Annotated in this window: 98 protein-coding genes (1 of these 98 cut by a window edge); 43 read left to right on the forward strand and 55 right to left on the reverse strand. The window is 52.4% G+C overall.

Annotation, left to right across the window (positions count from 1 at the left end; genetic code table 11):
* Nucleotides 1–135: 135 nt before the first annotated feature.
* A complete protein-coding gene (locus BLX24_RS04675; protein ID WP_071502306.1) occupies nucleotides 136–1,155 on the reverse strand; it encodes a zinc-binding alcohol dehydrogenase family protein in 1,020 nt (339 codons plus the stop codon).
* Nucleotides 1,156–1,281: 126 nt separating this feature from the next.
* Nucleotides 1,282–2,262, reverse strand: a complete 981-nt coding sequence (locus BLX24_RS04680) for a zinc-dependent alcohol dehydrogenase family protein (protein WP_071501934.1) — start codon at nucleotides 2,260–2,262, stop codon at nucleotides 1,282–1,284.
* A gap of 96 nt (nucleotides 2,263–2,358) precedes the next feature.
* Between BLX24_RS04680 and BLX24_RS04685 the strand changes: the two genes are divergently transcribed.
* The gene (locus BLX24_RS04685) at nucleotides 2,359–3,084 is read left to right on the forward strand and encodes an MIP/aquaporin family protein (RefSeq protein ID WP_071501935.1); all 726 of its coding nucleotides are present in this window, start codon (nucleotides 2,359–2,361) and stop codon (nucleotides 3,082–3,084) included.
* A 123-nt stretch (nucleotides 3,085–3,207) separates the two neighbouring features.
* On the opposite strand, the gene BLX24_RS04690 is transcribed toward BLX24_RS04685, so the two are convergent.
* The 5 genes from BLX24_RS04690 to BLX24_RS04710 all read right to left on the reverse strand — a co-directional run bounded on the left by BLX24_RS04690 (nucleotide 3,208) and on the right by BLX24_RS04710 (nucleotide 8,667).
* Nucleotides 3,208–3,819, reverse strand: coding sequence for a 2OG-Fe(II) oxygenase (locus BLX24_RS04690; RefSeq protein ID WP_071501936.1), 612 nt, complete (start codon nucleotides 3,817–3,819; stop codon nucleotides 3,208–3,210).
* Nucleotides 3,820–3,821: 2 nt separating this feature from the next.
* Nucleotides 3,822–4,133: an NADH-quinone oxidoreductase subunit NuoK gene (nuoK, locus tag BLX24_RS04695; RefSeq protein WP_071501937.1), complete on the reverse strand. Its 312-nt coding sequence runs from the start codon at nucleotides 4,131–4,133 to the stop codon at nucleotides 3,822–3,824.
* Between the two features lie 12 nt (nucleotides 4,134–4,145).
* A complete protein-coding gene (locus tag BLX24_RS04700; RefSeq protein WP_071501938.1) occupies nucleotides 4,146–4,685 on the reverse strand; it encodes an NADH-quinone oxidoreductase subunit J family protein in 540 nt (179 codons plus the stop codon).
* Nucleotides 4,678–6,171: a 4Fe-4S dicluster domain-containing protein gene (locus tag BLX24_RS04705; RefSeq protein ID WP_071501939.1), complete on the reverse strand. Its 1,494-nt coding sequence runs from the start codon at nucleotides 6,169–6,171 to the stop codon at nucleotides 4,678–4,680. Before BLX24_RS04705 ends, BLX24_RS04700 begins: the two co-directional genes overlap by 8 nt.
* 72 nt (nucleotides 6,172–6,243) lie before the next feature.
* Nucleotides 6,244–8,667, reverse strand: coding sequence for a thiamine pyrophosphate-dependent enzyme (locus BLX24_RS04710; protein ID WP_071501940.1), 2,424 nt, complete (start codon nucleotides 8,665–8,667; stop codon nucleotides 6,244–6,246).
* Between the two features lie 319 nt (nucleotides 8,668–8,986).
* Here BLX24_RS04710 and BLX24_RS04715 point away from each other — a divergent pair, with 319 nt between their 5' ends.
* Complete coding sequence (locus BLX24_RS04715) at nucleotides 8,987–9,409, forward strand: DUF1573 domain-containing protein (RefSeq protein ID WP_071501941.1); 423 nt, start codon at nucleotides 8,987–8,989, stop codon at nucleotides 9,407–9,409.
* A 203-nt stretch (nucleotides 9,410–9,612) separates the two neighbouring features.
* Nucleotides 9,613–10,515, forward strand: coding sequence for a prohibitin family protein (locus tag BLX24_RS04720; RefSeq protein WP_071501942.1), 903 nt, complete (start codon nucleotides 9,613–9,615; stop codon nucleotides 10,513–10,515).
* Nucleotides 10,516–10,620: 105 nt separating this feature from the next.
* On the opposite strand, the gene BLX24_RS04725 is transcribed toward BLX24_RS04720, so the two are convergent.
* Nucleotides 10,621–11,499, reverse strand: a complete 879-nt coding sequence (locus BLX24_RS04725) for an alpha/beta hydrolase (protein WP_229201701.1) — start codon at nucleotides 11,497–11,499, stop codon at nucleotides 10,621–10,623.
* A gap of 248 nt (nucleotides 11,500–11,747) precedes the next feature.
* Here BLX24_RS04725 and BLX24_RS04730 point away from each other — a divergent pair, with 248 nt between their 5' ends.
* Nucleotides 11,748–13,139, forward strand: coding sequence for an APC family permease (locus tag BLX24_RS04730; protein WP_071501944.1), 1,392 nt, complete (start codon nucleotides 11,748–11,750; stop codon nucleotides 13,137–13,139).
* Nucleotides 13,136–13,471: a translation initiation factor gene (locus BLX24_RS04735; protein ID WP_071501945.1), complete on the forward strand. Its 336-nt coding sequence runs from the start codon at nucleotides 13,136–13,138 to the stop codon at nucleotides 13,469–13,471. The genes BLX24_RS04730 and BLX24_RS04735 overlap by 4 nt, the downstream gene beginning before the upstream one ends.
* 120 nt (nucleotides 13,472–13,591) lie before the next feature.
* On the opposite strand, the gene rsgA is transcribed toward BLX24_RS04735, so the two are convergent.
* Together rsgA and BLX24_RS04745 are read right to left on the reverse strand one after the other, a co-directional pair.
* The gene (rsgA, locus tag BLX24_RS04740; RefSeq protein ID WP_071501946.1) at nucleotides 13,592–14,521 is read right to left on the reverse strand and encodes a ribosome small subunit-dependent GTPase A; all 930 of its coding nucleotides are present in this window, start codon (nucleotides 14,519–14,521) and stop codon (nucleotides 13,592–13,594) included.
* Nucleotides 14,522–14,560: 39 nt separating this feature from the next.
* On the reverse strand, nucleotides 14,561–15,838 hold the full coding sequence (locus tag BLX24_RS04745) for a 3-deoxy-D-manno-octulosonic acid transferase (protein ID WP_071501947.1): 1,278 nt from the start codon (nucleotides 15,836–15,838) through the stop codon (nucleotides 14,561–14,563).
* A gap of 111 nt (nucleotides 15,839–15,949) precedes the next feature.
* Between BLX24_RS04745 and ytxJ the strand changes: the two genes are divergently transcribed.
* On the forward strand, nucleotides 15,950–16,279 hold the full coding sequence (gene ytxJ / locus BLX24_RS04750) for a bacillithiol system redox-active protein YtxJ (protein ID WP_071501948.1): 330 nt from the start codon (nucleotides 15,950–15,952) through the stop codon (nucleotides 16,277–16,279).
* Between the two features lie 82 nt (nucleotides 16,280–16,361).
* On the opposite strand, the gene BLX24_RS04755 is transcribed toward ytxJ, so the two are convergent.
* Both BLX24_RS04755 and BLX24_RS04760 read right to left on the reverse strand, forming a co-directional pair.
* On the reverse strand, nucleotides 16,362–16,805 hold the full coding sequence (locus BLX24_RS04755) for a hypothetical protein (RefSeq protein WP_071501949.1): 444 nt from the start codon (nucleotides 16,803–16,805) through the stop codon (nucleotides 16,362–16,364).
* A gap of 107 nt (nucleotides 16,806–16,912) precedes the next feature.
* Nucleotides 16,913–17,425 carry a hypothetical protein gene (locus BLX24_RS04760; protein WP_071501950.1) on the reverse strand — a complete coding sequence of 171 codons (513 nt, stop codon included), beginning with the start codon at nucleotides 17,423–17,425 and terminating at the stop codon, nucleotides 16,913–16,915.
* 208 nt (nucleotides 17,426–17,633) lie between these two features.
* Here BLX24_RS04760 and BLX24_RS04765 point away from each other — a divergent pair, with 208 nt between their 5' ends.
* Nucleotides 17,634–19,607, forward strand: a complete 1,974-nt coding sequence (locus BLX24_RS04765) for a helix-turn-helix domain-containing protein (RefSeq protein WP_071501951.1) — start codon at nucleotides 17,634–17,636, stop codon at nucleotides 19,605–19,607.
* On the opposite strand, the gene BLX24_RS04770 is transcribed toward BLX24_RS04765, so the two are convergent.
* The gene (locus tag BLX24_RS04770) at nucleotides 19,604–20,743 is read right to left on the reverse strand and encodes a mechanosensitive ion channel family protein (protein WP_083421804.1); all 1,140 of its coding nucleotides are present in this window, start codon (nucleotides 20,741–20,743) and stop codon (nucleotides 19,604–19,606) included. The two genes, BLX24_RS04765 and BLX24_RS04770, sit on opposite strands and share 4 nt — an antisense overlap.
* A gap of 280 nt (nucleotides 20,744–21,023) precedes the next feature.
* Here BLX24_RS04770 and BLX24_RS04775 point away from each other — a divergent pair, with 280 nt between their 5' ends.
* Together BLX24_RS04775 and BLX24_RS04780 are read left to right on the forward strand one after the other, a co-directional pair.
* Nucleotides 21,024–21,590, forward strand: a complete 567-nt coding sequence (locus BLX24_RS04775; protein WP_229201702.1) for a Crp/Fnr family transcriptional regulator — start codon at nucleotides 21,024–21,026, stop codon at nucleotides 21,588–21,590.
* A 117-nt stretch (nucleotides 21,591–21,707) separates the two neighbouring features.
* The gene (locus tag BLX24_RS04780) at nucleotides 21,708–22,592 is read left to right on the forward strand and encodes an SDR family oxidoreductase (protein ID WP_071501953.1); all 885 of its coding nucleotides are present in this window, start codon (nucleotides 21,708–21,710) and stop codon (nucleotides 22,590–22,592) included.
* 62 nt (nucleotides 22,593–22,654) lie between these two features.
* On the opposite strand, the gene BLX24_RS04785 is transcribed toward BLX24_RS04780, so the two are convergent.
* The 3 genes from BLX24_RS04785 to BLX24_RS04795 all read right to left on the reverse strand — a co-directional run bounded on the left by BLX24_RS04785 (nucleotide 22,655) and on the right by BLX24_RS04795 (nucleotide 28,685).
* The gene (locus BLX24_RS04785) at nucleotides 22,655–23,668 is read right to left on the reverse strand and encodes a family 43 glycosylhydrolase (protein ID WP_071501954.1); all 1,014 of its coding nucleotides are present in this window, start codon (nucleotides 23,666–23,668) and stop codon (nucleotides 22,655–22,657) included.
* Between the two features lie 96 nt (nucleotides 23,669–23,764).
* Nucleotides 23,765–25,207: a DUF1501 domain-containing protein gene (locus BLX24_RS04790; protein ID WP_071501955.1), complete on the reverse strand. Its 1,443-nt coding sequence runs from the start codon at nucleotides 25,205–25,207 to the stop codon at nucleotides 23,765–23,767.
* Nucleotides 25,208–25,211: 4 nt separating this feature from the next.
* Nucleotides 25,212–28,685, reverse strand: coding sequence for a DUF1553 domain-containing protein (locus tag BLX24_RS04795; protein ID WP_071501956.1), 3,474 nt, complete (start codon nucleotides 28,683–28,685; stop codon nucleotides 25,212–25,214).
* Nucleotides 28,686–28,887: 202 nt separating this feature from the next.
* On the opposite strand from BLX24_RS04795, the gene BLX24_RS04800 reads away from it, so the two are divergent.
* From BLX24_RS04800 to BLX24_RS04810, 3 genes are all read left to right on the forward strand, one after another.
* On the forward strand, nucleotides 28,888–29,655 hold the full coding sequence (locus BLX24_RS04800; RefSeq protein WP_071501957.1) for a cyclase family protein: 768 nt from the start codon (nucleotides 28,888–28,890) through the stop codon (nucleotides 29,653–29,655).
* A 107-nt stretch (nucleotides 29,656–29,762) separates the two neighbouring features.
* Nucleotides 29,763–32,228, forward strand: a complete 2,466-nt coding sequence (locus BLX24_RS04805; RefSeq protein WP_071501958.1) for a zinc-dependent metalloprotease — start codon at nucleotides 29,763–29,765, stop codon at nucleotides 32,226–32,228.
* Between the two features lie 151 nt (nucleotides 32,229–32,379).
* Nucleotides 32,380–33,765, forward strand: a complete 1,386-nt coding sequence (locus BLX24_RS04810) for a hypothetical protein (RefSeq protein WP_071501959.1) — start codon at nucleotides 32,380–32,382, stop codon at nucleotides 33,763–33,765.
* Nucleotides 33,766–33,865: 100 nt separating this feature from the next.
* Here the strand turns inward: BLX24_RS04810 and BLX24_RS04815 are convergent, their stop codons facing one another.
* Nucleotides 33,866–35,281, reverse strand: coding sequence for an FAD-dependent oxidoreductase (locus tag BLX24_RS04815; protein WP_083421805.1), 1,416 nt, complete (start codon nucleotides 35,279–35,281; stop codon nucleotides 33,866–33,868).
* Between the two features lie 379 nt (nucleotides 35,282–35,660).
* On the opposite strand from BLX24_RS04815, the gene BLX24_RS04820 reads away from it, so the two are divergent.
* The 3 genes from BLX24_RS04820 (at nucleotide 35,661) to BLX24_RS04830 (ending at nucleotide 39,262) form a co-directional block, all read left to right on the forward strand.
* Nucleotides 35,661–36,353, forward strand: a complete 693-nt coding sequence (locus tag BLX24_RS04820; protein WP_071501960.1) for a glycosyltransferase family 2 protein — start codon at nucleotides 35,661–35,663, stop codon at nucleotides 36,351–36,353.
* Nucleotides 36,354–36,391: 38 nt separating this feature from the next.
* Nucleotides 36,392–37,882, forward strand: a complete 1,491-nt coding sequence (locus tag BLX24_RS04825) for a cellulose synthase family protein (protein ID WP_071501961.1) — start codon at nucleotides 36,392–36,394, stop codon at nucleotides 37,880–37,882.
* A 69-nt stretch (nucleotides 37,883–37,951) separates the two neighbouring features.
* Nucleotides 37,952–39,262, forward strand: coding sequence for an MptA/MptB family glycosyltransferase (locus BLX24_RS04830; protein ID WP_071501962.1), 1,311 nt, complete (start codon nucleotides 37,952–37,954; stop codon nucleotides 39,260–39,262).
* Between the two features lie 45 nt (nucleotides 39,263–39,307).
* Here BLX24_RS04830 and BLX24_RS04835 read toward each other — a convergent pair whose 3' ends face one another.
* A complete protein-coding gene (locus tag BLX24_RS04835; RefSeq protein ID WP_071501963.1) occupies nucleotides 39,308–40,912 on the reverse strand; it encodes a SulP family inorganic anion transporter in 1,605 nt (534 codons plus the stop codon).
* Nucleotides 40,913–41,330: 418 nt separating this feature from the next.
* On the opposite strand from BLX24_RS04835, the gene BLX24_RS04840 reads away from it, so the two are divergent.
* The gene (locus tag BLX24_RS04840) at nucleotides 41,331–42,332 is read left to right on the forward strand and encodes a YhdH/YhfP family quinone oxidoreductase (protein WP_071501964.1); all 1,002 of its coding nucleotides are present in this window, start codon (nucleotides 41,331–41,333) and stop codon (nucleotides 42,330–42,332) included.
* A 92-nt stretch (nucleotides 42,333–42,424) separates the two neighbouring features.
* On the opposite strand, the gene BLX24_RS31595 is transcribed toward BLX24_RS04840, so the two are convergent.
* Complete coding sequence (locus BLX24_RS31595; protein ID WP_083421806.1) at nucleotides 42,425–44,212, reverse strand: M56 family metallopeptidase; 1,788 nt, start codon at nucleotides 44,210–44,212, stop codon at nucleotides 42,425–42,427.
* Nucleotides 44,213–44,221: 9 nt separating this feature from the next.
* Nucleotides 44,222–44,584 carry a BlaI/MecI/CopY family transcriptional regulator gene (locus BLX24_RS04850; protein WP_071501965.1) on the reverse strand — a complete coding sequence of 121 codons (363 nt, stop codon included), beginning with the start codon at nucleotides 44,582–44,584 and terminating at the stop codon, nucleotides 44,222–44,224.
* A gap of 261 nt (nucleotides 44,585–44,845) precedes the next feature.
* On the opposite strand from BLX24_RS04850, the gene BLX24_RS04855 reads away from it, so the two are divergent.
* Together BLX24_RS04855 and BLX24_RS04860 are read left to right on the forward strand one after the other, a co-directional pair.
* The gene (locus BLX24_RS04855) at nucleotides 44,846–45,322 is read left to right on the forward strand and encodes a gliding motility lipoprotein GldH (protein WP_071502310.1); all 477 of its coding nucleotides are present in this window, start codon (nucleotides 44,846–44,848) and stop codon (nucleotides 45,320–45,322) included.
* Nucleotides 45,323–45,375: 53 nt separating this feature from the next.
* Nucleotides 45,376–46,005, forward strand: a complete 630-nt coding sequence (locus BLX24_RS04860) for an LON peptidase substrate-binding domain-containing protein (protein WP_071501966.1) — start codon at nucleotides 45,376–45,378, stop codon at nucleotides 46,003–46,005.
* A gap of 67 nt (nucleotides 46,006–46,072) precedes the next feature.
* On the opposite strand, the gene BLX24_RS04865 is transcribed toward BLX24_RS04860, so the two are convergent.
* Complete coding sequence (locus BLX24_RS04865) at nucleotides 46,073–47,224, reverse strand: AI-2E family transporter (RefSeq protein ID WP_071501967.1); 1,152 nt, start codon at nucleotides 47,222–47,224, stop codon at nucleotides 46,073–46,075.
* 22 nt (nucleotides 47,225–47,246) lie between these two features.
* Here BLX24_RS04865 and BLX24_RS04870 point away from each other — a divergent pair, with 22 nt between their 5' ends.
* Nucleotides 47,247–48,101: a TolB-like translocation protein gene (locus tag BLX24_RS04870; protein WP_071501968.1), complete on the forward strand. Its 855-nt coding sequence runs from the start codon at nucleotides 47,247–47,249 to the stop codon at nucleotides 48,099–48,101.
* 143 nt (nucleotides 48,102–48,244) lie between these two features.
* On the forward strand, nucleotides 48,245–48,952 hold the full coding sequence (locus BLX24_RS04875) for a response regulator transcription factor (protein WP_071501969.1): 708 nt from the start codon (nucleotides 48,245–48,247) through the stop codon (nucleotides 48,950–48,952).
* Nucleotides 48,953–49,070: 118 nt separating this feature from the next.
* Here BLX24_RS04875 and BLX24_RS04880 read toward each other — a convergent pair whose 3' ends face one another.
* The 5 genes from BLX24_RS04880 to BLX24_RS04900 form a co-directional block, all read right to left on the reverse strand.
* On the reverse strand, nucleotides 49,071–50,420 hold the full coding sequence (locus BLX24_RS04880) for an Nramp family divalent metal transporter (protein WP_229201703.1): 1,350 nt from the start codon (nucleotides 50,418–50,420) through the stop codon (nucleotides 49,071–49,073).
* 67 nt (nucleotides 50,421–50,487) lie between these two features.
* Nucleotides 50,488–51,156 (reverse strand): hypothetical protein, encoded by a 669-nt coding sequence (locus BLX24_RS04885; RefSeq protein ID WP_071501970.1) that lies wholly within the window; start codon nucleotides 51,154–51,156, stop codon nucleotides 50,488–50,490.
* An 84-nt stretch (nucleotides 51,157–51,240) separates the two neighbouring features.
* A complete protein-coding gene (locus BLX24_RS04890; RefSeq protein ID WP_071501971.1) occupies nucleotides 51,241–51,936 on the reverse strand; it encodes a hypothetical protein in 696 nt (231 codons plus the stop codon).
* Between the two features lie 80 nt (nucleotides 51,937–52,016).
* Entirely contained in the window at nucleotides 52,017–52,691 is a 675-nt protein-coding gene (locus BLX24_RS04895) for a hypothetical protein (RefSeq protein WP_071501972.1), read from the reverse strand.
* Between the two features lie 9 nt (nucleotides 52,692–52,700).
* The gene (locus BLX24_RS04900; RefSeq protein WP_071502312.1) at nucleotides 52,701–53,042 is read right to left on the reverse strand and encodes a PadR family transcriptional regulator; all 342 of its coding nucleotides are present in this window, start codon (nucleotides 53,040–53,042) and stop codon (nucleotides 52,701–52,703) included.
* Nucleotides 53,043–53,150: 108 nt separating this feature from the next.
* On the opposite strand from BLX24_RS04900, the gene BLX24_RS04905 reads away from it, so the two are divergent.
* Nucleotides 53,151–54,989: an ABC transporter ATP-binding protein gene (locus tag BLX24_RS04905; RefSeq protein WP_071501973.1), complete on the forward strand. Its 1,839-nt coding sequence runs from the start codon at nucleotides 53,151–53,153 to the stop codon at nucleotides 54,987–54,989.
* Nucleotides 54,990–55,083: 94 nt separating this feature from the next.
* Here BLX24_RS04905 and BLX24_RS04910 read toward each other — a convergent pair whose 3' ends face one another.
* The gene (locus BLX24_RS04910; RefSeq protein WP_071501974.1) at nucleotides 55,084–56,106 is read right to left on the reverse strand and encodes a helix-turn-helix transcriptional regulator; all 1,023 of its coding nucleotides are present in this window, start codon (nucleotides 56,104–56,106) and stop codon (nucleotides 55,084–55,086) included.
* A 288-nt stretch (nucleotides 56,107–56,394) separates the two neighbouring features.
* Nucleotides 56,395–56,637 carry a hypothetical protein gene (locus BLX24_RS32045; protein WP_143092573.1) on the reverse strand — a complete coding sequence of 81 codons (243 nt, stop codon included), beginning with the start codon at nucleotides 56,635–56,637 and terminating at the stop codon, nucleotides 56,395–56,397.
* Between the two features lie 51 nt (nucleotides 56,638–56,688).
* Between BLX24_RS32045 and BLX24_RS04915 the strand changes: the two genes are divergently transcribed.
* Nucleotides 56,689–57,792, forward strand: a complete 1,104-nt coding sequence (locus BLX24_RS04915; protein ID WP_071502313.1) for a slipin family protein — start codon at nucleotides 56,689–56,691, stop codon at nucleotides 57,790–57,792.
* 9 nt (nucleotides 57,793–57,801) lie between these two features.
* Nucleotides 57,802–59,328 carry an RtcB family protein gene (locus BLX24_RS04920; RefSeq protein WP_071501975.1) on the forward strand — a complete coding sequence of 509 codons (1,527 nt, stop codon included), beginning with the start codon at nucleotides 57,802–57,804 and terminating at the stop codon, nucleotides 59,326–59,328.
* A gap of 36 nt (nucleotides 59,329–59,364) precedes the next feature.
* Here the strand turns inward: BLX24_RS04920 and BLX24_RS04925 are convergent, their stop codons facing one another.
* From BLX24_RS04925 to BLX24_RS04935, 3 genes are all read right to left on the reverse strand, one after another.
* Entirely contained in the window at nucleotides 59,365–59,868 is a 504-nt protein-coding gene (locus BLX24_RS04925) for a hypothetical protein (RefSeq protein ID WP_071501976.1), read from the reverse strand.
* Between the two features lie 156 nt (nucleotides 59,869–60,024).
* Entirely contained in the window at nucleotides 60,025–60,909 is an 885-nt protein-coding gene (locus BLX24_RS04930; protein ID WP_071501977.1) for a hypothetical protein, read from the reverse strand.
* Between the two features lie 12 nt (nucleotides 60,910–60,921).
* The gene (locus BLX24_RS04935) at nucleotides 60,922–62,868 is read right to left on the reverse strand and encodes a M1 family metallopeptidase (protein ID WP_374754991.1); all 1,947 of its coding nucleotides are present in this window, start codon (nucleotides 62,866–62,868) and stop codon (nucleotides 60,922–60,924) included.
* 182 nt (nucleotides 62,869–63,050) lie between these two features.
* Here BLX24_RS04935 and BLX24_RS04940 point away from each other — a divergent pair, with 182 nt between their 5' ends.
* Nucleotides 63,051–63,461 (forward strand): hypothetical protein, encoded by a 411-nt coding sequence (locus BLX24_RS04940; protein WP_143092574.1) that lies wholly within the window; start codon nucleotides 63,051–63,053, stop codon nucleotides 63,459–63,461.
* Between the two features lie 3 nt (nucleotides 63,462–63,464).
* Here the strand turns inward: BLX24_RS04940 and lolA1 are convergent, their stop codons facing one another.
* The 4 genes from lolA1 to BLX24_RS04960 all read right to left on the reverse strand — a co-directional run bounded on the left by lolA1 (nucleotide 63,465) and on the right by BLX24_RS04960 (nucleotide 69,393).
* Nucleotides 63,465–64,106 carry an outer membrane lipoprotein periplasmic chaperone LolA1 gene (gene lolA1, locus BLX24_RS04945; protein ID WP_071501980.1) on the reverse strand — a complete coding sequence of 214 codons (642 nt, stop codon included), beginning with the start codon at nucleotides 64,104–64,106 and terminating at the stop codon, nucleotides 63,465–63,467.
* 98 nt (nucleotides 64,107–64,204) lie between these two features.
* Nucleotides 64,205–66,826, reverse strand: coding sequence for a DNA translocase FtsK (locus BLX24_RS04950; protein ID WP_071501981.1), 2,622 nt, complete (start codon nucleotides 66,824–66,826; stop codon nucleotides 64,205–64,207).
* Between the two features lie 115 nt (nucleotides 66,827–66,941).
* Nucleotides 66,942–67,979 (reverse strand): quinone-dependent dihydroorotate dehydrogenase, encoded by a 1,038-nt coding sequence (locus BLX24_RS04955; protein ID WP_071501982.1) that lies wholly within the window; start codon nucleotides 67,977–67,979, stop codon nucleotides 66,942–66,944.
* A gap of 73 nt (nucleotides 67,980–68,052) precedes the next feature.
* On the reverse strand, nucleotides 68,053–69,393 hold the full coding sequence (locus BLX24_RS04960; RefSeq protein WP_071501983.1) for an NAD(P)/FAD-dependent oxidoreductase: 1,341 nt from the start codon (nucleotides 69,391–69,393) through the stop codon (nucleotides 68,053–68,055).
* 213 nt (nucleotides 69,394–69,606) lie between these two features.
* Here BLX24_RS04960 and BLX24_RS04965 point away from each other — a divergent pair, with 213 nt between their 5' ends.
* Both BLX24_RS04965 and BLX24_RS04970 read left to right on the forward strand, forming a co-directional pair.
* Entirely contained in the window at nucleotides 69,607–72,084 is a 2,478-nt protein-coding gene (locus BLX24_RS04965; RefSeq protein WP_071501984.1) for a TonB-dependent receptor, read from the forward strand.
* An 11-nt stretch (nucleotides 72,085–72,095) separates the two neighbouring features.
* Nucleotides 72,096–73,022, forward strand: coding sequence for a DUF4249 domain-containing protein (locus tag BLX24_RS04970; protein ID WP_071501985.1), 927 nt, complete (start codon nucleotides 72,096–72,098; stop codon nucleotides 73,020–73,022).
* 40 nt (nucleotides 73,023–73,062) lie between these two features.
* Here the strand turns inward: BLX24_RS04970 and BLX24_RS32595 are convergent, their stop codons facing one another.
* Nucleotides 73,063–73,236, reverse strand: a complete 174-nt coding sequence (locus BLX24_RS32595; RefSeq protein WP_177225780.1) for a hypothetical protein — start codon at nucleotides 73,234–73,236, stop codon at nucleotides 73,063–73,065.
* Between the two features lie 388 nt (nucleotides 73,237–73,624).
* On the opposite strand from BLX24_RS32595, the gene BLX24_RS04975 reads away from it, so the two are divergent.
* Nucleotides 73,625–76,057, forward strand: coding sequence for a TonB-dependent receptor (locus BLX24_RS04975; protein ID WP_071501986.1), 2,433 nt, complete (start codon nucleotides 73,625–73,627; stop codon nucleotides 76,055–76,057).
* Between the two features lie 11 nt (nucleotides 76,058–76,068).
* Entirely contained in the window at nucleotides 76,069–76,977 is a 909-nt protein-coding gene (locus BLX24_RS04980) for a DUF4249 domain-containing protein (protein WP_083421807.1), read from the forward strand.
* A 132-nt stretch (nucleotides 76,978–77,109) separates the two neighbouring features.
* Here the strand turns inward: BLX24_RS04980 and BLX24_RS33385 are convergent, their stop codons facing one another.
* Together BLX24_RS33385 and BLX24_RS04985 are read right to left on the reverse strand one after the other, a co-directional pair.
* Nucleotides 77,110–77,286, reverse strand: coding sequence for a hypothetical protein (locus BLX24_RS33385; RefSeq protein ID WP_218160680.1), 177 nt, complete (start codon nucleotides 77,284–77,286; stop codon nucleotides 77,110–77,112).
* Between the two features lie 184 nt (nucleotides 77,287–77,470).
* Nucleotides 77,471–78,568, reverse strand: a complete 1,098-nt coding sequence (locus BLX24_RS04985; protein WP_071501988.1) for a chorismate mutase — start codon at nucleotides 78,566–78,568, stop codon at nucleotides 77,471–77,473.
* 274 nt (nucleotides 78,569–78,842) lie between these two features.
* Between BLX24_RS04985 and BLX24_RS04990 the strand changes: the two genes are divergently transcribed.
* Nucleotides 78,843–80,066: a proline dehydrogenase family protein gene (locus BLX24_RS04990; protein ID WP_071502314.1), complete on the forward strand. Its 1,224-nt coding sequence runs from the start codon at nucleotides 78,843–78,845 to the stop codon at nucleotides 80,064–80,066.
* A 106-nt stretch (nucleotides 80,067–80,172) separates the two neighbouring features.
* The gene (locus BLX24_RS04995; protein WP_083421809.1) at nucleotides 80,173–81,000 is read left to right on the forward strand and encodes a lipoprotein signal peptidase; all 828 of its coding nucleotides are present in this window, start codon (nucleotides 80,173–80,175) and stop codon (nucleotides 80,998–81,000) included.
* A gap of 95 nt (nucleotides 81,001–81,095) precedes the next feature.
* Here BLX24_RS04995 and BLX24_RS05000 read toward each other — a convergent pair whose 3' ends face one another.
* The 5 genes from BLX24_RS05000 to uppS form a co-directional block, all read right to left on the reverse strand.
* Entirely contained in the window at nucleotides 81,096–82,688 is a 1,593-nt protein-coding gene (locus tag BLX24_RS05000; RefSeq protein ID WP_071501989.1) for a hypothetical protein, read from the reverse strand.
* Nucleotides 82,689–82,909: 221 nt separating this feature from the next.
* A complete protein-coding gene (locus BLX24_RS05005; protein ID WP_071501990.1) occupies nucleotides 82,910–83,554 on the reverse strand; it encodes an OmpH/Skp family outer membrane protein in 645 nt (214 codons plus the stop codon).
* Nucleotides 83,555–83,573: 19 nt separating this feature from the next.
* A complete protein-coding gene (locus tag BLX24_RS05010) occupies nucleotides 83,574–84,182 on the reverse strand; it encodes an OmpH/Skp family outer membrane protein (protein ID WP_071501991.1) in 609 nt (202 codons plus the stop codon).
* 210 nt (nucleotides 84,183–84,392) lie between these two features.
* Nucleotides 84,393–87,005, reverse strand: coding sequence for an outer membrane protein assembly factor BamA (gene bamA, locus BLX24_RS05015; RefSeq protein ID WP_071501992.1), 2,613 nt, complete (start codon nucleotides 87,003–87,005; stop codon nucleotides 84,393–84,395).
* 14 nt (nucleotides 87,006–87,019) lie between these two features.
* Nucleotides 87,020–87,757, reverse strand: coding sequence for an undecaprenyl pyrophosphate synthase (uppS, locus tag BLX24_RS05020; RefSeq protein ID WP_071501993.1), 738 nt, complete (start codon nucleotides 87,755–87,757; stop codon nucleotides 87,020–87,022).
* A 361-nt stretch (nucleotides 87,758–88,118) separates the two neighbouring features.
* Here uppS and BLX24_RS05025 point away from each other — a divergent pair, with 361 nt between their 5' ends.
* From BLX24_RS05025 to BLX24_RS05035, 3 genes are all read left to right on the forward strand, one after another.
* A complete protein-coding gene (locus BLX24_RS05025; RefSeq protein ID WP_071501994.1) occupies nucleotides 88,119–89,096 on the forward strand; it encodes a fasciclin domain-containing protein in 978 nt (325 codons plus the stop codon).
* 139 nt (nucleotides 89,097–89,235) lie between these two features.
* The gene (locus BLX24_RS05030) at nucleotides 89,236–90,105 is read left to right on the forward strand and encodes an FKBP-type peptidyl-prolyl cis-trans isomerase (protein ID WP_071501995.1); all 870 of its coding nucleotides are present in this window, start codon (nucleotides 89,236–89,238) and stop codon (nucleotides 90,103–90,105) included.
* Nucleotides 90,106–90,190: 85 nt separating this feature from the next.
* Entirely contained in the window at nucleotides 90,191–91,498 is a 1,308-nt protein-coding gene (locus tag BLX24_RS05035) for a cryptochrome/photolyase family protein (protein WP_071501996.1), read from the forward strand.
* Nucleotides 91,499–91,534: 36 nt separating this feature from the next.
* Here the strand turns inward: BLX24_RS05035 and BLX24_RS05040 are convergent, their stop codons facing one another.
* Together BLX24_RS05040 and treF are read right to left on the reverse strand one after the other, a co-directional pair.
* Entirely contained in the window at nucleotides 91,535–92,497 is a 963-nt protein-coding gene (locus tag BLX24_RS05040) for a lytic transglycosylase domain-containing protein (RefSeq protein ID WP_229201704.1), read from the reverse strand.
* Nucleotides 92,498–92,854: 357 nt separating this feature from the next.
* Complete coding sequence (gene treF, locus BLX24_RS05045) at nucleotides 92,855–94,363, reverse strand: alpha,alpha-trehalase TreF (protein ID WP_071501998.1); 1,509 nt, start codon at nucleotides 94,361–94,363, stop codon at nucleotides 92,855–92,857.
* 119 nt (nucleotides 94,364–94,482) lie between these two features.
* Between treF and BLX24_RS05050 the strand changes: the two genes are divergently transcribed.
* Nucleotides 94,483–95,751 (forward strand): MFS transporter, encoded by a 1,269-nt coding sequence (locus tag BLX24_RS05050; protein ID WP_071501999.1) that lies wholly within the window; start codon nucleotides 94,483–94,485, stop codon nucleotides 95,749–95,751.
* A gap of 93 nt (nucleotides 95,752–95,844) precedes the next feature.
* Here BLX24_RS05050 and BLX24_RS05055 read toward each other — a convergent pair whose 3' ends face one another.
* Nucleotides 95,845–97,080, reverse strand: a complete 1,236-nt coding sequence (locus tag BLX24_RS05055; protein ID WP_071502000.1) for a M16 family metallopeptidase — start codon at nucleotides 97,078–97,080, stop codon at nucleotides 95,845–95,847.
* Between the two features lie 68 nt (nucleotides 97,081–97,148).
* Between BLX24_RS05055 and BLX24_RS05060 the strand changes: the two genes are divergently transcribed.
* Nucleotides 97,149–98,144, forward strand: coding sequence for a glycosyltransferase family 9 protein (locus BLX24_RS05060; RefSeq protein ID WP_071502001.1), 996 nt, complete (start codon nucleotides 97,149–97,151; stop codon nucleotides 98,142–98,144).
* Between the two features lie 411 nt (nucleotides 98,145–98,555).
* Here BLX24_RS05060 and BLX24_RS05065 read toward each other — a convergent pair whose 3' ends face one another.
* Nucleotides 98,556–99,806, reverse strand: coding sequence for a bifunctional 3,4-dihydroxy-2-butanone-4-phosphate synthase/GTP cyclohydrolase II (locus BLX24_RS05065; RefSeq protein WP_071502002.1), 1,251 nt, complete (start codon nucleotides 99,804–99,806; stop codon nucleotides 98,556–98,558).
* 301 nt (nucleotides 99,807–100,107) lie between these two features.
* On the opposite strand from BLX24_RS05065, the gene BLX24_RS05070 reads away from it, so the two are divergent.
* Genes BLX24_RS05070 through BLX24_RS05080 form a run of 3 tightly spaced genes read left to right on the forward strand, consistent with a single transcriptional unit; the run spans nucleotide 100,108 to nucleotide 103,481 of the window.
* Nucleotides 100,108–102,048, forward strand: coding sequence for a T9SS type B sorting domain-containing protein (locus BLX24_RS05070; protein WP_177225781.1), 1,941 nt, complete (start codon nucleotides 100,108–100,110; stop codon nucleotides 102,046–102,048).
* 12 nt (nucleotides 102,049–102,060) lie between these two features.
* Nucleotides 102,061–102,408: a YbaB/EbfC family nucleoid-associated protein gene (locus BLX24_RS05075; RefSeq protein WP_071502004.1), complete on the forward strand. Its 348-nt coding sequence runs from the start codon at nucleotides 102,061–102,063 to the stop codon at nucleotides 102,406–102,408.
* 38 nt (nucleotides 102,409–102,446) lie between these two features.
* Nucleotides 102,447–103,481, forward strand: a complete 1,035-nt coding sequence (locus tag BLX24_RS05080) for a glycosyltransferase family 2 protein (RefSeq protein ID WP_071502005.1) — start codon at nucleotides 102,447–102,449, stop codon at nucleotides 103,479–103,481.
* On the opposite strand, the gene BLX24_RS05085 is transcribed toward BLX24_RS05080, so the two are convergent.
* On the reverse strand, nucleotides 103,482–103,703 hold the full coding sequence (locus BLX24_RS05085; protein ID WP_071502006.1) for a PspC domain-containing protein: 222 nt from the start codon (nucleotides 103,701–103,703) through the stop codon (nucleotides 103,482–103,484).
* A 330-nt stretch (nucleotides 103,704–104,033) separates the two neighbouring features.
* On the opposite strand from BLX24_RS05085, the gene BLX24_RS05090 reads away from it, so the two are divergent.
* Nucleotides 104,034–104,231 carry a cold-shock protein gene (locus BLX24_RS05090; protein WP_071502007.1) on the forward strand — a complete coding sequence of 66 codons (198 nt, stop codon included), beginning with the start codon at nucleotides 104,034–104,036 and terminating at the stop codon, nucleotides 104,229–104,231.
* A 93-nt stretch (nucleotides 104,232–104,324) separates the two neighbouring features.
* On the opposite strand, the gene lysS is transcribed toward BLX24_RS05090, so the two are convergent.
* Entirely contained in the window at nucleotides 104,325–106,073 is a 1,749-nt protein-coding gene (gene lysS, locus BLX24_RS05095; RefSeq protein WP_071502008.1) for a lysine--tRNA ligase, read from the reverse strand.
* A gap of 233 nt (nucleotides 106,074–106,306) precedes the next feature.
* Between lysS and BLX24_RS05100 the strand changes: the two genes are divergently transcribed.
* Nucleotides 106,307–107,161: an SPFH domain-containing protein gene (locus BLX24_RS05100; RefSeq protein ID WP_071502009.1), complete on the forward strand. Its 855-nt coding sequence runs from the start codon at nucleotides 106,307–106,309 to the stop codon at nucleotides 107,159–107,161.
* Nucleotides 107,162–107,166: 5 nt separating this feature from the next.
* Nucleotides 107,167–107,358 carry a type II toxin-antitoxin system antitoxin gene (locus BLX24_RS05105; protein WP_071502010.1) on the forward strand — a complete coding sequence of 64 codons (192 nt, stop codon included), beginning with the start codon at nucleotides 107,167–107,169 and terminating at the stop codon, nucleotides 107,356–107,358.
* Nucleotides 107,359–107,403: 45 nt separating this feature from the next.
* Here the strand turns inward: BLX24_RS05105 and BLX24_RS05110 are convergent, their stop codons facing one another.
* Both BLX24_RS05110 and BLX24_RS05115 read right to left on the reverse strand, forming a co-directional pair.
* Nucleotides 107,404–108,084, reverse strand: coding sequence for a hypothetical protein (locus BLX24_RS05110; protein WP_071502011.1), 681 nt, complete (start codon nucleotides 108,082–108,084; stop codon nucleotides 107,404–107,406).
* Between the two features lie 283 nt (nucleotides 108,085–108,367).
* Nucleotides 108,368–109,141 carry a type III pantothenate kinase gene (locus BLX24_RS05115; RefSeq protein WP_071502012.1) on the reverse strand — a complete coding sequence of 258 codons (774 nt, stop codon included), beginning with the start codon at nucleotides 109,139–109,141 and terminating at the stop codon, nucleotides 108,368–108,370.
* A 170-nt stretch (nucleotides 109,142–109,311) separates the two neighbouring features.
* Here BLX24_RS05115 and BLX24_RS05120 point away from each other — a divergent pair, with 170 nt between their 5' ends.
* Nucleotides 109,312–109,623, forward strand: a complete 312-nt coding sequence (locus BLX24_RS05120; RefSeq protein WP_229201705.1) for a DUF4296 domain-containing protein — start codon at nucleotides 109,312–109,314, stop codon at nucleotides 109,621–109,623.
* 38 nt (nucleotides 109,624–109,661) lie between these two features.
* On the opposite strand, the gene lpcA is transcribed toward BLX24_RS05120, so the two are convergent.
* Together lpcA and BLX24_RS05130 are read right to left on the reverse strand one after the other, a co-directional pair.
* Complete coding sequence (gene lpcA / locus BLX24_RS05125; protein ID WP_071502014.1) at nucleotides 109,662–110,237, reverse strand: D-sedoheptulose 7-phosphate isomerase; 576 nt, start codon at nucleotides 110,235–110,237, stop codon at nucleotides 109,662–109,664.
* A gap of 81 nt (nucleotides 110,238–110,318) precedes the next feature.
* On the reverse strand, nucleotides 110,319–112,061 hold the full coding sequence (locus BLX24_RS05130; RefSeq protein ID WP_071502015.1) for a hypothetical protein: 1,743 nt from the start codon (nucleotides 112,059–112,061) through the stop codon (nucleotides 110,319–110,321).
* Nucleotides 112,062–112,151: 90 nt separating this feature from the next.
* Here BLX24_RS05130 and upp point away from each other — a divergent pair, with 90 nt between their 5' ends.
* Nucleotides 112,152–112,796 carry a uracil phosphoribosyltransferase gene (gene upp / locus BLX24_RS05135; protein WP_071502016.1) on the forward strand — a complete coding sequence of 215 codons (645 nt, stop codon included), beginning with the start codon at nucleotides 112,152–112,154 and terminating at the stop codon, nucleotides 112,794–112,796.
* Here upp and BLX24_RS05140 read toward each other — a convergent pair.
* Both BLX24_RS05140 and BLX24_RS05145 read right to left on the reverse strand, forming a co-directional pair.
* Entirely contained in the window at nucleotides 112,793–114,217 is a 1,425-nt protein-coding gene (locus tag BLX24_RS05140; protein WP_071502017.1) for a T9SS type B sorting domain-containing protein, read from the reverse strand. The two genes, upp and BLX24_RS05140, sit on opposite strands and share 4 nt — an antisense overlap.
* 138 nt (nucleotides 114,218–114,355) lie before the next feature.
* Nucleotides 114,356–115,343: the end of a carboxypeptidase-like regulatory domain-containing protein gene (locus BLX24_RS05145; protein ID WP_071502018.1), read on the reverse strand. Its footprint extends 2,087 nt past the window's final position; only the last 988 of its 3,075 coding nucleotides appear in the window; the start codon falls outside the window, past its right edge; it ends in the stop codon at nucleotides 114,356–114,358.

Raw genomic sequence — 115,343 nt, forward strand, 5'->3', positions numbered from 1 at the left:
TTACTTGTTCCAACTTCTACCAAAAAAGACATATCATAAACAGTTTCTACTTTGTTGTTTCCCTTTTTTGATCCGAACCATACAAACGTTTTTGTAAAATTCGAAGAAGGTAATGCAATCGCAGAAATTAACCACCTAGTCGTCAAGGGATACCATGGCTTTAATTACGCCGGATGTTGGATCCAGCCAACCGGCGAAGGTATCCTTAACCTCACTAAATGCAACCCGGTGCGTAATGTAGGTGGTCGGGTCAATCAGGCCTTTTTTCATGCATTGGATCACGTGCTCAAAATCAATCCGGGTTGCATTCCGGCTGCTCATCAGTGTGGCTTCCCGCTTGTGAAATTCGGGATGGCTGAAGCTGATATCGCCTTTCTGTAACCCCACCAGTACATACCGGCCGCCGTGGGCCAGGTACTGAAAACTGGTATTGATCGCGCGCAAACTGCCGGTCGCATCGATGACAACCGTAGGCATATCGCCGCCGGTAATCTCACTCAACCGCGCCATAACATCATCCGTTAACCCATTAATGGTATGGGCTACCGACAGCTTTTCCTGACAGAAGCGCAGACGGTCCGGATTGATGTCTAATGCTATTACGCCGGCACCGGCAATTCGGGCTATTTCCATAATACCTAAACCGATCGGTCCTGCACCCACAACCAGCACAAACTCGCCTGGTTCGATGGCCGCGCGCCGGACGCCGTGGGCCCCGATGGCCAGCGGTTCGACCAGCGCCAGGGCTTCGTAGCTGAGGCCCTCGCCGTGTATCAGAGAACTGGCGGGGACGCTCAGGTACTCAGCCATGCCCCCGTCGCTGTGTACGCCGCAGACATTGATCTTTACGCAGCAATTGGGTTTACCCGCCCGGCAGGCTACACATACGCCGCAGTTGAAATACGGAATAAACGTTACAGCTTCACCGGCTGAAAAGGCCGGCGCCCCATCGGCGCTGACCAGTTCGCCGGCCAGTTCATGCCCCAGAATGCGCGGGTACGAAAAAAAAGGCTGCGTTCCTTCGAAGGCGTGCAGATCGGTACCGCAAATCCCAATGCGCCGGATCCGGATAATGGCCTGACCGGCCGTTTGTTCGGGTTTGATGCCTTCCTGATAGGCAAAAGAGCCCGGCTCTGTGCAAACTAACGTGTTCATGCTTGAACGTTCCTGACAAAATCCGGCACAAAGAACGGGCTTTTCGGGTTGCGCGCTGACCGGCGGATTATCCTGTTGGTATATTATTTTATCCGGACTGTCGGATTTATCTGACAAAATCCGGTATCAGGGACGTACCAGAATTTTGCCGTGGCGTCCCGGCCGGTCGGCGTGCTGAACGGCTTCTTTAATCTGATCGAGACCGTAACTGGCTTCAACGGGTAACTTAATGGTGCCGGAAGCCAGCAGGGAAATTACCTGTTGGGCAACTTCCTTACGGATCTGGCTGTCGGCATGTTTCATCCAGTCTGACAGCCAGAAACCTTTGACCGTTAGCCCCTTGAAAATCATTAGCCCGACATTGACGATTGGATCTTCGCTGCTCATGAGCCCATAAACAAGCATGGTTCCGTTTTTGGCCAGGCATTTCAGGGCTTCGGTGGCCGTGTGTCCGCCAACGGCGTCGAGCACGCATTGTACACCCTTTCCGCCCGTGATCTGCTTCACACGGTGGGCCATGTCTTCGGTTTCGGTATTGATCACGGCTGTGAGCCCGAGCGCTTTCAGTTCGTCGTTCAGATCATCGCGGCGGACCGTACCGATGACATTGATGCCCTTGAGGTGGCAAAGCTGGATGACCATTTTCCCGAACGCCGAGCCCGCAGCAGTCAGCATGAGCCACTGATCCGGTCCGGCTTTTACACCGGAATCCTGCACCATGGCATAGGCCGTAAACGGATTGACGAACAATTGCGCGGCGACGTCGTCGGTCATCATGTCGGGAATTGGGATGATAGCCTGCGCGTTGGCGATGGCATATTCGGCCCATGTGCCCACGCTGGTAAAACTCACCCGCATGCCGATGCGCAGGTCAACGCCTTCACCTGGCTTTTCGATGACCCCGACACCTTCAAAACCGGCACCTGAATCCGGGAGTTTCGGCCGGATCCCGTAGCGGTTCTGGATAAAGGACAGGTCGGAGGGGTTGATGGGGCTGGCAATGACCCGGATCAGTATTTCGCCCGGCCCCGGTTCGGGGATCGGGCGCTCAGTGGCTTCGAGAACATCGGCCGGTAGCCCTGTCTGCTGAAAAATGGCGGCTTTCATATCGCTTGTCGATTAAATGTATTTCTGAAAATCCTGTTTATATGAATCAAAAATATGATTTAATTCGCACAAACTATTCCTAAACGAAGCCTTACTATGCAAGTCTCACCTTTTTTGGGCGAGTTGATCGGCACGATGGTGCTCTTATTGCTGGGCGATGGTGTTGTCGCCAACGTCATTCTGAAACAAACAAAAGGGCATAATGCCGGCTGGATTGTCATTACAGCGGGGTGGGCCTTTGCTGTAACAATGGGGGTATTTGTGGCCAAAGCTTTTGGGAGCATCGATGCGCACCTGAGCCCTGCCGTAACGATTGCCTTTGCCGTGGCAACCGATAATTACAGCAATGTCGTACCCTATATCACGGCGCAGATGATTGGGGCCTTCCTGGGAGCGGTACTGGTCTGGCTCTTTTATCAGCCTCACTTCGCCGCAACAGACGACGCCGCAACAAAACTAGCCGTGTTTGCCACCGGCCCCGCGATCCGGCATACCGGCTCTAACCTGACAAGTGAAATCATTGGCACCCTGGTATTGATCCTGGGGCTGGCCGGTATTACGACAAAATCATTGGGTGAAGTCGCCGTTGGGGTCGGCCCTTATCTGGTAGGGGTATTGGTCTGGAGTATCGGGATGTCGCTCGGAGGTACAACGGGTTATGCCATCAATCCGGCCCGTGATCTGGGGCCACGCATTGCCCATGCCTTACTTCCCATTCCCGGAAAAGGCTCCTCAGACTGGGGCTATGCCTGGATACCGGTCGTCGGCCCGGTGATCGGCGGTACCATTGGCGGGCTGCTGATCCGGTTCTTTGCGCTCTGATGGTAAAGAGCGAAAGAGTGATCCGGATTTTTTGTTGCCGGTGGTTCTGGATGGTTGCTGGCAGGTATCATGCCGGAACCATCCAGAACCACCGGCAACCCGGAAAGAGGGTCTTTTGATGGCTCAGCGGGTACGCAGCCAGCCTGTTACGCTCAGGCGCTCGCGGTTGGCCGGTAATACCTCATGTTCGAGCCGGTCACTTTCAAAGCACACCAACCGGCCGCCCACCGGCAAAACGGTGTCGATACGTTCGGTTCCGTCTGCGTTGGGGAGATAGATAGCCAGCTGGCCGCCATCTGCCTCTTGCCAGTTATGGTTGAGGTAACAAATAACCGATAGTTTGCGTCGTGAGTCTGTTTTAAACCGGTCGAGGTGGCGTTTGTAGAACGTGCCGGGCGGATAGAGCGCATAATGCAGTTCTGCATCCTGAAGGCCCAGGTAACACGTACGGTTGACGTACTGAATAAACTCGTTAATACGGTCCAGATACACTTTTTCTGCCGGGGTAGCAACTGTTTCATCGAGCCAGTGAATTTCATCGCCCCGGATTTGTTTTTCAACGGTAATCTGCTGATTCCCGATGGCGGCGGCTTTAAACCGGCCTTCCGCCCGGCGCTCGCGTAGCTGTCGGGCAAGGGCTTCTACCTCACCGGCCGACAAAAAGCCGTCAACAACCCCGTATCCTTCGCTTAGAATGCCGTCGATAATCGGCTCAAAAATGGCGGTTTCTTCCATGATTACTGCTTCAACTCACTGATTTCATCTAACTGCACGGTACGGAAATGCCGGTAAACCTGTAAGACGATTGCCAGGGCAATAGCGGCTTCGGCGGCCGCCACAACCATGACAAACAGCGTCATCATTTGCCCCTGCAACCGCACGGGGTCGTACTGGCTGAATGCGACCAGGTTCAGGTTAACGGCATTAAGCATCAGTTCAACACCCATCAACACAACAATGGCGTGTCGTTTTACTAATACAATGGCGAGTCCTATGCTGAATAAGGCTGCGGCTACTACCAAATAAAGTCCGGGTGTAATGGCTTGCATAGGTTAGCGGGGTTACTGGTTATTTGTCCGGTCGCCCTGACTACTCAGGTACGTCGCTCCGACAAGGGCTGCGAGCAGCAGGATACCGGCGATTTCAAACGGGATAATGTATTCCGTCATGAGCTGTTTGCCGATGGTATCCACCGACGTCTGAAAGGGGGCACGGTGCTCAAACAGTGAGAAATGAATCCGGCTGATCAGCGAATAGAAAGCTGTAAACAGCCCGGCTGCTACCAGCAACGGCCATAACCAGGCACGGTGTTGGGTCAGAATATAATTGGGGCGTGCAGCCTGAGGTCCGGTTGTTGTTTCCGGCTTTGGTTTATGCGTGAGCATAACGCCAAAGATGACCAGTACCAGCACCCCACCGACGTAGATCATCACCTGTGCTACTGCCAGCAGGTCGGCGCTGGCCAGCACAAACAAGGCTGCCACGCCTATGAGGGAAAGCAGCAGGAAAAACGCCGAGTACATTACATTGCGCGTTATCAGAACGGCCAGGCTACCGCCCAGCGTAAGGGCCGCAAATGCGTAAAAAATCAGGTTAAGCATTGGTATCGGGTTTGGGCTTCGCCGGTTCTGATTGTTCCGGGTTCTGTTCTGCCGCCGCTTTGGGCTTCATCGTTGGCCGGAAAGCGGGTTTGGGCTTCGCCGGTTCCGGTTGCTCTGGGTTCTGGGTTGTTGCTGGGGGCTGTGGTTCTGGGTTCTGGGTTGGTTCAGCCGTCGCTTTGGGCTTCATCGTTGGCCGGAAAGCGGGTTTGGGTGCAATTCGCTCTTTCACTCTTTCGCTCTCCCGCTCTTTATCTTCCGTCGGCTGCACCGTGTTATCGGCCTGGGCGGCGGGGTGTTCCTCACCGCTGGTCGAAACGCCTTTGTCGGTGGTCAGCAGGGCCGGTGATTCCGGTGACTGAATACCGGCAACCGGTATGGCTTCGTCAGCATCTTTGACAAGGGCCGTTGCCGGCTGCTCCTTTGGTGCAGGGTTGTCAGGCCCGATGCTCTGAGTTGGCTCAGCGGGTTTGGGCTTCAAGGTCGGGCGGAAAGCGGGTTTTGGCTTTGCCGCTTCCGGTTGTTGTGTGTTCTGTGGTTCTGCGTTTGGCGCAGGCTCAGCGGGTTTGGGCTTCAAGGTCGGGCGGAAAGCCGGTTTTGGCTTTGCCGGTTCTGATGGTTCTGTGTTGCTGAGTTCCGCGTTTGGCGTTGGTTCAGCCGGTTTTGGTTTCAGAGTCGGGCGGAAGGCCGGTTTTGGCTTCGGCGGTTCGGGTTGTTCTGTGTGGCTGAGTTCCGCGTTTGGCGCAGGCTCAGCCGGTTTTGGTGCAACCCGCTCTTTCGCTCTTTCACTCTCCCGCTCTTTATTTTCCGTTGGTTTGGCTGTCGGGCGGAAAGCGGGTTTGGGCTTCGGCGCTTCCGGTTGTTGTGTGTTCTGTGGTTCGGCGTTCAGTGCGGCAGCCTTTGCGGCGGCCTGTTCTTTCGCCCGTTGTTTCTCCCGCTCTTTTTCTAAAACAAACTGCTCATACAGACTACGTTTTTCAGCGGCTTCGTCGGGCGTCAGGTTTGAGAATTCGTAGGTAAGTTTACCCAGTTCGTATTCGCTGTAGTCAAACTTTTTCTCCATCGTCAGGCATTCGGTCGGGCAAACGACGGTGCAAAGGCCACAGTAGCAGCACTTCGCCATATCGATGTCGAACTTTCCGGCATACAACCGGATGGGAGATCCATCAGAAGCGCGGCCTATTTCCTCCGTTGCTTTGATGGCTTCAATGGTAATGCAGTCGACAGGGCAGACCTTGGCGCATTTATCGCAGACAATACAGTCGTCGATTTCGTTTTGCAGGCGATAGCGGCCATTATCCGGAATGGGAATGGTTTCGTGCGGGTACTGAACCGTTACCAGACCGGTTTGCTGTTCAAAATAGTTGTCGCTGGCAATCCCTAACGGCTGACGGCGCCTGGTGGCATTGCGGATGTGCCGGAAAGTCAGGCCCAGCCCCTGAATGGTCGACCGGATGCCGTCTTTGATGTCATCGAAATACGTACTCATTATCGGGTGGTTAGTGACCAGCAGATGGCCCGCCCATGCTGGTTTTTCTCCTGATCACTAACCGTTAATTACTCAATAGAGTTCTGGAAACCGTTGTGGCTCGACTTCACGCATGATGTCGTACACACAATCGAACACATCCTCCGGATTTGGTTTCGAGAAGTAATCACCGTCAGACGCATAAGGCGGGCGGTGATCTTTTGCCGAAATCGTACGTGGCGGAGAATCAAGGTATTGGTAAGCCTTCTGCCCGTCAACGACCTGCTGCATCATATAGGCTGTAGCGCCCCCCGGAAAATCTTCATCCGCAAAAACAACACGGTTGGTCTTCCTGACGGATTCCAGAATGCGGTGGTGCCGGTCGAATGGCAGAAGCGTTTGTACATCAATCAGTTCAACACTGATGCCGATTTCTGCCAGCTGGTAGGCGGCTTCCATCACGATACGGCACATCGACCCATACGTAACGATGGTAATGTCGCTGCCTTCGCGGAGTACCTCCGGCACACCGAGCGGCAGGCAGAATTCGCTCAGGTTGTCGGGAACGCGTTCTTTAAGCCGGTAACCATTCAGGCATTCGATCAGCAGGGCCGGGTCATCACCTTTGATAAGTGTATTGTAAAAGCCGGCCGCCTGTGTCATGTTGCGCGGAACGACGATGTGCATGCCCCGCAAACTATTGATCATCGCGCCCATCGGCGAGCCTGAATGCCAGATACCTTCGAGGCGGTGACCGCGCGTCCGGATGATAAGCGGTGCTTTCTGGCCCCCTTTGGTCCGGTAATGGAGCGAGGCCAGATCATCGGTCAGGGTTGCCAGCGCGTAGAAAATATAGTCGAAATACTGGATTTCGGTAATGGGTTTCAGGCCCCGCATCGCCATGCCGATTCCCTGACCGATAATCGTTGTTTCGCGGATGCCGGTATCTGTAATACGAATCTCGCCGTATTTTTCCTGTAATCCCGCAAATCCCTGATTTACATCACCAATATGTCCTACGTCTTCACCGATGGCTACTACGCGCGGGTCACGGCCGAAAAGATTGTCGAAGTAACGCTGCATGACCAGGTAGCCATCTACAATCGGACTGTTTTCCGAATAAACGGCAGGTACACCGGGGTTTTTCAGCGGCGAGTCCGGCGACTGGCTGTAGAGGTGCGAGCTATACCGGTCTTCATTTTCAGCACTGGTTCGCCGGAGCCATTCCGCCAGTCCCTGCCGGGTTTCGGGCGGATCGTTACGCAGAATGCGCAGGGCTCTCTTGACGGCTATCGTTGCGTCGCGCCGGATCGGGTTGAAGGCTTTGCGGAGGTCTTCCCGTACGGCCATGAGGGCAGGGCCTTTCGGGTTATTGCGGGCCGCCCGCTGAAGGAGGTCGAGGGCTTCGTCAAAGTCACCCTGCATCGAGGCTACGTAGGCATTCCAGGCATCGTTTCGTGCCTGGCGGGCCGATTTTTTCGTTTCTTCTTCGATCTCAGTCAGTTCTTCTGCCGTAGCATAGCCGTTATCAAGGATCCAGTTTTTAAACTGACGGTTGCAGTCATATTCGGCTTCCCACGCCAGCCGGTCTTTCGATTTATAACGCTCGTGTGAGCCCGACGAGGAGTGACCCTGCGGCTGGGTGAGTTCCTGCACATGGATGAGCACCGGCACATGTTCGTCGCGGCAGAGGCGGGCCGCCTGCCGGTAGGTATCAATCAGGGCCGGATAGTCCCACCCTTTAACGGTGAAGATTTCAATCCCCTTTTCCGACGCATCGCTGTATGGGGCTTCACGTTGTAGCCCCGCCAGTGCTTTCGAAATACTGGCTTTGGTTGTCTGATACTCGACAGGAACGGATATGCCATAGCCATCGTCCCAGACAGACATGAGCAGCGGGACCTGTAAGACACCGGCCGCGTTCATGGTTTCCCAGAACATGCCCTGTGATGTCGACGCATCGCCGATGGTGCCAAAGGTGATTTCGTTACCATGGCGGGAGAATTGGGTAAGGCTGTGAAGCGCCGGGTTGTGCCGGTAGAGCTTTGAGGCGTAGGCCAGCCCGATAGAACGCGGCACCTGACCGGCGGTCGGCGCCATATCACAGACTGAATTAAAAAACTCTGTTTGGTTGCGCCACAACCCGTTTTCGTCGAGCCAGCGGGTGGCAAAGTGGCCATTCATGTTGCGGCCACCCGTGTTGGGGTCATGGGCAATGTCGGTATGCGCATACAATTGGGCAAAGAACTGCTGCCACGTCAGTTCGCCGAGGGCCGCGACAAAGGTCTGATCACGGTAATAACCAGACCGGAAATCGCCCCGCCGGAACGATTTGGCAGCTGCAATCTGGGCCAGCTCTTTTCCGTCGCCGAAAATGCCAAATTTTGCCCGTCCTCCCATTACATCCCGCCGACCCAGCAGGCTTACCTGACGGCTTTCGCTCGCCAACCGGTAATCGGCCAGGATTTCCTCACGGGTTAGTACGTCAACCGTACGGATATGTTCGTTTGCAATCACAGAACAGTAACAGGTTTAAAGAGTGAAATTGGATTGTTTGATGAAGTGTTGTGTGACTGGCCTTGAATTACAGCGCAATAAAAAAATATTTCTACTGCCGGTTAATCTCTTACCACTGTTTTTCCGTCTAAGGAATCGTTAAGGTAACCACAAGTCGTAGTAAAAATAATATAATCCGGCGGAGCTTTCAAAAAAACGATTTTATCTGTTTCTTTGTTAGTGATTCGCAACCCGATTATCCTTTGGTATGCGATTTGTGGAGGTTAACATTTGTAATGTCTAACAATCAAATAACCAAACCTAAATTTAAATTATCCCGATGAAAAAGATTTTTTCATTATTCGTAGCCATGTTTGTACTTGTAGCAGTTAGCTACGCACAAAAAGGTACACTGAAATTCACCAAAGAAACACACGATTTCGGTAAAGTGGAGCAAGGCAAGCCTGTGACGTATGTATTTACGTTCAAAAATACAGGTACAGACCCTGTGGTTATCTCTGATGCGCAGGCGTCTTGTGGTTGTACAAAACCATCATGGACGAAAGAACCGGTAATGCCGGGTAAAACAGGTACTGTATCGGCAACGTACAACGCGGCTGCTATGGGCCCGTTCAACAAGTCGGTAACCGTAATGAGCAACGGTGAAACCCCAAACATCGTACTTTACCTGAAAGGCGAGGTTGTGTCGAAAGAAGAAGCTGAGAAAGCTGCTGCTGCCGGCGCTAAAAAAGGCACTAAATAAGGTGGTACATACACACCTTCATGGTTATTCGATGAAGGGTTAATTGATTGAGTAGTACCCCAAAGGCATCTGGTTTGTACCGGATGCCTTTTTTTTTACCATCCTTCCTGTTTTTTATCCCTTCGGCTTAAAATCAATATTTCTTTATTGGAATAAGGTACATTTGCTTTGTCTTCAGACACTTATCTTAACCGTACCTGAACATGTTTTTCGTAACACTTGGCCTTGTGATCCTCATCGTAGGGTTTGCCATCAATACGCCTTCGCTCACCATCTCCCGCTTTGCCCGTCCCGTAAAAATCGCTGGAATTGTTCTGATCGTTTTAGGCATGCTGACCTCAAGTCTCCGGCAGATCGACGCCGGGCATGTGGGTATTGTATCGCTCTTCGGCCAGATCAGCGACCGGACACTTGACCCGGGGCTTAATTTTGTCAATCCGCTTGCCTCGGTAACGGATATGGATGTAAAAACACAGAATTACACCATGTCGGGTGTGAATGACGAAGGACAGAAGTCGGGCGATGACGCCATCCGTGTCCTGGCTGCCGATGGCCTGGAAGTGGTCATTGACCTGACGGTGCTGTATCGTCTGCTGCCTTCCGAAGCGCCGCGGCTCATGCGGCAGATTGGGGAGGATTACACGGATAAAATCGTCCGGCCCATCACCCGGACCCGTATCCGCGATAATGCTGTTTACTACGATGCCGTTGCGCTTTACTCAACCCGTCGCGATGAGTTTCAGGGACGTATTTTTAAAGCGATTGAAAAGGATTTTAAATCGCGGGGACTGCTGCTGGAACAGCTGCTGGTGCGGAATATCAATTTGCCGGCGTCGGTAAAACAAACGATTGAGTCGAAAATCAATGCGGAGCAGGAAGCGCAGAAAATGCAGTTTGTCCTGCAGAAAGAGCGGCAAGAGGCCGAACGGAAACGGGTTGAAGCCCAGGGGATAGCCGACTACCAGCGTATCATGGCTACCGGCCTGACAGACAAGCAGCTGCAATATGAGCAGATTAAAGCGCAGCGGGAACTGGCGGCCTCGCCGAACAGCAAAATCGTCATCATGGGCGGACGGGGTAATGTCCCCCTGATTCTGAATGACTAAGAACACAGAATAGTATTCTGTCTCTCAGGGTTTATGTAAAACGGAATGGTATTCCGTTCTGCGCTCAACTTAGCTGCCAGAACGGAATACCATTCCGTTTTACCTTTATTTCATCAGCCCCTGAGCTTTCAGCCAGCCTTTACAGGCATCCGGCCAGTTTTCGATGGACCCTTTGCCTTTTGTGCGGAGGGCAAAGCCGTGGCCACCGGTCGGGTAGAGGTGCATTTCGCCGGAAACGTCGTTTTTCAGCAACGCCAGATAATAATCAATGCTGTTTTCGACCGGTACAGCCTTGTCATCCTGTGCATGTACCAGAAACGTCGGCGGGGTTTGTTTGGTCACCTGCAGCTCATTGGAGTAATAGGCAATCAGCTCGGCGGAGGTGTTTTGTTTACCCAGCAGGTTGTTGCGGGAGCCGCCGTGCGCCTTAGCGCCAAACGTCACGACCGGATACATCAGAATCGCAAAATTGGGTTTCGCCTCTTCGCTGGCTTTAAGGCTACCCGCCGACCGATGGTAATGGGTTGAGAGCGTAGCCGCCAGGTGACCGCCCGCCGAGAAGCCCATCACCCCGATTTTAGTCACATCCAGCCCATATTTAGCCGCCTGCTGCCGGATCAGCTTCATGCCCTGCATGGCGTCCATCAGCGGCACTTCCGATTGATTGGTCATCAGCCGCTCGTCGGGCAGGCGGTACTTGAGAATAAATGCCGTAATGCCCTGCTGATTGAACCAGCGGGCTACTTCTTCGCCTTCATGCCCGAACGCCAGAATACCGTAGCCACCGCCCGGACAAATCATCACGGCTGCGCCGGTTGCTTTGTCTTTCGGTGCCTGAAAGACCGTCAGCGTTGGTACGGATACATGGCTGATGCGCAGAATTCCATCCTGCTGGCCAACCTCTGATTTTTCGGGAAAGTTTGGGTTGGCCACGGCGTTCGGAACCGCACCGTCGGGCCAGAGTTTAATAACGTCTTGAGACATGGCAGGTAACGTACCAATAAAAAGGGCTATGGCGAGCCCGAGTGCTTTAACGTGCATATAGGTTGTTGTCGGATTTAAACCCCTACACTAAATCGCGGCAAGCGGTGAATCTACTTTTCCCGGTATAAATCAGGGAGAAAAACAGATGTTGTTAACACATTTGGTATTTCGGACCATTGCCTTCCGATAGCGGAACTATTCACCTGACCTTCGTTATTTATGAGTAGTAACGCCTAATCACTAAATCATTGAGCAATTCTACCGATTCTGCTGCCAGCCAAGGCAGTCCGCAAAGCCCGCATCTGCTCCGTCGGCTAAGCTTATTACAAGGTACGGCCCTGAATATGATCGATATGGTCGGGATCGGGCCGTTTGTGGTGCTGCCGCTGGTTATTCAGCTCATGGGCGGACCTAACTTCATCTGGGCATGGATACTGGGCGCTGTGGTGTCGTTTATCGACGCCTTTATCTGGTCGGAACTGGGCGCGGCTTACCCGCAGGCGGGTGGTAGCTACAGGTTTCTGAAAATCGCGTATGGGGAAGAACGGTGGGGGAAACTGTTTTCCTTTCTCTACGTCTGGCAGACGCTGATTCAGGCTCCGCTGGTAGTTGCATCGGGTTCGATTGGCTTTGCCCAGTACGCATCGTATTTGTTCCCGCTCGACGAATGGTCGGGGAAGGCGGTTTCCGGTACGGTGGTAATTATCGTTACGATGTTGATTTACCGGCGTATTGACTCAATCGGGCGGATTAGTCTGGTGTTGTGGGTTGCCGTTATGCTCACCATCGGCTGGATCATCGTCGGCGGGCTGACCAACGCAACAGTTTCGTTCTCAGACGTGCTCGGGCAGGCGATGCACCTCGACGGTAACCTGCTGTCGGCGGGACTCGGGGCGTCGTCGGTCAAAACGATTTATTGCTTTCTGGGGTATTATAACGTCTGTCACCTGGGTGGTGAAATGAAGAACCCGGAACGGAATATTCCGCTGAGCATTTTTATTTCCATTGCCGGTATTACCTTGTTGTATATGCTGCTGAACCTGAGTGTGGTGAGTGTTGTGCCGTGGCAGGAAGCGCAGAAAAGTACTTTTATTGTCAGTACGGTGATTGAAGCCATTTACGGCGCTAAAGCCGCCGGTGTCGCTACCGGACTGGTCTTGATTGTCGCGTTTTCGTCGCTGTTTGCCGTAATGCTCGGTTATTCACGGGTACCCTATGCTGCTGCCGTCGACGGACAATTCTTCAAAATCTTTGCTAAGCTGCATCCGACCCGCCATTTTCCGTACGTATCGGTACTGTTTCTGGGCGGGGTTGCGTTTGGTTTCAGTTTACTGTTCCGGCTGTCGGATGTGATTACGGCAATTCTGGCCATGCGGATTGTAGTACAGTTTATCGGGCAGGCAATCGGGCTCTGGCTGCTGCACCGGCGCAAAGCCACGTCGCACTTTCCGTTCCGGATGCCGCTGTATCCGTTGCCGGTAATTTTGGCCATTGCCGTCTGGTCGTATATCTTTATCTCGACGGGCTGGTCGTTTATGGTCTCCGGACTGACCGTTATCGCGCTGGGCGTTGTGGCATTCCTGCTGACGGCCAACATCCGGAAACAATGGCCGTTTGCGCCTAAACAAAATAGACTATGAGTAAGAAAAACCGGACGGGTGTTGTCTATTCAACAGACCCTGACTTTAACTACCAATCGGGTGATGAGCCGGAAGCCGAAACCCTCGCACCGGCTCATCAGCAGCTGAAAGTATGGCTCGAGCGGCTTGGCGGCAATAAGGTCGTGACGGCGGTAAAAGGCTTTATTGGCACCGATGCCGACCTGAATGCACTGGCAAAGCAGCTGAAAAATGCCTGCGGAACGGGCGGGTCGGCCAAAGACGGCGATATTCTGATTCAGGGTGATCACCGCGAAAAGGTGCTCACGTTTCTGACCCAGAAAGGCTATAAAGCGAAAAAGGCAGGCGGGTGATACGATTCCCGAAGCTTAAACGAAGAAGTATACATACCACATAGCCCCATCAGAACACATAGCTGGTTGACGCTTTGTGTTTTGATAGGGCTATGTGGTAAAAAATAGTAACGTTCTGACTTACCGACGGTTATCCTCACCGCTCAGCATGCCCAGGTAACTCCAGTACCGGCTTTCGGCAATGTCGCCCTCACCGACGGCGTCTTTCACCGCACAACCCGGTTCGTTGACGTGCAGGCAGTTGTTGAACCGGCATTGGTTAAGCAGCTCGCGCATTTCCGGAAAATAATGGCTGATTTCTTCTTTCTGCATATCGGCCAGTCCGAGCTCCTTGATACCGGGAGTGTCGATGATGAACGTGCCTGGCCCGAGCTCAAACATTTCGGCGAAGGTTGTGGTGTGCACCCCTTTATTGGCAAAGGTCGATACTTCACTTGTGCGCAGGTTGAGTTCCGGAGAAATGGCGTTAACCAGCGTCGATTTACCCACCCCCGAATGCCCCGACAGGAGGGTTACCTTATTGTCGAGCAAGGCCTTGAACGCATCGACACCTGTCCCTTCGAGGGCGGCGGTGATGAGGCAGTTGTAGCCGATCTTTTCGTAGAGATCAATGATTTCCTGCTGATAGGCCAGTCCTTCTTCGTTCAGGATGTCTGATTTGTTAAAGACAATCGTGGTCGGAATCCGGAATGCTTCGGCCGTTACCAGAAAGCGGTCAATGAAGCCGAGCGATGTGCGGGGCATGGTCAGCGTAGCCAGCAAAACGGCCTGATCAATGTTGGCCGCCAGAATATGACCGTGTGCCGTTTTGTGCACAGACTGCCGGATAATGTAATTCTCCCGTGGCTCAATATCGATGATAATGGCCGTGTTTTCGATTTTATCCTCTACCTCAAACTGCACGTGATCGCCGACCGCAATCGGATTCGTCACTTTGAGGCCCTTTATTTTAAACTTCCCTTTCAGACGGGCATTGTAGATATGGCCGTCGTTATCCCTAACGTCGTACCACGAGCCCGTTGATCGTATGACTAAGCCTTGATGTGCCAAGCAGCAATGAGTTAAATTGAAATAAATCCGCCTGGTGGTTTACCGGCGGGCAGGCAATAGTTGGTTCACGATATGCATAACCTTGTCGGTTGCCCCAATGTTCCGCACCACATAACTGCGGCTGGTAGCCGAGGCCTTTTGCCGGGCAGGTTCGTCGGTATAAAGCCGCCCGAAGGCTGCTGCCAGCTCCTGCGTATTGCTGACCGAAACGGCCCCGCCTTCATCAATCAGGTCGATGGCTTCCTGAAATTTACGATAATTCGGCCCAAAGAACAACGGCATGCTGAATGTCGCCGCTTCCAGAATATTATGCAGCCCTTTGCCAAATGCGCCGCCGATGTATGCATACTGCCCGTATTGATACAGTGACGACAACATGCCGATGTTATCAATGATCAAGACATCCGCCGATGCCAGCTCTTGCGTATTGCCGGCGGTTATCTGCGAGTAACGCACGGCGGTTTTATGCAGGAGCTGCCGCCACTTTTCTATCTCATCGTCGTGAATTTCGTGAGGAGCGATGATCACCTTCAGCGGCTGCGTAAAGCCGTTCAGAAACGGTATCAGCACTTCCATGTCCTGCTGCCAGGCGCTGCCGACTACCAGTACCGGCACCGGATTTCCCGACGGATCGAGCCGGAACGCGGCGGCTACCGGAATTTCCTTTTTCTGATCGGCAACTTGTTTCACGCGGTCAAAGCGCGTATCACCGGCCAGCGTTCTGCGGGTAATGCCGATGCTGTCGAGCAGCCGGACCGAAACCTCATTTTGTACCAGAATGTGGTCGAAGTGGCGCAGCAGGGAGCGGTAAAAGCCGCCGTAGGATTTAAAAAATAACTGCCCCGGCCGGAATATGGTCGAAAACGAAATGACCGGAACCTGAGCGGCTCTGAGTTCATGCAGGTAATTGGCCCAGAACTCATACTTGATGAAGAAAGCAATCGCCGGATGAACGAGCTGCACAAACCGGCGGGCATTTGCGGGCGTATCCGACGGCAGATAAGCCACGATATCGGCTCCGGCGTAGTGTTTACGCACCTCGTAGCCTGATGGCGAAAAAAACGTCAGCAGAATTTTGTAGGCAGGATATTGCTGCCGGAAGGCCTCGATAACAGGCCGTCCCTGCTCAAACTCACCGAGGGAGGCCGCATGAAACCAGGCAACCGGAGCCGTATTGCCGGCCAGCGCCCCGGCCAGATGTTCGGACCAGTTGCGCCGTCCGTCGACCCATAACTTTGCTTTAGGGTTCAGTGGGGCAATCAACTGCAGAAGTCCCTGATACAGATAGATAGATGTATGATAAAGTGCCGAAAACAAGCCGGAGGTCGTTTAATGAAAACTGAGCCGCAAAGGTAGGCATCCGGCAAGAATCCTGAACTTTTCGGCTATAAATTCGGGTTAAATAGCCAAAGAATGTAGCCAGACAACATGAATTGGAATAAACTAACCAACGAATCTCAGCTTGATGCGATCAAGGAAGAGTCGGCCACACAACCGGTGATGATCTTTAAACACAGTACCCGTTGTTCAATTAGTTCGATGGCGCTGAGCCGGATGGAGCGTAACTGGAGCGATGCGGCGGGTATTAAACCCTACTATCTGGATCTGATTGCCGATCGGTCTGTATCCAATCAGGTGGCTGACGTATTCGGCATACAGCACGAGTCGCCGCAGGTTTTGTTAATTCAGAACGGCACATGCGTCTACGATGCGTCCCACATGGGTATTTCGTTCGACAGCGTTAAACAAGCCGTTTGAGGTTAATGAATAATGAATAATGGATAATGTACAATGAAAGGCGTGACCGCATTATTCATTGTACATTATCCATTATTTATGTCTACGCGTTTCCGGTTGTTTTGTCGGGTTCGTCGGCACTTGACGGGGCAAGGCCTCCTTCAGCCGTAGATTTATTCCAGGCTCCGTCCGGCGGTGTTACATCCGCGCCGGGAGCCGGTTCAGGCTGATAGGCAACCATCGGGTTGGCCGGATCAATTGTCGCGTTTTCGGCGTCGATCGGCGGTTGGCCCCATGAGGCGCGTTTGGCTTCTTCGATATCGGCTTCTGTTGTCGCGTCGTCGGTTTCGGCGGCCAGATCTTTTGCTTCCATATAATCGCCAGGTACGTCTGTATCATTACTGTCTGCCCGTTTTGACGGCAGCTCGTTTTCCAGCTGACGGTCACTCAGTTGAGACAGTTCCGGAGCCAGGCCCATCGGGCTATGCATCGCCTGTGAGGCGTATGACTCTGTTGATTCTTTCCGTTGATTACTTGAGATGCTCATAACGTTGTGTATTTAAAAGGGTGTACTGGATTTACGATTTACGAAAGACGATTTACGAGGTAAAGTCAGTCTGCCGAACCTCAATAGCACGTCTTATTGTAAGCTGTTTAATACGTTGGTTTGTGCTCGGTTGAGGTGCCGGTACGGGCGATATCGTCATCCTCTTTTCCGCTTTCGGCGTATGGATTCTCCGGCTTTTCATGCTCCTTTGCCTCTTTTTCGGCTTCGGGCGTATCTACTTCCTCCGCAGAAGCGTAGTCGTCAGGACCATGCGTGGTTACGTCAACAGACGCAGTTTTGCTGGTATCAGGATCATCGGCAGCAATGCTGTGCTGCGCTTCTTCGGTTACCTCTACCGCGCTGTTGGCGTCGTCAGTGTCGTTGAAACGCAGTAGTCCGTTCTGGCTGTCCATGTCGGTGCTGCCAATGCCGCGGATATTGCGGCCATCCTGTCCGCCGCGTACTTCGGCTGTGTCGAGGCCATTGGCGGAGTTTTCAAAAACGTCCTGGTGCTTGTTGTCGTCTGACGGAGCATTAGCACCGGCGTTATCAGGCTCTTTGTCCCGTCCGTTTATCTGAGCGCCGTTTGGGGCGGGCTCATTTTTTTCATCTGTGTTCATAGCGTTGAGTGTCTCCGGAAATAGATCCGGATATATGTACTTAACTTATTTTTAACTGAAAAGTTTTTATATGAAAAAGCTAAGCTAAACAGGTATAAATGTATACTTCTCTGGCAGGCAAAGGTGTAAGAAGATTCACCGGGGTGTGTTAACCTATCGTCTTTTGTCCGTATTTTTGATACCTTAGATTCATCACATCGCGCTGCTTATGCGACTCAATGTAGTCTTTCTTTTCGCCTTGTTATGGCTGCTGGCATTTACCGGTCAGGCGCAACTGGTGATTGAGGTGGTGAAGAGCCCGCCCCTTTTACCGCTGACGTCCGGGCTGTACATTGCCGGTGATTTTAATAACTGGAATCCGGGTGATCCGGCCTATAAACTGAAAAAAGGCGCAAACGGATCATATACTATTACGTTGTCTGATACACTCAAACACTTTGAATACAAACTCACGCAGGGAAGCTGGATGACCGTTGAAGGCGGACCCGAAGGCAAACAACGGCCCAACCGGGTATATAACCGCGCGTTTGAACCGGACCCGAATCACATTCAGATTACCGTAGATTCCTGGGAAATGAAACCGGCCTACCGCTTCGTGATTACGCAGGTGCCGGACAATACGCCCCACGATGCCAGGCTCTACCTGACCGGTAATTTTAATAAGTGGAACCCCGGCGACGAATCCCTGTTGCTGCAACGCCAGTTCGACGGTACCTATCGGGTGTCGGTATATACGGATCTCGAAAAGCTGGAATTTAAATTTACGCGCGGCAACTGGGACTCAGTCGAAGGGCGGGAAAACGGCAAAGCCCGCGCCAACCGGGTCGTTCTCCGCGGTGATAACATCAACAATGAGTCCATTGAGGTGCAGATCCAGAGCTGGGAAGATTTGTCGGGTACTTTTAATTTTTACTCGGTTTATGACCTGCTACTGCTCTTTTCGGCTTTTCAGGGCATTTTGCTGATTATTGCTATCCCCACGATTCAGAACTACAATAAGGCGGCAAACCGGTGGCTGGTAATTCTGCTCGGGCTGTCGTCGTTTGCCATTTTTATCCGGATTTTTGCCAATTACCGTGATGTGGCGCAGTCGTATACGAAACTGGTTTTATTGCCGGACCTGATTCTGTTTACCTACGGCCCGCTGTTTTACATTTATATCAACAAGCTGTTGTACCGGTCGGGGCGGAAAGTGCGTAACTGGTCGTACCGGTTTATTCCGGCAGGGATTCAGGTGCTGATTTATCTGCCGTTTGTGTTTATGAACAGCAAGCAGTTTCAGATTGATATAGTCAATCAGGATGTGTTTGTGATGACCTTATTCCTGGGTGGCGGCTTTCTGTCGCTTTTGTTTAACGCCGGTTACTGGCTGCTGTGTCGCCGTACGATCCGGCATTACCAGCAGGAGTATGAGACAAGCCACTCGTTCGAACATAACATTCAGTACCTCTACACCGTACTGACCATTCAGGCCATTTGTCTGGTGCTGTGGGCGACGTTGTTTATGTTTATCGCGGGTAGCAAGCTGTTTGGTTTCGATCCGACCACCGTTGCCGCCCGCCACGTAGATGCGATCTGGCTGGTATTTTCGACGATTATCTATTTTCTCGGGTACTTTGCCATTCATCAGCCGGAAATTTTCAAGGTACCCGCGTCTGTTCAGCCGGTCGGGTTTTTTGATAATACGCCCGCTATTCCGTTGCTGACACCGGGCAAACCGGTACCTGTAGAAGAAAATCTGCCGCCGATTATTCTGAGTGAAGTCAATGAGGTAGTCGTGCCGGCCGTGATCGAAACCCCGACCCACAAGGCTGAGCCACTGCCCGACGGGGAATTGCAGGTGCTGAAAGAGCAGGTAGAATCCTATCTGCTGCGGCATAAGCTGTTTGCTAACCCGAATCTGACAATCAATGAGCTGGCGTCTAAACTCAAGATGCAGCCTTACCTGCTTTCCAAGGTGATTAATGAAGGCTTTGACAAGAACTTTTTCGACTTCATTAACCACTATCGGGTAGAAGAACTGAAGCGGCGGCTCGATGATCCGCGGTATAAAAACTATACGCTGCTGAGTCTGGCGTTTGACGTTGGCTTTAACTCAAAAACGGCGTTTAACCGGGCATTTAAAAAAATTACCCGGCAAACGCCCAGTGAATACATGAATACCATCCGTGAGGTGGCTTAGCGGCTCCGTAGCGGACCCTGCTGAAATACCGCCTTACCGCCGCTAACCCCCTCCTGACCCGTAAGCTGAACGCGGGTCTGGGGCAGGCTTTGCGGCCAGTTATCGCGCAGTAACGCGATGAGGGCCTCCCGGACGTTACACCGCAAATCGAAGGCCGACGGAGAGTCCCGCGCCGAGACGAGTACCCGGATCTGAATGCAGGTCGGCATGGTGTCGGTTACCTGTACGGCAAATACCTGCTGGTCCCAGAGCGGGTCGGCTTCAACGATGGCCCGGGCCTTTTCCCGTAGCTTATCAACCGGTACATCATAGTCCAGGTAGAGCATGACCGTACCGATAATGGAGGAGTCGTTGCGGGTCCAGTTCTGGAACGGGTTTTCGACAAAGTAGGTAATGGGCAGAATCAGCCGGCGCCGGTCCCAGACCCGCACAACCACGTTGGTCAGGTTAATTTCTTCAATCCGGCCCCATTCGTTTTCAACCACCACCGCATCGCTGATCCGGATTTGCTGCGTCAGCGCAATCTGGATGCCCGCCAGCAGGTTGGCCAGCGTTTTCTGGGCCGCAAAACCGATCAGGACCGAGGCAATCCCCGCCGAGGTCAGTACGCTGAGACCGAGTTTACGGCTACCCTGAAACGAAATCAGAATGAGTGAAATGCCCACAATAACCACAACCAGCGATACCAGCCGCCGGACAAAATGAAGCTGGGTGACAAACTTCCGCTGTGATATGTTAATGTCCTGAGCCGGATCGTAATGCCGGATGACTAACAGTTCGCCAACCTTCAGCAGTCTCAGAATCATCCAGATGGAGGCACCGATAAACAGGACTTCCGAAAACTTATCGACCAGCGGATGCTGCCGCAAAAAACGGCTGGACTGAATATTGGCCGCAACCAGAAAAAACAAGGTCGGCACGAACACATAAAAGGCTTCCCGCACGTAGATCCTGAGCAGGGTCAGCAGGGCAACCGGGCGGCGCCGCAGCACAAAAGTGATAACCTGGGAGACGATGAAACAGAAAAGCAGCCCGGCGATGGTTGTTGTGGCCATCAGGAGCCAGCCGTTCCGGGTAGCCATGCGCCAGGTGAGGTCCCAGTCGACGTTTTTGAGGTAGTGTTGTATTTTTTCCATGTGGTATGCTTCGTGGAGCAACATAACAAAGCCACGTGTATTCAGTAAACGTGGTCAGAGTGGGTATGTTTTGCGGTTCATGATTTGTTGATACATCGCAGCCCGGAAAAGATCCGGGCTAACGGATGCTGTTTCCTGAAGATAAACCCGGCAAAACAGCCTTTGGGAACTTTTGCCGCGTATTTGATGCTGCTACCTCAGAACACCCTACAAAGCAGCGTTTTCAGGCCGCTGAGATCGCTAAAAGCAAGCCGGTATGTCAGCGATTTTCGAAAATTACATGAAAATACATTGCCCTGCCTTATCTGACAACGAAATCAGCGTGATCAGGCAGGCGGCTGTCGTCAGAACCATCCGGAAAAAGCAGTTGCTGTTGCAGGCCGGTGAGATCTGCCGCTACAAAATGTTTGTCATGAGCGGTTTTTTGCGGACATATCGGATTGGTACGGATGGTGTTGATCATACCCTGCACTTTTCGCCGCAGCTGAACTGGCTTACCGATGGAGAGAGCTATACCAATCAGACACCATCCCTGTATTGTATTGACGCGCTGGAAGAATCGGAGCTTTTGTTGTGGAGCCGAGATCGTTTCAACGCCTTGTTTCAGCACATACCGGCCCTGAAAGAATTTTCCGAACAACTGATTGCCCGTAATCTGTATCTGAGCCGCAACCGCCTTTATAAAACCATCAGCGCAACACCTGCCGAGAAATACGAAGATTTTATTAACACCTATCCCGGAATTCTGTTGCGGATACCGCTGCGGATGGTTGCCTCCTATCTGGGCGTTTCGCTTAAAACGCTGACCCGTATCCGGCATGCCCAACTGCCGCAGGAAATGAAATAGGGTCAAATGTCCTCTTTTTCGGCAAGGCGGTTCCGCAATTTTGCCTGACAAACTACGGGGGCGTACGCTGCCTGCTTTACCGGTACAGCACGGCCCCCACAAAAACAGGTAACTCATATGCGCGTATTCGTAACAGGAGCCAGTGGCTTTATCGGCTCCGCCATTGTACAGGAATTAATCCATGCCGGTCATCAGGTGACCGGCCTTGCCCGTTCAGCAGCCTCAGCAACGGCGCTGGCCAATGCCGGTGCCGACGTACTGCAAGGCAGTCTTGAGGACCTCGACAGCCTGAAAAAAGGGGCTGCCGGCGCAGACGGCGTGATTCATGCGGCGTTTATTCACGATTTTAGTAATTACCTGGCCGCAGCCGAAACCGATAAAAAAGCAATTGAGGCGATTGGCTCAGTACTGATCGGCTCAGATCGTCCGCTGGTAGTGACCGCCGGCATTCTGGGCATACGGAATGATGGCCAACTGATCACAGAAGATGATCCGGCACCGGGCTTTCCGCGTGCCTCGGAGGCCGCAGCCATGGCACTGGCGGAGGCTGGTGTACGGGCTTCCGTTATCCGGCTGCCACCGTCGGTACATGACCAGGGCGATTATGGTTTTGTGCCGTTTATCATCGGTATGGCCAGAAAGCATGGTGTGTCGGCCTATGTTGGCGAGGGCACGAACCGCTGGCCGGCAGTGCACCGGCTGGATGCCGCGCTGGTATTCCGGCTGGCGCTGGAAAAAGGAGAGACAGGACGCCGCTACAACGCGATTGGTGATGAAGGAATACCCGTGCGGGAAATTGCCGGTGTTATCGGACAGTACCTGAACCTGCCGGTTGCCTCGGTTCCGGCAGAAGAAGCGGCGGCTCATTTTGCGTGGATGAGCCGGTTTATTATGTTCGATAGCCCCGCATCGGCCGTTAAAACAAAAGAACAGTTAAACTGGACACCCCTGCATCCGGGCCTGCTCGATGACCTGAACAAGGGGCACTATTTCGGCCATTAACACGAAAGCCCATCCGGAAATAATCGCCTTCCGGATGGGCTTTCCACCAATCATACATTCGCTCACTTTCCTGACAAGGCCGGCTTACTACCCTGCCAGCTTACCGGCTCATTGGACAGCAGCCAGGTACGGCCTTTGTCATTGTTGCCCTGGTAAAAGAGGTATGTGCGTTTATTGCGGTCTTCAAACAGATGCGGATGTCCCGACTCACTGCTGTTCCAGGTACCGGGAGCACCGTTTTTAAGAAAAGGCTCGTTTTGCAGCCGTTCCCAATGCAGGCCGTCGCGGCTGTGGGCGATACCGATCTGTTGCGGCCAGTTGTTGTAGGCGCCGGCATAAAACATGACCAGTTCGCCGTTGCGCTCAATGACCGACGCGCCCTCAATGCAGTCACCTTCCCAGGGCAGTTCGGGTTTGAGAATAGGTCCGTCGGTAGAAAGCTGCTTCCACTCCTCACGGTTAAAGCTGGTTTTCAGCGGCGCAACGGCCACGCCCAGTAGCTGTTTTTTATACTCCGGATCGCGCGTGGCAAAAAAGAGAAAATACTGACCTTTAAATGGATAGACCTCTGCATCGATGGCGCGGCCACAATTCCAGGCACCGGCCGGCCGGAAAACCGGGTTGGTTTCGTTGCGGGTAAAATGAATACCATCGGCCGACCAGGCATGGCAGATCGCGTCTTTGGGGCCACCGCCGTAGGTCTGGTAAAACAGTTGTACGTTGCCATCCTTTACCAAGGCACCCGGCGCGCAGATCCCTGCTTTCTCGTAGTCGGCCACCGGCGGAATTTCGGCGATTTTCTGCCAGTCGGTCAGGTTCGTACTTTCGGCAATACCGATGCCCCAGCCATGTTTGGTGCCGCTGGAATCCGTATAAGCCGGTACGGAGAAGTACATCAGATAACGCCCCTTGAACCGGACGACATGCGGATCTTTGGCGTAGGGGCGACCCAGCCGTGCCCGGTCGCCATACATCATTTTCGGGGTATCATGGTGGTCTGCCGGTTGCGGGCGCAGCCAGGCGGTGCTGCCGGTCAGGAGCAGAAACAGGAATAAACCAGCGGAATAGTTTTTCATTGCGTCAGGACAAAACAAGGTTATTTCAGCCCTTGTAAAAGTGGCTGAGCTGTGAGAAACTACCCGTTTGCCTTCAACCCTTCCGGGAGTACCAATCTATGCCAGCAGCGGTTTTACCACCGTTCCGTGTACATCGGTCAGGCGGTAGCGGCGGCCCTGGAACTTAAAGGTCATCTGCTCATGGTCGAGGCCCATCAGGTGCATAACCGTCGCCTGAAAATCATGGACATGTACTGGGTCACGGGCGATGTTATAGCCGAATTCGTCGGTTTCGCCGTAGACAAGCCCTTTCTTGACGCCTGCGCCCGCCATCCAGATCGTATAGCAACGCGGATGGTGGTCGCGGCCGTAATTGTCGCGGGTCAGCTTACCCTGCGAATAGTTGGTCCGGCCAAATTCGCCGCCCCAGATGACCAGCGTTTCGTCGAGCAGGCCACGCTGCTTGAGATCCATAATCAACGCCGCCGACGCCTGATCGACACTCTTCGTCTGAATCTGAATATCGTTGGGCAGGTTGCCGTGCTGGTCCCATCCCTGATGATACAACTGGACGAATTTTACGTCTTTTTCGATCAGCTTCCGGGCCAGCAGGCAGTTGGCCGCAAACGTGCCCGGCTTGCGGCTCTCGGGGCCGTACATGTCGAAAATATAAGCGGGTTCTTTGGAAATATCGAGCGTTTCGGGCACCGACGCCTGCATGCGGTAGGCCATCTCATACTGCGCCATCCGGTTGTTGATCTCCGGATCGAGTACGTGTTTGTACTGCTCCTGATGCATTTTCGTCAGGTAATCCAGCATCCGGCGGCGGCTGGCACGGTCGACGCCCGGCGGGTTGTTGAGGTAAAATACCGGATCAGGCCCTGAGCGGAAGACCACTCCCTGATGCACCGATGGCAAAAAGCCATTGCTCCAGAGCTTGGCATACAGCGGCTGGTCACCGTCGCGGCCTTTGGAGAGCAGCACCACAAAGGCCGGCAGGTTCTGGTTATCCGAGCCGAGTCCGTAGCTGATCCACGACCCGAAACTAGGCCGGCCACCTTGCTGTGATCCCGTCTGAATAAACGTAACGGCAGGGTCATGGTTAATGGCCTCGGTATGCATCGTCCGGATAAACGTCAGATCACTGGCTACCTTCGATGTGTAGGGCAGCAGTTCACTGATCCACATGCGGCCGGGGCCGTGCTGCGCAAATTTAAATGTTGATGCTGCCAGCGGAAAGCGACTCTGGCCCGCCGACATACCCGTCAGCCGCTGGCCTTTCCGCACGGATTCGGGCAGGTCCTGCCCCCACATTTTTTCGAGACGCGGCTTATAATCGAACAGTTCCAGCTGCGAGGGCGCGCCACTCTGGAACAGGTAGATAACCCGCTTCACCTTTGGCGGGAAATGTGGTTTCCCTAAGGCCGGGCCTTCCGATGCTGATGCGGCGCCCGGATTCAGCAGCGACGCCAGCGCCAGTGTACCAATGCCCGCACTTGTCTGGCCGAGGAACGTCCGGCGGCTCATCATGTCATGTAATTGATCCTGAATGTCAGACATGATCTTATCGTTTAATAATGGCTTCGTCGAAATTCATAACAGTGCTGGCCACAATGGTCAGGGCAGCTACATCGGCCGGCGGAAGCTGCCGGTCGACAGCGTGCCGGCCAACGGTCAGCAGGTCAGCGATCCGCTTCGGATTCGCGCGGAAATCGCGCAGCTCTTCGGCGTAGAGTTGTTGCATCAGGGCTACCTCCGTTGGTCGGGCGGGGCGGCTGATGATGGCTTTGAACAGATACGAGATAGCAGCTTCCGAAGGTTGCCCTCCCGCTGCCGGATACGTTTTCAGGGTATGTTGGGCCAGCGCACGGGCTGCTTCGACAAACTGCGGGTCGTTGAGTGTCACCAGTGCCTGTAGGGGTGTTGATGTCTTCTGACGGCGGACGGTGCAGGTATGCCGCTCAGCCGCGTCGAAGTTGAGCATCATCGGTGGCGGCGAAGACCGTTTCCAGATCGTATACAGCGACCGCCGATACAAGCTGTCGCCCTGACTTTCAATGTATTTGACCGCATTCCGTGTCGCCAGTGCTTCCCAGATACCTGCCGGCTGGTAGGGCCGTACGCTGGGACCGCCGATGTGCCGGCTCAGGAGGCCGCCTGCTACCAGAGCATTGTCCCGGACCTGCTCGGCCGACATCCGGTAGCTCGCTCCGCGCGTCAGGAAGGTATTGTCATAATCCTTGTCGCGAACAGGTTCCGGTACCGACGACGACTGGCGGTAGGTGGCCGACATAACAATCTGCTTATGTAGCGCCTTCACGTTCCAGCCGCTCTCGCGGAACGTAACCGCCAGGTAATCCAGCAGTTCGGGGTGCGACGGCAGGTTACCCTGATTGCCGAAATCATCACTGGTTTTCACCAGGCCCTGGCCAAAATACTGTTGCCAGATGCGGTTAACGATCACGCGGCTGAACAGCGGGTTCTCCTTATCAAGCAGCCATTGGGCCAGGCCGAGCCGGTTTTTCGGGGCATCGCCGGAAAATTTAAGCAGTTGTTCGGGTGTATTCGGCTGTACTTCGTCGCCGGGCGCATCGTAGGCTCCCCGCTTCAGAATAAACGTCTGCCGCGGAAACTTGCGCTCCGTCATGGTCATCACCTGATCCGAATTGGTAAAGATCTCCATCGACTCACCGCGCAGTTTCATGGCTTCGGCGTATGCTTTTTTATAGCCGCCATCAAGGGTCGATACGTAAAAATTATAGAGCTCTGCACGTTGTTCGGCAGTCCGGTCGTCGGCCGGTGTCCGCAGCGCTTCCAGCAGCGCGTCCGGTTTTCCGGCCAGGCGTGGCATTTCAATCGGACTCAGGGCGCGGTCAAATATTTTCAGCTCATCGACAGCCACGTCCTTGAGGTAATAGTCGTGCATGCGGCCGACGTAGAACGAGTGCTGGGCCCAGTGGGTTTTATTTTTGCCGTAAATAATGCTGTGGTGCAGGTTATCCGTAATTACCCGCGTTTCCATGGGTTTGCCGTTCAGGTATAGTTTCACGCCCCGTGTATGGCCGGAACCATCGTACGTCATCGCAATCTGAAACCACTCCTTAACCGGGACTTTATCGATGCTTTCGACATCAAGCGCATTATTGGGCCATACATGGCTCAGCATTACCTTAACGCGGCCGTCTTTCAGGAGGTCGACCTCATAACCACGCTGCCCGTCCATGGGTCCGGCGGTCCGGCCCATGAGTGTCCCTTCCAGTCCCGGTTTCGACAGGTTGAACCAGGCACTGAGCGTAAACGGCTGGTTTTGTTCAAAAACGGCGAATTCATACGGCAACTGAATCTGGCTGTCGCCGAAGAGATACCGGGCTTTACCGAAGCGCCCCGGCACCGATTTCGGAAAACGCTCCATATCGCCGCTCAACCGGGCCGGGATGGTGTCATTAACCGTATTTTTAAAGGCGTTGCGCGGGTCTTTTTCCAGCTCAGCCCATGATTTACGTTTTGGTTTTTCCGGCTCTTTCGGTGGTTCGGGTTTCAGCTTACCGGCAGCCCGCAAAGCCTCTTCCTGTTTCTTTTTCTCCTGTTCCTGCTTTTTCCGGATTTCTTCCTGCTTCGCAAATTCCTTAAAATTGACGCGGTCGGCCTCGTCAAACGTGTAGTGGGCAATCAGGCCGAGCTTATCAGTCGAAACCGGTTTTTGGGCTGCCCCGGCCAGCCATTGCCCGAAACGCTGCTGGTATTCGGGGCGGTTGGTATTGAGCTGCTGCTCAACCGGCCGGAGCTGTTTCTGAATGTATTTTACTTTGGCTTCGGCATCTTTCGACAGGAGCGTAATGGTCGGTGCGGCCTCCCCGTTGTACGGGATCTGCCCCCGGTCGTTGTTGCTGTTGAAGAAGGCGTACAACGAATAATAATCCTTCTGACTGATCGGATCATACTTGTGGTCGTGGCAGCGGGCGCATTCAACGGTCAGGCCCAGAAAGGCCTTGCCAAAGGTGTTGGTGCGGTCGGCTACGTACTCGACCCGATACTCTTCATCGACAATACCGCCTTCCTGACTTTGCTGGTGGTTCCGGTTGAAGGCCGTAGCAATCAGCATGTCGCGGGTCGGACGCGGGTGTTCGGGGGTAGGCAGCATATCGCCGGCCAGCTGCCAGGTCACAAACTTGTCGTACGACAGATTCCGGTTAAAGGCGCTGATGACCCAGTCGCGGTACGGCCAGGAAGTGCGTAAGCCGTCGTCCTGATAACCGTGGGTATCGGCATACCGGGCCACATCGAGCCAGTCGCTGGCCTGCCGTTCGCCGAAGTGCGGACTGGCCAGCAGCCGGTCAACGGCCTTTTCGTAGGCGTTCGGCGATTTGTCGGCCAGGAAGGCGTCGACCTCGCCGGTGGTGGGGGGCAGGCCGGTCAGGTCGAGGCTGGCGCGGCGGAGCAACGTCGTTTTATCGGCTTCTGGCGCTGGTTTCAACTTTTTTTCTTCGTGTTTTTGCGCCACAAACCGGTCGATGTCGTTGCGTATCCACGCGTTGTTATTGACAACGGGCAGTTCCGGCATCGTCGGGGCTACCAGCGACCAGTGTGGTTTATATTCCGCTCCCTGTTCAATCCAGCGCACGAGCAAGGCTTTTTCTTCCGTGCTCAGCGACAGGTGCGATTCCGGCGTCGGCATCATCATCTCCGGATCGGAACTCATGATGCGGTGGTACAGCTCACTGCCGTCCACGTCGCCGGGAACAATGGCGCGGTTGCCGCTTTCCAGTTTTTCGTAGGCATTATCGGCAATATCGAGCCGTAGCCCTGCTTTTTGCTTGTTCTTATCCGGACCGTGGCAGGCAAAGCACCGGTCAGACAGAATCGGTTTGATGTGCAGGTTATAATCGACGGTTTTGGGCAAGGTATTGTCCAGAGCCAGTAATTCGGCAGGTTTCTCGGTATGCCGGTTACAGGCGGTAAACCAGACCGCCGACGCAAGCAGGCCGGCAGCAGAGAAAAGGCTTAGATAACGGACTCGTATGTCGGACCAGTAATGCATACGATGAATAGTTGAGGAACAAGGTGACTATAACAAAAATACACGGATCTTACTATAAAGTGTTAGTAAAAGGCAATTTTGTGCAGGAATTAGTCAAGTTCGGATGATATACCGGACTGAGCAGCGGCATTTCAGAAATTATGTACAGTTTCGTGCATTAAGATACTGTATATTTCGGCTATTTCCGGTTGTTAACTGCCCTATGCCCCGTATCATTGACCTTTCGAAACCTATTCAGTTTAATGCACAGGACCCGTGGTTTATGCGGGTAAAAATCAAACATAAAGCCCATAGCAGCGCCCGCTGGCTGATCCGGTTTCTGGGCCTGCCGTTCCGGTTGTTTCCGCCGGGCTTTTCGGGCTGGGCCGACGATACGATCAAGCACATGGGCGTGCATGCTACTACGCACATCGACGCGCCCTGGCATTATTTCCCCACCGTTGCCGGGCAGCCTGCCAAGACCATTGATCAGGTGCCGCTGGACTGGTGCTACGGGGATGGCCTGAAACTTGATATGACCCACAAGGCCGATTTTGATCCTATTACGGTCGATGACCTGAACGCTGAGCTGGCCCGCACGAAGGCGGTGCTGAGGCCCGGCATGATCGTACTGATTCAGACCGGCCGCGACCGGTTCAACGGCACCAAAGAGTTTGCCGAGGTGGGTACGGGCATGAGTAAGGAGGCGACGGAATGGCTGATTGATCAGGGTATTAAGATCATGGGTATTGATCAGTGGGGATGGGACCTGCCGCTGCGCTACATGATTGAGCAGGCCAAAACCACCCATAATCCGGATCTGTTCTGGGAGGGACATCTGGTCGGGCGCGAAAAGGAATACTGCCACATTGAGCAGCTGGTCAATCTTGGTGCGTTGCCGGTCTCGGGCTTCAAAGTGTGCGTTTTCCCGCTGAAAATTGTCGGGGCCTCCGCTGCCCCCGCCCGCGTTGTGGCCATTCTGGAGGAGTGACACCATAGCACTCCTTTTACAAAAAACACGATTAAAGCCACAGGGAAGCGCTAAATAACGGAACATTATTCGGTTTTTACTATATTCGGCAGTTAACAAACTGCTGCATGAAAACACGATACCCGACCCGCTTTACTGCATTCCTGACAATTTGCTTTTCTCTTTTTGCTCTTTCCGTTTCTGCCCAGACCATTGCGGCCTTCACGGCTGGGATGGATAAAAAAGATGGCTTCATGCCGTTTTACTGGGATGCTAAAAAAGGTAAGATATACCTCGAAATCGGTCAGTTCGATACTGAATTTCTGTATTTCCCGTCGCTGGCACAGGGCGTTGGCTCCAATGATATCGGGCTGGACCGTGGCCGGCTTGGCGATGAACACGTCGTTAAATTCCAGCGTACCGGCCCCAAAGTGCTGCTCACAGAGGGCAACTCGCGCTACCGGGCCATCACCAATGACCCGCTGGAGCGCCGGGCTGTAGAGGAGTCATTTGCCAAATCGGTTCACTGGGGCTTCGATGTGGTGGCCGAAGAGGGGGGCCGCGTACTGGTTGATCTGACGCCATTCCTGATGCAGGATGCCGTCGGGGTCACGCAGGCCATCACTCAAACCCGTCAGGGCAGCTTCCGGATGGACCAAAGCCGGAGCGTGATGTACTTGCCGAATACCAAAAACTTCCCGCAAAACACCGAATTTGAGGTTACGACTACTTTTACCGGCGATAATGCCGGTCAATACCTGCGCTCGGTGGTGCCGACAGCGACGATGGTGACCGTAAACCAGCACCATTCGTTTGTGCAGCTGCCTGATAACAAGTATCAGGTTCGGGAGTTTGACCCGCGCATCGGCTACGGCGGCATTGAGTATTTCGACTATGCAACGCCGGTTGGCCAGCCGATCATGAAACGTTACATTTCGCGCCACCGGCTGGAGAAAAAAGACCCGAAAGCGGCCATCAGCGATCCGGTAAAACCAATTATTTATTACCTCGATCCTGGTACGCCGGAGCCGATCCGGACAGCACTGCTCGAAGGAACGGCCTGGTGGAATCAGGCCTTTGAAGCGGCTGGCTACCGGAATGCGTTCCAGGTAAAACTGTTACCGGCCGACGCCGACCCGATGGACATCCGGTATAACCTCGTGCAGTGGGTACACCGCTCGACGCGGGGGTGGTCGTATGGGGCCAGCGTGATCGACCCGCGCACGGGCGAAATCCTGAAAGGCAAGGTAACCCTGGGCTCGCTGCGTGTCCGGCAGGATTACCTGATTGCGCAGGGGCTCGTGGGTAAGTTTGAAGGCGAAACGCCGCCCGCCGATTTCAATGACAACTCCGAGATGATGAAAATGTCGCTGAACCGTCTGCGTCAGCTGGCGGCCCATGAAGTCGGGCATACGCTTGGTTTGCCGCACAACTATGTGGCCAGCACCCAGGCGCGGGCATCGGTAATGGATTATCCGCACATGGTGGCTAAGCTCAAGGGCGCAACCGTTGACCTGTCGGATGCCTATGCGCTCGGCATCGGCGATTACGATAAGTGGAGCATCATCTACGGCTATCAGCATTTCCCTGACGGTGCCGACGAGAAAAAAGAACTGACGAAAGTCGTTGAGCAGATGCACGCCAAAGGCCTGACGTTTCTAACCGATCAGGATGCGCGGCCGGAGGGGAGTGTTCACCCGAAAACGCACTTGTGGGACAACGGCGCTGATGCGACCGACGAGCTGAAACGCGTCTCGGAACTCCGCAAAGTGGTGCTGAGCAACTTTAACGAGAAGAAAATTCCGGTCGGAACGCCGATGGCAACACTCGAAGAGGTGTTTGTGCCGATGTATATGTTCCACCGCTTCCAGACCGAAGCCACGGCGAAGGTACTGGGCGGCATGAACTACACCAATGCCTTACGTGGCGACGGGCAGCCGGTGCTTTCTTTTGTGTCGGCCGATGATCAGACGAAAGCGCTGAATGCGCTGTTGTCGACCTTGACGCCGCAGTTTCTGGCGGTGCCGGATGCCGTGCTGAAGCAGATTCCGCCGCGCGCGTTCCGGTATAATCCAAACCCGCGCGAGGTATTCAAACGCCACACGGGTCTTTCGTTTGATCCGCTTGGCCCGCCGGAAGCGGCTGCCGGCATGACTATCCGCCTGCTGCTAAACCCTGACCGGGCAGCGCGTCTGGCGCGGCAGCCGGCCTTTGATGCCAAACTGCCGGGACTGGATAAGGTAATCAGCGCGCTGGTGACGGCGACGTTCGGGGATGCGAAGACCTTTGCTGCCCAGAAACAGGATAAAACCTACGCGGGGGATATCCGCCGGATGGTACAGCAGAAAGTGGTCGAGCATCTGATTCAGCTGGCCGTAAATAAGGAAAATGATGTACCGGCCCGCGCCGCTGCTCACGAAGCCTTAATGCAGATTAAACAGACGTATCCGCAGAGTTTTATGGGCTGGATTATCCGCCAGTACGAAGAAAATCCGGACAGTGTACCGCTGACACCAACGCTGACACCGCCGGATGGTCAGCCGATTGATCCGGGTCAGGAATGGCTGCAACCCGATTGCGAATGGGTAAAATGATCATTATTTAATCCGCTTTTAAGCGGAATTCAATAATTTTTTAACAGTTTCGTGAAGCAAGTCCCCTAATTTTGGACAGACCATTCACAAGCCTTTTGAAAAGGAGTTGGTTGAAACAACCAGCTCCTTTTTGTGTATAAAGCCCGTTCGCATGAAATACCTTCTATTCACTTGTTTTATCATCAGTAGTTCGGTTGGGTTTGCCCAGGTACCGTCCGGTCCGGCATCGTCTGGTGCCGACAAATCGGAGCTGAAGTATACCCTGAATCAGTCCGGATCCCATTTCTTTAAGGTTACTTTTCTGAATCAGGCCTGGTTGCGGCTGAATCAGAGTAATCCGGGGACGACGGTTGTCAGTACGCCCAAAGACAATACGTTTGACATTGGCCTGCGCCGGACGCGGATACAACTGTTCGGACAACTGAACGACCGGGTGTTTATGTACTTCCAGTTCGGCATGAATAACTTCAATTACCAGAATGGCTTTCCGGCATTCAATACGGCAGGGACCCCGTCGAACCGGAAGGTGCAGGCGTTCTTCCACGATGCGGTGGGGGAATATCTGGTCTTTAAAAACAAGGACTACCTGAAAATCGGGGCCGGTCTGACGGTCGTCAACGGGCTGTCACGGTTTAGCCAGCCGAGTGTAACGACGATTATGACCATGGATGTGCCGGTGTTTGCGCAGGCTACCGTCGACCAGACCGATGAGTTCTCGCGGAAGCTGAGCCTCTACGCCCGTGGGCAGGTCGGGCGGGTTGATTATCGGTTTGCCATCAGCGATCCCTTCCCGATTCAGACCAACGGGGCCGCACCACCGGCCTTGTCGCCCTATTCGACCTTTGCACTGAAAGGACACACAAAGCAGTTTCAGGGACTGCTGCTCTACCAGTTTTTCGATAAGGAAAGCCATCAAAGCCCCGGCTACATGACGGGCACCTATCTGGGCAAAAAGAAGATTTTTAACCTCGAAGGCGGGTTTATCACCCAGAAAAACGCGATGTGGCACCGCGAAGGCACCACCGATACCACGTACTCAAACCTGAACCTGTGGTCGGTGGCGACGTTTCTGGATATGCCCCTCAACAAGGCGAAAGGGACAGCCATCAGCGCCTATGCCGGTTATTTTAACATGAACTATGGCCCGAATTATCTCCGTTACAACGGTATCATGAATCCGGCGACCGGCTCGTCGGTGGCCTTGCCGGGTGTGTCGGGTATTCAGGGCAATGCCTTTCCGATGTTCGGTACCGGCAAGGTAATGTATGCGCAGGTCGGCTACCTGCTGAAGCAGGATCTGTTCGGAGCGGGCAACGGTACGCTGATGCCTTATGCGCAGGCGCAGCTCGGTTCCTACGAACGGCTGACGAAAACGGCCGGCGTTTGGAATCTCGGCGTGAACTACCTCATCCGCGGTCATAACAGCAAGCTATCCCTCGATTACCAGAACCGGCCGGTCTATCAGGCCGAAGGCACCAAACTTGCTCCCACGGGCCGCCGTGGTCAGCTGGTGCTGCAATATCAGGTATTTATCTGATGTTGATCTGACAGGGTTGCCGTTTTAGAGAAAACGTGAGGCCTTTTTGGAAAAAAACACTTCCCGTCAGAAGTTAACACGGCTGACGGGAAGTTATAATTTATCGTGTCAGATACTCTCTTACGCCATAGCTTGCCACTACGCCTTCCCCTGTGGCGGCAGCTACCTGGGCAATTGCGCCAAACCGCACATCGCCTGCCGCAAAGATGCCGTCAACATTAGTTTTATTGAGTCCTTTCGTTAGAATATGTTTGCTTTGAGAGAGATTCAGAAGGCTTTCGTAAGGTCTGGTGTTTGGTTGTAATCCAACGAAAATGAAAACGCCGTCTGCGGACAGCGTCATGGTACTTCCGGTTTGATTATTTTTTATCGTCGCGGACTGGAATATTCCTTTGGTGTTGGCATGAAATGCCGTTACCGCATGATTCAGATATACGTCAATATTTGAAAAAGCAGCTAGTTTTTCGATGTAGGTTTCGGTCGCAGAGAAGCGTTCACTACGATGAACAATACTTACTTTTTTACAAAATCCTGCCAGAAACATTCCTTCTTCCAAAGCGCTGTTGCCGCCTCCTATCACAATAACTTCTTTATCCCTGTAAAATGCGCCATCGCATGTAGCACAGAAATGCACACCTGAACCAATCAGCTCGTTTTCGCCTTCGACTCCCAGTGTCCGGTAAGTACTTCCGGTAGCAATCACGACAGATTTACCCTTATAGGTGTTCGTCCCGGTATATATTTTAAAGAAATCATCTGACTTTTCGATTGACGTAACATCTACGCCTGTTTCTATTTTTGTACCTAGCGTAAGGGCTTGTTCTGCCATCTTATCCATAAGTTCAGGGCCTGATATTTCTTTAAACCCCGGATAGTTCTCTATCTTTTTAGTAATAAAGGCATTACCTCCTAAATTCCTTTTTTCTAAGAGCAGGGTATCAAACTTATCCCTCTGAGCATAAATGGCTGTAGTTAATCCTGCTGCCCCGCCACCTACAATCACCACATCATAGATTCTTTCATCGGCGGCTTTGTCTAATGCCAGTACTTCGGTTAAGACGGCATTAGACGGATTGGTATAAGCAGTATCATTGATCAGAATGGTCGGAATAATACGCTTGCCGTTATTAATGTTCATCACAAAGCCAGCAGCTTGCGGTGTGGTATCGACATCAACAAACTGAAAGTTAATTTGATTGTCCTGTAAAAAGCGTTTTGCCCGTCGGCAGTCCGGGCACCAGTCAGCCCCGAAAACGATAATTTTTCCCTGTTTATTGACTCCTGTAATTTTTGCGAGCTGATGGTTTTGAGGATTTGTATAGGGGCGCCCCGCAATAATCAAGGTGGGGATGATTCTTTTACCATTATTGATTTCTTCTACGACTGCCGATGCTTCCGGACTAACATCTACGTTAATGTATTCAAAATCTATTTGATTCTGTTCTAAGAACTCTTTGGTACGCCGGCAGTCCGGACACCATGCTGCGCCGTACATCGTTATTTTTTCCTGAAACATAGTACTTCTTTATGGTTAATTACCTGATTTCACCTTATTACTTCGATGGGCATCTTTTGTGATATCAGTAAGTTTTCTGCTCTTCTTAAGTTGTCCATCAAGTAATAAATCATATGATTTGTTACTGTATTGAGACTGATAAAGCAAACCGGCGTCACCGGACTGTAAGCGTTATGTGGTTATATTGACATATAAAACAGGTTAATGGTAGGTTCTGTTGATCTTAAGGTTATGCTTTTCATGTAAAGACTACAAGATTCCGGAAACGGTAAGTAAAGGCATAAATACCCGCTGCGGATATGGATGACGATTCAGAGATATCTTTTTTATTGACCGAACTCTTCTCATTTTTACAGCCTGAATCATCAAAAGCACTATTTTGGCGCGTCCTGAAATTGTTGTGATTATTCCCGCCTTCAACGAAGAGCGGTCGATTGGTAAGGTGGTGCGCGAAATTCCGGCCGCGTGGGTGCAGGAAGTCATCGTCGTAAACAACAATTCACGCGATCAGACGGCGGCGGTAGCGGCTCAGGCGGGAGCAACCGTGCTGCATGAAGCCGTGCAGGGCTATGGCCGTGCGTGTCTGCGGGGTATCGCCTACGCTCAGAATCGTGAACCAAAACCAGACATTGTCGTTTTTCTGGATGCTGACTATTCCGATTATCCGGAGCAGTTGCCGCAGGTGATCGACCCGATCCTGACCGGTCAGGCCGATATGGTCATCGGGTCGCGGGCACTGGGCAACCGGCAGCGCGGTTCCATGACGCCCCAGCAGCTGTTTGGCAACTGGCTGGCAACGAGGCTGCTGCGGTGGCTATATGGTGTGCGGTATACCGATCTGGGTCCGTTCCGGGCCATAAAATTCAGTAGCCTGATGGCGCTGGACATGCGGGACCAGAATTATGGCTGGACGGTAGAAATGCAGGTGAAAGCCGCCAAAAAAGGCCTGAAAACCACCGAAGTACCGGTCAATTACCGGCTGCGCATCGGTGTATCGAAGGTTTCCGGAACGGTGAAGGGAACCGTCATGGCCGGATACAAAATTCTGACAACGATTTTTAAATACCGGTAGTTTGGCTACTGCCGGCAGGCAAGCTGAGACCAGACCACATGGAAGTTATTATACTGATACTGTATGGATTAGCACTCTTGCTGCTCTTTGTTTATAACCTCGGGCAGCTGAGTCTGATTTCCATCTACCTGCGTTCTAAGAAAAAGCGCAAGGCCAATATCCGTGCGGCCGATACCATTCCGTGGGAGCAGCTTCCGCCGGTTACGGTGCAGTTGCCGGTCTATAACGAACTGTATGTGGCCGGGCGCCTGATCGATTCGGTCGTGAAACTCCGCTATCCGGCCGACAAACTGGACATTCAGGTCCTCGACGATTCAACCGACGACACCGTTGAGCTCATTGCCCGTAAAGTGGCGTATTATCAGCAGCTAGGTATACCGATTACACATGTGCGGCGGCCGGAGCGGAAGGGCTTCAAGGCCGGAGCGCTGGCTTATGGCTTACAGGAAGCCCGCGGCGAGTTCATCGCGATTTTCGACGCTGACTTTGTGCCCGATCCCGATTTCCTGCTCAAAACCATTCCGAACTTCAGCGACCCGAAGGTCGGCATTGTGCAGACGCGCTGGGAACACCTCAACGAAGATTATTCGCTGATGACGCAGCTACAAGCCTTTGGCCTGAATGCCCACTTTACCATCGAACAAAGCGGCCGGTATGCCGGCGGCTATTTTGCCAACTTCAACGGCACCGGCGGGGTCTGGCGTCGGGCGGCAATCGACGATGCGGGCGGGTGGCAAAGCGATACCCTGACCGAAGACCTCGACCTGAGCTATCGGGCGCAACTCCGTGGCTGGACATTCAGTTACCGCGAAGATATCGGGTCGCCGGCCGAATTGCCCGTAGCCATGAACGCCATCAAATCACAGCAATATCGCTGGATGAAGGGAGCCGCCGAATGCGCGCGTAAGAATTTCGGCAAGGTGCTCTTTGCAAAACATACCTCGCCGGCGGTTAAAATACATGCGTTTCTGCACCTGTTCAGCAGCGCCACCTTTATTCTGGTGCTGGTCCTGGGCGTGCTGAGCGTACCGTTGCTCTACATCCGGGCCAATCATCCGGACTGGGAGCTTGTCTTCTACGTCATCAACTTTTTTCAGTTCAACCTTTTCATTCTGATTACGTTCTACGGACTACCCTATTTTGTGCTTTCCCGCAAAAATAAAGCGCTCGTTTTCTGGTATTTCCCGATGTATTCGTCGCTGATGATGGGCTTATCACTGCACAACACGATTGCGGTAGTAGAAGGGTATATCGGCCGTAAAACGCCGTTTGTCCGGACACCTAAGTTCAACGTCAACAAAGCCGGTGAACGCTGGAACGGCAATAAATACCTGGGCAAAGGCCTTTCATGGCTGACGTTTGCGGAAGGATTACTGGCCGTTTACTTTGTGTGGGGCATGTCGTCGGCGTTTCTGCTCAACGATTTCCGGATGATCTTTCTGCACCTGATGCTGGCGGTGGGCTTTGGTATGGTCTTTTTTTATTCGCTGAGTCATTCAATGGCCATCCGCCGGCGTAACTTTGCCTGAGGTGCGGCCGATGGTATGCAATCGACACCAACCCGTCATCATCCAACTGTACTGTGATTAACCCATTGCATGACCATCACTCCATTCCGTGTGGGCTGGCTTATTTTGTCGGCCTGTTTATATGCGCTGGTAGGCTATAATACGCCCCGTGGCCAATTTCCGATGCTGGCGGGCTTTGCCCTGTTCCTGTTCTGGGGATACCTGCTCCGGATTCGTACCCTGACCGACGACACCCGCCCCGACCGGTTTTTGTTCATGGCGGCCATCCTGTTCCGTCTGCTCCTGCTATTGGCCCCGCCGCAGCTTTCCGACGATTATTTCCGGTTTATCTGGGACGGGCGACTCGTTGCACAGGGATTTAACCCATACCTGTATTTGCCCGGGACGATCGTAAATGCGGTTTCCGGCCTGGACGAAGTGCTGCTGCAACTCCTGAATTCGCCGAATTATTACACGGTTTATCCGCCGCTGAACCAGCTGCTTTTCGGGCTGGCAGCGACGCTGTCGCCCGGGAGCATTGAAGGGTCAGTATTCTGGCTGCGTATTCCGGTGCTGCTGGCTGAGACAGGTTGCCTCTGGCTTATGGTACAGTTGCTGAAAGAAACGGGCAAAAATCCGAATCTGGCGTTGCTCTACGGTCTCAATCCGCTGGTTATTCTGGAACTGACGGGCAACCTGCATTATGAGGGCGTAATGGTCTTTTTTGTTCTGCTGGCTGGCTGGCTCCTGATCCGTGGGCGGCTGGTACTGGCAGGCGGGGCTATGGGGCTGGCCATTGCGACCAAGCTCTTGCCGCTGATTCTGCTGCCATTGGCCATTCGCTGGCTGGGCTGGCGCAGAGGCATGCTGTTCAGCGTCATCAGCCTGGGGGTAATGCTGCTGCTGTTTATCCCGTTTTTTTCGCTGGAACTAGTGCAGAATCTGTTCAGCAGTCTCAATCTTTATTTTCAGAAATTCGAGTTTAACGCCAGCGTCTACTACCTGTTTCGCTGGCTGGGTTTCCGGCTACTGGGCTATAATGCCGTGGCGCTGATCGGCCCGATGTTATCCATCACTACGTTTGCCGGTATTCTATGGTTATCGTGGCGGAATGAAGCGAATCAACCGGCTCTGCTGATGCGGCTTGCAGGTATACTGACGCTTTATTTCCTGATGGCCACTACCGTGCATCCGTGGTACCTGACAACGCTGGTGGCTGCGGCCGTTTTTGTGCCGGTGCGGTATCCGCTGATGTGGTCGGGGCTGGTAATCTTGTCGTACGCAACCTATCAGACCATGCCTTATCACGAAAACCTGTGGTTCACGGCCTTTGAATATAGTGCATTACTCCTGTTTGCTGTGCGGGAATGGCAGCAAAAAACCGTCCCCCCGGACGCATAGCAGGCATGCTGCACGGCCAGGGGGACGGTTGGTATTCACACAAAATCAGGCCACAACGGCGTCGCCCTTTTTCTTACGGGCGGCAAGCTGATGCGACGATACCGGCACGTGTCCGTCGAGGCCGACCAGCTCAACGGTCCCGCCATTGATTTCATAATCATGTTTGAAATGCTCCAGGTTCTCCATCACCGTATGATCGATCAGGCGGGTATTCTGGAGGTCAATCGTTACGTTTAACCCCTCCGGAATAGCTGCTAATGTCTGCTTAATGCCGAGATAATTGGTAAACACAGCCGCTTTACTGATACGTACCAGATACGATTTTTCGGTAAAGGATACGTCAATCGGCGCCTTAAACATGGCCGATGCCGGTTTTCCGTTGATCAGGTTAATGATAATTTTCACGGCCATACCGGCGGCAATGCCTACCAACAGGTCTTCAGCCAGCGTCAAGACAATGGTTACCAGGAAAATCAGCAGTTGCTCCTTGCCGATTTTAAACGTGTGGATGAATTCTTTCGGATGGGTCAGGCGGATACCAACCGTAATGAGCATGGCTGCCAGGGCCGTATTCGGAATCAGTTCAATCCACTGTGAGGCTACCAGCACGAAAACCAGCATCCAGAACCCGTGGAAGAAATTAGCCCACCGTGTTTTGGCCCCGTTGGCTACGTTGGCCGAACTCCGCGCCACCTCCGAAATCATGGGCAAACCGCCCAGAACCGCCGCCAGCGTGTTGCCGATACCAACCGCAATCAGGTCGCGGTTCATGTCTGACTTCCGGCGGTAGGGGTCCAGCATATCAATGGCTTTAACCGTCAGCAAGGATTCGAGACTGCCTACCAGTGCCACCATAATTACGTATTTTACAAAAATACCCGTCTGACTCAGGCCACCAAAGTCAACGTTCACCTTTACGCTGTCCATCAGGTTACCGATGTGTACGAGGGCGTAAGTCGGTTCGGTGTGCTGAAAGTCAAGTACCAGCTCGGCCGGAATCGAAAAGGCCAGTACAACCAGAGGGGCGGGGACTTTTTTCAGAAAGGAGTCGTTACGCAGGTAAGGCCAGAGCAGCATAATACCTAGACTGACGAGGCCCACAAACGTGGCTTTCGGATCGAGGTGGGTAATGCTGGCGGGAATCATGCCCAGCAGTTCCAGCGGTCCTTTGCCTTTGGTGACGGCAGGGTCAATATCTAACAATACGTGAACTTGTTTGGCGATGATAATCAGGCCGATTGCCGCCAACATGCCATGCACGGCCGACAGCGGAAAAATGTCGGCCAGTTTGCCAAGTTTAAAAACACCGAAAAGAATCTGAATCAGACTACCAACCAGCATGACGCCTAAGGCCAGATGCCAGCCTTGCTCGCCGCCGCCAAACTCCGTTACGGCACCGGCAACAATTACAATCAGACCGGCTGCCGGTCCTTTAATCGTCAGACGGGAGCCAGCTATCAGGCTGACCAGAATGCCGCCGATGATAGCGGTTACTAAACCCATCAAAGGCGGAAATTCGGACGCTTTAGCAATCCCAAGGCTCAACGGTAAGGCCAGCAGGAATACAGAGAAACCGGAAAGTGCATCCGTAACGCCGTTTTGGGCTAAGCCAGCCAGCCCGTCCTTTGGTAATTCATTTGTCGGTTTCATAGAAAAGTACCGGATGTTGGGTTTATTTTTATACGCAGCCCTACGGCAGCCTGTAGACGATGTATCGCAGGTGTGAGCAGATTGGTCTGAAAACATACATCGTCAGTGCACAAATATAAAATCCGACATATGCGGACACATTAAAAGCGCCTTAATTGTATGAAAGAAACGTTTAGAAAACGGCGAATTTAACCGGGTTTTAATATGCTCTTGCCGATATCTTTCTTTAAATCAATATGAGCGCTGAATAAACCTGAAAAAAGTTGGGACGAAGACCGTTTTTTAATCTTGACCGAGGTGTTGATACCAATTAAGCTGATAAAAGATTTTTTGGGAAATACATATGTAAATGAATTTTATAGTCACATAATCAGTTGTTTAGCTTTTTGTAGTTTGTCCCTTTTTAATGCGTTTTAAGATGGAAAAAGACTTTGACTGTTTGTTGATTACGGAAGTAGAGCGGGGGAAATATGAAACGACACTCACTACCCGGAATACGTCGCAGTTACCGCAGGGAGACGTGCTCATCCGGGTTCATTATTCGTCCCTGAATTTTAAGGATGCTCTGTCGGCTTCCGGAAACCGTGGTGTAACGCGGCATTATCCGCACACGCCCGGTGTCGATGCGGCCGGTATTATTGAGCGGTCGAACCATCCCGGTTGGCGGTCCGGAGAGGCGGTAATTGTTACAGGGTTCGACCTGGGCATGAACACCAGCGGCGGCTTATCGCAGTACATTCGTGTACCGGCGCAGTGGCTTGTCCGGCGTCCCGAAAACCTGACCTTAGCCGAGAGCATGATGTACGGAACGGCTGGTTTTACAGCGGCACTGAGCGTTGCTGCCCTTCAGCGCAACGGCGTTACGCCTGATAAAGGCCCGGTTGTGGTGACCGGCTCAACCGGCGGCGTCGGCTCAATTGCGATTGCCATGCTGGCCAAACAGGGCTATCCGGTGGTGGCTGTCAGCGGGAAGACATCGGCCACACCGTTTCTGAAACGCCTTGGGGCAACCGAGGTGATTCCGCGGTCGGAGCTCGAAGAAGCGTCGGGCAAAGCCTTGCTGAAGACCCGTTTTGCGGGCGCCGTAGATACTGTTGGGGGCGTGATGCTGGCTAATGTGATCAAAAGCACAAACTATGGCGGTACGGTTACCTGTTGCGGTATGGTTAGCGGCGGCGATCTGCCGATCACCGTTTTTCCGTTTATTCTGCGGGGCATTCAGCTGGTCGGCATTGATTCGGTGGAGTTTCCGCTGGCAGAACGGGCGGCCATCTGGGAGCGGATGGCCACGGATCTGAAACCGGCTGACCTGCCGTCGCTCTGCCACGAAATCGGTCTGGAAGCCGTTCCCGACAGTCTTCAGAAAATTCTGCAGGGCGGCATGCAGGGCCGTGCTCTCGTCCGGATTGATCAGGGATAACCACAGAGTAGCACAAAGTTCAGGTACGGAGTAACACAGTTTATATGGCTTCTCTGTGCTACTCCGTGCGCGAACTCCGTGTTACTCCGTGGCTAAAAGTCTCCCTGGTAAAACGGACTGAATACGTAATAACTGCTGTCACGTTGGGCGCGTTTGGGTTCCGTCTGAATATGGAGTTCAAAACGTGGAATCCGGCTTTCGTCGGCCCGCATCCAGTCATAGTAGGGTTGTTCGCGCGTGTATACCCGCAATACTTCGCGGACATGCACGGTTTCTACATCGTTCGGGGTCGCTTCCAGCCCGTTGATGGTAATGTATACATCAGACTTTGCCTCATCCAGTACCTTCAGGTAATCGTCTTTTCTCCGTTCGACCAACGTCTTTTTATTGTGAAAAAACATGGCTTCCAGCAGGGAGTTCATCGTATACATAAACGATTTGCCGTAAATATTATCAGTGAGAGCCGCTGCTGTCAGCATATTGGCATACGCCTGACGCTCATGGGTAGAAGGTAAAGCATTTTCACTGGTTTCTATCAGTAGACGAAAGGATTGAGGATCAGCCTTGTACTTGTCAGAAAGATCCGGATTTTCTATTTGCTGCATAACAAACAGCTCTTTTACCTGATTATAGGCAAGCCGGTTGACAGCTTCCTTGCCGGCTTCTTTCCCGTTGATAAAGTAGCGGGTATCAAATTCATGTTTCGGCAAAACCAGTAAGTGGTTGTCTTTCATGCCAACAACCACCGGCTCCGGTTGATTTACCGGTTTTGAGGAGTTAAGGGAAGGAGCCACTGTGGTAGTCAGCTGATTAAGGAGTTTATCGGCAGCAGGTTTGACTTTATAGAACGTAAAAATGGTTGACCAGTGCTTTGTCTGCTCTAATTCCACCACCAGTCCCCGCGTGGGATTGGTGGCCGGAATGGCATTCTTTAGTGGTTTGTTCTGATCGTTATCGGTTCGCTGGCAAGCCCAGAACGACAGGATACCCAGCCCGATAAACAGGCCGTACCGCCATGCTTCGCTCCATCGTTCGGATTGCGTGCGGTTAATCATGCTGATCCGGCTTTTCAGGTCTGACTGGCTGAAGTTATTGGCCACCATCAGCGGTACGCCTCCCAGCGTGGCCTTGACCAGATGAAACTGGTAGGCACGGGCATCGACACCTTCGGCCAGAACTGCCCGGTCGGCAAGGTATTCGAGGGTTTGGTGAACAAGCCTCTTGAAGAGCCAGATGGCCGGGTTAAACCAGAAAAGAATGCATAGCACCTCCGCCGCCAGTGTATCGACACTATGCCATTGCCGGACATGGACCCGCTCGTGCCTTAGAATGTGTTCCTGTTCAAACGGTGAGTGATGCGCCGGATTCAGAACAACCCATTTGAAAAACGAAAACGGCGATGTGGTTTGGGGGGAGATAACAAGCGTAAAATCGTCATATTCTTCGTGTGGAGACCGGTCAATAAGGCGGCTGAGCGATCGCAGCTGAAGCGCCAGCCGGAGCAGCAGCACCAGCGTCACAATGCCGTAAAGCGCCGCCAGGCCGGTGAGCCATGGCAATGTTTCCGTAACCGGCCGGCTTAGCCGCACACGGTAGCTTTGCTGGTTAGGATAGGTAATGATCACCGGCGCATCTGCCGGCGAATACCGGGATTGCTGCGTTGTAAATACCGCCGTTGTTTTTTTGATCGCGTTCCGGACTGGCGCCGGCCGGATATCCGGTAAGTCAATCAGCGGGAGTAAAAGGGCTGCTCCCAAACCCGCCCACAGCAGCAGACGGTTGGTCTGGAAAAAGGTCAGGTTCCGGAGCAGCACGTAATAGCCCAGACTAAACGTAATCAGCAATAGGCTGATTTGCAGGAGGTAGGCTAAAGGATTCATGGTGTGTGATTAGTCTCGTTTTTCGATCATCTTTAAAATCTCGCGGAGTTCATCGGCCGAAATCTTTTCGTTTTGGGCAAAATAGCTTACCAGATTTTTATAGGAATTGTCGAAATAGTCGGTTACCACTTTTTTCAGCACAAACCGGTTCTGATAATCCTCCTTGCTGATGATGGGGTAATACTGGTGCGTGTTGCCGTAGGCACGGTGTCCGACATACCCCTTTTCTTCCAGATTCCGGACAATTGTCGAAACCGTATTGTAATGCAGCGGAGGGTCTGTAAAGTAGGGCAGCATGTCTTTCACAAACGTGTGATCGAGTTTCCACAGTACCTGCATTACCTCCTCTTCTTTCGCCGTTAGCTTCTCCATAGTTGATTCGGATAATTAGTGAGACGAAAGTAAAACTATTTGTTTCGTTTACAAACTATTTTTGTCGTTTTGGTCACCGCTTTTATCGGATGGTATTCTGAGGAGACGGTAAGAGGACAAAAGCTGGCTTGCTGTATTTGTTTTTATGATGCCAGACAATCAGAAATAATCAAAAAACGTTTAAAACGGGTACCTTTGTTATCCGTTAGTCAGCCGTAGAGGTATTTGACTAACACTGTATTACGCTTTATGATCATGACGATGAAAAAAGTATTGGGGGGACTGGCAGTTATCAGCACGCTGTTGACTGGATGTGACCCGAATACCGTATACAATGCCTATGAAGATATTGATGACGGCGCCTGGTATGTGAAGAATGAACCGAGGTTTGACTTCACAATTGATGATGCGTCTATCCCGTACAATATCTATTACAATCTGCGGAACAGCTTGTCCTACCCCTATTATAACCTGTATCTGACGCGCTATCTGACCGATGATAAGGGTAAGCTGATCGAATCCCGGCTGGACGAGCTGCTGCTTATGGATCCGAAAACGGGTGAACCCCGGGGCGAAGGCTTAGGTGATCTGTTTGACCATAAAGTACTTATAAAAAGCAAATACCGGTTTCCAAAGCCCGGAAAGTATACCATCCGGATTAAACAATACATGCGGCAGGATCCGCTGCCTGAGGTATTAAGCGTCGGTATTGCTGTTGAAAAAGCGATTCCGCAGTAAAAACGAAGTTTATGTAAGGTTCACGGAGAGCCGGTATCAGTTATGAGAAGCGTATGAAAAAGACCTTACCTTTGTTTCCGTTGAATCTGATCGCCTACCCCGGCGAAGATCTGAACCTACATATTTTTGAGCCCCGTTACCGGCAATTGGTCAACGAGTGTCTGGAAGAAGAGAAGACCTTCGGGATTCCGGCGTTTATCGGTAACAAGATGCCGGGGTGTGGTACAGAAATGCACATTACCGCCCTGGCTAAACGGTACGATGACGGCCGGATGGATATCAAAACCAAAGGCGTTGGTGTGTTCCGGCTGCTTGATTTTGTGAATCCGGTACCGGGCAAGCTGTATGCGGGTGGCGATGTCGAAATGTTGCCGGCAGGAAATAGTATCGGCGCGCATGTGCAGGAGTTAATGGAACATCTGCGGCGACTATACCAACTCTTGCAGACGGCCGTTGATTTTGATCCGGAACAACCTGATTTCTCCTTCCGGATTGCCCACAAAATCGGATGTTCGCTGGAGCAGGAATATGAATTGCTCACGATTGCGGATGAAAGCGAGCGACAGTTATTTCTCATTGAGCACCTGAAACGGGTTACGCCGGTGATTGCCGATATGGAAGAAACAAAGCAGCGAATCCGGATGAACGGGCATTTTAAAAACTTTGACCCGCTTGACTTTTAGGCGTCCGGGGATGCTGATAAACGACGATGCCACGCCTGATTAACAGCGTGGCATCGTCGTTTGAAACTTAGTCTTTCTCTTCAACCTTGCCAATATTACGGACCCGTTTGGGTAGCTGCTCGGCCAGTTCTTCGATGTTTTTGATCGGCGGTCTTGGCTTTTCGGCCTCCCCAAGCAGGAAACCGTAGGGCTTCAGCGGCTCAATGGAATCGAAAATAACCTTGATTATGGCGGTCATCGGTAAGGCCAGGATCAGGCCGGTCAGTCCCCATAACTGGCCCCATAAAATCAGGACGATAATGGCGGCCAGCGGATTGATGCTCACTTTAGAACCGACGATATAAGGTGTAATAAAATTGCCTTCGAGTACCTGCACAAACAGGAACACGCCGATAACACCAAGGGCAACCAGCGGATTATCATTGGTGACGAGTGTAAACAGCGACGGCAGCACCGACCCGATGGCAATGCCGAAATACGGAATCAGGATGAGCACTGCCCCGAAGAAGCCGAAGAAAACGGCATAATCGACACCGAGGATCAACAGGCCGACCGTATTGAGGGTGCCGACAATCATGATCACCAGCACCAATCCGGCCATGTAATCTTTTACAACGGTATAGATGCGGTGGAAGACCGTGTCTATTTTTGCACGGCGTGTGTGGCCGAAAACCTTGTAGAAAAACGACCGGAAAAAGTCGCGGTACAACAGAAAAAAGAAGATGTACAACGGCATCAGCGAGATGGTCGACAAGGTATTGGTGGTGGCCAGCAAGGTGGATGTCAGAATGGTCCCGGCCTGCGCTACGGAGTTATTGAGGTATTTCCGGACTTCAGAAACCTGCCGCTGGCGGTCAATGTTGAAATTACGCGTGGCATAAGTCTGGAGTTTGTTCAGCAGGTCGTTGCCGCGCTGTATAATTTTGGGCGCTTCCTGCGCGAACTCACCAATCTGGCCATAGACCAGGGAGCCCAGCCCATAGACAACGGCCAGCGCCAGCACCAGACAGATGATGATGGCAACCACCCGTGGTACGCCGATTCGTTCGAGCCGGATGCAGAGCGGAAAGAGCAACACCGATAACAGAATCGAAAAAACAAGCGGAACAATAACGTCCTGCAGCATATAGAGCCCATACACAATAATCACGATTGAGATGAGCACAAAGGCTAGTTTAGCGTAAAAGGGAAGCTGTACTTCCGGTGAACGAGAATCCATAATACAAGTATAGCGCTTTCGTATGCACTCCTTTTTGATTTTTTTATTTACGATGAAAGTGGCGCTTTGTTCCTGTAAAACGGAGGTGAAACAGAGCGGCTTTACCCGGCAGCGGTCTTTCTATGAAGTAAGCCGTATCGGACAACTAACAAATGCCGTGAACGAATGTTCAGGAATTGTATACAGAGGGATTGACCCGGCCACGGGCCGGCGGCTGTTCTGGGCACATAACGACAGCGGTGGCCGGCCGGTATTGTATGGCGTGACCGACAACGGGCAACTGGTAGATTCTCTGGTGGTCGCCGGGGCTACCAATACCGATTGGGAAGACATTGCCGCACAGGACGCTACGACCGTTTTTATCGGCGACATCGGCAATAATGCCGGTTCCCGCGAACGGCTGACCATTTACCGGCAACCGCTGCACGGAGCGTCTGCACCGGACCGGATCACGTTTCGCTATGCAGATTCGGAAAAGCCCGCCGATCCGCAACGGCATAACCGTGATAGCGAAGCACTGATCTGTTTTAACGGCAACCTGTATGTGTTTTCAAAAAACCGGTCCGGGAAGTTTGTGCGTATGTATCGTATGCCTGCCGGAGCGGGAACATACGAGGTAAGCACACAGGATTCGGTTTACCTGAAGAGTATGGTAACCGGTGGTGCCATAAGCCCCGACGGAAAGCAGTTTGCCCTGGTAAGCTACGGGAAAGTTTTCCTGTTTGGGATCACGTCAGATGTGCTTACCTTTAAACAACCACTGGCCTGTCTGCGGATTCCGCGCGGGCAAACAGAGGCGATTTGCTACGTGTCGCCGACGGAACTGGTGATGGCCAATGAAAAGGGAAAACTGTTCCTGATACGGCCGAAACGATAGGAGACGGCCTTATAAAGGCGTTGCCATTCAGGGACTTATGGGCGGACGGGTCGTTAAATAATTGTTAAGAATCGCTTCCTGATTCGTAACATACGCAGGAAGCCATGTAATTTCGGGTCACTACAAAAGCAAACTGCTAGATGATGAGTGCAACCAAGGCTTCTCAACAGCCACATCGCGTGCTGGTCGTTGACGACGATACCGATATTGTTGAGTTGCTGGAATACAACCTGACAAAAGAAGGGTATGACGTTCGGACGGCCAACGATGGGCGTAAAGCGCTCGAAGTGGCGAAAACGTATTTTCCCGAACTGGTTCTGTTGGATATTATGATGCCGCAAATGGACGGTATCGAGGCTGGCCGTCAGATGCGGGATATTCCGGAAATGCGGCAGGCATTTATTTTGTATCTGACGGCCCGTTCGGAAGAATATTCAGAAGTAGCGGCCTTCGAAATCGGTGCCGACGACTACATCACCAAACCGATTAAGCCGCGTGCGCTGATGAGCCGCATTAATGCGCTTTTCCGGCGTGAAGCCCAGAAGGCAGACCCGGGCGACCGCGTCGAAATTGCCGGACTGACGATCAACCGCAAAAACTACTCGGTGAACCTGCCGGACGGCCGCTCAGTGATTTTGCCGAAAAAAGAATTTGAACTGATTTTCTTCCTGGCCCAGCATCCGAACAAGGTGTTCAGCCGTGAAGAACTGCTCCAGAAAATCTGGGGTGCCGACATCTACGTCCTCGAACGGACGGTCGATGTACACATCCGCAAACTCCGCGAAAAACTCGGCGAAACCTACATCCGGACCCTGAAGGGTGTCGGCTATATGTTTACCGACGAAGAGTAAAGCCGCAATATCTTACGGCTCAGTGTATAGTGGTGGCACGACTTGGAGTCGTGCCACCACTTTTTTATGCGATGAGACGCAATATATTGCGTCTGTACGATTGATTAATAGATGGCTGTCAGAGCGAACAGGCCCCGTAGATACTGACGGCGAGAATGGCGGTGAGGCTGGCCCAGAACCAGAGGTTGTAGCCAAACGAAGGGTTGAGGTTGGCGGGCAGCTGCCGGTAGCGGAACTGCCAGGCGGCCCATGCCACGACCAGCAACAGCACCGAGGTAGCCGCTCCGCCGAGCAGAATCATCAGGACGGGCAGTTTGATGAACAGAAACAGCAGGCACCACACCGCCGGAAAGGCCCAGGCCAGGGTCGCAATGGTTTTTTTGCGGGTGACCTCGTCGTGGTACGCCATCCAGCCGATTTGCCCGAAGGCGTCTCCGAAAATACGTGCCCAGCTGGCTGTAGCGGTGAACAGCGTTGAGTACAACACAAAAAAAGCGCCAATCAAAAACATGATTTTTGCACCCGGACCCAGCGTGACCGTGAAAAGCCGCGACAGCGTTTCGACCATGGCATAGCCGTCGGGTACCTGGCCGCTTTCGTGCAGCAGCGATGCCCCGAGCAGGTAAAAGGCTGCCGTAACGGTGGTGTATACCACCATGGAACAGAGCGCGTCGAGGGTCATGACCCGAATCCAGCCTTTAGCGCGTTCGGTCCAGACCGGTGTGTCTTCGTAAGGGCCGGTATAGCGCGCATAGCCTTTTTCAATACACCAGTAATTGTAGTACATGATCTCGTCGCCCCCGACGCCCGTAATGCCGAAGGCACCGATGGCTACCCCGACGGCGGCGGGCGGGAGCCTGAAGGTGAGCCCTTCGGCCAGTTGGTCGCCCGTGATGGCATAGGTGGTATATTGCAGCAACAGCAGCGACAGCAGAATCATGGCTGTGAAGAGGATGATCATGACCAAAGAGCCTTTTTCGACCCAGCCGTAGCGCCCGCCAAACACAAGAATGGCCGCCGATGCCGCCGATAACACTGCCCAGACGTTGACTGAGATGGCCGGCATGGCCATGTGCAGCACCAGCGCGACTCCGCCGACGATACCGCCCATTTGCAGAAGTTTCAGTGTTTGCAGCGATAGCCAGATCCAGATGGTGCTGTGGATGCCGCCGATGCGCCAGCCCGCCAGCCGGTTCAGCGACTGCATGGTGGTGAGGCCGGTATAAATGGCGTTTTTGCCGAATTCGAGCTGGAGCGCCACTTTAACAAAGCAGCTGACCAGAATCACCCAGAACGTGACGAAGCCGGCTTTGGCCCCGAGTGCGGTGGTGGCAATCAGCTCGCCGGAACCGACGATAGCGGCCGACAGGATAAAGCCCGGACCGAGGTGACGGAGCTGTCCCGAAAAGGTAGTGGGAGCGGGCCGGATGCCGGTTTGGATACTGGTTACAGGTACTTCGGATTGCACGGCGAAAGCGGGTTTAGGTTTATTCCGTAAACGCGTTTTTGCCGGTAAACTACTGTTTGCGTAGGAGTTAAGCGACCTTATAGCTAAACCGTTCGTAGGAAAGCTGGATAAAACTGACGGTGTACAGGATGGCAATAAAACCAAGGGCTGCTCCCGCACTGGCATAGCTTTGCAGGAAATTCCGGACGAGGTGTGCGCGGTCATCTGTCAGAAAAGCCGGTAGATTGAGCATTAACTGAAAGATATTCAGATAGGTGGCGCCGGTTTTGTTCAGGTACTCAACGGCAATCCTGCGCTGTGCACTATTCTGGCCTCTGCTACTATTCCGGATGAACAGCTGTACGACAAAGCTCAGTACACCTAACCCGAAAATAGCGGTGACGAGCCACTTCGCCGGTATAAATAGCGCCGCCTGATAGGCCATAACAGCAATCAGCAGGGTCGTAACGAGGGTTGGCCAGCGGAAGTAGCTTTTAACAATGGCTTTGTGGCGGGCCGCAATCTGTTGCCGGAGCGACTTGACGAACTGCTCCTGCAACCGTTGAATGCCTTCGCCGGAGCCCATGTCGGCCCATGCCCATCGGCTGGCGTCTTCAAAGGTCAGACCATTGGCCATTTTCTGCTCCGTCAGGGCTGCATAATGATCAAGCAGCTCATCGAGAATTTCGCTGTATTCGATGTTGGCAAGGGCCTGCAGGTCGAAGCGTAATGTGTTAAGTTGGTCGGTGGTCAGCATGGTTGTTTGGTTTTTTAGGGCGGATTACAAATCCGCGGTTAGGGGCTTTCGGATGTGTACATCCGAAAGAGCAGCGAGGGGCCTTTATCCGTGTTTTGGGGTGGACAGGGTACTGCCTTTTTTCGGGAAAAAGAACTTGCGCATGGTGAATATGATCGCGATGTAATACACCACACACAGGGTTTGTAACAAGGTATTGATCATCAGGCTGATTTCGCGGGCGTTATACACCGATAGCCCTGAAAGCCAGTATTTATTGACAGCGAGCAGGGCCAGACTGAGGCCGTAGGCGAAGACGAAAAAAGAGGGCGTCGGGGCAGTGACACTGATGGTGGCAGGGCGCAGGAGGGAAATTGCGGCGGTCACCATCGCCGATAGTATCGTAAAGCCAACATACCAGATTGCAATCATAAAAAAGCCGTCTACGTATTCGGATGCACCGGCAAAGGTATTCAGTACCAGTAACGTGCAGAGTGTCAGCGGTACCAGTGGCCAGCGGTCGCCCTGCATCATGCGGCGGACTTCGCGCCACACCATCGTATCGAGGTGTTTCGCTTTTTCGGTTTGGTACGTCTCCTCCATGGACAGCAATCCTTTCCGTTCGCCAAACGAATGATGGACATTGGCGAGGGCACTGTCGAATGCCTGTCCGTTGGCCACCGCTTCGGTGATGGCGTTGGCGTAATGGTCGGTTAGTTCGGCGATGAGGTCTTCGTTGAGCAGCCAGTTGTCCTTGCGCAGGTGACGGTCAATGGCGGCGAGTTGGTCGTTGGTCAGCATGGCGGTTTGGTTTTTTAGGGCGGATGACAAATCCGCGGTTATGGGCTTTCGGATGTTCACATCCGAAAGAGCGGGGTTAATCAGCGTTTAGACGTCAGATATTGTAGAATGGGATTCCTGCTAAATGAAATAATAGCGACTAACAGGTATCCGATCAGTGCCAGGGTAAAGAGAAGTGTTGTACCGAGAGTCATAGCAGGCGTATAATCGCTGTTGATACTTATGGCTAGCCAATTAATAGGGATGTTTAAGGCAATACTCAATACGATATTGCTAACCCGTTCAATACCTGAACGTTTGCGTTTTAACTGACTTGCAGGGCCAGCCCACCAGTTCAGTTTGGTGAAGAACGGCAGGCCGATGAGCGTAAAGAAAATCGAGTGAACAGCAATTAGTGCCAGGAAGCCATTCAACTGGTAGGTGCTGAGTACGGTATGGATTCCGTAGGCCACTAGACCAATCAGCAGTACGTAAGGGGACAATAAAAGTAGTCGGGCTGCCTGCTTCACTGCCAGCCATGCTGCTGTATAGCTGTTTTTGATGAAAGCGTCCTCCATTGTCAGCAACCCTCTCCGCCCGCCAAAGGATTGATGGATACCAACAAGGGCATTATCAAACGACTGGCCCTGCTCCATCGCCTCGGTAATGGCGTTGGCGTAATGGTCGGTAAGTTCGGCGATGAGGTCTTCATTGAGCAGCCAGTTGTCCTTGCGCAGGTGACGGTCAATGGCGGCGAGTTGGTCGGTGGTCAGCATGGCATCAGGTTAAAAAGAAGGTTTCAGGTTCAGCAGCGTCTGCAGGTTTTCGACAAAGGCCGTCAGCTCCGAAATGCGCGAGGCCGCCTGCTTGTGGCCGTCTTTGGTGAGGGAATAATACTTCCGCACCCGTCCCTCAACCACCTGCGTTTCCGTTGTCAGCAGTCCTTCGGCTTCCAGCTTGTGCAGAGCCGGATACAGTGCCCCCTCCGTAATCGTCATGTCGCCCGCAGTCAGCTCCTTCACCTTCTGCGTGATCTCATAACCATACATTTTCTCACGGTCTTCCAGTAGCTTCAGGATGATGACCGACAGGCTACCCTTGAGTAATTGTTGATTGTTCGTACTCATGCTGCAAGTATACATCGAACTGGAGTATACCTCCAAATCTTAGGTATAGTTTTTTTTACGATTTGCGTTGAAATCTTTCCGACCTTTGCGGTTTAATAGTAGCTGACTTTGAAAACATATTTTCGATTACTCTCTTTTGCCAAACCACTCGGGTCTTTTCTGGCACCGTTCCTGATAACGTCGCTGTTGGCCAGTCTCTTTGGCGTGCTGAACTTTGCCCTGCTGATTCCCTTGCTGAATGTACTTTTCGATCAGGTCAGCCCTGCCGACGTACAGAAAATGCTCAGCCAGCCGGCGCCGGAGTTTTCGCTCAGCACCTCGCCGACGACCTATTTTCAGTATTACTTCAATCAGATTTTTCAGGAATACGGGAAGCTCGGGGCGCTGAAATACACCTGTGCCATCATTGTGCTGTCGGTGTTGCTCAACAACCTGTTCAAGTACCTCTCTGTCCGCCGCTTAGAGGCGTTCAAGGCGCGGATGGTGGCTCAACTCCGCGAAACGGTGTTCGACCGGGCGGTCCGGCTGCACCTCGGTTTCTTCTCCAACGAGCGCAAAGGCAACCTGATTTCGCGCATCATGACCGACGTGCAGGAGGTCGAAAACTCAATTGCCAACTCGCTGTCGGCCGCCTCCAAAGAACTCTTTCTGCTGATTGCGTACCTCGTGATGCTGTTCAACATCTCGGTGTCGCTGACGTTGTTTGCCTTTCTGGTGATTCCGGTATCGGGCATTTTTATCTCGTCGCTCGTGCGGCGGATGAAGCGGGATGCGCAGGCCGGTCAGCAGCGGCTGAGCGGGATTCTGAGCATTCTGGACGAGACCTTCGGTGGTATGCGGGTCGTGAAAGGTTTTAATGCCGAATCGTTTGTGCTGGGCAAATTCCGGCAGGAAAACGATGCCTACCGGTCGTCGGTGCGGTCGCTGGCCAATCGCCGGGAACTGGCCTCGCCGTTTTCGGAATTCATGGGCGTATCGGTCGTGGCGGGTATTTTGCTGTATGGCGGCGGGCTGGTGCTGTCGGGGCAGTCGGAGCTGTCGGCCTCGGAGTTTATCGCTTACATCGCTATTTTTTCGCAGGTGACGCGGCCGGCCAAGGATATTTCCAATGCCTTCAGTGCCTCACAGCGCGGCCTGGCCTCGGGCGAGCGCGTACTCGAACTGATTGATACGCCGTCGGCAGTGCAGGACAAGCCGGATGCGGTGGCCATCAGTCAGTTCCGCGACCGGATTTCGGTGCAGCAGGTCTCGTTTGAATACGAAAAAGGCTTACCCGTGCTGAACGATATCAGCTTTGAACTGGTCAAGGGCAAAACCATTGCCCTCGTCGGCTCGTCGGGGGGCGGTAAGTCGACCATTGCCGATCTGATTCCCCGCTTTTACGATCCGACGGCCGGGCAGATCCGGATCGACGGCATCGACCTCCGCGACTGCACCACCGATTCGCTGCGGGCGCAGATGGGCATCGTTACCCAGGAAAGTATTCTGTTCAACGACACCATTTTCAACAACATTGCTTTTGGCAGCGACGCCACGGAGGAGCAGGTGATGCAGGCGGCCAAAATTGCGAACGCCCACGAGTTTATCATAAACCAGCCCAATGGCTACCAAACCGTAATCGGTGACCGGGGTGGCCGGTTGTCGGGTGGTCAGCGGCAGCGGCTCAGCATTGCGCGGGCAGTCCTGAAAAACCCGCCGATCCTGATTCTGGACGAAGCGACGTCGGCCCTGGACACCGAATCGGAAAAGCTGGTGCAGGAAGCCCTGACCCGGCTGATGGCCAACCGGACCACGCTCGTGATTGCCCATCGCCTGAGCACAATTCAGCACGCCGACGAAATCCTGGTCGTCCATCAGGGCCGCATCATCGAACGCGGCCGCCACGACGAACTGGTCCGGCTCGACGAAGGCTTCTACCGCAAACTCAGCTCCATGCAGAGCGTTTAGGGGGAATGGATAATGAATAATGAATAATGAATAATGAATAATGAATAATGAATAATGAGGGTCATCAAGAACATTATCCATTTTACATTATTCATTATCCATTCTTTTCCTCATACCCCACCAATGCCTCCCGCATGCGCCGTTTCATAATTTGCCGGAGGCGTTCGGGTTGCAGCACAATCATGCCTTCGCCGAAACCCAGAATCTCCTTCTCCAGCTCGAAATTGTGCTGCACCTTTAGCTGAATGACGATGCCGTCCGGTCGGCGTTCCACCACCTGTTGCGAGTGGTGCAGGGGTTTGGTCTCCACATACGGTGCATGCAGCCGGTTGACGAACAGTTTAATGAGCAACGGCCGCAAATGCTGACTGACCGACACGCCGATCACATAGCGGTAAAACAGCTCAGGGTCAATGGTTTCGTTGGCAATGTATTCGCTGCTATGATCAGGTTGGATGGTCAGAATCCGGTCGAGGGCCAGGTTATAGATGTGCCCGTTCTGCGCACGGACGCCCACGGCAAACCACCGGTTTTTAAACTCTTTCAGCCACCAGACATGAAATAAGAACGTTTGAGGTTGCCGCGCCGAAAACGACTGATATTCCATCTGCACGGGGTGTTTGTGGATAATGGCCTGGTAGAGCTCGTCCAGAAAATGCAGCCCCTTTACGTTTTCGTTCTTCTCAAAATCAATCACCGGAGCCGACTTCCGGGCCGTTGAATACACGTGGTCTTCCAGTTTCTGTACCACTTCATTCAGCGCCGTGAAGTGTGAAAAGCCCTTGAATTGTTTCAGTACCTCAACGGCCTCATTCATGCGCGCCAGGTCACCGTCCGACAGCGGGATGTTGGTGATGCTGTAGGCAGGGTCTTCGTAGGTATAATACTTTTTCTCCAGCACAATGATCGGGGCAAAATAGCCGAGTTTATCACTGCGCATCATCTGAATGTCGGCCTGAACCGTCCGGCGGCTGATGCCCTTGTCGATGCCCTCGTATTCGTAAAGGGCTTCCGACACACAGTCGATCAGGTCGTCGAGGGTCCACCGGCGCTGTCGGTTCCGGAGGCAGGCGTCAATGGCTTTGTAGCGGATGAGGGCGTTGCGGTTGGCAGGCATCGGAAAAAATTTAGCGGAAAGTAGCTTTTTTTTTCATCTGCGCAAAAAGACTGCGCACTTGCTGCTAACCTTTGTTCCGACGAAAGCAGTCAGTACCAAACCGGATGCGGGTATAGGAAGCCCCATAGTGCCGGCATCGCTGATGACCGGTATGCTGTTGGCCTGATCTGTGATCGTCTCCATCTGTCCGTCAGAGGTTCGATTCCTCTTCCTGCTCCGGCAGGATAGCTCAGTTGGTTAGAGCAGCAGAAGGCGGGTATACCCGTTTCAGCCGAAGCCGGCCGCTTCTCAAATGGCCACGGTCCACGAAACCGGACGGGCGTATGCCGTGCGGGTTTGGCTTCGGCCGGACTCATAACCAGGCAGATGCCAGTAAACAAGGAATCCCGTTGCGCGCCGGAAGCGGTACCGGTCAACGTTGAGTGTCAGGGAAACGCGGCACCCACACCTGCCGTGAACACCGGCAACACGTTGCCTGAGCCGCCGACACCGCCCCCGTGTACGTTGTTTCCGCACACGTCTGGTGTGCATACGCCTGTCGGTTTTGTACATAAACAGCAACCATTTACCAATCATACAACAATGAAAACTGTACGCATTTTATCGCATCAAACCGGATTAGTATTCAGACACGGCAACTTCGTAAAGACGTTACCGGCGGGCCATCACTGGCTTTGGCCGAACGAGGTTGTGTATGTGTACAATCAGGGCGAGCTACTGCAACAGCCACCGTATGATCTGGCCGTATTGCTGACTATACCGGATATAGCGGCCCTGCTGGACGTGGTTGAGGTTAAAGACAACGAAATTGCCCTGCAATACGAAGGCGGCTTGTTTATAAACGTGCTGCGCAAGGGGCGGTATGCCTACTGGAAAGGGTTGAAGCAGTACAGCTACCGCCACCTGGATATTACGCAGCCGGTTATTCCGGCCGATGTCGACCTGGCGTCGCTGATGCCGGTGCCGTTGGGGGCCTATGTCCGCAGCTATTCGGTCGAGGGCCACGAACAAGGCGTTTTATTTGTCGACTGGACGTTCAGGGAGCTGTTAAAGCCGGGGCAATATCACTGGTGGAAAAACAACACGCCCATCCATGTACTGAAAGCCGATATGCGGCAGCAGCAGATGGAAGTATCGGGGCAGGAAATCCTGACGAAGGACAAGGCCTCGGTGCGGGTGAGCTTCTTCATCCAGTTTCAGGTGCTTGATGTGGTCAGGGCGCTGGTCGAAAACAAGGAGTATGACCGGCAGTTGTACGTACTGATGCAACTGGCTTTGCGCGAAACCATCGGGTCGTTGACCCTCGACGAACTGCTCGATAAAAAAGCAGCGATCGTGGACGGGGTGATGGCGCAAACCGCCGGCCGGGCAACGGCCCTGGGCGTGGTGCTCAACGGCGGTGGCCTGCGCGATGTGATTCTGCCGGGCGATATGCGCGACATCATGAATCAGGTGTTGCTGGCCGAAAAAAAGGCACAGGCTAACAGCATCATGCGCCGCGAAGAAACGGCCTCGACCCGCAGCTTGCTGAACACCGCCAAACTGATGGAAGACAACGAAATGCTCTGGAAACTGAAAGAAATGGAGTATGTCGAAAAAATCGCCGATAAGATCAGCTCGGTTTCTGTATCCGGCAACGGGCAATTACTAGATCAGTTAAAACAGATTTTTACGGCGTCAAAGTAGAAACACAATATGGAAACAACCATAACACGGGAGGATTTACTGAGCCTCGGGCCCATTCCGGAAAACCTGCATGCTTCATTTCTGCGGGTGGCCAACGGACTGGTGACGCGGGCCGGATACCCGAAAGAAAAAGTCATGGGGTTGCTGGCGCAGATGCTCCGGAATCCGAAAAAATTTGCGTATTCAAAAAATAAAGTCACGAATCTGGCGCAGGCCATTTATGAACTCACTAAGCAGGGCATTGCCGTACCGCTGAGCGAAACCGGTGCGGCGTTCCTGCCGGCCGAACCAGCCCCCTATGTGCTGCCGGCCGACGGAAAACAGGCCGAATCCAGCTATGACCTGCGCGAAGAAGCGTTGGCCTATACCATTTTCGGGAAGGAGCACATCGAAGCCGGTGCGCTGGCTCAGATGCAGACCGCGGCCAGCCTGCCGGTTTCGGTGGCGGGCGCGTTGATGCCCGATGCGCACCAGGGCTATGGCCTGCCGATTGGCGGGGTACTGGCCACCGAACCGCATGCCATCATTCCGTACGCGGTCGGGGTCGATATTGCCTGCCGGATGTGTCTGTCGGTCTTCGACATCCGCCCCGACTATATCAAACGCGAGCCGCATCTGCTGAAAAGAGCACTGGTGGAGCAGACGAAGTTCGGGATGGGGGGCGAGATCCGCGATAAGTTCGACGAAAGTGTCATGGACCTGCCTGAGTGGACGGCTACGAAAGTAATCCGTGACCTGAAAGACAAAGCCTACCGGCAGTTGGGTACGTCGGGGACGGGGAACCACTTCGTGGAGTGGGGGATTGTGGACGTTGCGGAAGCGGATGAACTGCTGAATCTGCCGCCCGGTACCTATCTGGCCCTGTTGTCGCACTCCGGCTCACGCGGTTTTGGCGGATCAGTGGCCAATTACTACTCAAAGCTGGCGATGCAGAAAACCAGACTGCCGAAACAGGCCGCTCACCTCGCCTGGCTTGACCTGCATACCGAAGAAGGGCAGGAGTACTGGATTGCGATGAATCTGGCCGGTGAATACGCCTCGGCGAATCACCACGAGATTCACAACAAAATCGCGAAGGTGCTGCGGGAAAAACCGCTGGTGATGGTTGAAAACCACCACAACTTTGCCTGGCAGGAAACCCTGGCCGATGGCCGTGAGGTGATGGTGCACCGCAAGGGCGCAACGCCCGCCGGACCGGATGTACTTGGCATTATTCCGGGGTCTATGACGGCACCGGGATATGTCGTGCGGGGGCTTGGCCATGCCGGTGCCATTAATTCCGCGTCGCACGGTGCCGGGCGGTTGATGTCGCGGACGCAGGCCTTCAGCCGGATCACGCAGTCGCAGGTCAATAAAGTACTGGAGGAAGCCGGTATTCAGTTGATTGGTGGTGATTTGGACGAAGCACCGATGGTCTATAAAGACATCAAAACCGTCATCGGTGCCCAGCAGGAGCTGGTAAAGGTGCTGGCTACATTCACACCCAAAATTGTCCGGATGGCCGATGCCAACCGCAAGGAAGGCCGCGAGGACTGAAAAAGAAGCGGAGGCAGTGCCTCCGCTTTTGTGTTTTTAAGGAGCAGGGACCGTCTGCACTTCGATTTTTGCACCGGCAGCGGTCGAAAAACCGTACGATTTGATGAGGGCCAGCCATGATAAATCGCTTGGGTCTGTTGAATTGGCAGCAATCTGGCGACTGAAGTCCAGGTTCGTTTCGGTCAGTTTGTCGATTGTCCAGCTATCCACAGAACCACCGCTTGAGGTTACGGTAAAGGCGGTTTCTGTGCTGTTGAATTTCCATGTACCCGTCATTGAGGTACCCGGTAGTACCACCTGGGAGAAACCTCCGCCTGATTTGAAATCCATGTATGAAGCAGAGAAATCAACTACGTTGCCGGTTGTTGCCCCGCGGGTATAGGCCGTAATCGGCAGGGTACCCAATGTCACTCTGGCACCCTGAAACTGCCATTTACGTGTAATTAATTCCGTTTTTGTTTTAGGCGTAGCCGTGTCTTCTTTTTTACAGCCAACCAGTATTGCTGTAACAACAATCAGGATTGTAAGAAACTTTTGCATGGAGTTAACAGGTGATTAAAGGATTGTATTTAAATCAAAGGTAACATAAATGGGGCAAAGGCTGTGTTTCGGTCTATATGATCACGGTGTAAATGAACACACTGTCTATTATTCGGTATAAAATAGCGTGTCAGCTAAGACGCCAACACCGCCGGACTAATCCGGTTTGCCAACGGGAACGGCCTCTGAACGGCTACCGGCGTATTGCTCATAGACAGCATACACAATGCCCAGATTCCAGCCTTTAAGCACAATGCGGGAGAAAATAAACGCCTGCTGAACTACCAGCATCAGGATAATGGTCAGCCATGAATCCATACCAATCAGGCTGTCGAGCAGAAAATACAGTCCGAACAATACCGTGCCGATACCGATCAGGGCCCAATAGCGGCCAAGCGTCGCCAGCGGATGACGGAGCACCAGACGGCCGGCTTTGCCAAACGCCCGTAAGCTACCTTGTTCGTCTTCCTTTAAAAGCAGTACTTTCGCGTAATCGCTGACGCAAAGCACCAGCGAAGCCAGTACAAACCCAACCGCAAAACCGCCGAAGACAAGCCAGAACAGACCGCGTTCGGTAAATTGTTCTTCGGCCAGAACAGCAACCAGGATACCGGCCAGCAACGGGATCAGAAAGGCGGCCAGCAGAAAGGGCAGGGTAACAGCAAACAGCCGCAGGTACCGGCGAACGTAATGCAGGCAGGCCTGCCAGAACAAGTTGACAGACAAAGGGGCTGATGGCCGGGCGAACATCATCAGCAGGCCGCCCGTAAACCAGATGCTCAGAAACAGGTAAACAACGCCGGTCCAGCGGCCTACGCTCAGCAGCGGGCTGATCGCTTCGCCGTGTTCGTGCATAAAGTCCTGGAAAACGGTATAGTCGAAACCCGCCAGCAGTTCGTTGACCGCCAGTGAATTGCCGTCAAGCCGCGTCAGTGTCGAGTACATCGGTATGGCCACGAGGAGTCCCAATACGGTCGAAGTCAGGTAGATAATAGTCAGGATGCGGCCTGAGCGCAGGGTTTGTTGTAAGGTTGTCAGCATAGTGATGTCGGGTTAGGCCAGCCAGGCCAGCCAGTGAAGCCAGTTTTGAATCCAGAACAGTACTTTGGCTGCATATTTGGCCGCCGGTGCCGATGTGGGTTGCCGGGTCAGGCTGTTGTTGTTGAAGTTGGTGTCGATATAAAGCTTTTGCTTCGGGTCGGCTTCGGCCCGGATCAGCTCGGCGGGTTCGGTGACCGTAAAGGTTTTGGTCCGGCCCTTACCGTCCCAGAACAACATCAGCTCCTTGCCGTCTGCAAAATGCAGCAGCACGTCGACCGGCATCCGGGCATCGCCCAGGCGGTCGATACGCACCGTTGAGGTATATTGCTTCCCCTGCTTTTTGCTGGCAACCGAAACGAGTTTGTAATCGCAGACATTGTCGCCGTACAGCACCTGATCGAAAAACCAGTTCATGTCGTTGCCATACCGGAAGCCGGTGCGGGCGGGGGCAATTTCGTTGACAATGGCAATGAAGCTGTTGGCATTCGGGTGCTTAAACTGCCAGCGCTGAAAGTACGTCTGCATGATCTCATCCATGATTTTCCGGCCCAACAGCCCTTCCAGCGTGCGGAGCCAGGTGGCCGTTTTGCTGTATGTCAGAACGCCGTAATAGGTATCGGGCAGTTGCCAGGTGTTCCCGAACGAAGGGCCGATGGCGGGGTTATCGAGGTGGACATACCCGTCGCGGGAGTTTTCCAGATCACCAATCCGGTAGCCAAACAAGTCGGCAGCCGACGTTTTCGGGCCGTAGGTTTCGTCCATAATCCGTCCTTCGTAATACTGGTTAAAGCCTTCGTCGAGCCAGGCTTCTTCAAACTCGTTGCTGGCCAGCAGCTGCATAAAATACTGGTGGCCGAACTCATGCACAGTCACCGTTTCCGGCATCCGGATACCCTTCGGTATTTGCCAGACTGTACCGGCGGTGATGAAGGTCGGATACTCCATACCAGCTGCCCCCATCGCATGAACAGGCGGATCGACAATGGTCAGGTTAGGAAAGGGATACTTCCCAAGGTGTTTATCAAAATACGCCAGCGCGGCCTTTGCCGCATCAATGTGCCGCTCTGCCTGATCGGCGTGTTCGGGCTGGAGCAGAACGGTGATCTTGACGTGTTTCCACTGGCTGGTTGCTTCCTGAAAACGGGGCGAGGCCGTCCAGGCAAAATCCACCACATCTTCGGCATGGTAGCGCAGGGTTTTCGTACCGTTTTTGTGCATCACCTCTCCCTGCATCAGTCCGGTGGCTTCTACCCAGAACTCCTTAGGCGTGGTAATGTCCACATCATATACGCCGTAATCGGCATAAAATTCAGAATGGGCGTGAAACTGATGGCAGTTCCACTGGCCTTGCCGTGCGTAGCGGGTACCGGCCGGTTCATACACCCCGATTTTCGGGAACCACTGGCCGACCAGGAAAAAGTCACGGCTGAAGCCGGTACGGGCAAAGATTTTCGGAAGTTTGGCGTCAAATGCCATGTCGAGCGTGATGCTTTGCCCCGGACCGAGGGGGGTACTCAGCGGAACGCGGATGACCGTCCGGTCGTCGGTGTTCAGATCGTCGGGCTGAATAAACTGCCAGACCAGCGCCTCACCGCCTTTCACCTTCATCGACTTCAGGTTGGTCCAGCCCCATGCGTCCTTGTCGTCGGAGTCGATGTAGTCGCCCCGCAGCTGTCCGCCCGACTCGCGCATGAACGTAGAGTTCCGGTCTTTGAAGGCATTGAGGTACAGGTGAAACTGTAGTTCGCGGATCACATCATTCGACGTATTGTGCCAGGTCAGTGTTTGCTGACCCGTCAGGCGTTTGGTCACCGGATTGAGGCTGACCTTAATCTGATAATTGGCAATACGCGGACTTAGCGGTGTCGGGAAGATAGGCTTCGGGGCCGGTAACTGCCCGAACGACAGGAGTGGCAGCAGCCAGGGGCAAATCAGGAAAAGCCGGTAGAACGTGTGCATGAACATATCGGTTTAGTCGTTGCAATCTACAAAAAAGAGGGCCGGTCCGCTTGTATTATGGTATGAAAAGGATTCAATACAGCAGCCGGCCAAAATATCAACTAAACACTAAACGTTTGGTTCTGTTGTTAATCTAAGAGACGGACTTTACCAGACAGGTGAGTTACTAACTGAATGAGGGTATGAAGAGGATCATATTGGCCGTTATACTGGCCGGAAGTGCCGGAGGGATCGAGGCTGTTGAGGCGCATCCGGTTCGCCCGATGCGGGGCGATACCGCCATGCCGGTTGAAAACCGGCGTTTGCCGCGACCGGCGATTATACCGGGTGCCGGGCTGGATACGACCATGAGCCGTCTGCCTGCTCAGGATCAGGCTATTCATGACGTTGTGCCGGATTGGCTGCGGAGCCGGAATGCCAGCCGCCCGCTGTATATTATCGACGGAAAAGTGGCTAGCGTAAGCCAGATGAAAGCATTGCGGGCAGATGATGTCGTATCAGTAAATCAGATGGATGGCCGGCGGGCCCTGACTACCTACGGATCAAATGCCCGCAACGGACTGGTCATGATTACGACCAGAAAGGGAATGTGACGTTTAGCGCAGATCGACTACTTCGACACCCGGATACTTTGCTTTGTCGAAAACAAAATAGCTGTCGGCTACTCCGGTGTTTGGTACAAATTTGTTGATGGTGTAGCTGGTCTTCTTGCCGGTTTTGTCGGTGGTTGTCCAGCTACGCACCGATTTATCAGCTTTATCCACATTAATCTGGATTTTACTGATCTGAGCGGTTTTCTTTTCCGGTGTCAGCTCGATTTGCTCGAGTGTGCGGCTACCTTCTTTTTTCTCGCTCAGGAAACGGTAGTTGAATCCTTTATTGTAAATCGAGTAAATACGGGCCGGGTTAAGGTCGCTGTTGTCAGAACCATCATAATCCTGCACATTTACTTCGTTCGACTCCTTGACGTAGGTGTACATGGTTTTTCCATCATTAAAAACCTCCTGACCGCCCAGCTTCAGCCGGAACTTTGTATCCTTCACCGTCAGATCACCTTTATACGATTCTTTCGCGCCAGCCCCTTCGGTCGTAAAGGTAAACGCTGCCTGATAGGTCTTCAGCGTTTTGTACTTTTTACTCATTGCGTCCAGAATCTCTTTTGCACGCTTGTCCTTTTGGGCAGCAGCCGGCCCGATAAAGCCAGCCACCAGCAAAAATAGCAGCATCAATCTTCTCATTGTCAAAACTTCAGGTTAGTGAATTTGCCGTAAAATTGGCAATACATTTAATGTTAGACAGCTAACAACCGGAAAAAGTTTAATTTTTGTTTCCTTTACTACTGATCCCGCAACTTACGGAGCACCTCCTCCAGATGCTGCGGGTCCTGCACCAGCACCTCACGTGCTTTGCTGCCCTCAAACGGCCCGACGATACCGGCCGCTTCCAGCTGATCGATTAACCGGCCGGCGCGGTTGTAGCCCAGTTTCAGGCGGCGCTGGATAAGCGAGGTGCTGCCTTGCTGGTGAATGACAACCAGCCGGGCGGCCTCGTCGAACATCACATCGCGGTTGCTCAGGTCGATTTCGCGCTCTTCAATGTCCTGACCACCCTCATCGCCGACGTATTCCGGCAGGGCATAGGCTTCGTCGTAGCCGCGCTGCCCGCTGACAAAGTCACACAGCTCGTCAATTTCTTCGGTATCGACAAACGGACACTGTAACCGGATCAGATCTGAGTTTGACGACAGCAGCATATCCCCCATGCCCACCAGCTGTTCGGCTCCGCCGGTATCGAGAATGGTGCGGGAGTCGATTTTCGAGGTTACTTTGAACGAAAGGCGTGCCGGGAAGTTTGCCTTGATCAGGCCGGTAATAACGTTGACCGATGGGCGCTGCGTGGCCACTACCAGGTGAATCCCGATGGCCCGGGCGAGCTGTGCCAGCCGCGCAATCGGCTGTTCAACCTCCTTGCCGGCAGTCATCATCAAATCCGCTAACTCATCGATAATCAGAACAATATACGGCATAAACCGGTGGCCTTTTTCCGGATTCAGCTTGCGGTTGGTAAACTTGGTATTGTATTCCTTGATGTTCCGGACACCGGCGTCTTTCAGCAGGTTGTAGCGGTTATCCATTTCCACGCACAGCGAGTTCAGCGTATTCACCACCTTTTTCGTGTCGGTGATGATGGCTTCTTCACTATCGGGCAGTTTGGCCAGAAAATGCCGCTCAATCTTGTTATACAGGGCCAGCTCCACCTTTTTCGGGTCGACCAGGACCAGCTTCAGGTGGGCAGGGTGTTTCTTATAGATCAGCGACGTCAGCAACACATTAAGCCCGACCGACTTACCCTGACCCGTAGCACCGGCCATCAGCAGGTGGGGCATCTTGGCCAGATCGGCAATATAAATCTCATTGGAGATCGTTTTGCCAAGGATAACCGGAAGTTCAAAGTTGCTTTTCGAGAACTTCTCGTTCAGGATTACCGACCGCATGGAGACCATTTCGCGGTTTTTGTTCGGTACCTCAATCCCGATGGTGCCTTTGCCGGGCATCGGGGCAATGATCCGGATACCGAGCGCCGAAAGGCTCAGCGCGATGTCGTCTTCCAGACTTTTGATCTTAGAAATACGTACCCCGTCGGCCGGAATAATCTCATACAGCGTAACCGTCGGGCCGACTTCCGCAAAAATCTTTTTGATGCCGATGCCGAATTTCAGCAGGGTATCTTCAATCCGGTTTTTGTTCTCGGTCAGCTCAACTTCCGACACCTGCGCCCCTTTGCTCGGATAATCGGTCAGCAGGTCGACCACGGGATATTGATAATGCGGCAGATCGAGCGTGGCATCGTACGGACCATGCTCAGCCACCAGACTGTCGCTGCTGGCTTCCCCGACCGGCACGTCAAAGGCGGGGGCCACGGATTCCGGTGTCTCGCCGGGTTGTTTTACCACAAAATCACTTCCCTGAGACGTTGTTGCCGTAACGGGTTTGCCATTCTTCGGCGGATCATCAAACGAAATGATCCGGCTGGTACGGACCGGCTCATCGGCCGGTACAACCGGTTCCGGTTCACTGGCAACGGCTGCCACTACGGGGGCCGCAACCGGTGCGGGCCGTACGTCGGGTTCTGGCTCCGGTGTTGGTGGTACGGCTACGGGAGCCACAGGACTCGTGGCCGGTTTGCCGTTTGTGGCTGGTTTAGGAGCCGGTTGTTCTTCTTCCTCCTCCTTCTCATAATCCTGCAACGTGTCGTCGTCATAATCGTCGGTATCTGCTGGTTTCAGTCTGGGCCAGTTCATTTTCCAGGTAAACGACCAGGATGAGGCGTCGAAATAGAAAATGATAAAGACAAACAGCATAAATCCGATCAGGACGATGCTGCCTCCGCCCAGTAAGGTAGCCATTACCTGGTTTACCTCATAACCAACGCCCCCGCACCATACGCTGGCGCTGGACACACTGTCGGTAATGCGGACAAAGTAACCGATGAAGAGGCTGGTCCAGATCGTGAAAAACAGCATCCCTTTTGTCAGGCGGGCCAATGGCAGTAGCTCTTTGCCAAAGGTGAGTTTCCAGCCAGCCAGAAACACAACAACCGGCAGGCCAAGGGCGCCCACCCCAAACCACCGGAATACAAAAACGTGGGCAATGGAGGCGCCGACGAGTCCCAGCCAGTTTTTGGTTTCGGGAGCGGCATCCTGCGCCGAATCGTTGACGGCCGCCCGGACCACACTCTGGTCGGCAGGGCCGTGAAGCAGATAAGAAATAAACGCGACGAATAAACCGATGCCAATCAGAATAAGTAAAACCCCAAGTGCGAGTGTAGACCGGTGGTCGTAAATCCAGCGGTCGAGCTTGCTCACCCAGTCCGTTTTACCGGCTTTGGCTGACTGTGTTTGTTGTTTTGTCTGTTCACGTTGGCGTGGGGTATTTTTTCCGGCTGGTTGCTTGGCCATATAGGTTAGGTCAATAACTGATGAGGTAAATTTCCGGCTTTTTAACGAAAAAACAGTGCCCCGATAACCGTGCGGTTATGTAGTTTTTTTTCGGCATCGGCCAACTTCCTGCTTATTACCGGGAAGCGCCGGCCAAGCCCCGGCAGATATTTTTTACCAGCCCCGGCCCTTCGTAAATGAAGCCGGTATAGACCTGCACCAGGGCGGCTCCGGCATCAAGTTTCTCACGGGCATCTTCCGCTGTAAAAATACCGCCCACACCGATAATCGGGAAGGCGCCCTGCGAATGCGTATGCAGGTAACGGATGACTTCCGTTGAACGGCTCCGGACCGGTGCCCCACTGACGCCGCCGGCCCCGATAGCGGCCACCTGTCCGGCATCCGTCCGCAGGTTGTCGCGGCTGATGGTGGTGTTGGTGGCGATAACACCCGCAATCTGCGTATCACGGACAATGGCAATGATGTCGTCGAGCTGGCTATCGGTCAGATCGGGGGCAATCTTCAGCAGAATAGGTTTAGGCGCGGGTTTAGCCTTATTTTCCTGCTGAAGCGCCTGTAGAATCCGGGTCAGTGGTTCGCGCTCCTGCAGGTCACGCAGACCGGGTGTGTTGGGCGAGCTGACGTTGACTACAAAATAATCCACACTGTCGAACAGCTCACGGAAACTCAGCAGGTAATCGGTCAATGCCTGTTCGTTGGCGGTGTCCTTGTTCTTACCGATGTTGCCGCCGACAATAATCCCTTTCCGGCGCTGGCGTAACCGCTGTGCGGCCGGACCGGCCCCTTTGTTGTTGAATCCCATGCGGTTAATGAGTCCGCCGTCGGCTTTGAGCCGGAACAGGCGCGGGAGCGGGTTGCCCGGCTGCGGACGCGGCGTAACCGTACCGATTTCGATAAAGCCAAAACCTAGGTCGCTGAGTTCGTTGATCAGTTCTGCGTTTTTATCAAAGCCGGCGGCCAGGCCTACCGGGTTCGGGAAGGTGATGCCAAAAACCGTTCGTTGCAGCGAGGGGTCGGTTACGACAAACTGTTTGCGGGCCAGCCACGACATGCCGGGAATCGACAAAATGAACTTTAACGAGCTGGTAGCAAAGTGGTGAATTGTTTCGGCGTCGAAACGGAAGAGAATGGGGAGCAGCAAGCGTTTGTACATGCTGCAAATTTACAAGACAGGAAACAGAATGCCCATACTTTTTGCATCTGCTTCCTGTCCTTATGCCGTCTGGCTAAAGCATTTCGCTTTTCGCCAGTATCTCATGCGCTACCGTATCGTCCTTCCGGACGTGCGGGCGAATGATAATCCGTGTCCCCCGGTCATAGGTAAAGAACCGGTAGAGCCAGTTGCTCAGCACAATCAGTTTACTGCGGAAACCGATCAGGTACCAGATGTGTACGAAAAGCCACGCGATCCAGGCCACAAAACCGCTCAGATGGAGTTTTTTCGGCAGGTCAGCTACGGCCTGGTAACGCCCGATAATGGCCAGTGAGCCTTTATCAAAGTACTTAAACGGCTCCGGTACCTGCTGTTTGCTGAGCCGGAACAGGTTTTTGGCCAGCAATGCCCCTTGCTGAATGGCTGGCTGCGCCACACCCGGGTGCCCGTTCGGGTAGTCGGGTGTTTTCATCAGCGCTACATCGCCGATGGCAAAGACATCCTGCGTACCGTTGACCTGACTGAATTCATTGACCAGAATCCGCGAGCGTTCGATGGCATCGGCCGGTAAGCCGTCGATGAGCGAGCCCTGAACACCCGCCGCCCAGATCAGGGTCTGGGTACGGATCTGCTCCCCGCCCTTGAAGGTGACCGTCTCGCCGTCGTAGCTCTCGACCATGGTTTTGACCTTGACCTGAATGCCCGTCTTTTCCAGATATTGCCGCGTTTTCGCGCTGGCTTCGGGCGACATCGGCGGCAGCACACGGTCCAGTCCTTCGACCAGATAAATGTTCATCAGCGAAAAATCGAGGCCCGGGTAGTCGGACGGCAATACGTGTTTCCGCATTTCGGCCAGGGAGCCTGCCAGTTCGACGCCGGTCGGCCCGCCACCCACAATCACGAAATTGAGTAAGGCCTGCCGCATGCCGGGATCTTTGGTCATGCTGGCCTGTTCAAACGACTGCAACAGCTGACTCCGCAGGTTCAGGGCGTCGGTCATCTGTTTCATCGGGAAGGCATTCTGCTGAATCTGTTTGTTGCCGAAATAGTTGGTTTTGGAACCGCTGGCAATCACCAGATAATCGTAAGGAAGGTCGCCGATCAGTGTCTTAACCTGTTTGAGGGCGGTATCGACACCGGTCACCTTTACCAGCCGGAAGTGAAAGTCGTCGCAGTCATCGAAAAGTTTCCGGAGTGGTTCGGCAATGGCATCCGGCTCAAGCCCGGCGGTAGCGACCTGGTAGAGCAAAGGCCAGAATCCATGGTAGTTCTGCTTGTCGAACATCACAATCTGGAAGTCTTTACTCTTCAGTTTTTTGGCAAGATTGATACCGCCGAAGCCCCCGCCGATGATGACGACGCGCGGCTTTTGGGTATCCGGTATATTAAGCGAAAGTTGATCGTATTGAAGCATGGCTGTATGCGGTTGAGTCTTAACAAAGCCACTGAGTATGCGTACTTTGTGTTTACAGATATAACAAAAAAGGTTGGTCTGTGGTGCAGAAAAAGCGGTGAAAATGATGTATTGGGCAAGGTTTAAGGACTTTTAACAAAAACTTCTTCCAACTGTCCTGTACCACTCCGGGTCCTGTCTGCGTTACTGAAACACACACATGATTTACTTTTTATGCGATTAACCTTTCCTCTGTTCTTTTTACTAAGTCTGTGCGGACTCCACACGCTTGCGCAGCAATCCGGCAAAAATCTGATAACCGTCAGCGGGTATGTGCGTGAGGCGGGTAGTCGGGAGGCCCTGATCGGGGTGAACGTTTACGTGGCGCAGAGAGCGGCGGGGGCGCGTTCGGTTGGTACCACCACAAATACCTACGGGTTCTACTCAATGACGCTGCCCGCGCAGGATTCCGTCCGGCTTAATTTTTCATTTGTGGGCTATGGTCTGGAAGAACGTACCGTTGGCCTCCGCCAGAACCAGACGGTCAATGTGCTGCTGACGCCCGGCAAGACGCTCACGGAAGTTACCGTAACATCGACCCGTGAAGCCGACCGCGTCAGTGAAAGTGCGCAGATGAGCCAGATCGATGTGCCGATTTCGCAGATTAAGAAAATACCGACCCTGCTGGGTGAGAAGGACGTTCTGAAGGTGCTGCAACTGATGCCGGGCGTACAGAAAGGCTCTGAAGGGCAGACCGGCGTATATGTGCGCGGGGGCGGCCCCGACCAGAACCTGATTATCCTCGACGACGCCATTGTCTACAACGCCAACCACCTGTTCGGGTTCTTTTCGGTCTTTAACGGGGATGCGCTCAAAAGTGTCGAACTGACCAAAGGCGGCTTTCCGGCGCGGTTCGGCGGCCGGCTGTCGTCGGTGATTGACCTGAACATGAAGGAGGGTAACAAGGAGAAACTGCACGGCGAAGGCGGTATCGGCCTGATCTCGTCGCGGCTGACGCTGGAAGGGCCCCTCAAACGCAGGCGCGACTCCACCGCCCGGTCGTCGTTTCTGGTGTCTGGCCGTCGTACGTACCTCGATGTGCTGGCGCGTCCGTTCATTACCGCTGCGACGAAGGGCGAATCTGTGGCTGGTTATTACTTCTATGACTTTAATGCCAAGGTCAACTACGATTTCGGGCCTAAAAACAAGCTGTACCTGAGCGGCTATTTCGGCCGTGACCGTTTCTATTTCCGCGAGAAAGACCAGAACACAAACAGCAGTGGCGGGCAAAGTGAAGCGGGTTTGTTCTGGGGCAACAGCACCGGCACCCTCCGCTGGAACCACCTGTTCAACGAAAAACTATTTGCCAATACCTCGCTGATTTTCAGTGATTATAAATTTCAGATTTTTTCAAATGAGGAATCAACACGGTCGGGCGGGCAGACCGAAGTCTACCAGTTGCGGTACAATTCCGGTATCCGGGATTTTTCCCTTAAATATGACCTCGACTATTACCCGGGCCCGCAACATTCGCTGCGGTTCGGGCTACTGAGCATCTATCACCGGTTTACGCCGAGTGCCATTGTCCTGCGCGATTCGCAGAAGGAGCAGTTCCGGCAGGCCATTGATAATATCGATGTGCTGGAATCGGGGGTTTATGCCGAAGATCTCTGGAAACCGACCGATCAGTGGCGGATTAATGCGGGTATGCGCCTGAGCCATTACTGGCATAAAAACGCCGGGTATGTGCGCCCCGAACCGCGGATCTCAGCCGCCTACCGTCTCCGGCCCTCGCTCTCGCTGAAGGGGTCGTATGCGCTGATGAATCAGTATGTTCATTTGCTGTCGAATACGGGCATTGGCCTGCCGACCGATCTGTGGGTGCCGACCACCGACCGGGTGAAGCCGCAGCAGTCGCAGCAGGTAGCGGTTGGGATAGCGAAGGATTTCGACCGGAGCTGGCTGGGCAAAGGGGTCACCCTAACCGTCGAAGGGTATTACAAAACGATGGCCAACATCATTAACTACCGCGAAGGGGCCAGTTTTCTGCTCATCAACGATCCGGGGTCGGCAGAGCAGGTGCGCTGGGAAGATAATGTTACGAGCGGTAAGGGCTGGTCATACGGCGCCGAATTTCTGTTGCAGAAAAAGGTTGGCCGTTTCTCCGGCTGGCTGGGGTATACGCTCTCCTGGACGCAATGGCAGTTTGCCGAGCTGAACTTCGGTAAAAAGTTCTTCCCGCGTTACGACCGCCGTCACGATATGTCGGTGGTCGGTATCTATGAAATCAGTCCGCGGATCACACTATCCGGCACCTGGGTATACGGCACGGGCCAGGCCCTGACCCTGCCGATCGGCAAGTATGAGGCGATGGAAAACGGTTATCCCGGCGGTTATTATTCGTCGGGGACGATTCCACCGTTGTCGCGGCAACTGGCCAATGCACTTCAGGTAAATGATTATGGTCCTAAAAACAGCTTCCGGGCCGAGCCGTATCACCGGTTCGACGTAGGTATCCAGTTTCACAAGAAAATGAAGCGCCACGAACGGACCTGGGAGTTTAGCCTGTACAATGCCTACAACCGGCGTAATCCGTTTTTTTATCAGCTAAACACTAAATACCAGGGACAGAACCAGCCGGCCAGGACTGTGTTGCAGCGGATTTCGGTGTTTCCGGTGTTTCCTTCATTCAGTTATAATTTTACCTTTTAACTAAGCCCGCCATGATTCGTTATTTGATCCTCAATATGTTTGCTGGTCTGGTTCTATTCATGACCGGTTGTGGTAGTCTGGTGCAGGATGTGCCGGACGCCAAAGTGCCGCAGGAGTCGGAAAAACCGGTTGTCATCAGCTTTATCTCGCCGCAGGATAGCTTACTGGCAGTCAGTGTCCAGCTAACCCGGACCGTGCTGGGTACATATCAGTCAGGTACAATCGTCAGTAATGCGGTGGTAACCATTGCCGACGGCAACCGGTTTATCGCCCTGCCGTATGTACAGGGGTCAAACGGCATCTATGCGGCGCCCGCCCGGAATTTTCCGTTGCAGGCGGGTAAGACATACACCTTATCCGTAAAGATGCCATCCCGGCAGGAACTATCTTCCTCGGCGACCATTCCGGAAAATACCCCGATCCAGTCTGTTGTCATTGATTCTGCGGTGGCAGTCTATAACGGCTCTCAACCTGTCTATCGCTACACCGCACAACTCAAATGGAAAGACGTAGCCGGGCAGGCCGATTACTACCGGATTCGCGGTGATCAGGTAATAACCAGGGTAGTAACCGGCCCGAATACCCAGACACAGACCGCTTCATATGTAACGGCGGTTTTGTTTGACAATCGGCCAAACCGGTATTTGATTACTGACCTGAATCAGGACGGCCAACTTTTAACATCCGCAAAAGGACTTTATGTGCGGTTTGCAGAAAATACGACAGGACAGCCAGTCGGGCCTGCAAATACGGTTAACTTATATCTGCTGCACACCGATAAGCTGTATTACGACTACCATAATGCCCTGAAGAATTACAGTGAATCCGACGGTAACCCGTTTGCGGAGCCGGTTTTACTGCCCAACAATATTCAGGGGGGAGGGCTTGGGTGCTTTGCTGCCTTCAATCAGTCGGTGGTGCGGTTTACACCAAAATAGAAGAAATGATCAGGGCCGGAGCAATCCGGCCCTGATCATTTCAGGACATCGTAGTATCGTTGGCATCTGCCAGTTCGACGCCGGCCCGCCCGCCACCCACAATCACGAAATTGAGTAAGGCCTGCCGCATGCCGGGGTCTTTGGTCATGCTAACCTGTTCGAACGACTGCAACAACTGACTCCGCAGGTTCAGGGCGTCAGTCATCTGTTTCAAAAGCATTCTGTTGAATCTGTCTGTTGCCGGCAGAGTTGGTTTTGGAACCGCTGGCAATCACCGGATAATCGTAAGGAAGGTCGCCGGTCAGTGTCTTAACCTGTTTGAGGGCGGTATCGACACCGGTCACCTTTACCCGCCGGACGTGAAAGTCGTCGCAGTCATCGAAAAGTTTCCGGAGTGGTTCGGCTGAGTCTTAACAAAGCTACTGAGTATGCGTACCTGGCGTTTATAGATATAACAAAAAAGGCGGCGGGTGGTGCAAAAAAAATGACTCAAAACGGATATGTTAGGATTACCATTCAATCAAGTCTGCGTCTTACTTCCAACCATTATGAGTCTAATTGGTTCATTGTGTTATTGTTTTGTTAACATATGAATACGTATCATGAAATTTATCTTTTTGTTCCTCATTCTGACCGGGTTGGTAAGTACATATGCCGGAGCACAACCTTCCGGCAGGAAACAGATAACCGTCAGCGGTTATGTGCGGGAGGCAGGAAGTCAGGAAGCTTTAATCGGCGTGAGTATCTATGCCTCCATGCCTGACGCCACCAACCGAATCGTTGGTACAACGACAAATACCTATGGCTTTTACTCGATTACACTGCCGGCGCAAGATACCGTCCGGCTTAATTTTTCGTTTGTGGGCTATGAAAACGAAAGCCGGGTTACCGGTCTGCGGCAGAGTCAGGTCGTAAACGTGCTTCTGAAACCAGGCAAAACGCTGTCTGAAGTATCGGTAAAGGCAAATCGGGATACCCGTGTGAGTGACCGTGCCCAGATGAGTCAGATAGACATACCCATTTCGCAGATCAAAAAAGTACCGACGCTACTGGGCGAAAAAGATGTGCTGAAGGTATTGCAACTGATGCCGGGTGTGCAGAAAGGCTCAGAGGGGCAAACCGGGATTTATGTGCGGGGGGGCGGTCCCGACCAGAACCTGATTATCCTCGACGATGCCATTGTGTATAATGCAAATCACCTGTTCGGGTTCTTTTCGGTCTTTAACGGGGATGCGCTCAAAAGTGTCGAACTGACTAAAGGCGGTTTTCCGGCGCGGTTTGGCGGCCGGCTGTCGTCGGTAATCGACCTCAACATGAAAGAAGGCAACAAAGAAAAACTACACGGCGAAGGCGGTATCGGCCTGATTTCGTCGCGGCTGACATTAGAAGGACCAATCAAACGGAAACGGGATTCTACTGCCCGGTCGTCTTTCCTGGTCTCTGCCCGCCGGACCTACCTTGATATTGTTGCGCGTCCGCTGATTCTGGCTTCGAACGGGGGCAGCCCGGCCGGTTATTATTTCTATGACTTTAATGCAAAGATAAACTATGATCTGGGTCCGAAGGATAAAGTTTATCTCAGCGGCTATTTCGGGCAGGACCGGTTTTATAGCCAGGACAAAACAACGAACACGAAAACAGATGTCAACCTGTTTTGGGGGAACAGTACCGGAACATTGCGCTGGAATCACCAGTTCAATGAGAAAGTATTTGCCAATACCTCGCTGATCTTCAGTAACTATGATTTTCAGATTGGGGTTGACGATGAATCAACCCAGGCAGACGGTCAGAAAAATACGTTCAATCTGCGTTATCGTTCCGGTATCCGGGATTTTGCCCTTAAACATGACCTCGATTATTACCCGAATCCGCAGCATTCAATGCGTTTTGGTGTAATAAGTACCTATCATCGCTTCACACCCAGTGCTTTTGTCCTTCAGGATTCCGAAGTGGGAGACAATCGGCAAGTCATAGACGCTATTAACGTGCTGGAGTCTGGTATTTATGCCGAGGATCTCTGGAAACCAACGGACCGCTGGCGCATCAATGCTGGTATGCGGTTAAGCCATTACTGGCACAAAAACGCCGGATACATACGGCCGGAACCGCGTTTGTCAGCAGCCTGGCGCCTGAATTCGTCACTCTCCCTGAAAGGCTCTTATGCACTGATGAACCAATACGTGCATTTGTTGTCAAATACGGGCGTTGGTTTGCCAACGGATTTGTGGGTACCTACAACCGACCGGGTAAAACCGCAGCAATCGCAGCAGGTTGCCTTTGGCGTTGCGAAGGATTTAGATAAAAGCTGGCTGGGTGATGGTATAAGCCTGACGGTAGAAGGCTATTACAAGACAATGAATAACATTCTGAGTTACCGCGAAGGGGCCAGTTTTATTGTAGTTGACCAACCCGGGTCTTCGTCAGAAACACCACGCTGGGAAGACAAGGTAACCAGTGGCAAAGGCTGGTCGTATGGGGCTGAAGTATTGTTGCAAAAGAAAGCCGGACGCTTTTCGGGCTGGCTAGGCTATACACTCTCCTGGACACAGTGGCAGTTCCCGGAACTGAACTCAGGAAAAACGTTTTTCCCGAGATATGATCGGCGACACGATATATCGGTTGTCGGGATTTATGAGCTAAACCCGCGGATAACGTTATCAGGTACATGGGTATACGGAACCGGCCAGGCACTGACTATACCCATCGGGCAATATAAGGCCATTGAAAACGGGCAGATTGGCTTTACGCCATCGTCGGGTATTACCAAACAGCTTGCCAGTATGTTGACCGTGAATGATTATGGTACCAAAAACGGTTTCCGGGCAGAACCTTATCATCGGTTTGATCTGGGTGTTCAGTTTCATAAGAAGAAAAAGCGATACGAACGGACCTGGGAAATCAGCGTTTACAACCTCTATAGCCGTCGTAATCCGTTTTATTATCGCTTGAAAACACAGTCGTCCGGCAGCACAGTCCTACAGCGGGTTTCGCTTTTTCCGATTGTGCCATCATTCAGTTATAACTTTACCTTTTAAGCTCCGTTATCATGCTCTTTTTTCGTCTTATCGGTGTATGCTGTAGCCTGCTTACCGGATTGGTCTTGATAAGCTGTGGTAGTATGGTCACCAATGTGCCGGATGCCAAAGTGCCTCAGTCGGTACAAAAGCCGGTCGTCGTTGGCTTTATTTCACCACAGGATAGCCTCCTTGCCGTAAGTATTCAGTTGACAGATGTCGTGATCGGAACGGCATCATCGGTTTCTAACGTTACAAATGCCGTTGTTACGATTTCCGAAAATAACCGGTTTGTTGCCTTACGTTACCTGGATAATTCGCAGGGTATCTATATCGCGCAGGCCCGGAACTTCCCGATTGAAGCCGGTAAAACCTACACCCTCAGGGTCACGATGCCTTCCGGACAAACATTGGCGGCATCGGCTAGCGTCCCTGCCGCCGTACCGATACAACAGGTTGTTTTTGATTCGGCACAGACAACCACTACTCAGACCGCTTCCTTGAGCATCAAATGGACTGATCCCGCAGGGCAACCGAATTACTATCGCATCAAAGGGGATCAGGTTTATTCGCTCACACAACCGACCGGTACCTATACGGCTACGATTGACCTGGCCTTCAGGAATGAAAACTTTCGCTATTTGTTGACTGATGCAAACCGGGATGGACAAACACTTACCTCGTCATCGGGTTATTACCAGCCATATACGGTAAACGGAACAGGAGGAGCGGTTTCCCGGCTGCCGGGAAACATTCTGACACTGCGGCTTCTTACTGTAGACAAAATGTACTATGATTACCACAGTGCTTTGCAGCAATTCAGTGATGCAAATGGTAATCCGTTTGCCGAACCTGTGTTGTTGCCTACTAACATAGCCGGTGGGGGGATCGGGTGTTTTGCCGCCTATAACCAGTCGTTGGCCCGGATTGTGCTGAAATAAACAGCTGCCATCCGTCCGGAGAGCTACGCCGGCCGGATGGGCGGACGGCACCATACCGGTAAGCTAAGGTCTAAGGATATGGTCGCCGGCAGCGAGTTCTTATAGGCGGCTGCTTTCCGGAAATTACCGGTTTTATGGTGGTAAAGGCCTAATGTCCCGGATCTGGTCATAGCCCGGGTGCGTCCGTATGGGCATCGCCACCGTTGTCGGGACGATATACTGGTTTGCCTGACTGACCGGGTCAAGGTGTAACAACGGGTTGGCAACATAGAACCGGCTGATAAAACAAGTAGCCTTTCCGATCGGCATACGGCGATTACTCTACAGAGGCCGTCACAGCAGCATCCGGTTTTGTGTCCGGCTTTTTGGTAAGGGTTTGTTTCCTGATACGGTAGTTTCTGCTCAACCTGTCAGCTACTTACGAAAAGGTATAATAAAAGCAATGGCACAACTGATACAGCTGTGCCATTGCTTTTATTGAACAGGTATTGATTTACGCTTCAGCGCTGTTCATTACCTCAGTTTGCTTACGGATCGACTCCATGTGAATGATCTTATAGATTTCTTCAACCAGTTCCGGATACAGACCAAATTTTTTCGCCTGTTCGGTGCGGGTTTTCAGAATCTCTTTCCAGCGGTCAGGCTGGAACAGGGTCACATTGTTGTCGCGTTTGTATTCAGCCAGTTTTTCGACCAGTGCCATACGGGCTGCCAGCATTTCAACCAGTTGACGGTCAGTATTGTCAATTTTCTGACGGAGTTGCTCCAGAGCGCCTTTAAATTCAAGGTTTTCTGACTGTACCGTACGGATGTGCAGGTGGTCGAGCATTTCGCCGAAAGCGGCAGGGGTCAGCTGCTGAGCAGCATCACTCCATGCTTTATCCGGGTCGATATGCGATTCCACGATCAGACCGTCGTAGTTCAGGTCCATGGCCATTTGCGCCAGTTCGTACAGATAAGCACGTTTGCCGGCCATGTGGCTTGGGTCACCGATCATTGGCAATTGCGGGAAGATCGACTTAAGTTCGATAGCCAGCTGCCACATCGGAATGTTGCGGTACTTGCTTGATTCGCCGGTTGAGAAACCACGGTGAATGGCGCCGAGTTTTGTGATGCCAGCTCCGGCGATACGTTCAAACGCACCTACCCAAAGAGCCAGATCCGGGTTAACCGGGTTTTTAATCAATACCGGAACGTCAACACCACGGAGGGCGTCAGCAATTTCCTGTACGTTAAACGGGTTAACCGTCGTACGTGCACCGATCCAGAGAATATCTACGCCATATTTCAGGGCTAATTCAATGTGCTCAGGGGTTGCAACTTCCACAGCAAACGGTAAGCCCGTTTCTGCTTTGGCGCGCTGAATCCACGGCAATGCCGCTTCGCCCATGCCTTCAAAACTGCCTGGACGCGTACGGGGTTTCCATACACCAGCCCGAATGACATGAACCGCGTTTTGTTGCGCCAACTGGCGTGCGGTTTCACAAAGTTGTTCTTCGGTCTCTGCGCTACAGGGACCTGCAATAATTAGAGGTTTGCCGTCGGTCTTGATCCACGATGCTAACGGCTCAACGGCTAAATCTGGCTTCATGACAGATAAAAACAAGTTATGTACTCAACTACCTTAACTAGGAACTTTCAATTTAAATTTTTGGTATATTTGCAAGCGAAACCACTGTGTTTCAAGTTGATTTCATCATTTGTATTGTACGATTATTAGTCTGTTGAAGTAGTAGCGTTTAGGTTGATTAACCGAATATACCGAAATTTCGTTTAACTTTCGGAGCTGTTTAAAAAACCGCTGTATTATTCATTGCTAATCGCTCCTTCAGCGGCACAAACGTATGTCGAACCGCAGTAATTCAATGCTAACGACTGTCCAAAGACTGGCTGACCCGAAACCGGGTGAGGCTAGTCCTGTCTCATTTGAGGACACTTCAATTGCTTTTTTGTCCCAGTCCGACTTTAAATTAAAGAAAACGTACTGGCTCTTTGCGTTGATGAATAAGGGATGGCTTGTAAAAGTAGGGACTTTTTTTATAAAAATCGCCCTGAAATTGCAGTTACCCATCAAAAAAATCATCAAGACTACGATTTTCGAACAGTTCTGCGGCGGGGAAACCATCCGCGACTGCGAAAAAACGATTCAAACGTTGCACAATGCCCATGTCGGAACCATTCTTGATTATTCGGTAGAAGGGGAGGACAACGAGAAAAGTTTCGATGAAACCGTGCTGGAAATCATCCGCACTATCGAACGGGCACATGATTCGGCTGATATTCCCTTCTCTGTTTTTAAGGTAACCGGCGTAGCCTCAACGGAATTGCTCGAAGCGGTGCAGTGTGGTGATCCTTTAACCGAGGAGCAGAAAGCGGCGTTTGAGCGGGTACGCCAGCGGGTAGATGCGCTCTGCCGCCGTGCTTATGAGAAGAACGTTAAGATTTTCGTCGATGCCGAAGAAAGCTGGATTCAGGATACCATCGATATGCTGGCGTATGAGATGATGGACCGGTATAACCACGAGCATCCGATCGTCTTTAATACGTTCCAGATGTATCGCTGGGAAATGTATGACAAGTTTGTAAAGGCAACGCAAAACGCCCGCTCACGGGGCTATGCATTGGGTGCAAAACTGGTGCGCGGTGCCTATCTGGAAAAAGAGCGTATCCGGGCACACGAAGGTGAGTATCAGGATCCGATTCATGCTACCAAGCAGGATACCGACCGCGATTATAACCGTGCGATTGACTTTGCCCTGGAAAACCGGGATGTTATTTCTATCTGTCTGGGTACACACAACGAGTATAGTTGTCAGTATACCATCCAGAAAATGAAAGACATGGGTATTGCCGGTAATGATCAGCACATCTGTTTCGCGCAGCTCCTGGGCATGAGTGATAATATCTCGTTCAATCTGGCGAATGCCGGTTATAATGTGGCGAAATATGTGCCCTATGGACCGGTAGAAGCGGTGATGCCTTATTTATTCCGTCGTGCGGAGGAAAATAAATCCATTGCCGGGCAGAGCAGCCGGGAGTATACACTTGTTAAAAAAGAGCTTTTCCGCCGGAAAGGTTGCCGGGTATAGTTTTTAATGCGCAGCAAACGCGCTGTGCCAGCCGCGAAAGCGGCTGCTTTTTTTTGATAGTGCAGTGACGCCGGCACATCGCCGCAGCAAGCTGCCAGGTACACATATGATCCAGAAAAGCCCCCTTAAGTATTTTCTTTTTGCCATTGCACTCATTGCCGTTGATCAGGCTGTTAAAATGGCCGTGCATCATTTCATGGCTCCCGGTTTTGCCGGACAGATCAAACTGGTCGGTGACTGGTTTAAACTGCATTATGTCCTGAATCCGGGCATGGCTTTTGGCATGCAGCTTAGCCACACTTATGGTAAACTGATCCTGAGTGTATTCCGGTTATTTGCCATGGCGGGCATTGGCTGGTATCTGGTATATCTGGCACAGCGTGGTGCGCCCGACGGCTTGTTATGGGCGATGGCAATGATTCTGGCGGGTGCGGTTGGTAACGTTATTGACAGTACGTTCTACGGTGTTTTATTGGGTAATGCGCCGTATGACGCCCCGACACCGTGGTTCCACGGGCAGGTAATCGATATGATCTTTATCGATGTCTGGGAAGGATTTATTCCGGAGTGGGTACCGGTCTGGGGCGGTCAGTATTATTCGACCCCGATCTTTAACATTGCGGATGCCTGTATCTTTATCGGTGTCTGTTTTATCCTGTTCTTCCAGCGCCGTTACTTCGGTGAGCATCCGGCCGAAGAGGAAACGCACCTGCCCAATGACGTGTTGCCGGATGCCAACGAAGCCGCTGTTGTACCAACTGAAGCGCTTACCGAAGAACCACAACCGGTAACCGACGTGGAGGATCAACAACCGGTAGCCGCTGAAGAAACGCCTGTGACGATGGCGGACGGGCAGTCGGATGTCATTGCGTCGCCGGATGCAACGGCCGATGATGCAGCCGTTTCTGCTCCTGAGCAAAAAGAAGAAAAATAGCGGGTTCCGGCGGCCTTAAAACGCTTCTGACCCAGTAAGCTTATAAACCAAAGCGCCCGTTTTCTCATGGAAAACGGGCGCTTTGGTTTATAAGCTTACTGGATTTCTTCCAGTGGCGTAAAGTCTTTGAACGTACGCTTGATGGCTTTGTCGGTAGCTTCTTTTTTGTTCTGCCAGTTGGCGTCGAGCTCAAGCGCTACCAGACCACTAAGGCTCATGGTGGCACGGAAATCGTCGAGCCGCTTCACGAAGTCATTGCCACGGCGCGAAGCCTTCAGCGCAAATTCACGGGCAAAAACATCGCCTTTGTTCTGGATTTCGGTTTTCTTGCCGAGCACATAGTTATACCGGTCAAGCAGATCTTTCATCGATTTCCCGATTACTTCCGTTGCTTCGAGCGTCCCCATGGTCAACACGGCTGTTCCGCCGACTGCCGATACGTAACGCATGTTTGTCTGAACGGTCTGGCTTTTGTTGTTAGCAATAATCGCCGGGGTGATCCCGCCGACCGCCCCGAGCGAAGCGTTGGCTACGGAGCGGTTCCGCTTGCCTTTTTTCGCCTTGCGATAGCTGCGCTTTAATTCTTCTTCCTTTTCACCAAGCTGCTCCACCAGGTTCCAGGCACTGACCAGCACCTGCCGGTATTGGGTATACAAGGCGCGGTCTTTGGCCTCTTCATTGATCGCATTCTGTACCGTGAAGGTGATCTTGCGCTCATCGCGGTTCTGGGCCTTATCGAGGGCATAGAACGTAATCTGCACCTGCAGTGTATCAAACGGATCTTTAACAAATTCGTAGCCCGGCGTCCAGATAAACTCATACTGGTTGTCGGTATTCTTGACCAGCGCGCTTTTCGGGACATTCTGGTTGTCGGCCAGGAAATCAAAGGCGGCAATATCGTCGTCGCCGTTCGGGTCAGAGAGGTAGAATTTCAGGTTTACCGATGCGTTCTCTTTCACCTTGTAGCGCTGCTCTTTAGGAACAACCGTAATGTCAGGTGGCAGATCCATCTGCGTTACTTCTACTTTCAGGCGGCCTTTGGTCCGGCTTTTTGCCGGTTGATCTTCTACCCAGAACTCGATGTAAATAAACTTCTCGCTTTTGAGTTTATTAAACTGATTCAGCGACAGAGTCCAGGTCATCTCGCCCTGCGAGCTCAGCTTACTGCCTTCCGGCATCTGATCGCTGATCGGGATAAAAACAATCGGATCATTGTCTTCATCCTTAACGGCCGAAGGATCCATTTTATAGACGTTCTGCGTACGGTAACGTACGTAAAACGGCGGTAGCTCACCAATAACCGGCGGACGGTTTACGTGGCGGACTTTCAGGTCAATACTTTGAGTGGCCGACTCGCCAAACTGGTTGTGTACTTCGAGAAGGAGCGGAATGGTTTTTACGGTCTGAATCCGGTCGGCAATGTCGTAGCCTGGTTTCCATGTAAAGTTGCCGGCCGAGTCGAGCAACATGCCATCCAGTTGTCCTTGGGCCAGCCGGAACGAAACCGAGTCGGCATTTGTGCCAACGGCCTTAAGCGAAAAGCGCAGTGTTTGTCCTTCCTGCACAACATTCCAGTCGGGCTGTTGCGGAAGAACAATACGTAGTGGTTTATTATCCTGGGCGAAACCGGTGAACGACACAAGCAGTGCCAGCACCAATCCGATTATAGGTTTTAATGGAATTATCATTAGAAACTATCAGAGGGGGTTCGTTTACGGAAACGCAAAAATACAACGAAGATTATTGCCGATGATACTTTTCTTAGTCAAAACGTTCTTACTGGTCAGTTTTATTGTATTTTTCAAGCATATAATAGCAAGTAAAAAGCCATTCATCTTATGATGAATGGCTTAACAGAAAGACTGTATGTTGTTTACTGAAATCCCGGCAAAAGGGACTAGCCAGTAAATTAGTTTTTCTTAGGGGCCGGAGCCGGCGTTTTTGCCGGAGGCGTAGCCGCACCGGTACCGGTTGCCGCAGGAGCTGGCTGAGGGGTTACCCCCATTTTCTTCAGCACCAGTTCAGTGATATTGTTATCTTCCGGAGCATACAACAACACGACAGCTGTACCCGCACCCGCGTCCAGGTTGAAGACGTATGTGTAGCCGTTTTCTTTAGCTACTGCATCAATATTCTTCTGGATTTTCTGGATAACCGGGTTTACCAGCTGCTGGTATTTGGCCTGCAGCTGCTGCTGAGCATTTTGCTCAAACTCCTGAATCCGTGTCTGCAAACCTTGCAGTTCTTTTTCACGATCAGCGCGGATTACGTCAGACATCTGAGCCGCACCTTTCTGATACGTTTCGAATTTTGTCTGAAGTTCAGTATTCAGGCGCTTCAGTTCATTGGCGGCCTGCTGCTGCTGAATTGTTAACTGGTTCTGGATATCCTTGCTTTCCGGTACTTGCTGCAACAGGTAATCCATGCTTGTATAACCCAGTTTCAACGGACCAGCTGCTGACGTCGTTGGTGCTGCTGTTTGGGCTTGTGCCTGAGCGCTGACACCGCCCAACAGAAGGGCAGCTACAAACGCCATGACGAGACTTTTCTTCATCGGGAACTTTGTTTGTACGTTATTTTGGTTTTGCGGTTGTTTGCGTGGCCGGACCATCCGGAGTCTGCTGGCCTCCTGCCGGAGCCTTTTTGTTTGCTTTACTATCGGCATCTAACCCCAGCTCTTCCATGACATAGTCGGTGTAATCGTGCCGTGGGTTGGTATACAACATAACAAAGTCGCTGGCTTTATCGAACATAAAATCAATCCGTTTCTGGGCGGATACCTTATCGATAGCCCGCTGAACGATTTCCATAGGCGCTTTAATCAGTTCTTTCTTTTTCTGATAAAGCATTCCCTCGTAGCCAAATACTTTGTTGTTGTATTCGCGTGCTTCCCTTTCCTTATCGGCGATGACACGCTGGCGTTCCCGCTTCATGTCATCGGTCAGCAGAATTTCTTCTGCCTGATAAGCCCGTTGCAGCTTCTCAATCTCGGTTTGCTTGTCCAGAATATCTTTCGACCACCGGTCGGCAAACTTATCGATTTCCGAAAGAGCCTTCTGATACTCCGGCATTTTACTGAAAATAAACTCTGTATCCACATAGCCTATTTTCTGTGTCTGCGCAAAAGTGTCGTATGTGCCCAAAAAGAAACACAAAATTACGAAAAAGAGTCCTTTATTCATGCGCTTGATCTTGAAATTTTTGCAGGTCGTGGTTTAGTAACAAATTGATTGTCAATCCAGAATTAGTTTCTTTATGTGTTAGATCGCCAATCGGGAAGGAGGTTTAATGCGTGGTTTAACTATAAGAAGACAAATAGCTGGATACGTCAGATAAATACGTAACGGGCCATTTGCCTTCTTATAATACAAAACGAATGGTTGTTTAATTTCTTATCGGAACTGTTGACCGATGGTAAAGTGGAACTGCCCGGTATTCGCTTTCTGAACGCCTGGCAGCGCATCGAAGCCCCACCCGTAGTCAATACCGATCAGACCAAAGGCCGGCATGAAAATACGGGCGCCGGCACCGGCTGAACGCTTGATATCAAATGGGTTAAACTGTTTGTAGCTCCCCCAGTTGTTACCCCCTTCAACGAAGCCCAGCACAAAGATGGTTGCCGATGGGTTCAGTGAAACCGGATAGCGTAATTCCATCACGTACTTGTTATATACGACCCCACCCTGGCTTGCCTGGTTGGCATCAACCGTCCGGTTGTTGTCGGCGGTATATACACGGCGATCCGGATAGCCACGCAGACCGATGATGTCCTGCGCCAGTGCAAAAACACCCTGACCGGCCAGCCCTGAACCACCTAACACGAAGCGTTCGAATGGTCCGATTTCGGTGCGTTTATTATAGCTTCCCAGGAAGCCCATGTGGGCGCGGGCACTTAAGACCAGCTTCCCGACGACGGTCTGATACCAGGTTGCGTCGAACATCCATTTGTGGTATTCTACAAACTTGAACCGGTCTTCGGATGACGGCTTGTAATCGGCCGGACGGAAGACCGAATACGGTGGCGTAAACGAGCCGCTTACCGAGAATGTAGAGCCCGAACGCGGGAACTGCGGGTTATCGACACTGTTCCGGGCCAGCGTGGTGTTGAACGTAAAGTTGTTCGACCGGCCGTTGCGGTAACCGTTATAGAACAGGTCAATATTGTTGAGGTTATACCGCTGATAAGTCAGGGAGTGGTTCAGCGTAAAGAAGTCATCCGGCTTTTTCAGCTGACGGCCTAACCCGATCGTAATCGCCGTGTTATCGTAGGCACCAACGGCGGTGGCACCCCGTGCGCCCCGCGTATAGAAATCCAGACCATACTGCCGGTATACCGTATGGCTCATGCTTACCGATAACGCATTAGGCTTGCGGCCACCCAGCCATGGTTCCACAAAAGACAAGGTATACGTCTGGAATTGCTTTCCGTTGGCCTGGAAACGCAGCGATACCCGCTGACCGTCGCCCGATGGCAGTGGCCGCCATGAGCTCAGATTACCGATGTTTTTCGCCGAGAAGTTGTTGAAGGTCAGCCCCAGGGTACCGACGAAACCGATGAAGCCACCCCAGCCGCCGGAAAGCTCAATCTGGTCAGATGGCTTTTCTTCAACTGTATATTCAATGTCTACCGTACCGTCTGGCTGCGGAATCGGCTGGATACCGATTTTTTCAGGATCGAAATAACCCAGCGTCGCTAATTCGCGCTGCGTCCGGATCAGGTTTGTTTTTGAGAACTTCTGACCTGGCAGCGTCCGGATCTGACGCATGACCACGTGATCGCTCGTTTTCGAGTTGCCGTTCAGGATAATGCGGTTGATCGTTGCCTGCTTTCCTTCGAAAATCCGGATTTCAAGGTCGATAGAGTCCCCCTCGATGGTCCGCTCAATGGGCGAAGCGCTGTAATACAGGTAACCATCATCCATATATAATGAACTCAGATCCTGACCGGGGTTACCGTTCAGTTTTTTCTCCAGCTCTTCTGTATTATAAACATCCCCTTTGCGTACACCCAGCACCTCACGCAGACGTGTATCCGGATAGAGGTAGTTGCCTTCGAAGTCGATGTTACGGATGTAATACTTGCGGCCTTCGTTCAGGTTCAGCACCAGATCAATGGTTTTACTGCCGTTGTTGATCACCGAATCTTTTTCGATGACCGCATCGCGGTAGCCCAGTTTGTTATAGTACTCAATGAGTTTCTGCTTGTCTTCTTCGTATTTTTTCGGAACGAATTTCGACGGGGAGAACACCCGGCCGAAACGCATCTGTTTGGTACTCTTCATTTTCAGACGCACCTTCGACTCATCGAGTTCAGAGCGTCCGACAAACTGAATGTTGTGAATTTTGACTTTAGGCCCTTTGTCAATCTGCACACGCATGGTTGCGTTGTTGCGGCTGCTATCGGGAATTGTTGTAATTTTTACCTTGGTATTGAGGAAGCCTTTTTCAACGAAAAACTTCCGCACCGACATCTGGGTGTTTTTTACCACCGTTGTCGTGATGATTTTACCAATGTTCAGTTTCACCTTATCCTTCAGTGATTCCTGTTCGCCTTTGCGGATACCGACAAAGTTAACCCTGAACAGACGAGGCCGTTCTTTAACAGCAAAATTGAGGGCTATTTTACCATCCTGCACGTTGGTCGCAAACAGTTCAACTTCCTCGAGAAGGCCGGAGTCCATCAGTTTCCGGATGGCAGAGCCCTGCGCTTCACCCGGAATCCGGATTTTGTCGCCTACTTTCAGGCCCGACAGCGAGACCAGGGAGTTAGGATCCAGAAAGCGGGTTCCTGTTACGGTAAGACCACCGATTTCGTAATCTTTCGGATCAGCATAGTTGGTCAGTTCGTTTGTAGGGGTAGGGGCAGCTGCCCGCGGCGCGGCACCGACACCTACCCTGACCTGGGCAAAAGAGGCTATTGGCAACAAACCAATGGCTAAAACGCTAACGCTGAGCCAGTTTTTGAGGTTAAGCACGATGTAATTGTATGTTAAAAGCTTTGTCATCCAGTCTTTAACCGTTATTTCACCAACTGCTCACTGGTTTTACCGAAGCGCCGCTCGCGGCCCTGGTAGGTGAGAATGGCTTCATAGAGGTGTTCCCGGCGGAAATCGGGCCAAAGCACGTCGGGCATATAAAATTCGGAATAGGCCAGTTGCCACAGCAAAAAGTTGCTGATACGCATCTCGCCGCTCGTCCGGATCATCAGTTCAGGATCAGGCATGTCGCGTGTGCACAGGTGCCGGCTGAAAACCTCCTCCGTAATCTGGTCCGGCTGCAGTGTTCCGGCTGCTACCTCAGCCGCAAGCTGCCGGGTCGCTTCCAGAATTTCCCAGCGGCCGCTGTAACTCAGAGCCAGTACCAGCGTCAGGCCGGTATTGCCCTTCGTGGCGTCGATGGCTTCCTGCAGTTCACGCTGACAATCCCTGGGGAGGCTGGCTGTATGGCCAATGGTCGCCAGGCGCACATTGTTATCCATCAGTGTTTTCAGCTCTCCGCCAATCGTATGCACCAGCAGTTGCATCAGCGCGTCGACCTCGAATTTCGGGCGATTCCAGTTTTCGGTCGAGAAGGCATACAGGGTCAGGTACTGAACGCCGAGTTCAGCGCACCCTTCTGTAACTTCCCGGACAGCCTTAATGGCATTACGGTGGCCGAATACCCGTGCTGCACCCTGTCGCTTGGCCCAGCGTCCGTTTCCGTCCATGATAACGGCAATGTGCTTAGGCAGATTGCGCGGGTCGATGTGTTCCTTCATGCAGAAACCCGTCTTTTAAGTTTTTTTAACGCAGGGACAATAATTTCAGACCTTACACGTGGACTATTTTAGTGAAGGGATAATGCCGTAAGAATAAATCCCCGGCCTGATCACCCTTAAAAGAGTCTTCATTGTGTTGATCTGTCAGTACCCAGCTGAAAATGAGTTGGCAAATTTACGGAAATGTAGGGGGAATAAAAATAGACTAACCGAATAGGGAATGGCATCTATCTACGTTAGAAGTATTAAGTTTTAGTAATAGTTTTGCTGATTATTCAGTATCATTGGTGCTGATTTGCATATTGGGCACGTTCTGGTCCCATAACACATAGTCACCTGGTTGAAAAACACACGATTATTTATGCGCATTGCTCGTAATCCGTTCGTAAAAGCCCTTGCCGTAGGGGTGCTGGTTAGTGGTATTCTTTTTGGTTGTAAGAAAGACGGCGAAACCGGAGGGGGAGGAACTGCCCAGCCTAAGACCGCGGCTGATGTTGTTAAAGAAGACGCTAACTACAGCATTTTTCAGGCGGCACTGACCCGCGCTAACCTGACCGATGCGCTGAAAGCGACCAACCTGACCGTTTTCCTGCCCAATAACGCAGCCTTCCAGGCCTCGGGTTTTGCCGACGCGGCCGCTATCTCGGCCTTGCCGGTGGCTACGGCCGAAAGTATTGTCAATTATCATGTCCTGAACGGAAAAGTTGCCGTTGCTGATATTCCGGGCGGAACAAATGTGTCGGTGCAAACCAAAGGCGGACAGTCGGCTTATATTACAAAAACAACAAGTGGTACGGTAGCGACAGTAAGCATAAACGGGGCAAAAGTGGTAACACCGGATGTGCAGTCGGCTAATGGCATTCTGCATGTCATCGACCGGGTGCTGGTTCCGCCAACAACAACTATGCTTGATGCCGCCAAAGCTGACCCCGCCAATTTCTCGCTGGTAGTGGCGGCGATAAACCGTGCATCAACTGTCAATCCGACATTGACCTTATTGCTCAGCAGCAGTACCTCCGCACCCGTAACGGTTTTCCTGCCGGATAATGCTGCCATGACGGCGGCAGGATTGACCGCAGCTGCAATCAACAGCCTGTCACCAACGGCTCTGTCGGCGCTGATGTCCTATCATACTACCAACTCACTGCTGTTTTCCAGCCAGCTGGCTGCCGGTCAGCTGCTTATGTTTAGCGGCGGTAAGGTGACCGTAACTGCCTCAGCAACAGGAACGGCTACGCTGAAAGGCACCAAAAATACAACAGCAGTCAACATTAAGCGGGCAAACTGGCTGACCACAAACGGTATTATTCATGTCATTGATCAGGTGTTGCAGCAATAAGGCTGATACCTGACCAACAGACTTATTGCGATGGCCGGAGCACTGCTCCGGCCATTTTTATGTAGTTGGCCATGCATTTTCCAACCTTTTTGCAACGCTGTGGGTCATCAATGCGTAATTTTGTAAAAAAACGCGCGTAATGAAGAGTTCCTTTTTAATGCTGGCCAGTGGCATGCTCATGCTCCTTGGCCTGAACGCATGTAATCTGAATCAGGTAGATTCATCTCAGGCTGTATACGACGAAGATCTGAAAGAGATCGACGCCTATGCAACTACCCAAAAATTAAATGGCAAACAGACCGCCTCAGGGCTATACTTCGTAATCACAAAAAGTGTTCCATCCAGCAAGAAACCGTCGTTAGGCGAAGAGGTGATGTTTACCTACAAACTGTCGCTGCTGAACGGTACCGTTGTTGACAGCACAGCGAAACCGGCCTTTTATCCATTTGGGCTGGGTGCTTTACTGCCGGGCCTGGAAGAAGGGTTGTCACTGATGGGCGAGGGAGAAACGGCTATTCTCCTGCTGCCATCTGCGTTGGCCTATGGTACGCAGGGTAATTCGAAAGTACCGGCTAACTCGGTGATTCGGTTTGATGTGCAATTGATCCGCTCCCGCACCGAAGATCAGCAAATCGACGACTATATCGTCGAAAAAGGCTATAAGCTGACAAATAAATCAACGACAGGTCTTCGGATTATAAAGACGCTGGAAAATCCGACAGGAGCTGCATTAGCAACGAATCAGACGGTAACGGTGAAGTATGCCGGCCGTACATTCCGCGGATCAAGTGATTTCGATGCCGGAACATTGTCTATGATTCTCGGCCTCCGTCAGGTTGTCTCCGGGTTTGAAGAAGGTGTGGGTCAGCTTCGGGTAGGGGAGAAGGCAACGATCATATTCCCGTCGTCGCTGGGCTATGGTTCACAGGGTCGTGCGAACAACGGAGTCTATGTAATTCCGCCGTATGCACCGCTCGTCTTTGACATTGAAATCGTTTCTGCGAAATAGGCAGATCGCTAAAACAATACAATAGTGGTATGGTTTAAAGAGTTTGAGCCACAGCCTCAATGCTGGGTGATCAAACTCTTTTTTTATGTCCGAACCTGTATCTGTTGTCTGGCTTCGCCGGGATTTACGCTTACACGACAATGCGGCACTCTACCATGCACTTACATCTGGCCGCAAGGTTATCGTTCTCTTTATTTTTGACCGCCTTATTCTGAATCAGCTCGACGACCGGGCCGATCAGCGTGTCGAATACATTCACACTGAAATACTGGATCTTCATGCACAGTTACGCCGGCTTGGTTCTTCGATGGTTGTCCGGTACGGTGAACCGATACTGGTCTGGCAGCAGCTGTTGAGCGAGTTTCCGGTGGAGGAAGTATTTGCCAACCGCGATTATGAGGTCTATGCAAAAGAGCGTGACCAGGCCGTCAGCGGGTTACTGGCCGAACATGGCATTGCCTTTCAGGCATACAAGGATCAGGCTATTTTTGATCATGATGAAATTCTGACGGGTAGCAATACACCATACACCGTTTTCACGCCTTACAGCCGTAAGTGGCTGGACAAACTCAATACATTTTATCTGAAATCATACCCGACCGAACGTTATTTCGACGCTTTTCTGCCGCTGGATGAGCAACCGGTGATCGGCCTGGAGGCGATGGATTTTAAACCTGCCCAAAAGCCATTTCCGGGGAAAACAGTTAGCGACAGTCTACTGAAACACTACCAGCAAACCCGCGATTTCCCGGCACAGAAAGGCACATCGGAACTGAGCCTGCACCTCCGGTTCGGAACTATCAGTATCCGGGAACTGGCCCGACAGGCACAGGCTGCCAGTGCCACCTATCTCAACGAGTTGTGCTGGCGCGACTTTTATTTTCAGGTCTTGCACCACTTCCCGCACGTTGAGCGAGAATCGTTCCGCCGGGAATATGATGCCATACCGTGGCGGAATAATGAGGCTGAGTTTGAGAAATGGTGTAACGGGCAGACGGGCTATCCGCTGGTTGATGCCGGCATGCGGCAACTAAACGAAAGCGGCTGGATGCACAATCGTGTCCGGATGGTCGTCGCCAGCTTTTTGTGTAAACACCTGTTGATAGACTGGCGGTGGGGCGAGGCATATTTCGCTAAAAAGCTTCGGGATTATGACTTGTCGGCCAACAACGGCGGCTGGCAATGGGCAGCCGGAACCGGTACGGATGCGGCTCCTTACTTCCGCGTGTTTAACCCCACAGAACAGGCAAAAAAGTTTGACCCGAAAGGCGAATACATCCGGCGGTGGGTACCCGAGTACAACAGCCTTGGGTATGTCAGGCCCATTGTCGATCATGCCATGGCCCGGCAACGCGCCATTGATACATACCGGACAACACTCAAGGGAGAATAAAAAAAGAGGGGACTGCCAGGCAGCCCCCTCTTGTCATTACACCCATTCCCATTGGTGAACAGGCCGTAAGGTAAGTCCCCGGCGCCAGCGCAGGAAGCGTGGCCGGCGGAAACGAAGTACAACCAGGCCAAGCAGCTTTTTGATAGGCAGGCTGGACTTCGATGCCGCTAAATCGCTGTCATCGTCGTCGCCTCCTAAGGCACTTGCCAGCCAGCGCTCTACCGCTGATGGTTCGCCCCATAAAGCTGTGTTAACCCGCGGGCCCCATGTGCGGCTCGAAAACAGGTCTGCTTCCTGGCGTTTCTCTGCATCCATTGCTTCGTCTCTCGATTTCTTGTCGAGGGTGGCAGCGGCCAGCCAGCGTGGCAACGGACGAGTCAGGAAATTAATGGTCCGTTGCGATAAGAGCAGCCGATACTGATTCGGATTGGATAACAGCTCTTTATACGCCAGGACACGGAATAAATACTGGTTGGTTTCACGGTGCAGCCGCAGCCGGTAGTAGTTTTTATGCTGTTGGCTGCTGATCCGTTTCTGGACGTGGGTCAGCCCGCTGTTGTAGGCGGCAGCTACCAGGGTCCAGGAACCAAGCTCACGATGAAGGTCAAGCAGATATTTACAAACAGCAACTGTTGCTTTCTGCAGATTATACCGTTCATCTACGTTTCGGGAGACCTTCAGCCCCAGGGCTCGTGCAGTACCCGGCATTAGCTGCCAGTATCCGGAAGCACCTTTTGGGGATACACAATCATTGACAAGCTCACTCTCGGCCAATGGCAGATAGCGGAAATCGCGGGGAATACCATATTCCTCCAGGATTGGGTCAATGATCGGGAAGAAAACAGCAGAGCGTTTTCTCAGGTCATACAAACATTCCTCCTGCTTACTAAAGGATTGCAGGGTTGTCATCCAGCGGCGGCTTACGCCTGGTTGGCCGACTGGTACTTCTTCACCACAAAAGAACACCGGAAACACTCGATGGAGTGTGTCAACGTTCATCAATGAAGGAGAGTTCAATCCATGATGACCGACTAAAACTTGATTAGTGTCGGCCTTGATCATGGCTGGCATTGCAACCGATTTCGTGATTGCCATGACCAGTGATAGTCCTATTTGTTTAATCAAAGCGTCAGGTATTTGTTGTGGTTTAATCTGACAATAAAGCCCGTCGTTTCGAACGGGCTTACAATTCAGAAAAACGAAATTACCTGATAATCTGGTATGTTCAAAATTTAAGATCTAAGAATTATCCAATGGTCCGGCCATCTAAATAGGAGGTTTTCCTGCTTTTGGCCAAAATAAACAAAAATAAACAAACGCCGGATTCCTGTTATTTTACAGAAAAACGAACTTCGCTTAGAAGATTGTATGGCGCAAAAAATCGAGATAAATGCTGTTACTCCACCCGAATCCGTCCTGCGTCGGATACTCGCCGCCGCCTGCATGAACCCCTTCGTCGACCACATTGTATTTCTCCATCATCTTGCCGGTTTCCCGGAAAACACGGTCGTTTACCGCTAGCCAGCGGCGCTGAATCGTGCGGGCTGTGTGGCGGAAACCATACCGTGACAGAGCCTGAACCGTCAGCCATTGCAACGGAGCCCAGCCATTAGGCGCATCCCATTGCTGCCCCGTGGCTGCCAGTGTAGTAACGACACCACCCGGATGTAAAAAGTTTTGCAAAATGTGCTGGTGGACCAAACCGGCCTGATCGGCGGAGGCCAAACCAAAGAATAACGGGAATACGCCGGCCAGCGATAAAACCGGTGTTGGTTGACCGGTCGCCAGGTTAACGTCCATGAAAAACTGCTGCTGTTCGTCCCAGCACCAGGCCAGAATGGCTGTCCGGCGGCTGGCGGCTTTCTCCTGATACCATCCCGACTTTGTCAGATCTCCCGCCTGTTGACTGGCTTCAGACAATGCCTGTTCGAGGTGCCAGAGCAGGCAGTTCAGGTCGACAGGCAGGATGTCGGTGGTCGCGATAGTGGCCATCGACTGCCCGTCGGTAAACCACCGGCTGCTGAAATCCCAGCCGGATTCTGCCGCTGCCCGGATGTGGCGATAAATCGTTTCGGGGAGCTGCCCGGCGGTGTGGGCCAGTTCAATGTCTTCCGGATATGATTCCGGCCGCGGGGTTGGTGAGTCATCGTAGTAGCGGTTCAGGAGGCTGCCGTCGGGCATACGCACAACGCGGCGATAGGCCGGTGCTGCTGCTGTAAGCCGGTGGTTGCCGTTCATCCAGAAAGCATATTCGCGTTCGAGCTGGTGGTGGTAGCGCAGGAAGGCATCCGGTACCCACTGGCTCAGTAACCGGACCATGAGTGAGAAAAACGGCGGCTGCGACCGGCTCAGGTAATAGCTGCGGTTACCGTTCGGGATGAAACCGTAGCGATCAATGAGGTTGCCGAAATTGGCGATCATGCTCTCAATAAGCATGTGCTTGCCGGATTGCAGCAGGCCTAGCATGGTAAAATAGCTGTCCCAGTAATAAATCTCCCGAAAGCGCCCGCCCGGTACCACGTAGGGGTAGGGCAGAGGCAGCAGTGAGCCGGTGGCTTCGGTCTGATCGGCTGGCCGGGTCAGGACATTCCACAGGTTGTCAATGTGTTGTTCGGTCGGGATGGTGGCGTCGCTGTGCCAGGTGGTCTGCGGTGTATGCGGTAATGCAAAGTGTGCCTGCACAAATGCTTCCAGACAGAAGCCGGGCAGGTCTTTTTCCTGCAAATAAGCAGCGTAAATAACAGCCGGGTCCTGAAGCGGCAGACTGTCGGCAAAGGTTTTTGAGTCGGGGAAAATCCGGCGCATCTGCACCGCGTCAAACAGGCTCCCGAGCTGTTCGGCGGGAGAAAGTACTGTGGCACTCATGAAAGACAAGTTATCAGGAAGTTACGGTCTGATTCTGTCTCAAAAATACACACTTTCTGATTTGAAAAAATCAGGGGAGGCGTTATGTTTACGACCCCAAACGTAACTCCTTAACCTATATGTCGAACTGGCGCATCAAACTGTCGCTTATCCTCAATTATTTTGTTTTTGCCATTCTCCTGAACAGCGTCGGTACGGTCATCCTGCAAGTCCAGAATAACTACGGCATTACCGCCTCGCAAGCCAGTATTCTGGAAGCATTCAAAGACCTCAGCATTGCCACTGCCTCGTTTCTGGTAGCCTCTTTTCTCACCCGGATCGGCTACAAACGGTCGATGATGCTGAGTCTGTCACTAGTCTTTATCGCCTGTCTGGCCATGCCGCAACTGCCGTCGTTCTGGATGACTAAACTCTTATTTGCGGTCACCGGCGTTAGTTTTGCCTTGATCAAGGTGTCTGTATTTGCCACCATTGGCCTGGTTACCGACGACCAGAAAGACCATGTCAGCTTCATGAACTTTCTGGAGTCGTTTTTTATGATCGGCGTTCTGTCGGGTTATTTCCTTTTCAGTTCGTTTATTGATGACAATCACCCGGAGTCGCGGGCGTGGCTGAACGTGTACTACCTGCTGGCAGGGATTACGCTGGCGGCGTTGCTGCTGCTCCTGTCGACGCCGATCGACGAGTCGGGCGTTATCCATGAGGCCGGCAAGAGCCTGACCGATGACCTGTCGGATATGCTGAAGCTGGCTGTGCGGCCGCTGGTGATGGTGTTTGTGATGAGTGCTTTTGTGTATGTCTTGCTGGAGCAGGGCATTATGTCGTGGCTGCCTACGTTCAACAGCCGGATTCTGCACCTGCCCACCTCGCTGAGCATTCAGATGGCCAGTATTCTGGCGGCGTCAACGGCATTCGGCCGTTTTGTGGCGGGAATTATCCTGCGCCGGATGTCGTGGTTTACGCTCCTGTCGGTGTGTCTCATTATTGCGGCAGGCCTGGTACTGGTGGCACTGCCACTGGCGGCAACGGCTCATCAAAGCGATGGCGCAGCCATTACCGGCTGGAGTACCGCTCCGCTGGCCGCGTTTGTTTTTCCGCTGATCGGGTTGTTTCTCGCCCCGATCTATCCGGCCATCAACTCGGTCATTTTAAGTAACCTGCCGGTCCGGCAGCATGGGCCGATGTCTGGTCTGATTGTGGTGTTTTCAGCCCTGGGGGGCACCACGGGATCCATCCTGGTGGGCCATGTTTTTGATGCATATGGCGGGCAAACCGCGTTTTATTTTTCGCTCCTGCCATTGACCGGCCTGCTGGTCATTCTGTTTGCCTTTAACCGGATGCAGCCCGCGCGGACAACGCCGCTGGAGCCGGTATCGGCCATGCACTGACCTTTGTAGGGAATTGAGCGAATTCGTGAATGTGCGATTGCGTGAATAAGCCACTGAAATACCGGCTGATAAGGCGGTAAAAATGCGTCCGGATTAATCTTCCGGTACGAAAGTCAGAAAGCTGAACTGCTTTTCGTCGAACATCTCCTGCGCAATTTCCTGTAAGTGCCGGGGCTCAACCGCGCGGATTTCGTTAAAAATATCTTCCAGCGACTCGACGCGGTCAATATCCAGAATGCTTTTGGCCATCATCAGCATGAAGCTCTGATTGCCTTCTTCGGCCATTGCCAGCTGACCCATCAGCTGTTCTTTGGTCTGGTGCATCTGGTTGGCTGTGAGTGACTTGGTGCACAGTAATTGCATTTCCTTCTGAATGAGGCTATAGGCGCGGTCAACCTTTTTGGGGTCGGTGCCAAAATAAATGCCCAGGAAGCCCGTATCCAGAAATGGCGTGAAGCTGGCGTCGATGGAGTAAACCAGCCCCTGCCTTTCGCGCAGGTTCATGTTCAGCCGTGAGTTCATGCCCGGCCCGCCCAGCAGGTTGATGAGCATAAAAAACGGCAGCCGCTTCGGATCGGTCAGCGAAAAGGCGGGCCGTCCCAGCGCACACTGGGCCTGGGTAATCGGGCGTTTAACCACCTGCCGCACGGCTTCGTAGCTGGCTGGCGGTTTCCGGATGCGGTTGGTGGTGCTTCGCGGAATATCCGCCAGGTATTTTTCGGCGATCCGTACTACTTTTTTAAACGGATAATTGCTTACCGACGAAAAAACAATGCGGTCGGTATCGAGGTTTTCGGCGATAAATTCCTGCAGGTTTTCGCGGGTAAACGATTGAACGGTCTCGGTCGTCCCGAGAATATTACTGCCCAGCGGGTGATTCTGAAAAACCAGCTGGTCAAAATCGTCCTGTAAAGCGTCTTCCGGCGAATCATAATACATCGCCATTTCTTCCAGCACCACGTTCCGTTCGCGTTCGATCTGCTTCTCGGGAAAAATGGAGTGAAAGGCGATATCGGCCAGCAGTTCGGTGGCCTTCTCGAAATGAATCCCCAGCAGCGAGGCATGAAAGCATACCTTTTCCTTGGTCGTGTAGGCGTTCAGTTCGCCTCCGACGTTTTCCAGACGGTTAAGGATGTGATAAGATTTGCGTTTCTTTGTGCCTTTAAAGGCCATGTGTTCCCAGAAATGGGCAAGACCCTGCTGGTGTGGTTTCTCGTCCCGGCTGCCAATGTCGAGCATGATGCCGCAGTGCGCAATCTGGGTATGAGGTATTTGTTTATGTACAATACGGATGCCGTTGGGCAACGTAAATAGTTCGTAATCTTCCATTCTGTTAAATAGGAGTACAAAGGTAGTGAAGTAATGTCGCGGAATTACCTTTTGCTCACTGCCAGTTAATGATAACGACAAGTACTGCCGGTCGGTTCCTGATCATTCAGACCGCGTTTATTGGTGATGTTATTCTGGCAACGGCGTTGCTGGAACAGCTGCATGCGCAATTTCCGGCAGCACGGCTGGATATGCTTGTCCGGCAGGGAAACGAAGGGCTGCTGAAAAACCATCCGTTTCTGAATGAGATACTGATCTGGGAGAAAAAAAAGCGGAAATACGGGAGCTTGTGGGCACTGCTGAAACAGATTCGCCGTACCCGATACGATAGCGTAATTAACCTGCAACGTTTCGGGGCTACCGGTGCGCTGACAGCCTTCTCGGGAGCCGGTGAAACCATCGGTTACGATAAAAATCCGTTTGCCCGCTTTTTTACGCGTACCGTGCCGCACCGGATTCAGCCGGGCGTGCACGAAGTCGACCGCAACGCCGGGCTGATTGCTCATCTGATGCCTGAACCCCTGCGCCTTCGCCCGAAGTTGTATCCGTCGGCGGCTGACTATGCAGCGGTAGCACCTTATCAGACGGGGCCTTACGTTTGCATGGCCCCTACGTCGGTCTGGTATACCAAACAATTCCCCCGCGAAAAATGGGTCGAACTGATCGGGCAGTTGCCGGTGGAATATACCATCTATCTGTTGGGGGCTCCCTCTGATAGCAATGCCTGTGACTGGATTGTGGCCGAAACCAGGGGCCGCCGGCCGGTGATCAGCCTGACCGGGAAGCTGTCCCTGCTTCAGTCGGCCGCGCTGATGCAGGGGGCAGCCATGAACTATGTGAACGATTCCGCACCGATGCACCTGTGTTCGGCGCTGAACGCGCCCACTACTGCTATTTTCTGCTCAACGGTACCGGACTTTGGCTTTGGGCCGCTTGCCGACGATTCCCGTATTCTGGAAACAAAACTGGATTTAGACTGTCGCCCCTGTGGCCTGCATGGATACAAAAAATGCCCGCTCGGGCATTTTAACTGTGCATATTCAATTGATGTACAGGGGGCGTAGTGCGTAGTGCGTAGTGCATAGGGCATCACTGCTCTCCGCTCTTACTCCTCTGCTTCACAAGGCCCGTAGGGCCGCTACAGCTCAGCGTCGGTAGCATTCGGTGGCATTTGTTTGCATGCAGCGTCGGCAAAAAACAACCATTTGCGAAACCGCCGCGTGCCGTCAGGTACGCTACCGGTTCTGTACCTGACGGCACAGAAAAAAACGCGCTGAATTAATGGGCTACCGAATGCTACCGACTTCATGCTACAGACGCTGCGCTGTTGAAGCCCTACGGGCTTTTGTGGCATAGCGCATAGCGCACAGTGCGTAGAGAGCATAGCGCCACATTGCGCTACACACATTGCGCTACACCCTAAACTACAGGCCCTGTATGCTACACTTATGCTCCACGCCCTGTGCGCTCCGCTCTTATCCCTTTGCTCCCAATGACAGCGTGTGGCCCATTTTATCGCGCTTTGTCTGAAGATAGCGCTCGTTGTAGGGGTTAGATGGCAGTTCGATCGGAACAGACTCGATGATTTCGAGGCCATAACCCATCAGACCAGCCCGCTTTTTCGGGTTGTTGCTGATCAGGCGGATTTTATGAACGCTCAGATCGCGCAGGATCTGAGCCCCTACGCCATAGTTCCGGGCATCCATCGGGAGGCCCAACTCAAGGTTAGCTTCTACCGTGTCGCGCCCCATTTCCTGGAGTTTGTACGCTTTCAGCTTATTCAGCAGACCAATGCCGCGACCTTCCTGATTCATGTACAGCACTACACCTTTACCTTCGCGTTCGACCATTTCGAGGGCCGCGTGCAGCTGACCGCCGCAGTCGCAGCGGCATGAGCCAAAAATGTCGCCGGTAACGCAGGACGAGTGAACCCGCACCAGCACCGGCTCATCAGGGCTCCAGGTACCTTTGACAAGGGCCAGGTGCGTCTCGTCGGTATCAATCTGTTTAAAGGCGATCAGGTCGAAGTGCCCCCATATGGTCGGCATATCCACGCCAATCTCGCGGCGGATCATGGTTTCCTGCTGCAGGCGGTATTCGATCAGGTCCTGGATGCTGACGAGCTTCATGCCGAAGCGGTCGGCCATTTCGCGCAGTTGCGGCAGGCGGGCCATGGTACCGTCTTCGTTCAGCACTTCAATCAGGACACCGGCCGGTTTCAGGCCTGCCAGTTTCGCTAAGTCGATGGCTGCTTCGGTATGGCCGGTCCGGCGGAGGACGCCTCCTTCGGCAGCCTTGAGCGGAAAAATGTGGCCCGGGCGGCCAAGGTCATTCGGGTCGGTCGTCGGTTCGGCCAGTGCCTGAATGGTTTTTGCCCGGTCAGAGGCTGAAATGCCGGTTGTGCAGCCGTGGCCCAGCAAGTCGACCGAGACGGTAAACGGCGTTGTATGAATGGAGGTATTGTTGCCAACCATCATTTCCAGACCGAGCTCTTCGCAGCGTTCCTGCGTCAGAGGCACACACATAAGGCCGCGCCCCTCCTTGATCATGAAGTTGACCATCTCGGGCGTAATTTTCTCCGCCGCACAGATCATGTCGCCTTCATTTTCGCGATCTTCGTCATCCACAACGATTACGATTTTCCCATCGCGGATGTCAGCAATGGCGTCCGCGATGGAGTCCAGCCTGATCGGCGCCGGTGCTGAATTGGTATTATTATTGCTCATGCCTTTGTTTGATGTATCAAACGACGCCGGTTTATCGTCAAAGGATAACCTGGCAATCCTGTTGAACGGGTATTATCTTTGATCGGTCGGCAACCGTTGATTTGAAACCATAACGACTGGCAACAAAGATACGTTTCCCAAGGCGCTAAAATGTCAAAAGATGCGTTGTAAGAACAGAATCAAGCCGTCTTTCATAACGAAAAAAATCATTACTTCTGTGAATATCAACAATTACCGGAACCGGATACGCTGCAGACAAAAAAGTGTAGTTGGCCTGTGGATGGCGCTTTTCGTTTTTCTTATGAGTATCGGGACAGGCAATCAGACATTCGGACAAAATCTGTGTAATACGCCGGGCGGGGGAGGGTTTACACTGGCAGCTCCATCAATCTGTCTGGGAAAGAGTGTTGTTGTAACACCGGACGCCGGTCTGGCTAATGATTCCTATGTCTACTTATATGATGGCGTTGCCAGTGTGAGTGCCCTTGCTGCACAGGCAATAACAAATCGTGGCTTCCAGTACGCACAACCTGGCTCGTATACTATCCTTCAGCTTGCCTCAAAGGGAGCAACCGGAGTGACTGCTTGCCAGGTAGTTACGGTTTATCCGACGTCTAAGCTGGAATATACCTATCAGATTTGTCCCTCACCGACGGGGGCCGGGTATACAGTCAAACTGAACTTTACGCTGGACGCCATTACGAAGACTTATGATAGGATTGAGGTAAACTGGGGGGATGGCCAGGGAGTTAAGTCATATCCGATGAGCAGTGTCGGCAATATTTCCTACACCTACACTAACCCGGGCAACTACCTCGTACAGGTCAATGGCGCATTTAACGTGAATGTAGGGTGTATTACGGAAAAAAATATACAAAGCATTCCCGTCCGGCCGAAAGACAAGCCTGTCATTACGACGCTGACGTCAACGGGTGCCGGAGCAAAGATCGATGTCCAGGCAACGCCGGGAGATGTGGTAGAGCTTTTACAGAAAAACGGCGCAACCTTTCAGCCGACCGGGTTAACGGCGACTAACGGGGCCTCCATCAGCGTATCGGGTACGGGCGGTGCAACGCAGTGTTTTCAGCTTCAGGTGAAAGGAGGCTGCGCGACAGAACTGTCGGATGAAGTCTGTACCCTTAACTTATCGGCTGTTGCCGGCAATCAGCAGAACACCCTCACCTGGCAACCCTACGAAGGGAAAGGCTACGTAGCGTTTGCTTCCGGTTATTCAATTAGCCGGACCGATAACGGGGCAACAGGTGCTCCCTCTCAGATTACAACACCCTCTACCGTGAGCACCAAACAGCTTGTCGATAACAACGGTATTCAGTGTGGTGTACAATATTGTTATACCTTACAGGCCCGCATGCTGACGGTGAGCGGCTTCCCGACCACTGTGATCTCCAGCCCTGTATGTGTTACCGGACAAAGTGCGGCCTTACCCGCTGCCCCGACCAATCTACAGGTATCGGTAGCCGATAACGGGCAGATTGAGGTACGTAACGTTACGGCTGGCCTGCCCACGTCGTTTACCATGCTGGTGCTGCGGGCCGATAGCCCGGCAGGGCCGTTCCAACAAATCGGCTCAGTCAGTAATTCAACGGTCTTCAAAGATCCCGGCGTTAATCCGAATGATCGGTCATACTGTTACCAGATTGTATTCCAGAACAACTGCGGTAACGTGTCAACGCCTTCAAAGCCTGTTTGCAGTGTCTGGCTAGGTTCGCTGTCTACCGGTATTGACTGGACGGCAGATTCGCCGTTTACGCCGGGAACCGTTAGCCGCTATGTGCTGGAAATTTACGATACCGGAACCAATACCCTGTACAAGGAGATTCCGTTGGGTGGTAATACGCATTATGAGCCGGACCCGAATGATCAGTCGACGCAAACGTTCCGGTACCGGATACGCGCCGAGTCGGCTACGGGCGAGAGTACATCAAATTACTTCGAGTTAAAGCGAAATGCCAGTATATTTGTACCAACCGCGTTCACACCGAACGGCGACGGGCAGAATGACCGCTTTCTGGTGTTGGGTACATTTCTGGACAATTTCGAAATGATTATCTACTCCCGCTGGGGTGATCCGATCTATCAGACAACCAGTCTGACGGAAGGTTGGGACGGCAACGTCGGCGGGCAGCAGGCACCAGCCGGGACATATGCCTATCGGATCAACGTTCGGGATAAAGACGGGCAGCAGATTGTGAAGCGTGGTACAATAACGCTGCTCCGCTAAACGGAAAACGATATGTTTGGGAACTTAGGAAATATGATGGACATGTTCGGGAAGATGAAAGATATTCAGGCCCGGATGAAAGAAGCACAGTCGACTCTGTCGGGCATCACCGATACCGGCGAAGCGGGTGCCGGTATGGTAAAGGCAACGGTTAACGGGCTGCGGCAGGTACTGAAAGTCGAAATCGACCCGGATGTCGTGAAGCCGGAAGACCGCGAGATGATGCAGGATCTGATTGTGGCGGCTATTAACAAGGCCATGGAAAACATTGAGCCTAAAATTCGTGAACACTTAAAGAAATCAACAGAAGGTTTGTTGCCGAATATCCCCGGGTTTGATCTGGGCAGTATGATGCAATAGAAAGTGGTATTCACCCACTAACCACTTTCTACAGATTCATGGATAAGCTTGCAATTGTTATTCTTAATTACAACGGCCTACACTTCCTGAAACAGTTTCTGCCATCGGTGATTGAACACGCCGATGGCTTTCGTGTTTATGTAGCCGACAGTGCTTCAACCGATGCCTCGGTTGCTTTTGTACGGAAAACCTTTCCGACGGTCCGTGTCATTGAACTGCATCAGAACAAAGGCTATGCCGGTGGCTATAATCTGGCTCTGGAGCAGCTCCGGCAGCAGTATGGCGGAGCAACCTACTACGCTTTAATTAACTCCGATATTGAAGTAACCCCGAATTGGTTAGGTCCGGTTGTGCGGCTTATGGATGCCAACCCGGCTATTGGTGCCTGCCAGCCCAAAATCCGGGATTACAACCGCCGCGCTTATTTCGAACATGCCGGAGCGGCCGGTGGCTTCATGGACAGCATGGGCTATGTATTCTGCCGGGGGCGGGTTTTTGCCACCTTCGAGACCGACGAGGGCCAGTATAATGATAACCGCCGGGTGTTCTGGTCAACGGGCGCCTGTTTTGTGGCCCGGGCCGACGTGTTTCATGCGGTTGGTGGCTTCGACGACGACTTTTTTGCCCATATGGAAGAAATTGACTGGTGCTGGCGTATTCAGCAGCAGGGCTACGAAGCCTGGGCCTGTGGCGAGTCGGTAGTATACCATGTCGGGGGCGGCACGCTGCACAAATCAAATCCGCACAAAACCTTCCTGAATTACCGCAACAGTCTGTTTATGCTTTATAAGAACTTGCCGGGCGGGAATCTGTGGGGCAAGCTGCTTTTCCGGCTGGTAATGGATGGCCTGTCGGCGCTCTTGTTCATCCGCGAAGGGCAGTGGGCCGATGTATGGGCCATTGTCCGGGCGCATTTCGCCTTTTATGGCGCCCTGGGCCGCTTACGCAGGCAGCGTAAAGCTCTTCAGCCGCAGGTATCGCTGAGTCGGTTGCCTGTTTATCAGAAAAGTATTGTCTGGCAGTATTTTGCGCAGGGGCGTAAACGTTTCAGCGAGCTTTCTGCCGAATGCTGACTAAAGGTCCCAGATGGTTGGATGAGCGTTGCGCCGAACGTGTTTTTTGAGCTCCATCCAGAAAGCAAGGATAAAATAAACAATGACCGGTGAGCCGAAAGTCAGGAATGAGGTGTAAATAAAATAAAGCCGTATACTGCTGGCCGAAATGTTCATTTTTTCGCCAATACGAGTGCAAACGCCGAATGCCTGTTGCTCTACGAAATACCGAAGCTTGTTCATGCCAGAACGATGTTTAAAAACGGAAAGCAATTTACTCAAATAACAAACAAAGTGCCAGCTTTACCGACCAGTAACGTATAAAGTTACCAATCGGTCAAAATGTTTTATTTTATGGGAAATTAATTTTTTGCGAAACATTGTTTGTTACTGAAACAATTTTATTTACTTTGTGACTAGAGAAAGGCGATATAAGCATATTTTATCCCATTCCGACAAAGTCCGGGATTACATCCTGCCGAGTACACGCTGTTTGCATAGTCTGGGCCTGTTTCACGTTCTTTGTTAGACCTTCGATGAGCATGTTCTATTTCTAATTTTTTATTATTTTTTATGCAAACAGGTGTAGTAAAGTTCTTTAACGAGAGCAAAGGTTACGGATTCATTGTTGACGATGCGACTGGCAAAGACATTTTTGTGCATATCACTGGCCTCAACGGAACAACAATCCGTGAAAAAGATCGTGTACAATTTGATGTAGTGGACGGCAAAAAAGGCCTGAATGCTACAAAAGTCAAGAAACTAGACTAAATGGTGCCATATATACAGTGCTCCATCACGAAATAAAAACCCCTTCCTGTTATCACAAGAAGGGGTTTTTTGGTGCCCTGCTGATCGCGTGGTTTACGCTACCCAGGCCTTAACGTCGTCGATTTTCGGCATCGGAACGTCCATCTTCAGCTTCTTGCGCACACCTCCCAGATCGTTGAACAGCTTGTTTGGGTTCGCCGCTTTCAGTTGCTCAATGGTCAGGAAACCAAGCTGCTGAACCGCCGGAATCCACTCCTTCGGTACACCTGCCCCGATGTATTCTGCCTCAGTGGCTACTTCCTGTTTCTTTTCCGGACGCATCTGCGGGAAGAATAAGACTTCCTGAATCGACGGCTGGTTGGTCATGATCATCGACAGCCGGTCGATACCCAGACCGACACCGGCGGTTGGCGGCATGCCGTATTCCAGCGCACGCAGGAAGTCGTCGTCCAGAGCCATGGCTTCTTCATCGCCGCGCTCGGCCAGCCTCAATTGCTCCTCAAACCGCTCGCGCTGATCAATCGGGTCGTTCAGCTCGGAGTAGGCATTCGCGATTTCCTTACCATTGCAGATGGCTTCGAAACGCTCCACCAGCCCCGGCTTGCTGCGGTGCTTTTTCGTCAGCGGCGACATCTCAACCGGATAATCCGTAATAAATGTTGGCTGAATCAGCTGGTGTTCAACGGCCTCGCCAAAGATTTCGTCGATCAGCTTTGACTTACCCATGGTATCATCGGTTTTGATCCCACGTTCTTCGGCAACCTGACGCAGGGCCGCTTCGTCCATCTCTGAGACATCGATGCCGGTATATTCCCGGATGGCCTCGAACATCGTCAAACGCTTCCACGGACGCTGGAAATTGATCAGGTTTTCGCCGACCTGCACCTGTGTGCTGCCCGTTACGTCGATGGCGACTTTCTCCACCATTTCTTCAATGGTATCCATCATCCAGAGGTAGTCTTTATAGGCTACGTAGAATTCCACCTGCGTAAATTCAGGGTTGTGGAACCGGCTCATGCCCTCGTTCCGGAAGTCTTTGGCAAACTCAAATACCCCGTCGTACCCACCAACGATCAACCGTTTCAGGTATAGCTCGTTGGCAATACGCAGGAACAGCGTCATATCGAGGGTATTGTGGTGGGTCCGGAATGGCCGCGCGGCCGCTCCGCCGTGAATGGGCTGGAGAATCGGCGTTTCTACTTCAAGATACCCACGCTCGCTCAGGAAGCTCCGGATCGAGTTAACCAGTTTGGTCCGCTTGATGAATACTTCCCGGACCTGCGGATTCACGATCAGGTCGACATACCGCTGGCGGTAGCGCTGCTCCGGATCGGTAAACGCATCGTACGTTTCTTTCTCCCCCTTCTCATTCACGACCTCTTTCACCACCGGCAGCGGACGCAGAGACTTATTCAGAATCTTAAATTCCTTCACATAGACTGACAGCTCACCGGTTTGGGTCGTAAACACGTGGCCTTCAACACCGATGATGTCGCCGATGTCCAGCAATTTCTTGAAAACGGTGTTGTACAGCGTTTTGTCTTCGCCCGGACAAAGGTCGTCGCGACGGAAATAGAGCTGCATCCGGCCGCTGGCGTCCTGCATTTCGGCAAACGCGGCGCTTCCCATAATCCGGAAACCCATCAGACGACCAGCTAAGCGTACCTTACCATAGGTGGCATCGCCCGAAAGGTCGAGGCCGGGTTCGGGGGTTATGTTGGCCCGCAGATCAGCAATGTGCGCGGTCACATCAAACAGTTCGGCAGGATAAGGGTCAATGCCCATACGCATCAACTCTTCCCGTTTATTCCGTCGGTTTATCTCCTGTTCGCTCAGGTTCATTATCTGTATACAGTGTTTGGTAAAATAAGGGAAACCACCCGTTAACGCGACCGGCCCCTATGAATTTGGTCTGCAAAATTAGCTATAAAGATGTTGGGAATGAAACCGACTCTTACTGAAGCGCTTTCTTTTCGGCCATTGGTCAGATCGGGTTGCCATTCATCCGGAAAATGCGGGCGATTTACCGGGTTATTACTACTATTGTGCTATCAAAACAATATCACTAAACCATCATGAGCGAAAAGAATTTAACATCCATCTCGGGCTACATTTTATTACTGATTGGCCTGGTATTATTATTCGGGTCACCATTTCTGTTTATAAACGGAGCAATTGTGGCCGGCGTTTTTTGTGTCTTTGCGGGCATTGTTGTGCTCACAGGACTGGCAGTGATCAACCCGAACGAGGGAGTCGTAACCACGTTCTTCGGTGATTACATGGGTACAATGAAGCAGACGGGATTGCGGTGGGTGAATCCGCTGTATTCAAAGCGGAAAATCAGCCTTCGGGCACGAAACCTGAACGGACAAACGTTGAAAGTAAACGATAAAATGGGTAACCCCATTGACATCGCCGCCGTTGTAGTCTGGAAAGTGACGGATACGGCAAAAGCACTTTTTGAGGTAGATGATTACCAGCTGTTTGTTCAGATTCAATCAGAAGCGGCTGTCCGTCACCTGGCCAACTCGCACGCCTATGACAACATGGAAGGGGAAGGAGTAGCCGAAGTGACGCTACGGGATAATACGGGTCAGATCAATGAAGTTCTCGAAAACGAACTGAACGAGCGTCTGGAGCGTGCAGGCGTGTCGATCATTGAAGCCCGGATTAGTCACCTTGCCTATGCGCCTGAAATTGCAGGGGCAATGCTGCAGCGCCAGCAGGCTTCGGCGGTTGTGGCGGCCCGGAAACAGATTGTCGACGGGGCCGTTGGCATGGTTGAAATGGCCCTGGCCCGATTGGCAGAAAAAGACGTGGTTCGCCTTGACGAAGAGCGCAAAGCAGCCATGGTCAGCAATCTGCTGGTTGTATTATGTGGAGAGAAGAACGTGAGTCCGGTAGTTAATGCCGGAACCTTGTACAGTTAATTGGCATGGCGACGGAAAAAAAAGCATTTGTCTTACGTATTAGCCCGGAAACGCTGAAAGAGCTGGAGCGGTGGGCACAAGAAGAGTTTCGGAGTGTTAACGGACAGATTGAGTTTATTCTGCACGATGCCCTCCGCAAACGAAAGAAATCCGTTCGCCGTGACGATGCTGAGAAAGATACTGCTGAAGCGAATTAGTCAGGGCCTCCCAAACCGGGAGGCCCTTTTACTTGTATATGAAACCTAATCGACCGAAATAGGGGTTGCCTCTTCTGCTTGCCCACGGGCGGTAGTCGTTGAGGAGGCCGCTTCCTTCAGCAGATTATACTGGGTAATCATCATCAGGCGGCTCATGGTATTTTCGGTATCGAGCTCCCTGGCCTTAACAAACGCTTTTAGTTCAGCTCCGAACTCTGTCTGAATTTGCGGCCACAGGCTACCGTTAAACTCATCAAGCGGGATAAAGGTATCGTTGGTATAGACGACATAGTTAAAGTTGTCGTAGTCTTTAATGAGCTGATCATCATTGCCGTAAGACGCCGTACTCGAAAGCCGGAGCGGTTCTTTCGCATGCCGCAACCGTCGGTAAACCGTCATAACGCCAGTGGTTATCGTCTCCAGAAAAACCGGCCGGTATGTTGACCGGCGAACCGGAAAATCAACCGATGCGAACTGCCGGATGTCATTGGCATTTTCGTCAAAATACATGAATGAGCGCACTTGCGAAGGCGAAAAGGCCTTGATGGTTCCGTCGGGCAGTTTCAGTTGCAGTACTTCGGCTTTCCAGTTGTAATTCAGACTACCCGCCATTTCGGCGCCGTTATTGAGTTGTAGTTTACCGGTTTTCCAGGCTATGTCGTCTTTTGCCAGGCAGGTGCCTGCTGCGGTTACCCAGAGCAGGGTAAAGAGTATGTATGTTTTCATAACGTTCTTCGTATTTGCTGTTGCGGCGTAGCAACAATGCTGTCTATGAAGTAACGTTCTGAAAAAAAGGTGCCAGCTCTAACCGGCTGATCATTAATGGCTACGAAGATGTAATTATTCGTAGTAAATGTTAAATTTTATTAATAAGAGAGGTCGTTTCTGACGTAAAATTTAACTTGCGGTTAATGGATTTAACAGGCGGGCAAACAGCAAGCGAAACGGCATGTGGATACATTTCCTCACCTTGAGGAATGCTGCCTACTGCAACGGTAAAACTATTGATTTACAGATGTTTCTGCATGGTCTCGCCAATCAGGCGAACCCCATCGAGAGTAAGCGACGGAATGATGTCTTCGAAGACATCCCGTAATGACGGAATTTTACCGGACAGGCCGCCGGTCGCAACCGCAATGCAGTCTTGGTTAAGTTCGGTCTTGATTTGCCGGACCAGGTGGCGCACTAACCCCTCGTAACCCATTACAATCCCGGCCTGAATGGCGTGGGTGGTGTTCTTGCCGAGCGCTGAGACCGGTTTTTCGATGGGGACTTCCGGTAGCTGGGCCGTATTGGCAAACAGGGCGCGAATAGCCGTTTTGAGGCCTGGTGTGATGGCTACGCCCAGAATTTTTCCCTCACCCGAGACCGTAGTAAACGTCAGGGCTGTACCAAAGTCAACGATTACGCAGTTGCGCCGGTAACGGGTATAGGCTGCCAGTGCATTGGCGACCAGATCGGTGCCGATCTCATGCGGACGCAGGATGTCGAGGGGTAAAAGCGGGTAAATGCCGGGACCGACAACAATCGGTTGCCTGCCAAACAGATTGGTCAGCATATCGCGCATGGTCGGCGTCAGCAGGGGAACAACGCTGCTCAGCACAGCAGTCTGAATCGAACTTAATGCGATGTTTGCTTCGAGGAGCCAGAAACGCAGGCGGTTTTCGTAGGCGAGTGCGGGCTCGTCTGTGCGTGCCGGTGTACGCCAGATATGCAACCAGGCGTTGTTATGGTATAGCCCGAAAACGGCGTCGGTATTGCCGACATCAATGGCAAGTAGCACGATTTTGCTGATGGGTAATGAATCAATGAACGGAGCGGGCCGAATTGCTGTTCACCCGATAAACCACTCCACCTTAGTACGAAAGTAAGAGAAAAAATTCTATGCGCTGTAACAATTTACGCGGTTTGCTATTTTGGGTGATGGTAATCGCCACATTATCAGGCTGTAGTATGGGCGATCAAAAGCCGGATAATTTAATTCCGCCGGATAAAATGGCTGATGTATTAACGGAAATCCACCTGGCGGAGTCACGGGTTAGCCGGCTGAATCTCCGCTCGCTCGATTCGTCTAATCTGGTCTATCAACGGCTGGAGGGGCAGATTTTTAAAAAATTCGCTGTTGATACCTCTGCTTACCGCAAAAGTTATGCGTATTATTCATCGCATCCGGTTGAGCTGGAGGGTGTTTATAAGCAAGTGACCGAAAAATTACAGAAGAAAATAGATGCCGGAAAAAAAGGTAGTAAGCGCCCGACTCCATAAAAAAAGCCCTTGTCATCTGTACGACAAGGGCTTTTTTATCAGCCAATTACCAGTTTTTCGATCAGCAGGATAAACAGGTGAATTACCTTGATATGTACTTCCTGAATCCGGTCGGCGTAGCCAAAGTGCGGTACCCGGATTTCGACATCGGCTTTACCCGCCAGCTTGCCGCCGTCTTTACCGGTCAGTAAAACGACTTTCATCCCTTTTTCACGGGCAGCCTCAACCGCACGGATCACGTTGGCTGAGTTGCCGCTGGTACTGATACCCATCAGTACATCGCCCTCATTGCCCAGACCTTCGATAAACCGGGAGAAGATAAACTCAAACCCATAGTCGTTGCCTACGCACGAAATGTGACTGACGTCAGAAATGGCAATGGCGGCCAGCGAACGCCGGTTGTCGCGGTAGCGGCCCGAAAGTTCTTCGGCAAAGTGCATGGCATCGCAGTGAGAACCGCCGTTGCCGCACGAAATAACTTTGCGGCCTGATTTGATGGCATCGGCCATGACAGTGGCGGCCGCTTCGATGGCCTCCAGATGAGCCGGATTGGCGAGAAACGCATCCAGAACCGACCGCGCTTCGGTCAGCTCCTGACGAATAATATCTTGCATGTTAAGTAGGTTACCATATGTAATTGCAGGGCAAAACTCCTGAATTGGCAGCAAATCACAAATGATAACGACAAAAGTTTATTAATAGACAAGGTTACGATACGCAAAATTCCAGCGCGCTCCGAAGGTCAGCAGGTTGCTGGCGTATTCCGACGACCGGAACTGGCTCGACCGCAGCCGGTAGGTATAACGTGCATCCAGAAACAGGTTGTGTTTAAACATGTAGCTGGCGCGCCCTTCGGCATACGAAATGATTGTCTGCCGTCCCTGACCGATAAAATTGCCTTCGCTCCGAAAGCGGGTATCGTAGTTCTTCAGAATATCCCGTCCGTAGTTCCGGCCCGGCGGATCGTCGCCGTACTGCATGACACTAAACAACCCGGATACCGTCAACCGCTGGTGCTGAAAGCGGGCAATGCCCAGCCACTCAAAGAAATTGGCGCCCAGCGGATGGGCTAGCGGCTGGTTGTAATGCACATAGTTGGTTTGTCCGCCAAAGTGTGAATACGTATAAGGCCGTGCCATGTTGAACTCACCCTGGAGGTCAAGGTTCTGTATGCCGAATGCGTCAATATACTTTAAGCCTGCCTGTGTGGCGTATTTATTTGTCCAGGAGCCATTACCGGCCCGCAGATCACTGATCCGGAATTCATCCAGCAGGATTTGCCCGTAGGCCATAAAATGCTTGAGGAAGTTTACCTTCAGATCGATTCCCGCCAGCGTATTGTCGGCACTGCCCCGGTACGACTCCACAAACCGGTACAGAATCACGGGGTTAAGGTAACCCAGTTCGAGCCGGTCGCGGCTGTAGACAACGGCTTCGAATACGCCCAGATTGATGTTTTTGGTCAGGTTGACACTCAGGTGGTGCATGGCCATGTACTTCTGCGGGACCAGCTCGTTGGCCGGAATACTTGCCTGTACGTTCTGTAGCTCGGTAAAGAGGTTGGTGTACTGGAACCGTTTACCGAAGCGAGTCGTCAGTTTCAGGAACAGATACGGCGCTGCATTATCGGACAGAAACAGGGAACGGTAGCCGTTGCCGATAAAGTTACGGTCGTGCCCGAACTGGACATTGATGGCTTTGAGAACATTGAATGTAAAATGGCCGCGGGCTGCCAGAAAATCGGCGCCACGGTTGCGGTATAGCTTAGCCAGCCCTTCGCCGGGAGCAAAACCTGCATCGGTTTCCTGGCGTGCATAAACCTGACCGTATTCCTGAATGTATTTCGGGTAATAGGCCTGATTATCGGCAAAGTAGGTGTAGAAACCCAGCTTTTTCATGATTGTTCCCCGCACTTCGAGCCCCCTGGTGTTGGTATACAACAGATTGTTGTTACCGGCCTCGCGGGTATAGTCCAGATAAATAACCGGACTGACATGCAGGTCGAGCTCGGGTGTCTGCAGACTGTAGAAATCAGATTTTTTCTTGTAGAAGATACCGAAAAGCGGTTTTTCACTGTCGCCTTGTTGGGTACCGGCAACAATAGAGTGGCGGGCGAGCGGATCAACCTTGACACTGTCGGCAATGGGTTTTATCCATTCCCAGCTATCATCCCGGAGATAACCGAGGTTAAACCGGTCGGTGGCCGAAAGGGGGTAATCCTGATTCGTGAGTACACTATCGGTCAGTTGGATAACACTTTGCCGGTTATAGGCTTTGAACGAGCTATGGAACCCTTCTGACCAGCGGCCCTGGCGGATTTCCATGCGGTCGATCAGATGATAATAGTCAGTATTTAGCGGAATGTATGGGCTTTGCGCAAGTGCTGACGAACAAAACCCAATCAGGCACCCCGCCAGAACAGGCAGCGGCTTTTTCATAATTAGCCGACAAATTAGGTATCTTATTTGGATTAACAGGTGTCCTGTTGCTAAATTACCGCTCTCCTCCGCGAAACGATCCGTCACATTATGTTTGTTTTTGCTCATCAGTCTTCCCTTGCCAATCAGTATATTGCTGAATTGCGTGATGTTAACTTACAAAAAGACCGGCTTCGCTTCCGGCGCAATTTAGAGCGTGTCGGTGAGCTGATGGCCTATGAATTATCTAAGGTACTGCCTTACCAGAACACAAAAGTCGAGACGCCGCTCGGGATAGCCGAAACGCAGCTGCTTATCCGGCAGCCGGTTCTGGCAACGATCATGCGCGCCGGCCTGCCGTTCCATCAGGGCTTTCTGAACTACTTCGACCATGCCGACAATGCGTTTGTCGGCGCCTATCGGGGTTATGCCAGCGACGACGATGAGTTTGAAATTGAAATGGACTACATTGTCGGTCCTGACCTGACGGGCCGTACTCTGATTCTGGTTGACCCTATGCTGGCAACGGGCCGGTCCATCGAAAAAGTATACCACGCCATGCTCCGGTACGGGATTCCGGCCCAGACCCACATTGCTGCGGTGATTGCCAGTCCTGAAGGGATTGGCTTTTTACAGGAGCGTTTGCCGCAATGCCGTCTCTGGCTGGGAGCGATTGACGAACGCTTAAACGATCACTATTACATTGTGCCGGGGCTGGGCGATGCCGGTGATCTGGCGTTCGGGCCAAAGGTTTAATACAAAACCTGTACGCTGCCCCGGTAAGGCTTCTGATGTGGAATCTGTATCTGATAGGTATAAGGACCTACCGGGACTTTTTCTGATTTAAACGTGCCGTCCCAGGGGGTGATATACCCTTTTGAGCTGAACACAACCGAACCCCAGCGGTCAAAAATGGTAACGACCGCTTCTGTCAGCGACTCGATGTTCTGAATCTTCCACTCATCGTTGACACCGTCACCGTTGGGTGTAAAGGCCGACGGCATATACAGATAGGTCTCACAATAAATATTGACACCCTGCGAGACGGTATCTACCCCGCAGTTGTAGAGGAATTTTTTCTGAACCGTGTAGTTCCCCAATTCATTAACTGTCAATGTAGCCTTGGTTTCTCCTTCCAGATCAACCCCGTTGCGTTGCCATTGGTAGACAAATTTAGGATCGCTTTCGGTGGCTAGTGTCAGAGGCGTTGACTCGCAGTGCAGGATTGCTGACAGACTGGCTCCGTTGGAGGTAATGGCGGGCGGTGTCGTTTTATTCTGCTTACAATCCACGACGACAAACTGGAATTCCCGCTGTACCTGCCCGATCTGCTTACCGCCCCGGAATTCTTTAACCAGTACCGCAAAGGAATACAAACCCAGCTGACTGGCCGTAACGGTGAGCTCGCCCGTCGTCGGATTAATCTGTAGGGTAGGATTGCCGGGAACGGCTTTGGCCGCGCTGAAACCGCTGACCCAGTTTATGGCCGGGTATGTCGGGTAGGAATTGCCGGTACCAAACACGTTGGCACGGGTGGTATAGCCCGCCAGTGGATCAACCAGTTCGTACTGTAGCCGGTCGCCGTCTGCGTCTGTGGCCTTGAAACTTACTTTAAATGGCCGGTTGATGCAGACATAATCGGCAGGAGGGACACCAAAATCCGGTGATGAGTTCTGAAACCCGATACCGCTTTGGACAACGGCCGGAAAATCGAGCCGGAATAACTGACCGGTGTTGCCGGGGTTTTGAATATTGGCAATGTCTACGTTCCGGCAGCATCGTTCGTAGATAACATAATAGCCCTGCGGATCAGTATACTTACTGGCCGGCAGGTTCACCAGTTGTGAATAAACCAGTATATCCAGATCCAGTTTCAGCAGTGCGTCACAGGCCGACGTACTCTGAATCAGCGGAGTCGATGGCCCTTTGATGAGATCAAAGCGGTCGACACGCTGGTTTGTGCTTTTGCTGAAAATATAAACACCAAGGACATCATCAATACTGTTCGGTTCCAGATTACGTTTATCAATGAACAATGATAGCGAAAGATTGTAGAAACCAGGTGTAGCAGAAGCCTGCAAACTCATGTTGCCACCGTAGATATGGTTGGCTTTCAGTGTGTTGCTATACAGGAGCCCCGCTAACAGAGCAAACAGTAAGTGTAGATGTCTTTTCATAATCCTTTCCGCCTTCACGATTTTTGACCCATAAAAATACAAAAAGCCGCGTTGAAAATAACGCGGCTTTACTTTGTGGTAAAAGGTTAGGGTAAGAAACAGGGAATTAAAATCTGACTCCGGAGGAGCCGGGCGTCGTTAGTTCATCAGCTCATCGAACGTCAGCGATACGTAATACATCGAACCTACATTAGCACTGCCGAATGCCTGATAGTATGTTTTGCCACCGATGTTGGTGCCACCTACTTTCAGGATAGATTTAAACGGCTGTATTTTATAGCTAACCTGCGCATCGAAGTTGGTAATGGCTGGTACCTGCGTATTGCTGAATAACGGCACACCGATGGTGGTTGGCTGAATAAAACTTGCTTCGTAATTGAAGCCATCCTGATGACGCAGCGCCAGGTTGAATCCTAACTTGTTGCTGCTGGTGATCCGGCGGCCAAAATTGATATTGAAGCGGTTTTTAGGTGTATTGAAACCGGCATATTGCTGCTCAGGGGTAGGCGTAAAGTTTGCCAGGTTGTTGTTCGCGAAGTTACCACCAACATTGAATCCGCGTGGCAGCGAATAGTTCAGGCTGATGGCAAAGCCGTTGACCTTAATTTTACCCGGGGCGTTGGCCGGCCGTGAGTATCCTTTGAAATAACCTGCTCCGATACCTGATTCGATAGGTAAGCCCGGAGCGGCCGGCTGTGTTGGCACAACGATTACTGTACCCCCCAGGAAGTTCGTATACGTGCTGTTGTAATAATACGCATCGACAAACAGTTTTTTAGCAATCAGACCTTTGTAGCCAAATTCAATTGACTGAATACGTTCCGGTTTCAGCGGCGTTGCCTGATATTTCGGCAGTTTTGCCAGCGCGAAGGCCGGCGCCAGCTGATTCACCAGGCCGGGAACCTGTGCCTGCAGAATGCCGGGCAACTGCGCCTGCAGAACCCCTGGCAACTGCGCCGCGACACCTTGCTGAATGGCGGCGGCAGCGTTGGCTGCCGGTAACTGACCCGCAGCCACCAGAGCATTCACCTGAGTGGTTACCGCAGCCGTTACCTGAGTCGTTATCTGAGCCGTAGCCTGTTGTGTTACTGCCGCCGTTGCGTATTGGGTGGCAGCCTGCACAATG

The sequence above is a fragment of the Arsenicibacter rosenii genome (assembly GCF_001870735.1).
In the GTDB taxonomy this organism is placed as follows: domain Bacteria; phylum Bacteroidota; class Bacteroidia; order Cytophagales; family Spirosomataceae; genus Arsenicibacter; species Arsenicibacter rosenii.

What these genes read in the sequence shown, in the direction of transcription:
- BLX24_RS04675 (WP_071502306.1), bottom strand. Translation starts at nt 1,155, where the DNA reads ATGAACACGTTAGTTTGCACAGAGCCGGGCTCTTTTGCCTATCAGGAA.
- BLX24_RS04680 (WP_071501934.1), bottom strand. Translation starts at nt 2,262, where the DNA reads ATGAAAGCCGCCATTTTTCAGCAGACAGGGCTACCGGCCGATGTTCTC.
- BLX24_RS04685 (WP_071501935.1), top strand. Translation starts at nt 2,359, where the DNA reads ATGCAAGTCTCACCTTTTTTGGGCGAGTTGATCGGCACGATGGTGCTC.
- BLX24_RS04690 (WP_071501936.1), bottom strand. Translation starts at nt 3,819, where the DNA reads ATGGAAGAAACCGCCATTTTTGAGCCGATTATCGACGGCATTCTAAGC.
- nuoK (WP_071501937.1), bottom strand. Translation starts at nt 4,133, where the DNA reads ATGCAAGCCATTACACCCGGACTTTATTTGGTAGTAGCCGCAGCCTTA.
- BLX24_RS04700 (WP_071501938.1), bottom strand. Translation starts at nt 4,685, where the DNA reads ATGCTTAACCTGATTTTTTACGCATTTGCGGCCCTTACGCTGGGCGGT.
- BLX24_RS04705 (WP_071501939.1), bottom strand. Translation starts at nt 6,171, where the DNA reads ATGAGTACGTATTTCGATGACATCAAAGACGGCATCCGGTCGACCATT.
- BLX24_RS04715 (WP_071501941.1), top strand. Translation starts at nt 8,987, where the DNA reads ATGAAAAAGATTTTTTCATTATTCGTAGCCATGTTTGTACTTGTAGCA.
- BLX24_RS04720 (WP_071501942.1), top strand. Translation starts at nt 9,613, where the DNA reads ATGTTTTTCGTAACACTTGGCCTTGTGATCCTCATCGTAGGGTTTGCC.
- BLX24_RS04725 (WP_229201701.1), bottom strand. Translation starts at nt 11,499, where the DNA reads ATGTCTCAAGACGTTATTAAACTCTGGCCCGACGGTGCGGTTCCGAAC.
- BLX24_RS04735 (WP_071501945.1), top strand. Translation starts at nt 13,136, where the DNA reads ATGAGTAAGAAAAACCGGACGGGTGTTGTCTATTCAACAGACCCTGAC.
- ytxJ (WP_071501948.1), top strand. Translation starts at nt 15,950, where the DNA reads ATGAATTGGAATAAACTAACCAACGAATCTCAGCTTGATGCGATCAAG.
- BLX24_RS04755 (WP_071501949.1), bottom strand. Translation starts at nt 16,805, where the DNA reads ATGAGCATCTCAAGTAATCAACGGAAAGAATCAACAGAGTCATACGCC.
- BLX24_RS04760 (WP_071501950.1), bottom strand. Translation starts at nt 17,425, where the DNA reads ATGAACACAGATGAAAAAAATGAGCCCGCCCCAAACGGCGCTCAGATA.
- BLX24_RS04765 (WP_071501951.1), top strand. Translation starts at nt 17,634, where the DNA reads ATGCGACTCAATGTAGTCTTTCTTTTCGCCTTGTTATGGCTGCTGGCA.
- BLX24_RS04770 (WP_083421804.1), bottom strand. Translation starts at nt 20,743, where the DNA reads ATGGAAAAAATACAACACTACCTCAAAAACGTCGACTGGGACCTCACC.
- BLX24_RS04775 (WP_229201702.1), top strand. Translation starts at nt 21,024, where the DNA reads ATGAAAATACATTGCCCTGCCTTATCTGACAACGAAATCAGCGTGATC.
- BLX24_RS04780 (WP_071501953.1), top strand. Translation starts at nt 21,708, where the DNA reads ATGCGCGTATTCGTAACAGGAGCCAGTGGCTTTATCGGCTCCGCCATT.
- BLX24_RS04785 (WP_071501954.1), bottom strand. Translation starts at nt 23,668, where the DNA reads ATGAAAAACTATTCCGCTGGTTTATTCCTGTTTCTGCTCCTGACCGGC.
- BLX24_RS04790 (WP_071501955.1), bottom strand. Translation starts at nt 25,207, where the DNA reads ATGTCTGACATTCAGGATCAATTACATGACATGATGAGCCGCCGGACG.
- BLX24_RS04795 (WP_071501956.1), bottom strand. Translation starts at nt 28,685, where the DNA reads ATGCATTACTGGTCCGACATACGAGTCCGTTATCTAAGCCTTTTCTCT.
- BLX24_RS04800 (WP_071501957.1), top strand. Translation starts at nt 28,888, where the DNA reads ATGCCCCGTATCATTGACCTTTCGAAACCTATTCAGTTTAATGCACAG.
- BLX24_RS04805 (WP_071501958.1), top strand. Translation starts at nt 29,763, where the DNA reads ATGAAAACACGATACCCGACCCGCTTTACTGCATTCCTGACAATTTGC.
- BLX24_RS04810 (WP_071501959.1), top strand. Translation starts at nt 32,380, where the DNA reads ATGAAATACCTTCTATTCACTTGTTTTATCATCAGTAGTTCGGTTGGG.
- BLX24_RS04815 (WP_083421805.1), bottom strand. Translation starts at nt 35,281, where the DNA reads ATGTTTCAGGAAAAAATAACGATGTACGGCGCAGCATGGTGTCCGGAC.
- BLX24_RS04825 (WP_071501961.1), top strand. Translation starts at nt 36,392, where the DNA reads ATGGAAGTTATTATACTGATACTGTATGGATTAGCACTCTTGCTGCTC.
- BLX24_RS04830 (WP_071501962.1), top strand. Translation starts at nt 37,952, where the DNA reads ATGACCATCACTCCATTCCGTGTGGGCTGGCTTATTTTGTCGGCCTGT.
- BLX24_RS04835 (WP_071501963.1), bottom strand. Translation starts at nt 40,912, where the DNA reads ATGAAACCGACAAATGAATTACCAAAGGACGGGCTGGCTGGCTTAGCC.
- BLX24_RS04840 (WP_071501964.1), top strand. Translation starts at nt 41,331, where the DNA reads ATGGAAAAAGACTTTGACTGTTTGTTGATTACGGAAGTAGAGCGGGGG.
- BLX24_RS31595 (WP_083421806.1), bottom strand. Translation starts at nt 44,212, where the DNA reads ATGAATCCTTTAGCCTACCTCCTGCAAATCAGCCTATTGCTGATTACG.
- BLX24_RS04850 (WP_071501965.1), bottom strand. Translation starts at nt 44,584, where the DNA reads ATGGAGAAGCTAACGGCGAAAGAAGAGGAGGTAATGCAGGTACTGTGG.
- BLX24_RS04855 (WP_071502310.1), top strand. Translation starts at nt 44,846, where the DNA reads ATGAAAAAAGTATTGGGGGGACTGGCAGTTATCAGCACGCTGTTGACT.
- BLX24_RS04860 (WP_071501966.1), top strand. Translation starts at nt 45,376, where the DNA reads ATGAAAAAGACCTTACCTTTGTTTCCGTTGAATCTGATCGCCTACCCC.
- BLX24_RS04865 (WP_071501967.1), bottom strand. Translation starts at nt 47,224, where the DNA reads ATGGATTCTCGTTCACCGGAAGTACAGCTTCCCTTTTACGCTAAACTA.
- BLX24_RS04870 (WP_071501968.1), top strand. Translation starts at nt 47,247, where the DNA reads ATGCACTCCTTTTTGATTTTTTTATTTACGATGAAAGTGGCGCTTTGT.
- BLX24_RS04875 (WP_071501969.1), top strand. Translation starts at nt 48,245, where the DNA reads ATGAGTGCAACCAAGGCTTCTCAACAGCCACATCGCGTGCTGGTCGTT.
- BLX24_RS04885 (WP_071501970.1), bottom strand. Translation starts at nt 51,156, where the DNA reads ATGCTGACCACCGACCAACTTAACACATTACGCTTCGACCTGCAGGCC.
- BLX24_RS04890 (WP_071501971.1), bottom strand. Translation starts at nt 51,936, where the DNA reads ATGCTGACCAACGACCAACTCGCCGCCATTGACCGTCACCTGCGCAAG.
- BLX24_RS04895 (WP_071501972.1), bottom strand. Translation starts at nt 52,691, where the DNA reads ATGCTGACCACCGACCAACTCGCCGCCATTGACCGTCACCTGCGCAAG.
- BLX24_RS04900 (WP_071502312.1), bottom strand. Translation starts at nt 53,042, where the DNA reads ATGAGTACGAACAATCAACAATTACTCAAGGGTAGCCTGTCGGTCATC.
- BLX24_RS04910 (WP_071501974.1), bottom strand. Translation starts at nt 56,106, where the DNA reads ATGCCTGCCAACCGCAACGCCCTCATCCGCTACAAAGCCATTGACGCC.
- BLX24_RS32045 (WP_143092573.1), bottom strand. Translation starts at nt 56,637, where the DNA reads ATGCACACCAGACGTGTGCGGAAACAACGTACACGGGGGCGGTGTCGG.
- BLX24_RS04915 (WP_071502313.1), top strand. Translation starts at nt 56,689, where the DNA reads ATGAAAACTGTACGCATTTTATCGCATCAAACCGGATTAGTATTCAGA.
- BLX24_RS04920 (WP_071501975.1), top strand. Translation starts at nt 57,802, where the DNA reads ATGGAAACAACCATAACACGGGAGGATTTACTGAGCCTCGGGCCCATT.
- BLX24_RS04925 (WP_071501976.1), bottom strand. Translation starts at nt 59,868, where the DNA reads ATGCAAAAGTTTCTTACAATCCTGATTGTTGTTACAGCAATACTGGTT.
- BLX24_RS04930 (WP_071501977.1), bottom strand. Translation starts at nt 60,909, where the DNA reads ATGCTGACAACCTTACAACAAACCCTGCGCTCAGGCCGCATCCTGACT.
- BLX24_RS04935 (WP_374754991.1), bottom strand. Translation starts at nt 62,868, where the DNA reads ATGCACACGTTCTACCGGCTTTTCCTGATTTGCCCCTGGCTGCTGCCA.
- BLX24_RS04940 (WP_143092574.1), top strand. Translation starts at nt 63,051, where the DNA reads ATGAAGAGGATCATATTGGCCGTTATACTGGCCGGAAGTGCCGGAGGG.
- lolA1 (WP_071501980.1), bottom strand. Translation starts at nt 64,106, where the DNA reads ATGAGAAGATTGATGCTGCTATTTTTGCTGGTGGCTGGCTTTATCGGG.
- BLX24_RS04950 (WP_071501981.1), bottom strand. Translation starts at nt 66,826, where the DNA reads ATGGCCAAGCAACCAGCCGGAAAAAATACCCCACGCCAACGTGAACAG.
- BLX24_RS04955 (WP_071501982.1), bottom strand. Translation starts at nt 67,979, where the DNA reads ATGTACAAACGCTTGCTGCTCCCCATTCTCTTCCGTTTCGACGCCGAA.
- BLX24_RS04960 (WP_071501983.1), bottom strand. Translation starts at nt 69,393, where the DNA reads ATGCTTCAATACGATCAACTTTCGCTTAATATACCGGATACCCAAAAG.
- BLX24_RS04965 (WP_071501984.1), top strand. Translation starts at nt 69,607, where the DNA reads ATGCGATTAACCTTTCCTCTGTTCTTTTTACTAAGTCTGTGCGGACTC.
- BLX24_RS04970 (WP_071501985.1), top strand. Translation starts at nt 72,096, where the DNA reads ATGATTCGTTATTTGATCCTCAATATGTTTGCTGGTCTGGTTCTATTC.
- BLX24_RS04975 (WP_071501986.1), top strand. Translation starts at nt 73,625, where the DNA reads ATGAAATTTATCTTTTTGTTCCTCATTCTGACCGGGTTGGTAAGTACA.
- BLX24_RS04980 (WP_083421807.1), top strand. Translation starts at nt 76,069, where the DNA reads ATGCTCTTTTTTCGTCTTATCGGTGTATGCTGTAGCCTGCTTACCGGA.
- BLX24_RS33385 (WP_218160680.1), bottom strand. Translation starts at nt 77,286, where the DNA reads ATGCCGATCGGAAAGGCTACTTGTTTTATCAGCCGGTTCTATGTTGCC.
- BLX24_RS04985 (WP_071501988.1), bottom strand. Translation starts at nt 78,568, where the DNA reads ATGAAGCCAGATTTAGCCGTTGAGCCGTTAGCATCGTGGATCAAGACC.
- BLX24_RS04990 (WP_071502314.1), top strand. Translation starts at nt 78,843, where the DNA reads ATGCTAACGACTGTCCAAAGACTGGCTGACCCGAAACCGGGTGAGGCT.
- BLX24_RS04995 (WP_083421809.1), top strand. Translation starts at nt 80,173, where the DNA reads ATGATCCAGAAAAGCCCCCTTAAGTATTTTCTTTTTGCCATTGCACTC.
- BLX24_RS05000 (WP_071501989.1), bottom strand. Translation starts at nt 82,688, where the DNA reads ATGATAATTCCATTAAAACCTATAATCGGATTGGTGCTGGCACTGCTT.
- BLX24_RS05005 (WP_071501990.1), bottom strand. Translation starts at nt 83,554, where the DNA reads ATGAAGAAAAGTCTCGTCATGGCGTTTGTAGCTGCCCTTCTGTTGGGC.
- BLX24_RS05010 (WP_071501991.1), bottom strand. Translation starts at nt 84,182, where the DNA reads ATGAATAAAGGACTCTTTTTCGTAATTTTGTGTTTCTTTTTGGGCACA.
- bamA (WP_071501992.1), bottom strand. Translation starts at nt 87,005, where the DNA reads ATGACAAAGCTTTTAACATACAATTACATCGTGCTTAACCTCAAAAAC.
- uppS (WP_071501993.1), bottom strand. Translation starts at nt 87,757, where the DNA reads ATGAAGGAACACATCGACCCGCGCAATCTGCCTAAGCACATTGCCGTT.
- BLX24_RS05025 (WP_071501994.1), top strand. Translation starts at nt 88,119, where the DNA reads ATGCGCATTGCTCGTAATCCGTTCGTAAAAGCCCTTGCCGTAGGGGTG.
- BLX24_RS05030 (WP_071501995.1), top strand. Translation starts at nt 89,236, where the DNA reads ATGAAGAGTTCCTTTTTAATGCTGGCCAGTGGCATGCTCATGCTCCTT.
- BLX24_RS05035 (WP_071501996.1), top strand. Translation starts at nt 90,191, where the DNA reads ATGTCCGAACCTGTATCTGTTGTCTGGCTTCGCCGGGATTTACGCTTA.
- BLX24_RS05040 (WP_229201704.1), bottom strand. Translation starts at nt 92,497, where the DNA reads ATGAACGTTGACACACTCCATCGAGTGTTTCCGGTGTTCTTTTGTGGT.
- treF (WP_071501998.1), bottom strand. Translation starts at nt 94,363, where the DNA reads ATGAGTGCCACAGTACTTTCTCCCGCCGAACAGCTCGGGAGCCTGTTT.
- BLX24_RS05050 (WP_071501999.1), top strand. Translation starts at nt 94,483, where the DNA reads ATGTCGAACTGGCGCATCAAACTGTCGCTTATCCTCAATTATTTTGTT.
- BLX24_RS05055 (WP_071502000.1), bottom strand. Translation starts at nt 97,080, where the DNA reads ATGGAAGATTACGAACTATTTACGTTGCCCAACGGCATCCGTATTGTA.
- BLX24_RS05060 (WP_071502001.1), top strand. Translation starts at nt 97,149, where the DNA reads ATGATAACGACAAGTACTGCCGGTCGGTTCCTGATCATTCAGACCGCG.
- BLX24_RS05065 (WP_071502002.1), bottom strand. Translation starts at nt 99,806, where the DNA reads ATGAGCAATAATAATACCAATTCAGCACCGGCGCCGATCAGGCTGGAC.
- BLX24_RS05070 (WP_177225781.1), top strand. Translation starts at nt 100,108, where the DNA reads ATGAGTATCGGGACAGGCAATCAGACATTCGGACAAAATCTGTGTAAT.
- BLX24_RS05075 (WP_071502004.1), top strand. Translation starts at nt 102,061, where the DNA reads ATGTTTGGGAACTTAGGAAATATGATGGACATGTTCGGGAAGATGAAA.
- BLX24_RS05080 (WP_071502005.1), top strand. Translation starts at nt 102,447, where the DNA reads ATGGATAAGCTTGCAATTGTTATTCTTAATTACAACGGCCTACACTTC.
- BLX24_RS05085 (WP_071502006.1), bottom strand. Translation starts at nt 103,703, where the DNA reads ATGAACAAGCTTCGGTATTTCGTAGAGCAACAGGCATTCGGCGTTTGC.
- BLX24_RS05090 (WP_071502007.1), top strand. Translation starts at nt 104,034, where the DNA reads ATGCAAACAGGTGTAGTAAAGTTCTTTAACGAGAGCAAAGGTTACGGA.
- lysS (WP_071502008.1), bottom strand. Translation starts at nt 106,073, where the DNA reads ATGAACCTGAGCGAACAGGAGATAAACCGACGGAATAAACGGGAAGAG.
- BLX24_RS05100 (WP_071502009.1), top strand. Translation starts at nt 106,307, where the DNA reads ATGAGCGAAAAGAATTTAACATCCATCTCGGGCTACATTTTATTACTG.
- BLX24_RS05105 (WP_071502010.1), top strand. Translation starts at nt 107,167, where the DNA reads ATGGCGACGGAAAAAAAAGCATTTGTCTTACGTATTAGCCCGGAAACG.
- BLX24_RS05110 (WP_071502011.1), bottom strand. Translation starts at nt 108,084, where the DNA reads ATGAAAACATACATACTCTTTACCCTGCTCTGGGTAACCGCAGCAGGC.
- BLX24_RS05120 (WP_229201705.1), top strand. Translation starts at nt 109,312, where the DNA reads ATGGGCGATCAAAAGCCGGATAATTTAATTCCGCCGGATAAAATGGCT.
- lpcA (WP_071502014.1), bottom strand. Translation starts at nt 110,237, where the DNA reads ATGCAAGATATTATTCGTCAGGAGCTGACCGAAGCGCGGTCGGTTCTG.
- BLX24_RS05130 (WP_071502015.1), bottom strand. Translation starts at nt 112,061, where the DNA reads ATGAAAAAGCCGCTGCCTGTTCTGGCGGGGTGCCTGATTGGGTTTTGT.
- upp (WP_071502016.1), top strand. Translation starts at nt 112,152, where the DNA reads ATGTTTGTTTTTGCTCATCAGTCTTCCCTTGCCAATCAGTATATTGCT.
- BLX24_RS05140 (WP_071502017.1), bottom strand. Translation starts at nt 114,217, where the DNA reads ATGAAAAGACATCTACACTTACTGTTTGCTCTGTTAGCGGGGCTCCTG.